Below are 115,036 nucleotides of genomic sequence, written 5' to 3' on the forward strand. Positions count from 1 at the left end.
CGCCGCCCGTCACCCGCCGCCGCCCCAACGGAGGCGCTTCGCGCCACGTACCTGTTCAGAGCCGGCTTGCCGCCGAGCGCACGGCGCGCTTTTGCGCCGGAGTCCCGCCACTGGTGGCACGGCTCCGCCTGACACGTTCAGCGTGCGCTTAGCGGCAGGCTGCGACTGCGCTTCGCGAGACGCGCCCATTGCCGCAGCCTCGATGGCGGCCGCCCCGGGTGGTTCCAGGTGGCTTCCCGGAAAGCGGCTGCCGCCGTTCTTATGCCCGGCGGAAGGGCGTGCGGCCCCTGCTGACCTCAGCGGCCGCACGCCCGGCGGGGCCGGGCCGGGAGGAGTGCGCCCGGCCCCGGGGGAGGGCGGCTCAGCCGCCGTCGAGGGCGCCGTCGATCGCCGCCATCAGGCTGCCCTGGGCGTCGTCGCCGTCCAGCGACCAGGCCATGATCCCGCCGAGGCCGTGCTCCTTGGCCCAGGCGACCTTCTGCCGCATGGCGGTGGGGTCGTCGAAGGTCCAGAAGGTGGAGCCGTTGTACAGCCAGGCGGTCCCGGCCTCATCGTCGCGGTGGAGCGTGTAGCCGCTCAGGCCCTTCAGGTTCTTGTAGTCGTCGATCGGTCTGGTGCAGGCCGTCCCCGTCGGGACCGCCGGGCACGCCGGTCCAGCCGCGGCCGTAGAACGGCACGCCCAGCACCAGGTCGGCCGGATCGGCGCCGCGGTCGATGTAGGCCTGGATCGTCTCCTGCACGCTGTAGGTGCGCGGCCCGGGGTCGCCGGGGATGGGCGTGAGGTTGGACTGGTGGTTGGTGGTCTCCTCCCAGGCGCCGTGGAAGTCGTAGCCCTGCACGGTGACGAAGTCGAAGTCCTCCATCAGGGCGTCCACCTCGTAGCCGGCCTCGATCTTCTCCGGGTCGGCGGCCATGAACGACGTCAGCTGGTACTCGCGCCCGTTCTCGGCCTCCAGGGCGTCCATCTGCTCGCGGAACTCCTGGACCAGGGCGGTGAAGTTCTGCTTGTCCTGCGGGCGGAAGGTGTTGTCGGGGTGCCCCGCCGAGGCCGGCCACTCCCAGTCCAGGTCGATGCCGTCGAAGACGCCCGCGGCGGCTCCGGTGCCCCCGGCGCCGTCGATCACCGGCAGGTTGCCGCGCAGGTACATGTCGATGCAGGAGCTGACCAGCCGCTCGCGCGACTGCTCGGTCAGCGCGGCGTCGGAGAGGTTCTTCGACCAGGTCCAGCCGCCCAGCGAGATGAGCACGTTGAGGTGGGGGTGCTTCTCCTTGAGTTCGCGCAGCTGGTTGAAGTTGCCGCGCAGCGGCTGGTCCCAGGTGTCGCCCTGGCCGTCGACGCTGTCGGCGGCGCCGAAGGAGCGGCCGTAGTCGGCGTAGGCGTCGCCCTCGCCGGGCTGGTTGGCCATGAAGCACTGGCCGTCGGCCGAGACGTTGGCGAAGGCGTAGTTGACGTGGGTCAGCTTCTCGGCGGTGCCGCTGGTGTCCACGTCCTGCACGAGGTAGTCGCGCGCGTAGATGCCCCATTGGGTGAAGTAGCCGACGCGGACGTCGCCGCCCGGCCCGGGGTCCTCGCCGCCGCCCGCGGCGGTGCGCACGGTCACCGGGTCGCCGGCCGGCGAGCGGTTGCCCGCGGCGTCGTAGGCGCGCACCGAGAAGGTGTACTCGGTGTCGGCCTGCAGCCCGCCCACGGTCGCCGTGGTCGCGGTGCCGGTCGTGGACGCGGCGACCTCGCCGCCGCGAAGAACCTCGTAGCCGGCGACGCCGACGTCGTCGGTGGCGGCGTCCCAGCTCAGGGTGACGCTGTCGGCGGTGCGCGCGTCGAGCGCCAACCCGCCGGGCGCCGCGGGCGCCTCGGTGTCCTCGGAGGGCGCGCCTCCCGAGCAGGGGGAGCCGTTGATGGTGCACGTCCGGGGTTCGGTGGCGGTCACCCCGGCGGAGAAGGAGCCGTTGAACCCGATCCCGTAGCTGCCGCCGGCGGGGACGGGGGCGCCCCAGGAGGGCGGGGTGACGGTGTAGGTGCCGCCGGACTCGGCGAGCTCGGCGTTCCACATGCTGCTGACCGCGGTGCCCTCCGGGAGGCTGAACTCGATGGTCCAGTCCTCCAGGGCGGAGCCGCCGTCGTTGATGATGGTGAACTGGCCGCTGTACCCGGTTTCCCAGGTCTGGCCCTCGGTGTAGACGACGGTGACGTCTGCGGCGTCGGCCGCGGCAGGGGCGGCCGAGAGCGGGCAGGCCGCCAGGGCGGCGGCGAGCACGGCCGCGGCCGCTGCTCTGGTGCGGGGGGTCTTCACGTTCGTTCGTCTCCTACTTCGCCTGCGGGGCGGGGGATGGGGTCCGGTGCGGACGGTTCGGGGTGTGCGCCCGACCGGCGCGGAGGGAGCGCGGGCGCGCGGTGCTCGCGGGGGCTGCGCGCGCCGCCGAGCGGGTCGAGCGGCGCCGGCGGCCCGCGGGCGCCGCAGGGTGCGGGGGACGGGGGAAGCACGGGTGCTCCATCCGGTGGGGGATTTTTTTAGGAAACTTAACTATTAGTTTTTTCGCATGGCAAGCGGGGGAATCCGGGTTTCTTTCAGCGGCGACTGCGCAGCGCGTTCAGAGGGTGACCGGCTCGGTCGGTGACCTGGACAGGTATCGGACGCCTTGCTCGCAGCGCGCGGGATTGGCCGGATCCGGCCACGTGGCGTCCTTGCATTCCGCGGATCGCTGACGGTGCGCAGGGTCCGCAGGCCGGCGGGGGAGGGGGAAGCGGCGCCCGCGCCGCGTGCGGCGCGGCCCCGGGGCGCTGAGGCCGCACCCGGTGCGGCCTCAGCTCGGCGTGCCGGGCTCGCTCGCGCCAAGGTGGTCGCGGAACCAGGTCATCGCCGCACCCGCGACCTGCTCCAATGCCCCCGGCTCCGCGAAGAGGTGGGTCGCATCGGGCACGAGATGCACGTCGTTGAGGACGTGCAGCTGCTCGGTGGCCTCGAACGAGATCCGCACGATGGGCTCGTCGGCGCTGCCCGCGATCATCAGCACGGGCGCGGAGACGTCCGCGAGGCGGTCCTCGGCCAGGTCCACCCTGCCGCCCCGCGAGACCACCGCACCGACCCGCTCGGGGCGCTCGGCCGCGGCCCGCAGCGCCGCCGCGGCCCCCGTGCTCGCGCCGAACAGCCCCACGTCGAGCCCGGCCGTCTGGGAGTCCTCGGCGAGCCAGTCGATCGCGGCGGTCAGCCGCCGCGTCAGCAGCCCGATGTCGAAGCGCAGCTCCCGGGTCACCTGGTCGATGCGGTCCTCGTCCTCGGTGAGCAGGTCCAGCAGTAGGGTGGCGAAGCCCGCCTTGCTCAGCGCGTCGGCGACCTCTTTGTTGCGCGGACTGTGCCGCGAGCTGCCGCTGCCGTGCGCGAAGAGCACCACGCCGGAGGCTCCCGGCGTGGTCGTCAGGTCGCCTGCCAGCTCCGCATCGCCGTCTCGGACCGCCACAGTTCGTACGTCCATGTCCCGTCCCTCCCCCGTCGCGTCGAGCAGTCGGACCACTACCGGCACGCTCCGGCGCCAAACACCCGTCGCGGCGTCCGGCGGCCGCGGGGGCGCGACCGCGGCCCGGCGCCGGACTACTGCGGGCCCTCGGCGCCGGGGTCCTCCTCGGGGCTGGTGGGATCGGGGCGCAGCGGATCGTGGCCGAGCGTCATGAGCTCGTGGCGCCACTTCTCCGCCCGCTCCTCGGTGGGAACGGCCAGCAGCCGGCCCGCCCGTTCGACCACGTGGCGCATCGTCTCCAGATCGTCGCGGGTGAGGTCCACCTGGCGCTTGTCGAGGATCTCCACCACGCGCCGGCCGAGGGGAGAGACGTCCATGGACGGGTCGGCGGGGAACCGGTCGGGCCCCGAGGCGTCGGTCAGCAGCCAGCGGCGCAGCTCCTCGCTGCTCATGTTCACCGTGCCGTGGAACTCGCGCCACAGTTCCGCCGTCTCGGGATCCAGGCGTTCACGGACCATGTCGACCTCCTCCGGTCGGAGTCAGCGACCGCGCGCCGGGCGCGCGCCGGTCTGGGGACCGCTACCTGGACCGCGCGGCCTCCAAACGCCGTTGGGAGGGCGACCGCGCAGGTCGCGGAGGTCCGGCGGCGGCCCTGGCCGGCCCGGCGCGGCGTTTGGCGGCGCCGCATCTCGGTAGCGGTCGGACAGGTCCGCTGGCCGTCGTGACCGAGCCACCGAGCTGAAGAGGTGCTTGTGACTATGCCGACCCAGACCGAAGAATTCCTGCGCAGCCATCCCCGAGACATCGGCGTCGAGGATGTGGACCTGCTCAAGACCACGGTGGAGCGGCTGGCCGCCTGCGCCCAGTCGTGCACGGCCTGCGCGGACGCGTGCCTGGGGGAGTCGGAGGTGGCCGAGCTCGTCGCCTGCGTGCGCCTCAACCTCGACTGCGCCGACGTCTGCTCGGCCGCCGAGCGCGTGCTCACCCGGCGCACCGACGCCGACCCCGAACTGCAGCGCAGCCTGCTGGAGACCGCGATCCTCTACACCCAGGCCTGCGCCCGCGAATGCGAGCGGCACGGCGGGCGCCACGAGCACTGCCGGCTGTGCGCCGACCGGTGCCGACTGGCCGAGGACTCCTGCCGGCAGTTCCTGCTGCAGGTCCAGGAGCAGCAGCGGTAAAGGCGGCCGCGCGCAGCCTGCGGCCGACCACACCCAGCGAGAGGAGGAGGCGGACATGCCTGCGCGAGAGGAGCTTCCGAGCACCCTGCGGCGCTCGCCGCGCGGTGCCCAGGAGACCTGGATCAAGGCCCACGACTCGGCCGTGGACACCTACGGCGAGGGGGAGCGGGCGCACCGCGTCGCCTACGCGGCGCTCAAGCACCAGTACGAGAAGGTGGGCGACCGCTGGAAGCCCAAGGAGGAGCGGGGGCCCTCCGACAAGCAGGCCGCCAACCCCAAGGCGCCCAAGCAGCGCGGCGGCGACAAACCGACCGCCGGCGGCGTCGACGCCAACGCCAGCAAGGAGCACCTCTATGAGCGTGCGCGCGAGGCCGGTGTCGAGGGGCGCTCCAAGATGAACAAGCGCGAACTGGTGGACGCCTTGCAGAAGGCGAGCGGCAGCCAGACGCGCAAGGCCCGCAAGTCCAAGTCCTGACGCGCCGCCGGCGCGGCCCTCCCCGCAGGCGCCGCCCGGGTCCGCTGCCGGGACCCGGGCGGCGCCCCGCCGCGCTCCGGCGTGCGCGGCCCGCGCGACCCCCTCGCAGGCCGCGGCCGCGGCGCCGCCGGGCGCTGATCCGCCGAGGCGGGTCCTCCCGCCCCCCGACGATGCCATCAGGAGGACCCGGTCCCGGCTCCGGCCGGTGCGGCTGCACCGGTTCGGCTCGCTGGGGGCGGCTACCGCAGCCGAATCCGAGTCAAACGTCGGCAACGCGCCTTTCTGTGCCCGCTGAGGCGGCGGAGGCTCCGGTGGCGCCGGTGCCCCTGGGGGATGCGAGGGGCCGCCGCGGCGGGGGTGCCGCACCGGGGCCGCTGAAAGGCCGGTTCTCCGCGAGCGTGCGCTCGGCGGCCGCGACCACCTCGCCCACGCTGATGCGCAGCAGCCCGGCGTCGCAAACGCCGCCGTGCGGATCGCCGCGCCCGCCGTGCCACAGGCAGGCGTGGCGGGCGGTGTCGATGCGCGGCCCCCACAGCGCGGGATCGACGGGGCCGAAGAGCACGACCGAGGGAGTGGAGTACGCGGTGGCCAGGTGGGCCAGGCCGGTGTCGCCGCACACCACCAGCGCCGCCCCGGCCACCAGCGACGCCAGCTGAGGAAGCGCCGTGCGGCCTGCGTGCACCCGCGACTCCGCCAGCCCGGCCTGCCGGGCGACCTCCAGAGCCGCCGGCCGCTCCTCCCGCGACCCCGTGATCACCACGTCGAGACCTCGGTCCTGCAGGTGGCGGGCCACGGCCGCGAAACGGTCGGCGGGCCAGCGCCGTGCGGGCGAGGCCGCGCCCGGGTGCACCACGGCCGCGGCGGGGCCCTCCGCTGCGTCCTGTCGCGGCGCGGGCCGGGGAAGCCGCAGGTCGCCCGGGTCGGCGCTGATGCCGTAGTAGGCGAGCAGGCCGCACCACAGGTCGACGTCGTGCATCCCTGCCGGCCAGGAGGGGCCGGGGTGGCCGCTCGCCTCGGGATGCGCGTGCGTCCACAGCCGGCGGGGCTCCAGTGCGCGCAGGGCCCGTACCGACTCCGGGCCGCTGCCGTGCAGGTTGACGGCGAGGTCCGGCGGTTCGGCATGGGGCCACGGCGGCGGCGCGGGGCCGTGGGCGGGCAGGAGCCGCCAGTCCAGTCCGGCCAGCGCCAGCAGGTCGGCGTAGGCGGGCGGGCCGGCCAGGTGGAGCTCCCAGCCGGGATGGGACCGCTCCAGCGCCCGCAGCGCCGGGACCGCGGTGAGGAAGTCGCCCAGGCCCAGGGCGCGCAGCACCACCAGGCGCCGCGCCCCTCGGCCGCCGCCGTCCACGCCCGTCGCCGCCGGATCGCTCATGGGCGCACCGCTACCGCTGCGCATGCGGCGCAAACGCGGCCGGTGCGCCCGGGCGTCCTCAGGTGTTGGCGCCGCTTCCGCTGATCGCGGCCAGGACCGAGGACGGGTCGCGCTCGACCGCGAGGTCGCCCAGCGACACCATGCCCACGACGCGGTTCTCCTCCACGACGGGCAGCCGCCGCACAGCGTTGTCCCGCATGGTGCGCACCGCGTCGTCGATGCTGTCGCGCGGGCCGATGACCGTCAGGCGGCCGCTGAGGACGCTGCCGGCCGTGGTCCGGCCGCAGTCGGAGCCGTCGGCGACGCAGCGCACCACGATGTCGCGGTCGGTCAGCACGCCCAGCACCGAGTCGTTCTCGGTCACGACCACGTCGCCGATGTCCTTGTCGCGCATGATGACGGCCGCCTCGTAGAGCGTCGTCTCCGGGGAGACGGTGTAGGGCGGCTGCGTCATGATCTCTCGAACCTGCTCGGCCATGGGATCCTCCAGAATTCGCGAACGTCCGGGGACGGATTCGCTCTCGGCGGCCCGCGCCGGCGGGCGCCGCCCGGATCGGCCGGCTCGGCGACCGCCCACGCAGGCCGCGGCTTCGCCTCCCGCGACCACTACCGAGGTCCGGCCCCGTGAAACCCGGCCGGGTCGCTCCCCGGGTCGGCGCCGGTGAGCTGGAAGAATCCGGTGGCAGGGGCGGTGCCTTCCGCGGCCGCCACTCCGGCCGCACCGGACGTTAGCGCGGGCACACGCGCGGGTAGAGGCGCGCTCGCCGAACTCGGACGGGTTCGGCGCCACCCCCGGATGTGGAGCGCAGGAGGACGGCGATGGCCCTGGATCGCAGGGAGAGGGCGCGGCTGCACCGGATCCAGCGGCAGCTCGCACAGGAGGATCCCGAGTGCCGGCGCCGCCTGCGCGACTACTCCGAACGGCTCGCTGAGAACAGCGCACCGGCCGCGCGTGAACCCGTGCCCTGGGCGGGTGTCCTGCTGATCTGGGCGGCCGCCCTGGCGGCGGCGCTGGTCCTCATCGCGGCTGCCATCAGCAGCGCATGACCACCCGGCTCGGGCTCCGCCCGGCGTGTGCAGCGTGCCCCCGATCCACCCCGTACCCGCGTCCCAGGACCAAGGAAATGGAGTCCGCATGACCCAGACCGCGCAGTCGGAGCGCGACGCATCGGAGGAGCGCGGTCCGATCCGCAAGGGGTCGACCTTCGTCAGCTGGATGTCCTCCACCGATCACAAGGTGATCGGAAAGATGTACCTCATCACCTCGTTCGGGTTCTTCCTGGCGGCCGGCCTCATGGCGATGCTGATCCGCGCGGAGCTGCTGTGGCCGGGCATGCAGGTGGTGACGCACGAGACCTACAACCAGCTGTTCACGATCCACGGCACGGTCATGATGCTGCTGTTCGCGACCCCGCTGTTCGTCGGGTTCGCCAACGTGATCGTGCCGCTGCAGATCGGCGCTCCCGACGTGGCGTTCCCCCGGCTGAACATGTTCAGCTACTGGCTGTTCCTCTTCGGCGGGCTGATGGTCGTCGGCGGGTTCGCCACTCCCTCGGGCGCGGCGAGCTTCGGCTGGTTCGCCTACACCCCGCTGTCGGACGGGGTGCGCAGTCCGGGCCTGGGCGGTGACCTGTGGGTCCTGGGCCTGCTGGTGTCGGGTCTGGGCACCATCCTGGGCGCGGTCAACTTCATGACGACGGTCGCGGTGATGCGCGCGCCCGGCATGACGATGTTCCGGATGCCGCTGTTCACCTGGAACACCGTGTTCACCGGCGTCCTCATCCTGCTGGCGTTCCCGGTGCTCACCGCCGCCCTGGCCGCCCTGGCCGCCGACCGTATCCTGGGCGCCAACGTCTACAACGCCGAGCACGGCGGCGCGATCCTCTGGCAGCACCTGTTCTGGTTCTTCGGCCATCCCGAGGTCTACATCATCGCTCTGCCGTTCTTCGGGATCATCACCGAGGTCATCCCCGTGTTCTCGCGCAAGCCGCTGTTCGGCTACCTCGGCATGGTCGCCGCCACACTGGCGATCACGGGCCTGTCGATGACGGTGTGGGCCCACCACATGTTCGCCACGGGCGCGGTGCTGCTCCCGTTCTTCTCGTTCATGTCCTTCCTGATCGCCGTGCCCACCGGCATCAAGTTCTTCAACTGGATCGGCACCATGTGGCGGGGGCAGCTCACCTTCCCCACGCCCATGCTGTTCGCGGTGGGGTTCCTGGTGACGTTCCTCTTCGGCGGCCTCACCGGAGTGATCCTGGCCTCGCCCCCGCTGGACTTCCACGTCACCGACTCCTACTTCGTGGTGGGCCACTTCCACTACGTGGTCTTCGGGACCGTGGTCTTCGCGATGTTCTCGGGCTTCTACTACTGGTGGCCCAAGATGACCGGGAAGATGCTCTTCGAGGGGCTGGGCAAGGCGCATTTCTGGTCGCTGTTCATCGGATTCCACACGACGTTCCTGGTCCAGCACTGGCTGGGGGTGGAGGGCATGCCCCGCCGCTACGCCGACTACCTGCCCTCGGACGGCTTCACCGCCCTCAACGCCATCTCCAGCATCGGAGCGTTCGTGCTGGGTGCCTCGACGCTGTTCTTCCTGTGGAACATCTGGGCCACCGTCCGCAAGGGCACCCGGGTCGACACCGACGACCCCTGGGGCTACGGCGGGTCGCTGGAGTGGGCCACGTCCTGCCCGCCGCCGCGGCACAACTTCACCTCGCTGCCGCGGATCCGCAGCGAGCGGCCGGCCTTCGACCTGAAGTTCCCGCACGCCAACCGGCCGGCGCAGTAGCCGGGCGACCCCGGCGGGTGAGGCGGGCGGGGGAAGAAGCCCGGCCAGCCGGCGCCGGGGGAGGGCACGGCGGGTGCGGCGCGGCAGGTGCGTGGACGGGGATACCAGGGATACCAGGCGGGCGCCGCGGCGGGCGGGGCCTGCCGCTAGAATCGGCGGCGTCGCCGGTCCGACCCGCGCGCCCGGCAGGTTCCTGCCGCGCAGGCGCGCCCGCGAGACCGGGACGGACGGTCTCGCGGGCGCGGTCATGGCGGCCGGTCGGCCGGTCGGCGGCGCCCCACGGGGGGCGACGGGGAGCCCTGACCCCGCTCCGCGCACAGCCGCGGTGATCGGCGCAGGTGCGCGGGATCGCGAAGGCCGGGCCGTGTCGGCGGGAGCGGCCGGCAGCGGAATGCGGGCGCACTCACCCGATCGGCCGGACCCCTCGTTCCGGACCACATTTGGTTGAGGATTGAACCATCCGGAACCGATTCTACCCGTCTTCACCGCTGGGAACGAACCGCCCGGGGCAGGCGGCGCGACGCGACCGCGTGGGAAGGACCCGCCTCGCCCCAAGGCCGGCCGGGTCCCCGCGTGCGGTCACTGCTTGGTCGTGTGCTCCGGGCGCACCGAGATCACGATCCGCTCCTCTCCCGGCTCCGTCCAGGGATAGCGGTCCTGGTCGAGGTAGCGCTTGGCCAGGTGATCGATGAAGGCGTTGCCGTCGTCCTCCTCGATCGACTCCACCCGGCCCCGGATCTCCACGTAGCGATAGGGGTCGTCGGGGTCCTGCACCGACATCGAGATGCGGTCGTCGCGCAGGAGGTTGCGGTACTTCTGCCGCCCCCGGGTCTGGCTGAAGCGGACGTTCTCGCCATCCCAGTCGATCCATACCGGGTTGGCCTGGGGCTCGCCGCGCGGCCCGAGCGTGGCCACGTGCGCGAAGCTGCGCTTGTGCAGGATGTCTTCGCGGTCTGCGGGGATGGTGCTCATGCGGCTCCTCAATCGTCGAACAAGCGGACGCCGACAGCCCTGCCAGCGGCGGTCACACGCGCCGTACCTGCTATCACGCCGCCCCCCGGTTGAAACGTCGCGGCCGGGCCCGTGCCAAGAGGCACCGCCGCGGCCCGGCTGTTTCGCCACCCGGGCCACGGGTAGCGGCGGGCCCTGAGGCGATCGCGGCGCTGCGCAACGCCGCCGCCGACACCAGACCCGCCGGGAATGGAGTGATGTTCCATGTCCGCTGAGCGGAACGCACCGCCGATCGAGGGCTACGAAGGCCTGCCGGTCGGCACGCTGCAGCACCGCGTCCGCGCCCTGACACAGGAGCAGATGCGCGAGCTGATCGACTACGAGTCCGCTCACGCCAACCGGCCCAACGTGCTGGAGATCCTCAACGGGCGGCTGAGGGAACTGGAGAACGGGGCGGAGCCCTCGGGCGGGGACCAGAGCTTCCAACCCGAGACCCCGCAGGCGCCCCGCGGCGGATCCGAGGTCAGCCCGGGCGGCCAGGGGCCCGAAGGCAACGCCCCGCCGCACGGCGTCCCCGCGCAGCCGGCCAAACCCAAGGGCGACAACCCGCCCGGGCCCGGAAACGGGTGACGCGGCGCCCGAGCCGTTCCGTACCGGGGTGCCCGCACGGCGAGGCGCCACGTTCCAGAAGGAGGTCCCCGCAATGGCACACGACTTTCCGGGGGGAGGCGGCTTCGACCCCCGCTCCTTCGAGGAGTTCCTGGCGCGCTTCTTCGGCCCCGGCGGCCCGCGCCGCGCCTCCCAGCGCGTCGACCTGTCGAAACTGATGGACGCCGCGACCCGCGAAGTGGTGTCCGAGGCGATCGCCCGCGCCTCGCAGAACGACGGCACCGACCTGGACGCCGCCCACCTGCTGTGGGCGCTGCTGCGCTACGAGCCGGCGCGGGAGCTGATCCAGCGCACCGGCGCCGACCCGGACGCGCTGGCCAAGTCCGCCGAGACGGAGGCCGAGCGCGCCCCGCAGGCCGGACCGGGCATCCCGGCCCTCACCCCGGCCGCCAAGCGCACGCTGCTCGACGCCCACCAGATCGCACGGGCGCTGGGCCGGCCCTACATCGCCCCCGAGCACATGCTCTTCGCGCTGGCCGTGAACGGCGAGTCGCGCGTGGGCCGCATGCTCGGCGAGGCCGGCATCACCCCCGAGTCGCTGCAGGCGGCGGCGAGCTCGGGACCCGCGCCCGCCGGCAGCGGCGGCGGCCAGGGCGCCCCGGCCGCCCAGCAGCAGAGCAACACGCCCAACCTGGACGAGTACGGCACCGACATAACCGCCCTGGCCGCCGAAGGCCGCCTGGATCCGGTGATGGGCCGCGAGTCCGAGGTGGAGCAGACCATCGAGGTGCTGGCCCGCCGCCGCAAGAACAACCCGGTGCTCATCGGCGACCCCGGCGTGGGCAAGACCGCCATCGTCGAGGGCATCGCCCAGCGCATCTCCGACAACGACGTCCCCGACACCCTCAGCGGGCGCAGGCTGGTGCAGCTCGACCTCGCCGGCGTCGTGGCGGGCACGCGCTACCGCGGCGACTTCGAGGAGCGGGTCCGCAACATCATCGAGGAGATCCGCAATGACGACAAGCTGCTGATCTTCATCGACGAGCTGCACACCGTCGTGGGCGCGGGCGGCGCCGAGGGAGCCATGAGCGCGGGCAACATGCTCAAGCCCGCGCTGGCCCGCGGCGAGCTGCACATGATCGGCGCCACCACGCTGGACGAGTACCGGCAGAACATCGAGAAGGACGCGGCGCTGGAGCGCCGCTTCCAGCCGGTGCTGGTCTCCGAGCCCACCGTCGAGGACACCGTCGAGATCCTGCGCGGCCTGCGCGACCGCTACGAGGCCCACCACCAGGTGCGCTTCAGCGACGACGGCCTCGTGGCGGCCGCCGAGCTCTCCGACCGCTACATCTCCGACCGGTTCCTGCCCGACAAGGCGATCGATCTGGTCGACCAGGCCGGCGCGCGGGTGCGGCTGCGCGCCAAGCGGCCCAGCGTCGACGTGCAGGAGCTGGAGCAGCGGCTGCGCGAGCTGGAGGCCCGCAAGGAGCAGGCCGTCCGCGAGGAGGACTACGAGGCCGCCTCCCAGGCCCGCGACGAGATCAACAGCACGCGGGAGTCCATCGCCCAGGTGCGCGACGCGGGATCCGAGCAGGTGCCGGTGGTCGGCGTCGAGGACGTCGCCGAGGTTGTCTCGCGGATCACCTCCATCCCGGTCTCCCAGCTCACCCAGGAGGAGCGTGAGCGGCTGACCGGGTTGGAGGAGCGCCTGCACGCCCGCGTCATCGGCCAGGACGAAGCCGTCACCGCCGTGGCCGAGGCGGTGCGGCGCTCGCGCGCCGGACTTGCCTCGCCCGACCGGCCCATCGGCAGCTTCCTGTTCCTGGGCCCCACCGGCGTCGGCAAGACCGAGTTGGCGCGGGCGCTGGCCGAGGCGCTGTTCGGCTCCCAGGAGCAGATGATCCGCTTCGACATGAGCGAGTTCCAGGAGCGCCACACCTCCGCGCGCCTGGTGGGGGCGCCTCCCGGCTACGTCGGCTACGAGGAGGCGGGCCAGCTCACCGAGGCGGTGCGGCGCTCACCCTACTCCGTGATCCTGCTCGACGAGATCGAGAAGGCGCACCCGGACATCTTCAACCTGCTGCTGCAGATGCTCGACGACGGCCGGCTCACCGACGGCCAGGGCCGCACCGTCGACTTCCGCAACACCGTGGTCATCATGACCAGCAACCTCGGCTCGGAGTTCATCACCGGCGGCGGGCCGATCGGATTCATCGGCGCCGAGGAGGGCGAGCGCGACCGCGCCACCCGCGAGCGGATCATGGCGCGCCTGCGCGACGAGTTCCGGCCCGAGTTCCTCAACCGCGTCGACGAGATCATCGTCTTTTCGCAGCTCACCGACGACCAGTTGGCGCGCATCACCCGGCTGTTGCTGGAGGAGACCTCGCGCCGGCTGCACGCCCAGGACATCGGGATCGAGTTCACCGACGACGCCGTGAGCTGGCTGGCCGCCACAGGCCACCAGCCCGAGTTCGGCGCCCGCCCGCTGTCGCGGACCATCCAGCGCAGCGTGGGCAACCCGTTGTCCTCCATGCTCCTCAACGGCCGACTCGCCCCGGGCGACCGTGTCACGGTCGCCGTGGGCGATGAGGGGCTGGACTTCCAGGTCGACACGAGCAACCGCCGCGAGGCGGCGAGCACGGCGACCTGAGGTAGCCGGCCGACAGCCGGGCAGCGCCGAGCAGCGGCCATCGGTCCGGGCGTGCGGTCATCGCTTGTTGCCGGCGGATGGCTGATCATCCGACGGGGCGGCGAAGGGCGGCGGATGGCTGGGCCTGCGCGAGTCGGTTCGGGTGCTCGCCGGTGCGGGTGGGCGACGGGGGCGGCGAGGGCTGCGGATGGCCCGGCCCGCGCCCATCGGTTCGGGTGCCCGCCGGTGCAGGTGGGCGACGGGGGCGGCGAGGTCGGCGGGTGGCTGGGCTGTGCGGTTGTCGCTTGCCGTCGGCGGATGGTTGGTCATCCGGCGGGGCGGGCGAAGGGCGGTGCGGGGTTTCACCCGCGATCACCGCACCGGGTGCTCGCCGGTCGCCCATGCGACGGGGGCGGCGAGGGCTGCGGAAGGCCCGGCCCGAGCCCACCGGTTCCGGTGCCCGCCGGTGCCGGTGCGCGACGGGGGCGGCGGCACGCCCGGGTGGCGTTCCGGTGCGCCCCACCAACCCACGCGCCCGACCCGAAACCCGGAACGCCCGAATTAATCTAACTCCCCAACGGCGATCTTGTACCTGTGGTCACTTGTGAACGCTCACAATGACCACAGATACAAGATCGCCGCCACTGGGAGCATCGATCCCGAGGGATCGCCTCCGATGTCCCGGTTCGTCCGCCGGGTCGGCTGCCGGACCGCCCCGGACCGCGTCGAGGGTGTCGGTGGGGCCACACTCGACGCCGAGTGTGGCCCCACCGACACCCTCGACGCGGAAGCCGGGCACGGAAACCCGACATTCGGTGCTTTCGGGGCGGCGATGGGGTGACGAGAAGCGCCGCGCGATCGCCCGGGCGGGCTCCGGACGCGCGGAGGGCCGTCCGCGGCGTCGACTCCTCCCGTGATGTCCGGTATTCGGGGGCGCCGGAGCGGCTCGCACGACCCGGATCGGCGATGATCATGGCGTTTGGACCGGGGATCCGCGCCCGAAGCGATCCAAACGCGCACCTCGCGGCACCCCGGCCACTCCCACCCCCCCGCCACAGCCCGGCATTCCGGGCAAACCACCCCGGATTCCTTTCGCATCCCGGAAAACCCGGCGCACCGGTGCGCCGCGCAGCCCCACCGCGCACCATCGGCGGGCACCGTCGACCCGCGCGAGGCGATATGCCCGGAACATCCCGCCCGGGCGGTGTGTCAGAACGGCGGGGGCGCCGCCTTGCAGGAACCCCACCGGGCACCACCCGGGGCGGCCACCACCGAGGCTGCGGCAATGGGTGCGCCTCGCGAAGCGCGGTCACAGCTTGCCGCCGAGCGCACGCTGCACCTGTCAGACGGAGCCGCACCACCGGTGGCGGGCCTCCGAAACACAGGTGCACCGCCGCTCGGCGGCAAGCCGGCGCACAGCGCTTCGCGCATCACAGCCCCATTGCCGCAACCTCCTGTGGTGACCGACTCCTTAAACCCGACGTAGGCCGCCCCACCACCGCCCTCGCCGCCACCGTCGCCTGTCGCACCGGCGGGCACCGGGTCCGGTGGGCTCGGGCTGGACCCCGTGTGGCCGTCGCTGCCCTCGTCGCGTGGGTCACCGGCGGGCGCCCGAACCGATGGGCTCGGGCTGGACCCCGTGCGGCCGTCGCTGCCCTCGTCGCGTGGGTCACCGGCGGGCACCCGAACCGATGGGCGCGGGCTGAACCTGCGGCCGTCGCTGCTGCGCCGGATGATCAGCCATCCGCTGACCTCGCTGCCCTCGTCGCGTGGGTCACCGGCGGGCACCCGAACCGGTGGGCGCGGGCTGAACCTGCGGCCGTCGCTGCTGCGCCGGATGATCAGCCATCCGCTGACCTCGCTGCCCTCGTCGCGTGGGTCACCGGCGGGCACCCGAACCGGTGGGCTCGGGCCGAGCCACCCACCGACCTCGCCGCCCCCGTCGCCCGGGCCGCCGGCGGGCACCCAGCCCGGCGGGCTCGGGCTGAACCCCGTGCGGCCCTGGCCGCTCCGCCGGATGATCAGCCATTCGCCGGCAGCAAGCGATGACCGCACAGCCCGGCCCCCCGCCGTCCTCGCCGGCCCCCGTCAAGCGATCAACTCCCCGCCCGCCCAAGGCACCATGCCCAAGCCCCGCAGCCGCGTGATGCCCGCCACACGGAACGACGCTGTGTGGTTTACCTGCGCTTTGCGGTGCGGCGATGGCATGGTCCGCGGGAACCGAGGGGTCCCCGCCCGGCGCCGCCCGCCGCCTGGTGCGGACTCTGCTCTCACATCCCGCCGAACACCGCGGTCGCCGTGCCATTCGGGATCCGCGCCGCCCTCCGGGTCCCGCTGGGCCTCGCAGGGCGCCGCCCGAGCGGTCCTGACCGGCGCGCAGACCTCCGGCGGCACGCCATCGGAGAGTGAATTCGGACGCCGATTACACACAGTGACTACAGTGCCCAGAATACATGGCCGGTCGTTTCAGCGTCGCTGCGATTGGTAGTCGACTGACCGTGCCCGCACCGGCGGATGCACGCCCACCGTCTGGACGTGGGCGAGAACGGGGGAGGAGTACCGGCCTATGCGATTCCTCGGTGTCAACGCCGTGTTCCACGATCCGGCCGCCGCGCTCGTCGTCGACGGAGAGATCGTGGCCGCGGCCGAGGAGGAGCGGTTCAACCGGCGCAAGCACGGCAAGCGGCCCGTGCCGTTCTCCGCCTGGGAGCTGCCCGAGCAGGCCATGCGCTGGTGCCTGGAGTCCGCCGGCATCACGCCCGCCGACCTCGACGGAGTGGCCTACTCCTACGATCCGTCGCTGGTCAAGCCGGAGCAGGAGCGGCTGGATCCGGCATGGGAGGACCTCCGCACCCTCTACGCCCGCCGCGCGCCCGCGTTCCTGGCAACCGCGCTGCCCGGCCTCGATCCCGACCGTGTGCACCATGTCCCGCACCACGTCGCCCACGCGGCCTCGGCCGGGCTGGCGGCGCCCGCCGCGCACGGCGAGCGCGACTGCGCCGTCTTCGTCGCCGACGGCCGCGGCGAGGACGCGGCCCACCTGGCGGGCGCCTACCGCGGGGGCGGGCTGGAGATCCTGGCGCGCCAAGGTCTGCCGCACTCCCTCGGGCTGATCTACGAAGACCTCACCGACCACCTCGGTTTCCAGCGCTCCAGCGACGAGTACAAGGTCATGGCGCTGGCGTCGTCGGGGACGCCCCGCTTCATCGGGGAAATGCGCGAGCTGATCGCCACCACCGGCGAGGGCGGCGTCCGCGTCGACCCCGTCGACTTCGCCGCCTTCGCCAAGCGGCGCAGCCGCGACGGCGAGGTGGCCGCCGAGCACGCCGACCTCGCCGCCAGCATGCAGCAGCGCCTGGAAGAGGTGCTGCTGGAGCTGGTCTCGTGGCTGCACCGCGAAACCGGGCTGGCGCGGCTGGCGATGGCCGGAGGAGTCGCGCTCAACTGCGTGGCCAACACCCGCATCGCCGCCGAAGGCCCGTTCGAGGACGTGTGGGTGCAGCCCGCCGCCGGCGACGCCGGCACCGCGCTGGGCGGTGCGCTGCACCTGGCCCGGTCGGCCGGCGAGGACGTGGCGCCCATGGCAGGCGCCGACCTGGGGCGCGGCTGGAGCGAGGCGGAGCTGGCCGCCGCCTTGGAGGAGGCCGACCTCGCCTACGAGCGCCCCGACGACCTCGCCGACACGGTCGCGGCCGCGCTGGCGCGCGACGAGCTCGTCGCCTGGTTCCAGGGCCGTAGCGAGTACGGGCCCCGCGCGCTGGGCCGGCGCTCCCTGCTGGCCAACCCGACCCGTGCGGGCAACCTCGACCGCATCAACGCCGTGAAGGGCCGCGAGAGCTTCCGGCCGGTCGCGCCGATGGTGCCGACCGACCGCGCCGGCGACATCTTCTCGCGCGGGCCGCTGCCCAGCCCCTACATGCTGTTCGTGCACGACGTCGCCGAGCGGTGGCGCGAGCGCATCCCCGCGGTCGTGCACACCGACGGCACCGCCCGCGTGCAGACCGTCGACGCCGGCGAGCAGCTGCTGACGCGGCTGCTGCACCGCTTCGAGGCCCGCACCGGCGTTCCGGTCGTCATCAACACCAGCCTCAACACCGCCGGGCGCCCGATGGTCGACAGCCCCAGGGACGCCCTGGAGTGCTTCGGGTCCTCGCCGGTGGACCTGCTCGCCATCGGGCCGTTCGTCGTGCGGCGGTCCCGGCTGAACGGGCGGGGGAGGGGCTGACCCGTGGACCGCGTCGCACCCGCAACCGCCGCGCGGGCCACGGCCTACTCCGTCGTGGTGCCCACGGTGGGCCGGCCCGAGCTCGCCCGGACGCTGCGCCCGCTGCTGAGCGGCGGCCCGCACGCGCCCGCCGAGGTCGTCGTCGTCGACGACAGGCCCGCGCCGCAGGGCCCGCCGGCGGGCGCCGAGGCCGACGGCGTCACCCTGCTGCGCTCGGGCGGGCGCGGCCCCGCCTGCGCCCGCGACGTCGGTTGGCGCCGCACCCGCACCCCGTGGGTGGTGTTCCTGGACGACGACGTCCTGCCCGGCGACGACTGGACCGCCGAGCTGGCGGCCGACCTCGCCGCCTGCCACGACGGCGTCGGCGGCGTCCAGGGCCGCATCGAGGTCCCGCCGCCCGCCGGGCGGCGCCCCACCGACGCCGAGCGCGGAACCCTGGCCCTGGCCACCGCGCGCTGGATCACGGCCGACATGGCTTACCGCCGCGCGGCCCTGGAGGCCGCCGACGGGTTCGACCGCCGGTTCAAACGCGCCTACCGCGAGGACACCGACCTGGCGCTGCGCGTGCTGGACGTCGGCTACGAGCTCCGCGCCGGAACGCGGCGCAGCGTGCACCCGATGGTGCGCGATTCCCGACTGATGCGCAGCGTCGCCGCGCAGGCGGGCAACGCCGACGACGCGCTGATGCGCCGCCTGCACGGGCCCCGCTGGCGCGAACGCGTCGGCGAACCGCCCGGACGGCTGCGCCGCCACGTGCTGACCACGGCCGCCCTCGCCGGCGCGGCCGCCGCCGGTGCCGCCTTCGCCACCGGTGCCGCCTTCGCCGCCGCCCGCAGCATCCGGGCCCGCGGCGCCCCGGCCGCAGCGCCGCGCCGGGCTCCGGCTCTCCCACCGGCGCCGCGTGCCCGCAAGCGCGCCGGCGCCGGCCCGGCGGGCCTCCCGGTGCCGGTGCCGCGCCGGCGGTCCGGGGCCGCACCGCTCCGGCGGCCCTTCAGCGGCCCCGACCCGGCCGCGCCGCGCGGCCGCACGTTCGTCGGCGTCCCGCGACCGGGCGTCCGGCACGCCCCCGGCGCGGTCGCCGCGCCCCTGGGCGATTCCTCGGGCCGGAGGGGCTTCGCCTTGCGTCCGCGCCCGGTCGCCGCCGGGGCCCGCGCCCGCTGGATCGCCGCAGCCTCCGTGGCCGCGCCCGCCCCCGGCCCCGACCGCGCGGCCCGGGCCTGCGGGGCGGCCGCCCTCGCGCTGGGCGCCCTGTGGCTGGCCGCCACCGCCGAGTTCGCGTGGCGGCGGATCGCGCCCGGCCCGCGCGACCCCGCCGAGATCGCGCGTATGGCGGTGACCAGCGCGCTCATCCCGCCCGCGGCCTGTGCGCAGCGACTGGTCGGGGAGTGGCGCCACCGGGGTGCCCGGCCGCACGGGGCCCGGCCCGTCAAGGCCGTCCTGTTCGACCGCGACGGCACCCTGGTCCACGACGTCCCCTACAACTGCGACCCCGACCGGGTGCGGCCCACGCCGCACGCACGCGCCGCCCTGGACCGCGTGCGCGCCGCGGGCCTGCGGCTGGGCGTGGTCAGCAACCAGTCGGGTGTCGCCCGCGGACTCATCACCCCCGACGAGCTGGCGGCCGTCAACGCCGCCGTGGAGGCCCGGCTGGGCCCCTTCGACGTGTGGCGGGTCTGCACCCACGGCGAGGACGGCGGCTGCGCCTGCCGCAAACCGCGCCCCGGACTCATCCACGAGGCGGCGTCCGACCTGGGCGTGGCCCCGCACGAGTGCGCGGTCATCGGCGACATCGGCGCCGACGTCGACGCCGCGCGCGCCGCCGGCGCCCGCCCCATCCTGGTCCCCGGCCCGGCGACCCGCGCCGAGGAGGTCGCGGCGGCGCCCGAGACGGCCGCGCGCCTGACCTCCGCGGTGCGCCGCGTGCTGCGCGGGGGCACCCGATGAGCGCCGGGGAGGGCACTCCGGCTCCGCGCGGCGGCACCGTGCTGGTGGCCCGCATGGACAACGTCGGCGACGTGCTGCTGGCCGGCCCGGCCGTGCGCGCCGCGGCCGCCGGCGCCGACCGCCTGGTCCTGCTCGCCGGCCCCCGCGGGCGCGCCGCCGCCGAACTGCTGCCCGGAGTCGACTGGGTCCTGCAATGGTGCGCGCCCTGGATCGACCCCGAGCCGCCCCCGCTGACACCGCAGAGCACCGAGGACCTCATCGCCGCCGTGCGGGCCGAGGCGCCCGGCGCCGCGCTCATCCTCACCTCGTTCCACCAGTCCCCGCTGCCGCTGGCGGCACTGCTGCGGCTGGCCGGCGTGGGCTGGATCGGCGCGGCCAGCGAGGACTACCCGGGCTCGCTGCTCGACCTGCGCCACCGCACCGACCACACCCGGCCCGAAGCCGAGCGTATGCTGCGCCTGGCCGAGGCCGCCGGGTACCGGCTGCCTCCGGGCGACGACGGCGCTCCGCGCGTCCGCCGCCCCCTGCCCGACACCGCGCACCTGGCCGGTCGCCCCGGCTACGTCGCCGTGCACACCGGCGCCTCGGCACCGGCCCGCGCCATCCCGCGGCCGCTGGCGGAGCAGACCGTCGCGGCGCTGACCGCCCGGGGCAGGCGCGTGGTGGTCACCGGAACCGAGCAGGAGCGCGGCGAGACCGCCGCCGTCGCCGGCGACGCGGCCCTGGACCTGGGCGGGCGCACCGGCCTGGCCGAGCTCGCCGGCGTGCTGGAGTCGGCCTCGGTGCTGGTCAGCGGAAACACCGGCGCGGCGCACCTGGCCGCGGCCGTCGGCACGCCCGTGGTCTCGCTGTTCTCCCCGGTCGTCTCGGCCGCCTCCTGGGCGCCCCAGGGCAGCCCGGTGCGCCTGCTCGGCGACCAGGACGCCCCCTGCCGCGGCACCCGCGCGCGCACCTGCCCCGTGCCCGGACACCCGTGCCTGAGCCGGCTCACCCCCGACGACGTCCTCGGCGCCGTCGACGACCTTGCGGGAGGACCGCCGTGACACTGCAGCAGCCCCGCACCGCCGCACCGGGCGGCCCGGACCGCACCGCCACCCTGCGCGTGCTGATCTGGCACGTCCACGGCTCCTGGACCACCGCCTTCGTGCAGGGCCGGCACCGCTGCCTGCTCCCGGTCGACGCCGAGCGCGGGCCCGACGGCCGCGGCCGCGCGCGCACCTGGGACTGGCCGGACAACGCCGTCGAGGTGGCACCGGAGCACCTGGCCGACGAGCCCGTGGACGCCGTCGTGCTGCAGCGCCCCCACGAGCTGGAGCTCGCCGAGCGGTGGCTGGGCGGGCGCCGCCCCGGCCGCGACGTCCCCGCTGTCTACGTCGAGCACAACACGCCCCGCGGCGACGTGCCCCACACCCGCCACCCGCTCGCCGACCGCTCCGACATCCCGATCGTGCACGTGACCCACTTCAACGAGCTGTTCTGGGACAGCGGCCGCGCACCCACCGCCGTCATCGAGCACGGCGTGGTCGACCCCGGCTACCGCTACACCGGCCAGGTCGAGCGCGCCGGGGTGGTGGTCAACGAACCGCTGCGCCGCGGCCGCATCACCGGCACCGACCTGCTGCCCGGCTTCGCCCGGGCGGCACCCCTCGACCTGTTCGGCATGGGCGTCGCCGGCGCGCCCGCCGCGCTGGGACTGCCTCCCGAGCGGCTGCGCGCCTTCGACGACCTCCCCCAGCACCGCCTGCACGCCGAACTCGCCCGCAGGCGCGTCTACCTGCACCCCGTCCGCTGGACCTCGCTGGGACTGTCCCTCATCGAAGCGATGCTGCTGGGCATGCCCGTCCTCGCCTTGGCCACCACCGAGGCGCGCGAGGCGATCCCCCCCGACGCGGGACTGGCCACCACCCGCGTCGACGCCCTGCACCGGGCGCTGCACGACCTCGTCCGCGACCCGAGCCGCGCCGCCGAGTGGGGCCGGGCGGCGCGGCGGGCGGCGCTGCGCCGATATTCCACCGACCGGTTCCTCAGCGACTGGGACCGGCTACTCCAGGAGGTGACACGGTGAGGATCGCCATGGTCTCCGAACACGCGAGCCCGTTGGCCGCCCTCGGCGAAGAGGACACGGGCGGGCAGAACGTGCACGTGGCCGGGCTGGCCAGGGCGCTGGGGGCCCGCGGCCACGACGTCGTGGTCCACACCCGCCGGACCGCCCCCGACCAGCCCGAGACTGTCGAGTTCGCGCCGGGGGCGCGCGTCCACCATGTCGCCGCCGGACCGCCCGAACCGCTGAGCAAGGACGAACTGCCGCCCCACATGGGCGAGTTCGCCGCCGGTCTCGCCGAGGAATGGCGCCGCCATACGCCCGACGTCGTCCACGCCCACTTCTGGATGAGCGGGCGCGCCGCCCTGGAGGCCGCCGCCGAGAGGGGCGTCCCGGTGGTGCAGACCTTCCACGCCCTGGGTACGGAGAAGCGCCGCCACCAGGGCCCCGACGACACCAGTCCGCCCGAGCGCGAGCGCACCGAGCACGACATCGCCCACCGGGTGGACCGGGTCGTTGCCACCTCCAGCCAGGAGCGGCGCGAGCTGCGCACCTGGAACGTGCCCCACAACCGGATCGCCGTGGTGCCCTGCGCCGTGGATCCGGACCTGTTCCGCCCCGAGGGGGCGGCCGCCGAGCGGGGGGAGCGCCCGCGCATCCTCAGCCTGGGCCGCCTCGTCCCGCGCAAGGGGATCCGCACGATCATCGGGGCGCTGGCCGGAGTCCCCGACGCCGAGCTGGTCGTCGCCGGCGGTGCGCCGCCCGAGCGGATCGGCGACGACCCCCAGATCGCGGCCCTGCGCGCCGATGCCGAGGAGGCGGGGGTGGCCGACCGGGTCGTGTTCACCGGCGGCGTGCCCCGCTCGCAGGTGCCCGAGCTGCTGCGCTCGGCCGACATCGCGGTCAACGTGCCGTGGTACGAGCCCTTCGGCATGAGCACCGTCGAAGCCATGGCCTGCGGCGTGCCCGTCATCGCCTCCCACGTCGGCGGCCATCTGGACACCGTCGTCCAAGGCGTCACCGGCCGCCTGGTCCCGCCGCGCGACGCCCGCGCGCTGGCCTACTGGCTGCGGATGCTGCTCGCCGACCCCGTCACCCGGGAGAGCCTGGGCATCGCCGCCGCCGATCGCGCGGCCGTGCGCTACACCTGGCCGCTCGTGGCCCGCCAGACCGAGGAGTGCTACCACAGCGTGCTGCGCGAACGCGGACGCGAGGTGCCCGAGACCACCGGCGCCTCCGCCGCCATGGCTCCGGGAGGTGTCTGATGCATCCGCGGATCGAACGCCTGAGGAGCGTTCTGGAAGGTGTCGACGGCGACCGGGCCAAGCGGTGGGGCCGGTTCCTCGGCGAGGAGCTGCCGCGCGGTCGCAGGCTGTTCGCCTGCGGCAACGGGGGCAGCGCGGCTGAGGCCCAGCACCTCACCGCCGAGCTGACGGGCCGGTTCCGCGCCGAGCGCATGCCGCTCTCGGCCATCTGCCTGCACGCCGACACCTCCAGCCTCACCGCCATCGCCAACGACTACGGCTACCGCGAGGCCTTCTCCCGGCAGCTGCGGGCCCACGCCCGGCCCGGCGACATCCTGGTGTGCCTGTCCACCAGCGGCACCAGCGAGAACGTCGTCGCCGCCGCCGTGACCGCACGGGAGCTGGGCCTGCGCACCTGGGCGCTGGCCGGCGCGTCCCCCAGCGCGCTGCAGGCCGCCTGCGACGAGAGCCTGCTGGTCCCCTCGCCCGATCCGGCCACGGTCCAGGAGGTGCACCTCTCGCTCATCCACCTGATGTGCGAGGAGGTCGACGCGGTATGCGGCGTTCCCGCCACAGCGCCCCAGCAGGGGCGCCTGGCCCCGGAGGGGTCGCCGTGAGCCGGGCGCGGGGGCCGCTGGTCGTGGTCGGCGACGCGTTCCTCGACGTCGACGTCGCCGGAGTGCGCCGCACCGGGGGCCACGGCGGGAGCGCGCCCGTCCTCGACGCGCCCAGCGCCTGGCACCGCCCCGGCGGCGCCGCGCTGGCCGCCTGGCTGGCCGCCCGCGACGGCCACCCCGTGGCTCTGGTGTGCGCGCTGGCCCGCGACGACCCCGGCGACCGCGTCGCCGAGCTGCTGCAGGACTCGCTGACGCTGGTGCGCCTGGAGCAGGCCGGGACGACCCCGACGAAGTCGCGGGTCCAGGTGGGCGAGCAGACCCTCGTGCGCCTCGACCACGGCGAAGGCCGCCCCGACCCCGCCGGCGATCACAGCAGTGCGGCCGCCGCCATCGAGGGTGCCGGCGCCGTACTGGTCTCCGACTACGGGCGCGGCGTCGCCGCCCTGCCCGCGGTACGCGAGGCGCTGAGCCGCGCCGCGGCGCGGGTGCCCGTGGTGTGGGACCCGCACCCGCGCGGACCCGCCCCGGTGCCCGGAGCGGCGCTGGTGACGCCCAACGCCGCCGAGGCCGGTGCGGCCGACCCCGACCAGGCGGGCGAGGCGGCCGGGCGCCTGGCCGGCGCCTGGCGGGCCCGCTCGGTGGCGGTGACCCTGGGATGCGAAGGCGCCGTGTGGGCGCCCCAGGACGGGCCGAGCCGGTTCTACCCCGCTCCGCTGCGCCTGCCCGAGGCCGACGCCTGCGGCGCCGGCGACCGCTTCTGCGCGGCGGCCGCCGGAGCCCTGCGCACGGGCGCCGATGTGGCCGGGGCCGTGGCCGAGAGCGTCCAGGCGGCCTCCCGCTTCGTCCGCAACGGAGCCGCCGGCGCGGCGGCGGCGTCGGGCCCCATGGCCGGTGCCCTGCCGCTGGGCCTGGGGGAGAGCGCCGAGGCCCTGGCCGAGCGCGTGCGCCGCAGCGGCGGCAAGATCGTGGCCGCCGGCGGGTGCTTCGACGTGCTGCACGCCGGGCACGTCAGCCTGCTGCGCCGCGCCCGCTCCCTGGGCGACTGCCTGATCGTCTGCCTCAACAGCGACGCCGCGGTCCGGGCGCAGAAGGGGCCCGACCGCCCCGTCACCTCGGCCGAGGACCGCGCCCGGGTGCTGTCGGCGCTGGAGTGCGTCGACGCGGTCACCGTCTTCGACGAGCCCACACCCGTGCGGGTGATCGAGCGGCTGCGGCCCGACGTGTGGGTCAAGGGCGGCGACTACACCGCCGCCGAGCTGCCGGAGCTGCCCGCGCTGACGGCCGGCGGCGGCGAGGCGGTGATCCTGCCGCTGCTGCCCGGGCGCTCGACCAGCCGGATGGTGGCCGCCCGCGGCCGAACGCCGCCCTGACCCGCGGGGACCGCCCGCCGGTCCGCCGACAGCGCCGCCCCGCCCGCGCCCCCGCGCGCGGAACGGGGAGCCGAACCCGCCCGCCGACACCGCCCGGCCGCCGCGCCGGCGGACGCGGGCACCGCGACCACACGCGAAGGAGTCACGCCATGCGTCCACTGGGCAACACACTGATCACCGGCGGCGCGTCCGGCCTCGGAGCCGCCGTGGCACAGGCGGTGGCCGCCGAAGGGGGCCGGCCGCTCGTCCTCGACCTCGCCGAGCCGGCGTCGGGCGCCGACTACGAACAGGCCGACCTCGCCGACCGCAGGTCCACCGAGGAGGCGGTCGAGCGCCTGGCCCGGCGCGCCGGCGGGCTGCACGCGGTCGTCAACGCCGCGGGCATCGACGCCTGCGGCCCGCTGGGCAAGGTCGACGCCGACGACTGGGAGCGTGTCATCCAGGTCAACCTCATCGGCACCGCCTCGGTCGTCCGGGCCGCCCTGCCCCACCTGGAGGCCGTGCGCGGCACCGTGGTCGACTGCGCCTCCACGCTGGGGGTGCGCGCGGTCCCCGACGCCACCGCCTACTGCGCCTCCAAGGCCGGGGTCATGGGCTTCACCCGCGCCCTCGCCGCCGAGACCGCCGGGCGGGTGGGCGTGACGCTGCTGGTACCCGGGGGCATGGACACCGCGTTCTTCGACGACCGCCCCGACGCCTACCGGCCCGGTCCCGACGCCCGCCTCAACCCGCCCGAGCACGTCGCCCGGGCCGTCGTCTTCGCCCTGGCACAGCCCCCCGGGTGCGAGGTGCGCGAACTCGTCGTCTGCCCCTCGGAGGAGACGTCGTGGCCCTGAACGGGGCCGCGGTCGCCGAGGGGCGCCGCGATCAAGGGGGGAACATGAGTCAGGCACACATCCGCCGCGCCGTCGTCACCGGCGGGGCCGGGTTCGTCGGATCGCACCTGTGCGAGCGCCTGCTGGACGCCGGAGCCGAGGTGGTCTGCGTCGACAACCTCGCCACCGGATCCGCCGAGAACCTGCGCCGCCTCGCCCGCCACGCCGGATTCAGCTCGATCGAGGCCGACGTCACCCGGCCGATGCGCGTCGCCGGCCGCGTCGACGCCGTCTTCCACCTCGCCTCGGCCGCGTCGCCGCGCGACTACCTGCGGCTGCCGGTGGAGACGCTGGAAGCCGGCAGCCTCGGCACCCGCAACGCGCTGGACCTGGCCGCCGAGCACGGCGCCCGCATGGTGCTCGCCTCCACCAGCGAGGTCTACGGCGACCCGCTGCACCACCCCCAGCACGAGAGCTACTGGGGCAACGTCAACCCGGTCGGCCCGCGCAGCGTCTACGACGAGGCCAAGCGCTACGCGGAGGCGCTGACCATGGCCTACCACCGCACCCACGGCGCCGACGTCGGCATCGCGCGCATCTTCAACAGCTACGGGCCCCGCATGCGCCCCGACGACGGCCGGGCGATCCCCACGTTCATCCGCCAGGCCATGGCGGGCGAGCCGATCACCGTCTCCGGCGACGGCATGCAGACCCGCTCGGTCTGCTACGTCGACGACACCGTGCGAGGACTGCTCGCACTGGCCGGGGCCGACATCACCGGGCCGGTCAACATCGGCAGCCCGCATGAGCTGTCCATGCGGGCGCTCGCCGAACTGGTGCGGAGCGTCTGCGGTTCGGACTCGCCCATCGTGCCCGTCGGCCGGCCCGTCGACGACCCCAGGTTCCGCCGCCCCGACACCGGCCTGGCGGCGCGCGCCCTGGGCTGGCGGCCCCTGGTGCCCATGGAGGAAGGGCTGCGGCTGACCGTGGAGTGGTTCGCCGGCGCCCCGGCCGGCCACCCGCCCGAGGGCCGCGAGGCAGAGCCGACCGCCGGCCGCGCCTGAGGCGCCCGGCGCGGGCGGCCGGCCGCACCGGAAACGCCTGCGCAGCAGACAGCAGGAGGCCCCGGGGGCGCACGCGCCCCCGGGGCCTCCTATGCAGAACCGATGCGGCGCTGGGACTCTCCCGAGCGCGCCCGGCGGGTACCGCGTACTGTCACACAGACCCGTCGAACCTGCTGCTAGACGTCGGGCACCAGCTGTTTGCGGAGCTTGGCCAGCGACGCCGAGAGCGTGCGCGAGACGTGCATCTGCGACAGCCCCACGATCTGGGCGATCTCCGCCTGCGTCTTGTTGCCCGCGAAGCGCAGCAGCACGATCCGCCGGTCACGCGGGGAGAGGGTGGCCAGGGCCGGGCGCAACGACGCCCGGTCGGCGACGTTCTCCAGGTCGTGGTCCTCCTCGCCGAGCGTGTCGCCCAGCGTCTTGTCCTCCTCCTCGGCCCCGTAGGGCACGTCGAGGGACAGGGCGCTGTAGGCCGAAGAGGCGTCGATGAGCTCGAGCGTGTCGTCGACGCTCATCTCCAGCCGTTCGGCGATCTCGGCGACCGTGGGAGAGCGGCCGTGCTCCTGGGCGAACGACGAGGTCACCCGGTTGAGCTCGGGACGCTTCTCCTGGTACTTGCGCGGCACGCGGATCGCCCATGTGCGGTCCCGGAAGTGGCGCTTGACCTCACCGGTCATCATGGGCAGGGCGTAGGAGATGAACTCCTTGCCGTAGTCGGGATTGAAGTCGCGGATCGCCTGCACCAGACCGACGGTCACAACCTGGCGCAGGTCCTCCTCGGGCTCGCCGCGGTTCCGGTAGCGGCGGGCGATGCGGCGGACGACCGGCGCATGCAGATCCACCAGTTTCCGATAGATCTCGTCGCGCTCGGCCGGCCCGGTCTCCTCACTCTTGAGCTGCGCGAACAGCTCGCGGGTGCGTGCGTAGTAGGCTTCGTCGGTTTTGCTGTTGTTCCCACCGGAACTGCGCGGACGCGGTACTGCGGTCTCTCGTTCGCGGAGCGTGCTCGATGTGCTCATCGTCAACGTTCCTCAGTGCGTCGGAGTGGACCGCCGACCACCTGCCCCCCGGATCGACCAGCGTGTTGTGCTCCGCTGACGATGTGGCTTCCCCCGTTGGTGTGCGGTGGTTCACCGCAGCGGGGGCCGGGACGCACGTGATGGCGTCAAGGCCGCGCTGTCGGACCTCCTGCACAACACGTTGACCATATCGAGATATGCGCGATTAAGCCAGCCCGTGCCGGTCCGATTCCGCCCGGTTTTGCAGTGAATTAACGCGTGAGATTGCGAACATGCAGGGTAGGCGCCTCGAAGTTGGTAGCAATCTCACTATTGGAAATCTTATGCAAGCGTTTTCCCGCCCGTCCGCCACCGCGTCCCGCAACAGAGGTCCTGCGCCTTGCGAGGTTTATCCGAATTTTACGGCCGACCGCTCCCGCGCTGCCTCCCCCGACGGAGACGCTGCGCATCGCGAGGCGGCCGACGTGTGCGAGGAGGAGGCGGAGGCGGGTGACGGCGCCGGGGCGGGCGATCGCGTGGGGATCGTGGTGGCCACGCGCGACCGCCGTGAGGAGCTCGCCCGGACGCTGCGCCGGCTCGGGCGGACCTACCCCCGGGCGCCCGTCACCGTGGTCGACAACGCCTCCGGCGACGGCACCGCCGACCTCGTCCGGTCGGACTTCCCCGGCGTCGATGTGGTGGAGCTGCCGCGCAACCGCGGCTGCGCGGCCCGCAACGCCGGGGTCGAGGCCAACCCCGCCGCCTACATCGCCTTCTGCGACGACGACTCCTGGTGGGCGCCGGGCTCCCTGGAGCGCGCCGCCGCGGCGTTCGACGCCCATCCGCGCCTGGGCCTGGTGGCCGCGTCCACCGTCGTGGGCGACAGCGAGCGCCCCGACCCGATCAACGAGCAGCTGGCCGCCGGACTGGGCCCCGCGCCGCCGGGCCTGCCCGGTCCCCGGGTGCTGGGCTTCCTCGCCTGCGCCGCGATCGTGCGGCGCGAGGCGTTTCTGGCCGCCGGCGGGTTCAGCGACTTCCTGTTCTTCACCCACGAGGAGGCGCTGCTGGCCCAGGACCTGGCCGCACTGGGCTGGGAGGCCTGCTACCTGCCTCAGGTGAAGGCCCACCACCACCCTTCGCTCAACCGTCCGCCCAGCGCCTGGCGGCGCCGGCTGGAGCTGCGCAACAGGGCCCTGGTCTGCTGGCTGCGGCGCCCCGCCGGGCGTGCGCTGGGCGAGACGGCGCGCCTGGCGGGCGCCTGCCGGAGTGAGCCCGAGGCCCCCGGCGCGCTGGCCGACCTGGCCCGGCGCCTGCCCGGTGCCCTGCTGCGGCGGCGGAGGCTGCCGCCGCGCGTCGAGCGCGACCTGCGGCTGCTGGAGCGGCGGTGAGCCCCCCGGGCGGGCCGGACCCGCGCACCGGTGTGGTCGTGATCACCCGCAACCGCCGCCGGGAGCTGCTGAACACGCTGCAGCGGCTCGCGGACCTGCCCGAGCGGCCCCCGATCGTGGTGGTCGACAACGGCTCCGAGGACGGCAGCGCCGATGCGGTCGCCGCATCGTTTCCCGGGGTCGCGCTGCTGCGCGCCCCGGCGAACCTGGGCGCGGTCGGGCGCAACCTCGGCGTGGACGCCCTCGACACCCCCTACGTGGCCTTCTGCGACGACGACACCTGGTGGGAGCCGGGGTCGCTGTCCCTGGCGGCCGATCTGCTCGACACCCACCCCGACGTGGCCTCGCTGACCGCGCGGATCCTGGTGGAGCCCTCGCTGCGTGAGGATCCCATCACCCCCGAACTGCGCGACTCGCCGGTACCGGCGCCCCCGGGCCTTCCGGGCCCCGCCCTGCTGAGCATCCTCGCCGGGGCGTCGGTGCTGCGCGTGTCGGCCTTCACCGCGGTCGGGGGGTTCCACGAGCGGCTGTGGCTGGGCGGAGAGGAGGAACTGCTCTCGCTGGATCTGGCCGCGGCCGGGTGGTGGCTGTGCTGGGTCGAGCGGATGTGCGTGCACCACGCCCCCTCGCGCGGCCGCGACAGCACCGGCCGGCGCCGCCTGGGCATCCGCAACACGCTGTGGACGGCGTGGCTGCGCCGGCCCGCGGGCGCGGCGCTGCGGCGCACCCGCGCGGTCCTGGCGTCGGTGCCCGCCGACCGCACGAGTGCGCTGGCGGTGGGGGAGGCGCTGGCGGGTCTGCCGTGGGTGCTGGCCCAGCGGCGGCCCGTGCCGCGCCGGGTGGAGGCGGGGCTGCGGCTGCTGGAGGAGCCGCAGCGCGACTCGCCCGCCCGGCGCTACGTCGGCTGAGGAGGGGCCGGGGCCGGCTCAGTCGGGGGCGGCGGTGGGGTCCTCGCCGGTCAGCGTGATCTTCTCGGCGAGCTCGGCGAGCTTGACGTTGAGGTTCTGCGACGCCTCGCGCAACCGCTCCCAGGCCTGCTCGGCCGTCATGTGGTGGCGCTCCATCAGGATCCCCTGCGCCTGGCCGATGGTCTCGCGGGTGTCCAGGGCCCGGTTCAGGTTGGCGATGTGCCGGTTGGCGGCCAGTGCCGAGGCGGCCTGGGCGGAGTAGATCACCCCGACCTCGTGGGCCTGCTCCTTGAAGGCCTGCGGGCGCGCGGCGTAGAGGATGAGGACGCCCAGGGTCTCGCGGGCGGTGAACAGCCGGAAGCTCAGCAGGCTGCCTATGGGCAGCTTGGCGGCCTCAGCGGCGTACTTCGGCCAGCGGGTGGAGGCGGTGAGGTCGGGCAGGTACACGTAGGTGCCCTTCCACATCGAGTCGAGGGAGGGGCCTTCGCCCAGCCGCAGCTGCAGTTCGTCGCTGCGCCGCACGATGTCGTGGGTGCACACGGGCGTCTGCAGGCTGCTGCGCGACTCCAGCAGGCTCACACCGGCGTAGTCGCAGCCGGGCACGGTCGTCACGGCGAGGTCCACGATCCGCTGGAGGGTCGCACGCAGGTCGGGCTCGGCGAACAGCGACCGCACGACCTCTGCGAAACCTTCAGGTGAGGGAGAGTGGTCCCTATTGAGCATCGCACGCCCTCCTGTGCCGTTATTACGAGCTCCGACTCGCGTCGCCCCCGCTGTCGCGAAGTCCGCGCACAGCACAAGGCGCCCGGTTCGGTGACCGAATGACTTCGCAGTGTGAGAATCGAGGTGCGACCGATTTTTGGCCGTTGAACTTCCCGCTGGAATGCGAGTATTGCCCGCACTCCTTGCCTGTGTCAACGACTGTACCTTACGCCGACCGCCGCCGCGGGTCGGGGCGCGTCGGCGCGTCCGCGGGCGCAGCGCCCGCGATGCCGTCCGTGAAACCGCAGGTGGCGGGTGCATCCGGGGAGCGTGGTGATGTTCACGCCGCCGCGCGCGGGCGATGCGTATCGCGCATCGCGGCCGCGGGCCGCACCTGCCCGGCGGGACTTTAGTCCCTGCCGGCTGGGAATTCGCCAAGGAATTCGTCCGTCGCGGTTAAATGCGCGGCAAACGGGAAGCGGGGCGTAAATGCGTCCGCAGCCGCGGCGGGTGCCGGTGCCGCGCACGCGTGCGGCGCCCGGTCTGCGCGGCAGACCGGGCGCCGCACGGCTGTGCGGGCCCGCCGCGGGCGGTCACTCGCCGAAGAAGGAGACCTCTTCGGGAGCGGGCCGCTCGACCTCGGCCGTGGTGATCTCACCGCCCCGGTTGTCGGTGACCATGGCCTCCTGCAGGACCTCGGGCTCCTTGCCGGCCCGGAACCGCAGCACCATCGCGCCGGCGAAGCCGCCGTGGTCGTTCTCCGTCGAGGAGAAGGGCACCAGGCCCGGCCCCGCCCAGTCCTGCTCGTGCACCGCGTCGATCAGGCTCTGCCGGGTCAGGTCGGGCCCCGCCGACATCAGCGCCTGGCCCATCATGGTGGCCTGCACCATGCCGTAGACCGTGGTGTTGGTGATCGGGCGGTCGCTGTCGGCGTGCTCCTCATAGATCTGGGAGTACAGCTGGATCCAGGGGTCGTCCTGCTGGGTGATCGAGGGGAGGTAGCCGGTGTAGATCATGCCGTCGAGCAGTTGCTCCACGGGCAGGTCCTCGTTGCCGGCCTCGGCGGCGAACTCCGACAGCAGCCCCTTGAGGGTCGCCGTGTCGGCGCCGATGGTGCTCACCACGAACTGCGGCTCGTAGCCGATGCTCGCCGACTCCAGGATCGCCAGGGCGCTGAAGGCTGGGATGCAGGAGCAGACCACGACGTCGGCGCCGGCCTCCTTCAGCGCCGAGATCTGCGGGCCCAGGTCGGTGTTGCCGGGATCGTAGGACTCCACGGCCACCCGCTGCTCGGCCACGTACTGCTCCAGGCCGATCTCGGAGTCGGTGCCCACGTCGTCGTTCTGGTGCAGGTAGCCCACCTTGGCGTCGGGCATGTTCTCGGCGATGTAGCTCCCCTGGATCTTGGCCTCCTTGGTGTAGTCCACCTGGTAGCCGAAGGTCAGGGGGTACTTGTCGGGCTGGTTCCACATCAGCGCGCCCGAGGAGACGAACAGGTCGGGCACGCCCTCCTCGTTGAGGAAGTCGACGACCTTGGAGTGGGTCGGCGTGCCCAGGCCGCCCAGCATCGCGAAGATCTCGTCGCTGTGCACCAGCTCGCGGGTGACCTCGATGGTGCGCGCCGGGTCGTAGGCGTCGTCCTTGACGACGTAGTCGATATCGCGGCCGTGGATGCCGCCGTTGGCGTTGATGTAGTCGAACACGGCGCCGGCGCCGATGGAGATCTGGCTGTAGCCGGGCGCGGCCGGACCGGTCAGCGGCTGGTGGGAGCCGATCTTGATGCTGTTCTCGGTGACACCGGTCGAGACGTCCAGGTCGGCGGCCGCGTCGTCTTGGACCTCGCCTGCGCCTCCGCAGGAGGTGGCGAGCAGGACCGCCGCCATAAGGGCGGCGGCGGGGGCGATACGTGATCTCATGTGCTTCTCCCGGGCGGTATATCGGGGACGGGGGGGTGCGGGCGGGGTGCGGGGTGGGGTGGTCAGCGCCCGCGGCGGACCAGTCCGGCGAGGCTGCGCAGCATCCCGTGCAGGCCCTGCGGCCAGACGAGGATGACCAGGATCAGCAGCACGCCGAAGAACACGATCGGCAGGTTGTTGGCGACGTTGGAGTCCAGCGACAGGGCGTGGGCCAGGTCCTCGCCCCAGACCTCCACGTAGACCAGGGCGACGGCGCCGAAGAAGGCGCCCCACATGCTGCCCAGCCCGCCCAGTACCAGGGCCGCCAGCAGGCTCAGCGAAAGCGTCACGGTGAACGAGCTGGGTGTGGCCGTGCCCAGCAGGTAGGCCTGGCAGGCGCCCGCCAGACCGCCGGCGCCCGCGCTGATCACGAAGGCGATCACCTTGGTGCGGCCCACCGGTACTCCGGCGAGCCCGGCGGCCGACTCGTCGTCGCGCAGCGCGCGCATCCGCCGGCCCAGCCGACCCGCGCTGATCGTGGCCAGGACCACCAGGCCGATCAGGGTCGTCAGCCACACCGCGGCGGCCTGCCACTGGGTGTTGGTGATGACACCCGCCAGAGCGGGGGGTGCTCCGCGGGTGGAGAAGGCGAGCCCGTTGCTGCCGCCGAGCAGTTCGGGGAAGCGCACGGTGACCGAGGGCAGGCCCACGGCCAGCGCCAGGGTCGCTCCGGCCAGGTAGGGGCCGTGCAGGCGCGCCGTGGCCGCACCCACCAGCACCCCGGCCGCGCAGCTGAGGACCACCGTGATCAGCATGTTCAGCCACAGCGGCAGCGCCGGCTGGTGCAGCACGAGCAGCGCCATGGTGTAGGCGCCGAGGAACATGAAGGCGCCGTGGCCCAGCGAGATCTGCCCGCTGTATCCGATGAGCAGCTGCAGTCCGGCGATGGCCAGCATGTAGTAGCCGACGCTGCCGATGCGCAGGTCGCCGGTGGGGCCGGTGACGAAGGTCAGCGCGAGGACGGCGGCGAAGGCGGCCGCGGCCGCCAGCGGGAACCGCACCAGGGCCGGCAGCGCTCGCCAGCGGTCGGCCGCCGAGGGCGCGGAGGCGCGTCGGGGCTGTTCGCCCTGGCCCGTGGACTCGTGGTTGCGCAGCGAGACCATCACTACACCTTTCGCGCGGTCGGGCGGGAGAACAGGCCGTCGGGCCGGACGCTCAGCACCAGGACGAGGATGGCCAGCGCCGCCAGGGTGGTCAGCTCCGGTCCTGCGTAGCCGGAGACATAGGACAGGCACAGGCCGATGAGCACGCCGCCGACCAGGGCGCCGAAGGGGTTCTCCAGGCCGCCGACGACCGCGGCGGCGATCGCGTAGATGAACACCGCGTCCAGCACGTTGGGGAAGATGAACGGCGGCGCGGCCAGCATCCCCGCCAGCGCGCCGATCACCGAGGCGATGGCCCAGCCGGTGGTGAGCATCAGCCCCACGCGCACGCCGCTCAGCCGCGCGGCTTCGGGGCGGAACGCGGCCGCGCGCATCCGCAGCCCCAGCGGGGTCAGCCGGTAGAGCCCGAACAGCAGCAGCGCGACGGCGCCCACCGAGGCCAGGGCGAACCAGTCCGAGGCCGAGAACCGGCCGCGGAAGCCCAGCGGGTAGGAGAAGGAGTGCGGCTCGTTGCTCCAGACCATCCCGGCGAGCCCCTGCAGGACCAGCAGCAGGCCCAGGGTGACGATGATCGCGCTGAGCGGCGAGCGCCCGTGCACCGGCCGGATCAGCAGCCGCTCGGTGGCCGCGCCCAGCACCAGCCCGGTCAGCAGCGCGGCGCCGAAGCCCAGCCAGTAGCTGCCGGTGGCCTGCGAGACCGCGTAGGCGATGTAGACCGAGATCAGGGCCAGGGCCGGCTGGGCGAAGTTCACCACGCGCGTGGCCTGGTAGATGATCACCAGCGACAGCGCCAGGGCCGCGTAGACGGCGCCCGAGGAGAGGCCGTTCAGGGTCAGGTTCAGGAATTGGTCCACGACGGTCCCCTCTCAGAAGCCCAGATAGGCGTGGCGCATGCGGTCGTCGGCCAGCAGCCGCCGGGAGGAGTCCTCCATGACGACCTCGCCCTGGTTGAGCACGAAGCCGTGGTCGGTGATCGACAGCGCGCTGCGGGCGTTCTGCTCCACCAGCACCACCGTCAGGTCCTGGGCGGCGCGCAGCTCCAGCAGCAGGTGCATGATCTGGCGGGTGACCAGCGGCGCCAGGCCCAGCGAGGGCTCGTCCAGCAGCAGCACCCGCGGTCGGGCCATCAGCGCGCGGCCCAGCGCGAGCATCTGGCGCTCGCCGCCCGAGAGCGTGGCCGCCGGCCGGGACACCCGCTCGCGCAGCGGCGGAAACAGCTCCAGCACCTCGGCCATGCGCCGTGCGCGATCGCGCCTGCCCGAGCGCCACAGCCCGCCCAGCCGCAGGTTCTCCTCCACACTCAGCTCGACGATCACGCCGCCGCCCTCGGGCACGTGCGCCAGGCCGTGGTGCACATGGCGCTCCGCGGGAATCCGGGTGATGTCCGCGCCGTCCAGCAGGATGCGGCCGGCGTCGGCGCGCTTGAGGCCGCTGAGTGTGCGCAGCAGCGTCGTCTTGCCGGCCCCGTTGGCGCCCAGCACCGCGCAGATGCCGCCGCGCGCCACGCTCATGCTCACCCCGTTCAGCGCGGTGACGGCGCCGTAGCGGGCGGTGAGGCCCTCGACCTCGAGGATCGGCCGCTCAGCCATGCTCGCCCTCCTCCTCGGCGGCGCCCAGGTAGGCCTGGGCGACCACGGGATCGGCCTGGATCTCGGCCGGGGTGCCCGTGGCGATGACCTCGCCGAAGTTGAGCACCACGATGTGGTCGCAGACGTCCATCACCAGGTCCATGTGGTGCTCGACGAGCAGCACGCCCATGCGCGCGCCGAACGAGCGGATGGCCTCCCCCAGGGCGGCGATGTCCTCGCCGGAGAGGCCGCTGGCGGGCTCGTCCAGCAGCAGCAGCTCGGGTTCGGCGACCACCGCGCGGGCCAGCGCCACGCGCTTCTGCACGCCGAATGGCAGCGTGCCCGGCATCGCGCGGGCGGCGTCGGCGGCGCCGAACTCCTCCAGCGCGGCCATCGCGCGCTCGCGCAGCCGGCGCTCGTCGGAGTGGTAGCGGCCCAGTCCGGTGAGCATGGCCAAGGCGCCGCCGCGGGCCAGCCGGTCGGCGCCCACCATCACGTTGTCCAGCGCCGAGAGGCCGGGGAAGAGGTTGAGGCCCTGCAGGGTGCGGGCGATGCCCAGGTCGGCGAGGTGGTGGGGCCGGTGCCGCTGCAGCCTGCGGCCCTTCCAGGAGACGGCGCCGCGCTGCGGGCGCACGATCCCGGAGACGACGTTGAACAGCGTCGTCTTGCCGGCGCCGTTGGGCCCGATCAGCCCGACGACGGTGCCCGGCGCCACCGCCAGCCCGACGTCGTCGAGTGCGGTCAGGCCGCCGAAGCGCACGGTTATCCCCTCGGCGGCGAGTAAGGGGGCCGACGTTGTGGTGGTCACTTGGTCTGCTCTTTCGTGCCGGGCCGGCTCCCCGCTGGGGCGATACCGACCAGTTGGCATGTCGGGGGCGTACGGCGGCCGCTGCGGAGGCGGCCCGAGGATGACGGACGGAGGGGTCGGGGTCGGGGGGCGAAGGCCGGCTCTGCGCCCGAGGGGCGCGAAGCCGGCGGCGCCCGCTGCTCTCAGCGGAACATGCGGGCCAGATCCACTCGCGAGCGGATGTTGAGTTTGCGGAAGATCCCGCGTAAGTGGTGCTCGACCGTGCGCGGGCTGATGAACATGTGCGCGGCCACCTCGCGGTTGGTGGCCCCTTCGGCGACCAGCAGAGCGATCTGGTGCTGCTGGGCGGTCAGGCCGTGATCGTCCGCGCCCGGCTCCTCGGCCGCGGGCTCGGGATCGCCGATCGCCCTCAGCTCGCCGCGCGCCTGCTCCACCCACAGCCGGGCGCCGATCCACTCGAAGGTCTCCAGCGCCTCGCGCAGGTGCTCGCGGGCGCGGCCGGGGAAGCGGTTGCGGCGCAGCGTCGTGCCGTAGAGCAGCGCGGTGCGGGCCCGCTCAACGTCGTCGTCGCCGCAGGCGCGATGCAGCCGCAGCGCCTCCTCGAAGTGGTCGGCGGCCTCCTCTGAGCCGGCCAGCAGGCCGCGGCAGCGCTCCGCGACCGCCAGGCTGCTCAGGCTCCCGGTGGCCTCGGCCCACGCCTCGTACGGACCCAGCGCCACCTCGGCGCGGCCCTGCTCGCCGGTGCGCACGCAGGCCTCCACGAACACCGGCGCGGTCAGCAGCCGCATCGTGGGATGGCCGTAGCCCGGTCCGGCGTGGTTGAGCACCCGCAACCGCGAGAACGCGCCGCGGGCGTCGCCCTGGGCCAGCTCCAGCAGCGCCAGCGCCCAGGAGCTGAGCGCGATGGGCAGGCCCAGGCTGTTCTCGCAGGACCGCTCGGCCACCGCCCGCGCCCGCTCGTGGCAGGTCTCGGCGTCGCCCTGGATCGCGGCGAGCAGGCTCAGTGCGGCCAGGTGGTGGGTGGCGCAGTTGGGCTGGGAGGTCTCGCGGGCCAGCCGCAGACCGGTCATGCAGTTGCCGATGCCCGAGGGGAACCGGCCGCTCCAGAACTCCGAGTAGACCAGGAACTCCAGCGCCTGGGGCACCACCGCGAGCGCGCCGCGGCGCCGCGCGACCGACACCGCGCGGGTCGACAGCGCGTGCACCAGCGGAGCGTCGCCCAGCCGCAGGCCCGCGATGCTCGCCCAGATCAGTTCGGCGGGGGTGTCGATCTCCTCGGCCAGGTCGGCGGCCCGCCGCAGCGGGCCGACCGCGGCCGCGTAGTCCCCGGCGAAGGACAGCGCGCAGCCCTCCATGTAGGCGAAGGCCAGCCGCATGCCCGGCGGGTCGTTGTCGCGTGCCAGCGGCGCCAGCCGCCGGGCCGCCGCGGCGTGGCGCACGGGGTCGCCCGCGAACGAGGCGGCGTCGGCGGCGCGCATCAGCGAGCGCACGGCGAGCTCCCGGTCGTGGGGGAGCAGCCGCTCGGCCGTGGCCAGCAGCTCGTCGGCGGTGTCGATCGCATTGCCCTCGCGCAGCCCGATCTGGCCGCGGATGAGCTCCAGCACCCCGACCTGGCGCGGTGTCACGGCATCGGGCTCGGCGCGCTCCAGCAGCTCCGAGGCGCGGTCGGGCATCCCGGACAGCCACGCGTCCTGAGCGGCCGTGGACAGCCGGCAGGCCCGCAGCCGGGGGATCGGCGTCAGCTCGGCGGCCTGCTCCAGCGCCGCCGAGGCCACCGCGTGGCCGTTGAGCTCCTTGGCGGTGTCGGCGGCCGCGGCCAGTTCGGCCGCGAGGTCGGAGTCGGGCCCCTCGGCCGCCGCGGCGCGGTGGCCGGCATAGCGGGAGGGCTCGCGCTGCGGATCGACGACGCGGGCCAGCCGCGCGTGGGCCGCGCGCCGCCGCACCACCGGCGCGGCCTGGTAGACGGCGGTGCGCAGCAGCGGGTCGGTGAAGACCACCTGGGCCCCGTCGATGCGCACCAGTCCGGCGTTCTCGGCGGGTTCGAGGTCGCCCACGGTCGTCTCCGGCCGGCCCCCGGCGCGCACCAGCTGGTCGGCGCCGCAGTCGGGGTCGGCCGCCGCCAGCAGCAGCAGGTGGCGGGAGGGTTCGGGCAGGGCCTCCAACCGCGGCGCATACGCCCGGCGCAGCTCCTGGGGGAGCGGGAGCGTGCGCGGCAGTGGGCGGGTGCCCGACAACTGGTCGGGGGAGAGCGCCGCGACGAATCCGCGGGCCGCCAGCGGATTGCCGTGGCTGGCGCGCACCAGCTCGGCGCGCACCCCCGCGGCGATGCCGCCGGGTGCGGCGTCGCCGAGGACCTCGCTCAGGGCCGCATCGGGCAGCGGCCCCAGCGAGACGGCGGGGATGCCCGGCACGGCCGGCTTGGGGGAGTCGTCGCGGGCGGCGAAGACCATCGCCACCGGGTCGGTGCCCAGCCGGCGTGCGGCGAAGGCCAGCGCGTCCAGCGAGGCGGAGTCCAGCAGGTGGGCGTCGTCGACGCAGACCAGCAGCGGTGCGGAGTGGCCCAGCAGGCACAGCAGCCGCAGCACGCCGATGGAGAGGGGGAAGCGGTCGCTCTCGGCGATGTGGCCGGCCTCCAGCGCCTGCTCCAGCGCGGCTTTCTGGGGGGCGGGCAGTTCGGCGATGCGGTCGAGCACCGGGCGCAGCAGCCGCTGCAGCCCGGCGAAGGGCATCGCCGACTCCGGCTCGGTGCCCGCGGAGCTGAGCACCATCGCGCCCTTGAGGACCATGGCCTCCTGCGGCGGCCGCGAGCGGTGCACCTGCGGGGTGCGCGCCGCCTCGCAGGCGTGGTCCAGCAGCGCCGTCTTGCCGATGCCCGGCCCGCCGCAGAGCAGCAGTGCCGCGCCCTGGCCGGCTCGCGCGCCGTCGAGGGCGTCGGTGAGCATCCGCTGCTCCGACTCGCGGCCCCGGAGGCGGAGACCGGGGGCCGCATGGGGGGTTCCACTGGGCACGCCCTCAAGTTACACAGGCGTTAATCCCCCGGACAGAGAGGAGCCGGGAGACTGGTGATTTCACCGATACCGCGTTGCGTGAAGCGCGCGGTGCCGCTGGTAGCGGCGCGTCCGGAAAACGGCTCCGCTGCGGACGAGCGATCCCGGGCGCCCGCACCGCGCCCGTAGGTGCCCACGCGCGCCGGCCGCGCCTGCGGCGGGAGGCCGGGCGCCCACCCAAGAACAAATTACGAACGGTTGTACGAAAAATGCCCGCCCTTCGGTATGCTCTCAGTCACACTGCCCGCCCCGCGGTGCCGCGGCCGGGCGGCGAAGAGAGTGGGTACGGCCCACCCCGTCCGGTGCGCCCCGCCCACGGCCACGCAGCTCTGCCGAGCACTCACCTCATGGGGCGAATATGACGTATCTCCTGGTCATCGGGACACGCAAAGGATTGTTCACCGCCACCGGCGAGGACCGCCGCAACTGGGAGGTGCGCGGCCCGCACCGCCTGGACACCGAGGACTACGCCAACATGGCCGGAATCTATGCGGTGGGGGTCGACCCCCGCACGCGGCGGATCCTGGTCGGAGCCGAGAGCTCCCACTTCGGGCCCAGTGTGTGGTTCAGCGACGACCTGGGCCGGACCTGGCACGAGCCGCCGCGAGCGCCCATCGCCTTCCCCGACGACGTCGACGCCTCCTTCACCCGGGTGTGGCAGTTCGCCTTCGGCGACGAACCCGGCACCGTCTACGCCGGGGTGGAGCCCACCGCCCTCTTCCGCTCCACCGACGGCGGCGAAAGTTTCGAGCTGGTGCGCGGCCTGTGGGACCACCCCCACCGCGGCGACTGGTGGCCCGGCGCCGGGGGCGCCGCCATCCACACCGTGATCCCCGGCCGGGTGGCAGCCGACGGCACCGACCCGCAGGCCATGACCGTGGCGATGTCCACCGGCGGCGTGTACCAGACCCGCGACGGCGGCGCCTCCTGGAACCCCGCCAACCGCGGCATCAGCGCCGTCTTCCTGCCCGAAGAGGAGCCCGAGTACGGCCAGTGCGTACACAAGGTCGCCATCGGCGGCGACGGCGCGTTCTACGCGCAGAACCACCACGGCGTCTACCGCAGCACCGACCCCGCGGCCGGCTGGAGCTCCATCGCCGAGGGCCTGCCCACCGACTTCGGGTTCTCCTTCGTCACCCACCCGCAGACCCCCGGCACCGGCTTCGTGTTCCCGGTGATCAGCCAGGTCTGCCACCTGCCGCCCGGCGACCGCCTCGCCGTCTACCGGACCGACGACGCGGGGCGGACCTGGCAGTCGGCGGTCAAGGGACTGCCCGAAGACCCCTACTTCGGCATCGTGCTGCGCGACGGAGCCTGCACCGACGGCGCGGCCGACCCCGGCTTCTACTTCGGCACCCGCAGCGGCGACGTCTTCGCCGCCGATTCCGGCGGCGAGTGGTCCCAGGTGGCCGCCCACCTGCCCGACGTGCTGTGCGTCCGTGCCGTGGAGGTGTGAGATGGCCGTGACCGTCCTGCTCCCCCAGGTCCTGCAGGCCGACGCCGCAGGAGCCGCGCGGATCGACATCGCACTCGACGACACCCCGGCCGTGCCGCCCGAGGCCACGGCGCCCGATCTCTCGGCGCCCCGCGGCGGCCCGGTGCCCGCGCCCGCCCCGGCGGCCGCGGCGGCACCCGACACCCGGACCACGCTGCGCACCGTCCTCGACGAGCTCGCCCGGCGCCACCCCGGCCTGGATCGCCGCATCCGCGACGAACAGGGCCGGCTGCGCCGCTACGTCAACGTCTTCGTCGACTCCGACGAATGCCGCGCGATGGGCGGCCTCGACACGCCCGTCGCCGACGGGGCGGAGGTGCGCGTGCTGCCCTCGGTCGCCGGCGGCTGACCGGGGCCGCGTTCCGGCGGCGGAACCGCGGCCCGCTCCGTGCCGCTTCGGCGCTCCTGTGCCGCGGCCAATCCTTCAGGCCGCGGGCATCGGCGGCGGTCGTGCACGCCGTCGCGGCCGCCACGGGGCGCCGGGGCGGCGGACCGCTCATAGGGGACACGCGGGGGCCGCCGCCGCGCGCCGTGCAGGGGTGGCAGCGGCCGGCTGCGCCCGGCCGCTGCGGTTCCCCCGCACGGGGGAGCCGCCGGCGCCCGATCCGCTCCCGCGCGGGAGGCCCGCGGCGGCCGGCCGCGCGAGTGTGGGCACCGCATACCCGCAGCGCGGCCGCCGGGGCCGCCGGAGCGAGGGAGGACGCGATGACCACGGAGCGGTTCCGGCACGGCACGCCGAACGGGGGAGAAGCGGAAGCGGGGGCCGAGCGCCCGCCCGCGGGGGGCGGCCCCCGCGGGCGGGGGCGCTGGGCGCCGGCGGCGGCCGTCCTGTGGTCCACGGCCTATGCGTGCGCGGCGCTGTACTGGGCGCTGAGCGGGCGCGGCTTCCCTTTCGCCGACGTCCAGCACCTCTCGATCGCCCCGCTGGCCGCCCGCTTCGGCGAGGGGCCCGCGTGGGCGGCGGTGGTGGCGGCGGGACTGCCCGCGGCCGCCGCCGGCGCCGCCATGCTGAGCGGCACGCGCGCCGGTCGGCCGCTGCTCGTCGCCGCGGGCACCGCTGTCTCGGCACTGCTGCTGTTCGGCATGACCGACGTGCTGCTGCTCCAGGCCGTCGGCTACGTGCCCTACTCCGTCGTCGGCCTGCTCACCGGAAGCGAGGTCGGCGCCGCCTTTCTGGAAACGGTGTTCAGCTGGGGCATGCTGCACCGCGTCGCCTGCCTGGCCGGCGGATTCCTGTGGGCGGTCGCGACCGTGGCATATGCGCGCAGCAGCGCGGACCGCTGCCTGCGCTGCGGACGCGGCGAGGCGAGCCGGACCTGGACAGCACCGCGCTCGGCCGCCCGGTGGGGGAGGGCGGCGGTGCTCGTGGCCGTGGTGCCGCCGCTGCTGTACGCCACCACCCGCTTCGCCTGGGCGCTGGGCGTTCCGCTGGGTATCAGCCGGGAGTTCCTGCGCGAGGGCCAGCAGAGCGGGATGTGGGTTGCGGGCGCCTTCCTGGCGGGCTTCGCGGTGGTCGGCGCGGTACTGACGCTCGGGCTCATCCAGCGCTGGGGAGAGGTCTTCCCCCGGTGGATGCCGGGCCTGGCCGGCCGGCGGGTGCCCGTGGCCCTCGCGGTGGTGCCGGCTTCGCTCGCGGCGGTGCTGCTGATCGTCGGCGGGTTCGCGATGCTCTCGGGTTATGCGGAGATGGTCGCGTCGAACACCACGGGCGGCGAGCAGGACGCCATCGGCGGGCTGGTCGCGCTGTCCGGGGGACTGTTCCCCGTGTGGGGCGCCGCCCTGGCCGCCGCCGCGCTGGCCTACCACCTGCGCAGGCGCGGCGCCTGCCCCGAGTGCGGCCGAGGCGGCGCACCGGAGGAGGCCGCCCGGGCCCGCTAGCGGGCCGATGGCCGAGCAGGCCCCGCCCGTCGGTCCGCGGCCCGGCCGGCGGGTGCCCGGGGCAGGAGGGGGACGGTCCGGCCCGCGCCCGCTCCACCGTGCCCGCGGTGGCAAGGCCCGCACGCGGCATGCGGCGGGCGCGGGCGGCGGGAGCCGCCACTCGCGTCAGGGCACGTAGACGGTCGCGCCTTCGCTGCGCGCCTTGAGGGCGCCGGTCAGCCGGGGCGCGAGGGCCGGATGCAGCATGCCGGGTGCGGACTCGGGGTCGACGAAGGCGTAGTCGTCGAGCTCCTCGTTCTGCAGGGTGATGGGCACGTCGGAGGCCACCGTTCCGCAGTCGAAGACGAAGGACAGGAACGGCTTGGGGCGGGCGCCGCGCGGCGCGCTCCACTGCAGGGCCAGCAGCGTGCCCGCGGTCCGCTGCAGCCCCACCTCCTCGGCGACCTCGCGTTCGCACGCCGCGTGCGGGGCCTCGCCGTCCTCGACGACCCCGCCGGGCAGCGTCCAGTGCTCCCGGTAGTTGGGGTCGACCAGCAGTACGCGGCCGGCTTCGTCGGTGATCAGCCCGAACGCGGCCAGGTAGGCCGTGGGCAAGGTGGCGAACCACTGCTCGGGAGGAAGGAACTGCGCCATACCCGCAGCGTAGGCCGTGGCGGCGGCGGGAGCGACGCGGCCCCCGGCCGCAGCGGCCCCAGGACAAGGGGTAATCTACGATGTAAAGGCGGCTGTGTACGGTGCTCCACCCCCTAGACTGAACCCCCGTCGGTCCGGCGACCGCGAAGCTCCCCGACCTGGCGTGCGGCGCCGATACGGCCGCGACCGCCGGCGGAGTGGTTACGATCGCAGGGATCGAGCCACCCATCGACACTGCGGGAATGCGGAGGTACGGACGTGGGTCCGTTGGAGCACGGCGACCCGGAGCGCATCGGCCGGTACCGGCTGATCGGGCGGCTGGGCGCCGGAGGCATGGGGCAGGTGTACTTCGGGCGCTCGGCGGGGGGCCGCCCCGTGGCGGTGAAGCGCATCCACCCCCACCTGGCCACCGACACCTCCTTCCGCGAGCGCTTCGCCCGAGAGGTCACCGCGGCCCGCCAGGTCAGCGGCGCCTTCACCGCGCCGGTCATCGACGCCGACCCCGAGGGCGGCGTCCCGTGGCTGGTCACCTCCTATGTGCCTTCGCTGCCGCTGGACGAGGCCGTGCGCGACTACGGCGGACTGCCCGAGCACACGCTGCGCGTGCTGGCCGCCGGCCTGGCCGAGGCGCTCGCCGAGATCCACCGCGTCGGGCTCATCCACCGCGACCTCAAGCCCGGCAACGTGCTGCTGGCCGAGGACGGACCGCGCGTCATCGACTTCGGGATCGCGCGCGCCACCGAGGGCACCGCCGCCACCCAGTCCATCATCGGCACACCGGGCTTCATGTCGCCGGAGCAGATCCAGGGCGAGCACCTCACCCCGGCTAGCGACATGTTCGCCTTCGGCGCCGTGCTGGTCTACGCGGCCGGCGGGGTGGGACCCTTCGGCGAGGGCGCCATGCCCACCCTGGTCATGCGGGTCATGCAGCACGACCCCGACCTCTCCGCCGTTCCCGCGTCGCTGCAGCGGCTGGTCTCGGCCTGCCTGGCCAAGGACGCCCGCCACCGGCCCTCGCCGGGCGACCTGCTGGACGCGCTCGGCGACATCCCCATCGGCGAGTCCTGGCTGCCCGCCGCGGTCATGCGCGGCGTGCGCGAGCAGGTCGCCCGGACCAACGCCATGCTCAGCGGCGCGCCCGCCGCCGACGGCGCCGATCCCGGCGGGGCGACCTCCGTGCTCGGCGGCGCCGCGGGCGGCGCGGCCGCGGGCTCGCTGCCGGGCGACCACCAGCCCACCCGGGCCGCCGGGCAGGGCGGCGCCGACCCGACGTCGGTGATGGGGTCGGGGGCATACCCCGGCGACACCGCCCGCGCCCCGGAGAACCCGCCGCCCTACCACCCCGACGGGCCGGAGGCGGCCGGGCGGACGCGCGCCTACGACCAGGCCGCCCCGACGGCGGCCTACGGGCGGCACACCCGCGCCTACGAGCAGGACGGCCCCCACCCCACCGCCGCCTACGGCGCCGGCGAGCAGCAGGCGCCGCCGACCGCCGCGATGCCCCCCGCCTACGACGATCCCTACAGCGGCATGTACCGCGGCTCCACCGACCCCTACGAGGAGCAGCGCCGCCGTGAGGAGGAGCTGCGCCGCCAGCGCGAGGAGCAGCAGCAGCGCGAGGAGCAGCGCCGCAGGCAGGAGGCCGAGCGCGTGCACCGCGAGCGGGTGCGCGCCGAGCAGGAGGCCGCCAGGCGCGCCCAGGCCCAGGCCCGCAAGGCCGACCAGCCCAGCCTGTGGAGCTTCGCCAAGCTGCTGCCGCTGCTGATCATCCCGCTCATCCAGATCCCGCTGGGCACCGGCGTGTCCTACGCCTGGCAGTGGTTCACCACCGAGTCGGGCATGTGGAACGGGACGGCGTGGTACTACCCGGGCATCTTCACCCTCGACGGCTTCTTCCACGCCATGTACCTGGGCTACTTCCTGCTGAACAACATCGTCGGCGCGGAGTTCCTCGTCCGCTCGCTGGGCACCGGCTACGTAGTCGGGGCGGTGCTGGCGCTGGCCGTCATCGCGGGGACCAACGGGATGCTGTACTACTACGGCTTCTGGGGCTGAGGGGCCGCGCGGCGGGGCGGCCGCCCCGCCGCGCGGCCGCCCCGCACCGGCCGTCCTCCGGCGGCCGCGCGCCCCGCCGCTACGCGGACTCCGCGCTCGCGCGCAGGGCCGCGATGAACCACTCCCAGTCGGGCACGCGCGGCTCGAAGGCCGGCCACTCGTTGATCACCGCGACCAGTTGCCAGTAGCGCTCGACCCGGCGGTCGGTGAAGAGCTCGTACTCCTCGGCAAGGCGGCGGCGCTCGGCCGGGGTGTCGGGGCGCCCGTCCCGCAGCGCCGGCCCCGCCAGTTCCTCCACGACGGAACGGGCCTCGGGCGAATCGGGTGCGACCCCGGCGGCGCGCAGCGGGGCCACGGCCTCGGTGGCCCGGCAGCCCAGCTCGCTGTCGGGACGCTGGTAGGTGCCCTCGGCGCGGCTGCGCTCCTGGGCCAGCGACATCGCGCGGACCCGGTCGCGGAAGCCGGGGTCCTGGACCAGTCCGGCCAGCTCGACCCAGGCGTCCACCTGGGCGGGGCTGGGCTCGTCGGGCAGGTCCACCCGGACCGAGCGCATCCTGGCGACGAAGTCCTCGTCCAGGTCGAGGCCGCCGAAGACGGCGTCGTGGTAGTCGTCGATGATGCGCTGCCGCTCCTCGGCGGACAGGCGGGCGAGGTCGCTCATGAGCGTGATCTCCCGTTCGGTCGGTGTCCGGTCGGCGACGGTGCTCAGCACCGCGCGGCGCAGCCGAAGCGTCCGGATCCGCTCGTCAAGGGCCCGCACGTGTGCGGCGGCGACCTCGCCGAGGTCGGCCTCGCGGTTCAGGACGGCCCGGATCGCGGCCAGGTCGATCCCGAGCTCGCGCAGGGTCCGTACCAGGTCCAGCCGGGCCGCGGCCTCGGCGTCGTAGAGCCGGTAGCCCGCGTCGCTGCGGGCCGTGGGCGGCACGATGCCCTCGTCGGCGTAGAACCGGATGGCCTTGACGCTCAGTCCGGTGCGTCGGGCCAGCTCACCGATGGTGTGCAGGCCGTGCTGCGTGTTCATGCCGACCATCGTGGAGTCTCCCCTGACAGGAGGGTCAAACCGCTTTTCGCGAGGGTCGCGCCGGAGGCGGCGCGCTCGCGCGGGGTGTCACCGGGCATACAGCGCGGCACCCTCACGCAGATGGCGGGCCAGGGCCGCGCGCAGCTCCGCGGGCTCCAGCACCTCGATCTCGGGACCGTAGGCGGCGAACTCCGTGGTCGCCACGGGCACCGACTCCACCCGCAGCTCGGTCTCGCACCAGCCGTCCGCGCCGGGCTCCAGCCCTTCGGCGCCGGCTGCGGTGATGGGGGAGGACAGGGCGCGGATCAGGTCCAGGCCGCGGCGGGTGAGCCGCACTCGGGCGCGCATCCGGTGCCTGCTCTGCTCGAACTCCCGCGACCATTCCGCCCACGACGCCGCCAGGTCGAACCCATCGGGACGCTCGAAGACCTCCTCGCGCACGTGCAGGTCGCACACCCGCGAGACGCGGAAGGTGCGGGGGGCCTCGGCGGCCGCGCCGCCCGGGCGGCCCGCCTCGGGGTGCGGGCGCGCCAGGAAGTACCACGTGCCGCCCTTGAGCACGACGCCCAGCGGGTCGAGCCGCCGCCGCACCTCTGCGCCGTCCCACCGGCGGTAGGACACGTCGATCGTGCGCTGGTCCCATACCGCCGCGGCGACGGCGCTCAGCTGCGGGGTCTCCTCGGCCTCCCGCCACCAGCCGGGTGCGTCCAGGTGGAAGCGCGAGCGCACGCGCTCGGCGCGTTCGCGCAGCTCGGCGGGCAGGGCCGCGAGCAGCTTGAGGTCGGCCGCGGCCATCTCGGCGCCCAGCCCCAGCTGCGCGGCGGCGTCGGGCAGGCCGGCCAGGACCAGTGCGCCGGCCTCGCCGGAGGTCATGCCGGTCAACCGGGTCCGGTAGCCGGCCACCAGCCGATAGCCGCCTCCGGTGCCGCGGTCGGCGTACAGCGGGATCCCGGCCGCGCTCAGCGCCTCGACGTCGCGGTAGATCGTCCGTTCGGAGACGTCGAGGGCCGCGGCCAGCTCAGCCGCCGTCATCCGCCCGCGGTTCTGCAGCAGCAGCACCAGCGAGACCAGTCGGCTCGCACGCATGGACCCAGTATGCAGCGCCCCCGGCGGGCGGTTCCCGATCCCGCGGGCGGCGCCCCCGGGGCGCCCGGCCGGATCCGGTCAGCGGCCCAGCGCCTCCTGCATGGCGCTGTAGGCGGGCTTGGGCGCGTAGCCCTGGTCGAAGGGCAGGGCCGCGCCCCAGCCGGGGAACCAGGAGGGGATCCAGGAGTCCGCGTCGCCCACGCCCCAGACGGTGACGCCCTTGCAGCCGCTGACCGCCAGGCAGGTCTCCACGACCGTGCGGTAGTCGTCGGCCTGGGCGCGCAGCTCCTTCTCGCCGGCGGGCATGCCGATGCTGACGTCCAGCTCGGTGACGGTCACCTCCAGGCCGAGTTCGGTGAACCGGCGCATGTTCTCGGCCAGGTCCTCGGGTACACCGCCCACCCGGAAGTGGCTTTGGAAGCCGATGCCGTGCAGCGGGACGCCCGCGTCCAGCAGCGACTTCGCCAGTTCGTAGAGCGCGTCGCTCTTGGCGTTTCGGCCCTCGATGCCGAACTCGTTGATGTAGAGGCGCGCGTCCGGGTCGGCCTCGTGGGCGGTCTTGAGGGCTTCGGCGATGTAGTCCTCGCCGAGCGTCTTCAGCCACATGTTGGGGCGCAGCTCGCCGCCCTCGTCGCGGAAGGGCTCGTTGATCACGTCCCAGGCGTAGACGCGGCCGCGGTAGCGCTCCAGCACCGTGCGGATGTGCTCGCGCATGATCGACCGCAGCTCCTCGGGTCCGAAGCCGCCCTCGGTCAGCCATTTGGGGTTCTGGTTGTGCCAGAGCAGGGTGTGGCCGCGCATGCCCTGGTGGTGCTTGCGCGCGAACTCGACGAGGGCGTCGGCGTGCGACCAGTCGAAGACGCCGCGCTCGGGCTGCAGGGTGTCCCACTTCATCACGTTCTCGGCCGTCAGCGTTCCGTACTGGTCGGCGAGCATCGTGCGGTAGGCGCGGTTCTTCTCCAGCACGAAGGGGTTGGCCGCGGCGCCGATCCGGATGCCCTGCCGGGCGCCGAGCTCGCGCAGCGGGACCCCGTCAGGGTGGGGCTGTGCGGCCGCGGCCTGCCCCCCGGCCACGGCCGGCGCCGTGAAGAGCAGGAGGCTGCCGCCGATCGCCAGAAGGCGCAGGCGTGTGGAGCGTGGAGTGACCATGGGGCGACCTCTTCCCGGCGAATTCGCCGCTGACCTGCCGATTCCCGATGAACCTGTCGAATTCCGTGGTACCGCGCGCGGCGGCGCAGAGGGAGCCGACACGCGCGGTCGGCCCGTATCGGACCTCTCCGGAGGCATCGGTCCCCAGCCGGGTGACCTGGTAGGTTTCTGGTGCGGTGGCGCACTCGCAGGCGGGGGGAACCAGATGGGGCGGCGCCCGACGATCGTCGACATCGCCAGGGCGGCAGGGGTATCCAAGGGCGCCGTCTCGTGTGCGCTGAACGGCCGCCCCGGCGTATCCGACACCACGCGCAGCCGCATCCTGCAGATCGCCGGCCGGCTGGGCTGGGCGCCCAGCAGCGCCGCGCGCGCCCTCTCCGACGGCCGCGCAGGGGCGATCGGGATGATCATCGACCGGCCCGCGCCGGTGCTGGGCGTCGAGACCTTCTTCATGCGCTTCATCGCCGGCATTCAGGAGGAGCTCGCCGACGGCGACACGGCGCTGATGCTGCAGTCGGTCGACGAGACCTCGCCGGAGCTGACCACCTACAAGCGCTGGTACGCCGAGCGCCGCGTGGACGGCGTGCTTGTGGTCGACCTGCGGCGCGACGACCCGCGGGTGGGCGCCCTGGCCGAGATCGGCCTTCCCGCGGTGGTCGTGGGCGGCCCCGAGGGCACCGGGGGCCTGCCGTGCGTGTGGGCCGACGACGGCGGTTGCATGCGCGCGGCGGTCGCGCACCTGGCGCGGCTGGGTCACCGGCGCATCGGCCGCGTGGCCGGTCCCGAGGCGTTGGTGCACACCGGCGTGCGCACCGGGGCGCTGGAGGAGTCGGCGCGCGAGCACGGCATGGCACCGCCCCGCACCGTCCACACCGACTACACCGGCGACGGCGGGGCCCGGGCCACGCGCGAGCTGCTGGCCGGCGCCGAGCCGCCGACCGCGCTGGTCTACGACAACGACCTGATGGCGGCGGCGGGGCTCGGTGTGGCCCAGGAACTGGGGATCGCGGTGCCGGACCGGCTGTCCGTCATCGCCTGGGACGACTCGCCGCTGTGCCAGGTGGTGCGGCCCGCGCTGACGGCGATCCGCCGCGACCTGCACGAGCACGGCCGCCTGGCGGCCTCGCTCCTGCTGGAGGCGGTGGCCGGCGGCGCCGCCCGGCAGGTGCCGGCCCCGCTCGGCGAGCTCGTCGCCCGCGGCAGCACGGCGCGGGCGACGAGCGACCGGCGGCCGACGACCGGCGACTGACACAGCCGGGCGTCGCTGGGTGCCGCCGCCGGGCGACCCACGGTTCACCGCGGTGATTCCAGCGTGCTGACGTGCGGTTTTTGATTTTCGGACTAATTTCGATATGTGATCTCTTGGTGCCACATGGCGACCGTGTTACATTCGTCACTGCATGGGAGCGCTCCCAATCAGCGCTCAGGTGGCCGTAACCCGGACGTGTACGACCCGAAGGGAGAAGACCCCGTGGGCCGACCCCCGCGTCGACGCAGCCGCACGGCTCCTCCGCCCTCCGCGGCGGGAGCGGGATCCGCCACCGCCTGCACCGCAGCGCCCGCTGTCGAGGGCGTTGCGCTCCGCCCGGCCTGAGCCGCACCGCCGACCGGCTGCCGACCCCAGGCACCGGCCGCACCCCTGATCCGCGACCGGACGCGGCCCACCCGCGGGCCGGCCCGGCACCCCCGGCTACCGACCGACGACTGCGAGGAACCGCCATGACCGACCCGAGCCGCGCTCCGCGCCGCCGAAGGGACCGCAGCGCTCCCCGCGCGGCGGCTCCGGGCGGGGAGCGGGGCGCCAACCACCGCGCCGTGCGCCGCGGCGCCGGTGCGGCGGGTCGGGCGGCACTCCTGCGCACCACCGCCGCCAATTCCGCGCCTGCCCACCGCGCGTGCGGGGGCAACGGTGCGCGGTACGGGCGCCGGCCCGCGCGCCGCCGCCCCACCCCGCCGCCGGCAGGCGGTTCCGGGCGGGTCCCCTGCGCCCGGAACCGCCTGTGCCCCCGCGCCTCGTCGCCCGCCGCAGACCCGCTGCGGGGCGCGGCGCAAGCGGCGACCGACGCCCTGGGGCGTCACCCCGATCCCTGGGACCGGCCGCATCCATATCACTGCGGCCTCGTGCGGCCGGTTCCAGGCCTGTACCGCCGGACGGAGGAGCCCGCGGCGCCGCCGCGGGGCGGACTTTCCCGGAAACGGCGCCTTTCTGCCCCTTAAAGGCGCCGCTGCGACGGGGGGCGGGACGGCTGCGGTCCCGCCCCCCGTCCGTGTTCGGGGCGTTCCCGCCGCGGGGGCACCCGCGGGGCCCCGCCCGGCCGCCGCCTGCTCAGCGGTGCCGCGGCGGGGCCGTACTGTGGCGGACGACCAGGTTGGTGGCAAGGTCCAGGCGCAGGTTGGGCGGCTGCTGGCCGCGACTGAGCATGAGCGCCAGCCGGGTGGCCTCCTCGGCCATCTCGGTCAGCGGCTGGCGCACCGTCGTCAGGGGCGGACCCACCCAGCGGGCCACGGGCAGGTCGTCGTAGCCCACAACGCTGAGGTCCTCGGGGATGCGCACCCCCAGCTCCCGCGCCGCCTCGTACAGGCCCATCGCCTGCAGGTCGCTGCCCGCGAAGATCGCGGTCGGCGGGTCGGGCGAGGTGAGCAGGTCGCGGCCGTGGCCGTGCCCGCCCTCGATGTGGAAGTCGCCCGAGCGGATCAGGCCGGTGTCGATCGGGAGCCCGGCGGAGTCCAGCGCCGAGCGGTAGCCGTCGATGCGCGCGCGGCTGCACAGCACGTCGGTGGGGCCGCCGATCACGGCGATGCGCCGGTGGCCGAGCTCGATGAGGTGGCGGGTGGCCACCAGGCCGCCGTTCCAGTTGGCCGAGCCGATGGAGGGGACGTCCTCGTCGGTGTCCCCGGTCGGGTCGACCACCACGAACGGGATGCTGCGCGCGGTCAGCCGCGCCCGCTGATCGGGGGCCAGGTCGGAGAAGACGAGGATCGCGGCCGTGGACTGGCGGCCCAGGACGGCCTCCACCCAGGCATCGCGCGGCGTCTGCTCGCCGCCGGACTCCGAGAGCACGACGCTGAGCCCTTCGGCGCGGGCGATGCGTTCGACTCCGCGGATGACCTCTATCGCCCATGCGCTGTCGAGCTCGTGGAAGACGAGGTCGATCGTCGGAGAGCGCCCGGCGCCGGGTCCGCGGCGCCGGCGGTAGCCGTGCCGGTGGATCAGCTCCTCGACGCGCGCGCGGGTTTCGGGCGCGACGTCGGCGCGTCCGTTGAGGACCTTGGAGACCGTCGGCACGGACACCCCTGCGGCCTCCGCAATTTTCGAGATCGTGACGGGTTCGGATCCGGCGGGGCCCTGGGGTATCGGTGCGGGTTCTGCTGTCACAAGGTCGCATTTTACTGGGAGTCCTCCCGAGGCGACGCAGGGGGAGGGTGACGAACTTCTCGTGGAGTATTGACGGCGTTTGTGGCAGCGCCGTAGATTCTGGCAGCACGCATTGCGATAACTTGTCCGATAGTTTCGATAAGGACGTAGCCATGAATCCCCACAGGGCCGGCGCCGCGGGCGCACTCGCGCTGCTCCTGTTCACCGCCACAGCTTGCGGAGGCTCCGGAACCGGAGGCTCCGGCGACGGCGAGATGAACATCGCGCTGCGCCAGGACTCGCTCGCGGTGGTGCAGGAGAACGCCGTCAAGCGGTTCAACGAGCAGAACGACGGCAGCAAGGCCGTGCTGAACCAGATCGCCCCCGACGGTTACGAGGACAAGCTCCGGACCATGATGGGCTCCGGGCAGCAGGCTCCCGACATGTTCTTCAACTGGGGCGGAGGCAGCATCGAGCCCTACATCGAGCAGGAGATGCTCCTGCCGCTGGGCGCGACGCTGCAGGAGAACCCGGAGATGGAGGACGCCTTCATCCCCTCCATCATGGAGGCCGGCAAGGTCAACGACACCCAGTACGGCATCCCCCTGCGCGGGACGCAGCCGGTCATCCTCTTCTACAACGAGAAGGTCTTCGAGGAGGCCGGCGTCGAACCGCCGGAGACCTGGGGCGACGTCCAGGACCTCATCGACACGTTCAAGCAGGAGGGCGTGACCCCCTTCGCGCTGGGCGGGGCGACCCCCTGGACCGAGCTGATGTGGGTGGAGTACCTGGTCGACCGCATCGGCGGACACGAGGTCTTCGAGCGCATCGCCAAGGGCGACTCCTCGGGCTGGAAGGACCCCGCGGTCCTGGAGTCCGCCCAGATCATCCAGGACCTGGTCGACGAAGGCGCATTCGGGCAGAACTTCGCCTCGGTGGGCTACGACGACGGCGCCGCATCGGCGCTGCTCGCCGAAGGCAAGGCGGCCATGCACCTGATGGGCTCCTGGGAGTACTCCACCCAGCTCGCCGACGCGCCCGAGTTCGCCAAGGAGGACCTGGGCTACGTCCCCTTCCCGCCGATGCCCGACGGTGAGGGCCACCCGCAGGCAGTGGTCGGCAACCCGACCAACTACTTCTCCATCGTCGACGACGGCGACACCGAGGCCGAGACCGAGTTCCTGAAGCAGACCTACAGCGACGCCTACGTCAAGGACCTCGTCAAGAACGGCGAGATCCCGACCACCACCGGCGCCGAGGAGATGCTGGACGAGGCACCCAACCCCGACTTCGCCAAGTTCCAGTACGCGATGGTGCGCGACGCGCCCACCTTCCAGCTCTCCTGGGACCAGGCCCTGCCCCGTCCCCAGGCCGAGCCGATGGTGACCGAGATCGAGAAGCTGTTCAACAAGCAGGTCACCCCGCAGGAGTTCGTCGACAACCTGGCGGCCCTGCAGTGAGTGTCGCCTCGCCCAACCGGGACGGACTCACGGCTCCGGAACGGTCCCCGGCGCGCACCGCCCGCAGCGGCGGTGCGCGCCCTGGGGCGCCCCGGGCCGGACGCCCCAGCGCCCTGTGGGGGCTTCCCGCACTGCTGTTCTTCGGCCTGTTCGCCGTGCTGCCCATGGTGTTGGTGGTCTACCTGTCGCTGACCACCTGGGGCGGACTGGGCACCCCCCAGTTCATCGGGATGGAGAACTGGACCCGCCTTGTCGGTGATCCGGTGATGCACCAGGCCATCGGGCTGACCGTGATGCTGACCGTCGGAAGCTGGGCCGTGCAGACGCCCATCTCGCTTCTGCTGGGCGTATGGGCCGCCGGCAGGCAGCGCAACCGGGCCGTGCTCTCGGCGATCTTCTTCGTGCCGCTGCTGCTGTCCTCGGCGGCCATCGCCCTCATCTGGAGGGCACTGCTGGATCCCAACTTCGGCCCGCTGGCCAAGATCGGCCCCATGATCGGGATGCCCGGCCTGGACTTCCTGAGCAGCGAGAGCGGCGCCTTCGGCGTGATCCTCTTCGTCAGCGCCTGGCAGTTCATCCCGCTGCACACGCTGCTGTACCAGGGCGGGGCCCGCCAGATCCCCGAGTCGCTGTACCAGGCGGCCGAGATCGACGGAGCCGGGCGCTACCGCGCGTTCTGGCACATCACGCTGCCCCAGCTGCGCAACACCATGACCACCTCGTCGGTGCTGATGGTCGTCGGCTCGCTGACCTACTTCGACACGGTCCTGATCATCACCAACGGCGGGCCCGGACACGCCACCACGATCGTTCCGTACCTGATGTACGAAGCCGGGTTCCAGAACTACCAGTACGGCTACGCCAGCGCTGTGGCCTGCGTGCTGGTGGCCGTGGCCACCATCGCCTCGCTGCTGATGGTGCGCTTCACCGGATTCGGCAAGATGCGCAGCACCCGGGAGGGGATGTGACCGCGACGTCGCCGGCGCGTACCGGCCAAGACGCCCGGACCCCGGGCCCCGCAGGCCCGAGCGGAGGCTCCGGCAGGCACGCGGGCCTGCGGAGCTGGCGCCACCGGCCCAACCTGGTCGCCGGCCTGGGCGCCTTCGTGTGGCTGCTCGTCGTGGGAGTCCCGCTGTACGCCCTGCTGGCGGCCACCTTCCAGCAGAGCTCGGAGTACCGGTCGGCGGGGCCGCTGGCCCTCCCGACCGACCCGACCCTGGACAACTACGCCCGGGCGATCGAGAACGGGCTGGCGGGGTTCGTGCTGAACACGATCCTGGTGACCGTGGGCGTGGTCGCCCTGGTCGTCGCCCTGTCGGTGACGGCCGGCTACGCCATCGTGCGCACCCGCAACTGGATGAGCGACTCGACCTTCCGGATGTTCCTGCTGGGCCTGGCCATCCCCAACCAGGCGGTCATCATCCCCGTCTACCTGATCATCGTCCAGATGGGGCTGTACGACTCGCTGATCGCCATCGTGCTGCCCACCGCCGCGTTCTCGCTGCCGGTGTGCATCCTCATCCTGGCCGGGTCCATGCGCGACATCTCCGACGACCTGTACGAGGCGATGGCGCTGGACGGGGCCGGGTCGGGCCGCACCTTCTTCCAGCTGGTCGTGCCGCTTGCGCGCTCGGGCATCAGCACCGTGGCCGTCTACTCCGCCCTGCAGGCCTGGAACGGGTTCCTGTTCCCGCTGATCCTGACCCAGTCCGCGGAGAACCGGGTGATCACCCTGGGGCTGTACGAGTTCCAGGGCGCCTACCGCACCGACATCGCCGGCCTGCTGGCCGCGGTGGTGCTGGCGACGGTGCCGCTGTTCATCGTCTACCTGATCGCCCGCCGCTCGCTGGTGAGCGGACTGATGGGCGTCGGCGGAAAGTAGCCGGCGGCCCGCCCTCCCGTGCCCTCACCGGAACCGACAGCCACGAAGGAAGCCCCGCGCGAGCGGGGCTCCGCAATGAGTAAGGACGGTATATGACGCCCCACTCCAACCTCGCCCCCTGGCAGGACGCCGCGCGTCCCGCCGCAGAACGGGCGGGCGAGGTTCTTAGGCTCATGACCTTAGAGGAGAAGGTCGCCCAGCTCTATGGAGTCTGGGTGGGCGCCGACGGATCCGGTGAGGGCGTCGCCCCCCACCAGCACGACCTGGCCGAGGAGCCCCCCGAATGGGAGCGCGTGATCGCCCACGGGCTGGGCCAGCTCACCCGCCCGTTCGGCACCGCTCCCGTCGACCCGGCGATGGGGGTGCAGGCGCTGGCCAACTCCCAGAAGGAGATCGCCGCCGCCAACCGGTTCAGCATCCCCGCCCTGGCCCACGAAGAGTGCCTGTCGGGCTTCGCCGCCTGGAAGGCCACGGTGTATCCGACCCCGCTGGCCTGGGGCGCCTCCTTCGACCCCGACCTCGTCGAGCGGATGGCGGCCCAGATCGGCGCCTCGATGCGCAGCGTCGGGGTGCACCAGGGCCTGGCCCCGGTCCTGGACGTCACCCGCGACCTCCGCTGGGGCCGCACCGAGGAGACCATCGGCGAGGACCCCTACCTGGTGGGGACCGTGGCCACCGCCTACGTGCGCGGGCTGCAGTCCACGGGGATCGTCGCCACGCTCAAGCACTTCGCCGGCTACTCGGCGTCGCGGGCCGGACGCAACCTGGCCCCCGTCTCGGCGGGACCGCGCGAGTTCGCCGACCTGCTGCTGCCGCCGTTCGAGATGGCGATCGTGCTGGGCGGCGCCCGTTCGGTGATGCCGTCCTACACCTCCAACGACGGCGTACCCGCCACGGCCGACCCCGCCCTGCTCACCACCCTGCTGCGCGAGCAGTGGGGCTTCACCGGGACCGCGGTCTCCGACTACTTCGCGGTCACGTTCCTGGAGACGTTGCACGGCACCGCCGGCTCGGCCGGCGAGGCGGCGGCCGCGGCGCTGAGCGCCGGGGTCGACGTCGAACTGCCCACCCTGCGCTGCTACGGCGAGCCGCTGGCAGAGGCGGTGCGCCAGGGCAAGGTCTCCGAGGAGCTCGTCGACCGCGCCGCCCTGCGGGTGCTCACCCAGAAGTGCGAGCTGGGGCTGCTGGACGCGGACTGGAGCCCGTTCCCGGCCGAGCCGGCGGATGCGGCCCCGGGCGAGAGCGAGGCCGCATCCGGCACCGAGATCGACCTGGACCCCGCCGAGCACCGCGCCCTGGCCCGGCGCCTGGCCGAGGAGTCGGTGGTCCTGCTGGACAACTCCGGCGACGCGCTGCCGCTGGCGGGAGGGCGCCGCACCGCCGTGGTGGGGCCGCTGGCCGACTCCACCGAGGCCATGCTGGGCTGCTACTCCTTCCCCGCCCACGTGGGCCCGCAGCACCCCGACACCGAGATCGGCCTGGCGGTGCCCACGCTGCTGGAGTCGCTGCGCGCCGAGCTGGGCGAGACCGCCCTGGACCACCGGCGCGGCTGCGGGGTCGACGACCCCGACACCTCCGGCATCGCCGAGGCCGTCGCCGCCGCCGAGGCGGCCGAGGTCTGCGTGGCAGTGGTGGGCGACCGCGCCGGGCTCTTCGGCCGCGGCACCTCCGGCGAGGGGTGCGACGCCGCCGACCTGCGGCTGCCCGGGCTGCAGCACCGGCTGGTGGAGGAGCTGCTGGAGACCGGCACCCCGCTGGTGCTGGTGGTGATGAGCGGGCGCCCCTACGCGCTGGGCGGCCTCGCCGAGCGCGCGGCCGCCGTGGTGCAGGCCTTCTTCCCCGGCGAGGAGGGCGGCCCAGCGGTCGCGGGCGTGCTTTCGGGCCGGGTCAACCCCAGCGGCCGGCTGCCCGTGGCGGTGCCGCGGGACAGCGGCGGCCAGCCCGCCTCCTACCTCGCCCCGCCGCTGGGCCGGCGCAGCGAGGTCAGCTCGGTCGACCCCACCGCCCTGTACCCCTTCGGCCACGGGATCTCCTACAGCTCCTTCGCCTGGACGGACTTCCGGGTGCACGGGCGGCCCGCGGGCTCCGCCGACCCGGTCGCGACCACCACCGACGGCTCCTTCACCCTGGGCTGCACGGTGCGCAACACGGGAGCGCGCGCCGGCGCCGAGGTCGTCCAGCTCTACCTGGCCGACCCGGTGGCCCGGGTGAGCCGGCCGGTGCGCAGCCTCATCGGCTATGCGCGCGTGGAGCTGGAGCCGGGCCAGGAGCGGCGGGTGGAGTTCGCCGTATCGGCCGACCTGGCGGCCTACACCGCCCCCGACGGGCGCCGCATCGTCGAGGCCGGCGATCTGGACCTGCAGCTGGCCGCCTCCTGCGAGGAGATCCGCCACAGCGCGCGGGTCCGCCTCGACGGGCCCACCCGCGAGGTCGACCACACCCGCCACCTGGTGAGCGAGGCGGCCGTGGCCGAGTAGCTCCCAGCAGGCCTCGGGGAAGCGGGCCGGATCCGGCGGCGGCGCAGCACGGAGCGCAGCCGCCCGGGTCCGGCCCGTATTCGTCTGCGGAATGGCGTCTGTCCAGCTCTGAACCGGTTTACTTTTGATAACGCACCTTGACCACTGAACCGGTTCAGTGATGTTCTGTGCCCACTTTGCGGGTGGTGCCGGTCACATGGCCGCGCACCCGCCGCCGTGCCGCGCCTCCACGGCCCGACCCGCGGCTGCGCAGGCCCGCACGAGACGAGCGTTGGGAGTAGGACATGGGGAACCGGCTGAGATGGCTGAGCGCGGCCGCCATGGCCGCGTGCCTGGCCGCGGCGGCGGGCTGCACCGGCGGCGGCGACGACTCCGGGGGCGGGGGGTACCCGCGGGAGGAGACGCTCTACACCACGGGCACGCAGTGGGGCCCGCCCGTCAACTGGAACCCCATCATGAGCGGCTCCTACACCACCGGCGTGGTCGGCTACATCTACGAGCCGCTGTTCCTGTTCGACCCGCAGCAGCAGGAGTACATCCCCTGGCTCGCCGAGTCCCAGGAGTGGGTGGGCGAGACCACCTATGAGGTGACCGTCCGCCAGGGCGTCACCTGGAGCGACGGCGAGGCCCTCACCGCCGAGGACGTCGCCTTCACCTACGAGCTGGCGAAGTTCGAGACGGTGCCCTACCACAACGTGTGGGACTACCTGGAAAGCGTCGAGGCCGTCGACGAGCGCACCGCCCGATTCGAGTTCACCGAGGACGTGCGCCGCCAGGAGTTCGCCTACTACACCTACTCCAACCCCATCGTCCCCGAGCACCTGTGGGCCGACCGCAGCGAGGAGGAGGTCAGCACCGGCGCCAACAAGGACCCCGTGGGCACGGGCCCCTACCTCTACGAGGACCACAGCGAGGACCGCCAGATCTACGCCAAGAACGAGGACTGGTGGGCGATCGAGGCGCTGGACCTCCAGGTCGCACCCGACTACGTCGTCGACATCGTCAACTCCAGCAACGACGTCACCAACCGGCTGCTGGACCAGGGCCAGGTCGACATCAGCAACAACTTCCTGCCGGGCGTCGACCAGAAGATCGAGAACAACCCGAACATCAGCAGCTACTACGACGAGCCGCCCTACATGCTCTCGGCCAACACCGCCTGGCTGGTGCCCAACACCACCCGCGAGCCGCTGGACGACCCCGAGTTCCGCAAGGCGCTGGCCGCATCGGTCGACGTCGAGAAGATCATCCAGGGCCCCTACTCCAACCTCGTCCAGGCCGCCGACCCCACCGGCCTGCTGCCGGTCTGGGAGGACTACATCGACTCCGAGGTGGTCGACGAGCACGGCTTCTCCCACGACCCCGGCCGCGCCGAGTCCCTGCTGGCCGACGCCGGCTACGAGGACACCGACGGCGACGGCCTGGTCGAGACCCCCGACGGCGAGCCGATCGAGCTGACCCTGGAGGTCCCCTCGGGCTGGACCGACTGGATGGAGGCCGCCCGCATCATCGCCGACGGCGCCAAGGCCGCGGGCATCGACGTCTCCGCGGAGTTCCCCGACCAGGCCGCCCTGGAGGACGGGCGCAACGCCGGCGAGTTCGACCTGGTGCTCAACAACGAGCGCCAGATCAGCAACACGCCCTGGACCTACTACGACTACATGTTCCAGCTGCCGGTCCAAGAGCAGCAGACCACGGTCAACTTCGCGCGCTACGAGAACGAGGACGCCTGGGAGCTGACCCAGGAACTGGCCCGGACCCCCGTCGACGACACGCAGGCCATGCAGGAGATCATCTCCCGGCTGCAGGAGATCCATCTGCAGGAGATGCCCATCATCCCGCTCTGGTACAACGGCCTGTGGTCCCAGTACAGCACCCAGACCTGGACCAACTTCCCCACATCGGCCGAGGACACGCCCAACCACCTCCCCACGACCTGGCGCAACTACGCCCAGCTCGGCTCGGTCCTGATGCTCACCGAACTGGAGCCCGCCGGCGGCTGAGGCGGCCCCGACCAGCCCCCGGCCGCGCCGCGGCCGGGCCGCGGCCCGCCCCCTCCCTCCCGTGCCACCGGGGAGGGGGCGGTGCCGCCCTCCACCTCCCGGCCGGCGCCGCGCCGGCCCCTCGACGAGCAGCAGGAGCAAGGAGGCCGCTTTGCGCCGCTACCTCGCCAGGAAGATCCTCGTCTACGCGCTGACGTTCGTCGCCGCGGTGAGCATCAACTGGCTCATCCCGCGCCTCATGCCCGGCGACCCGGTGCGGACCATGCTCAGCCGCGGATCGGCCGGCGACCCCGAGACCATGCAGGCGATGCGCGACTACTACGAGTCGGTCTTCGGCCTGGACCAGCCCGCCTGGCAGCAGTACATCAACTTCTGGACCTCGCTGTTCCAGGGCGACCTGGGCATCAGCGTGTGGCTGTTCCCCCAGCCGGTCACCGGGATCCTGCTGGACGCCGTCCCCTACACCCTCGCGCTGCTGCTGCCGGCCATCCTGCTCAGCTGGATCGCCGGCAACCGATTCGGCGCCTTCGCCGCACGCAGCAGGTGGCTGGACAACACCCTGCTCCCGCTGGGCTACATCCTCACCGCCACCCCCTACATGTGGCTGGGCATCCTGCTCGCCTGGGGCCTGGGCGTGGTGGCCGGCTGGTTCCCCACCGCCGGGGCCTACGGCTTCAGCTCGATCCCGGGATGGAACTGGACCTTCGCCTGGGACCTGGTGATGCACTGGTTCCTGCCCTTCGCCTCGCTGTTCCTCGTCGCCTTCGGCGGCTGGGCGATCGGCATGCGCAACCTGATCATCTACGAGCTGGAGGCGGAGTACTCCAACTACCTGGAGGCCCTGGGCGCCCCCCGCAAGCTGGTGCGGCGCTACGCCTTCCGCAACGCGGTGCTGCCGCAGATGACCGGCCTCGCGGTGCAGCTGGGCACGATCGTGGCCGGGGCGCTGCTCACCGAGATCGTCTTCGGCTACCCCGGCCTGGGCAACCTCATCCTGCAGGCGCTGAACAACCGCGACTTCTTCCTGCTGCAGGGCGCCTTCCTGTTCATCGTCGTCGGCGTGCTCATCGCCAACTTCGTCGTCGACGTCGTCTACGTGGTGATCGACCCGCGCACGCGCACCCAGATGCAGGGAGGCGGCGCATGAGCAAGCAGCCCGGGCCCGAAGGGAGCAGGAGGCCATGAGCGACAGCGCGATCGAGGCCAAGGCCGCCCAGGCCGAGACCGGCGTGTCCGGCGCCGGCGGCGTCCGCTGGCGCGACACCGCCCATTTCGCCGTGCGCAACCCCAAGCTGCTGATCGGGGCCGGCGTCGTGCTGGCCCTGCTGGCCACGGGCCTGGTCGGACCCCTGTTCATCGACAATCCGCCCAACGCCTACGTCGGCCCCAAGTCGGCACCCCCCGGCGGCGGATACCCGCTGGGCACCACCAGCTTCGGCCAGGACGTGTGGGCGCAGTTCGTCTTCGGGCTGCGCGCCACCTTCCTGGTCGGCCTGGTGGGCGGGGGCATCGCCGCCGCGGTGGGCATGGTCGTCGGGTTCACCGCCGGCTACCGCGGCGGCCTGGTCGACGAGGTGCTCAACATGATCACCAACATCGTGCTGGTGCTGCCCGCCCTGGTGGTGCTCATCATCGCCGCCGCCTACCTGGAGGCCCGCGGCATCTGGCTGCAGGGCTGCTTCATCGGACTGACCTCCTGGCCGTGGGTCGCGCGCGCCGTGCGCGCCCAGACGCTGTCGCTGGCCACCCGCGACTTCGTCGACTTGGCGCGGATGAGCGGGCGCCGCGCCTACAAGATCGTCTTCCGCGAGATCGCGCCCAACATGAGCTCGTACCTGTTCATGACCTTCATCCTGCTGTTCGGCGGCGCCATCCTGATCGCCGCGGGCCTGGACTTCATCGGCCTGGGGCCCACTCGCGGCGTCTCGCTGGGGCTGATGATGCACAGCGCGGTCAGCTGGAGCGCGCTGAGCGGCGGCATGTGGTGGTGGTTCGTCCCGCCCGGGCTCGGCATCACCGCGATCGTGGGGTCGCTCTACATCATGAACGTCGGGTTGGACGAGGTGTTCAACCCCCGGCTGAGGGAGCTGTGAGGCGCGTGAGCCTGGACGTGACCGACCTCGCGGTCTACTACCGGACCCTGCGCGGCGACGTCCGCGCGCTCGACGGAGTCAGCTTCTCGCTGGCCGACGGGGAGATCATGGGGCTGGCCGGCGAGTCCGGCAGCGGCAAGTCCACCCTGGCCAAGAGCCTGATCCGGATGGACGGCCGCATGCGCCGCATCCGCGGCCGCGTGGAGCTGGACGGCACCGAGCTGCCGGTGGACGACCAGCGCGCCATGGTGCCCTTCCGGTTCCACGAGGTCTCGCTCATCCCGCAGTACGCGATGAGCGCACTCAACCCCACCCGCCGCATCGGGCGGATGATCAGGGAGCTGATCCGCTCGCGCGGCATCGACTACACCGCCGTGCACCCCGAGCTCCTGCGCCGCCTGGAGCTGGTGGGGCTGGACGCCCAGGTGCTGGACCGGTTCCCCATCGAGCTGTCGGGCGGCATGAAGCAGCGCGTGGTGATGGTGCTGTCCACCCTGCTCGACCCCTCGCTGCTCATCGCCGACGAGGTGACCTCCGCGCTGGACGTCACCACCCAGCGCTCCGTGGCCGAGGCCCTGGCGGGCTTCCGCGACCGCGGGTTCATCACGAGCATGATCTTCGTGACGCACGATCTGGCGCTGGTGCACCAGATCGCCGACACGATCATGGTCATGTACGCCGGACGGCCCGCGGAGAAGGCGTCCTCGCGCACCGTCATCGAGGCGCCGCGCCATCCCTACACCCGCATGCTGCTGTCCTCGCTGCCGGAGGTCGGCGTGACCTTCTCCGGCAAGCGCCTGGAGGGCATCCCCGGCCAGCCCCCCGGGCTGCTCGATCCGCCCGAGGGATGCCGGTTCCGCGACCGCTGCCCGCTGGCCTTCGCCAAGTGCGCCGAGGAGCCGCCGTTCACCGAGGTCGCCCCCGGGCACTGGGCGGCGTGCTGGAAAGTGGAGGGCTGAGAACGATGCTGGACCTGCGGCAGGTGAGCAAGACCTACCGGGTCGGGGCCTTCGGCGGACGGCGCCTGCACGCCGTGCGCGGGGTCGACTTCAGCGTGCGGCCGGGCGAGGTGGTCTCGCTCATCGGCGAGAGCGGAAGCGGCAAGAGCACCATCGGCAAGATGGTGCTGCGGCTGATCTCCGCCAGCTCCGGCACCATCGCCTTCGAGGGCGCCGACATCGCCGGCCTGCGCGGCCACGCGCGCACCAAGGAGTACTACAGCCGGGTCCAGGGCGTCTTCCAGGACCCCTTCAGCTGCTTCAACCCCATCTTCCCCGCCGACCGGGTCTTCGAGCTGGTGCGGGCCGAGTACGCCGGCGCCGTTTCACAGGCGCACTGGCGGGCCAGGGTGGAGGATGCGCTGACCACGGTCGGGCTGGACCCGGCCCAGGTGCTGGGCAAGTTCCCCCACCAGCTCAGCGGGGGGCAGCTGCAGCGGCTGCTGATCGCCCGCGCGCTGCTGCTGGACATCCGGATGCTGGTCGCCGACGAGATCATCAGCATGCTCGACGCCTCCACCCGCATCGACGTGCTGAACCTGCTCGGCGACCTCAAGGCCCGGGGGCTGGGGATCCTCTTCATCACCCACGACCTGTCGCTGGGCAACTACATCAGCGACACCGCGGTCATCCTGCGCCGCGGCCGGGTCGTCGAGCGCGGTGCCACCTCGGCCGCCTTCTCCGCTCCGGCCCACCCCTACACGCGGCGGCTGCTGGCCTCGGTCCCGCAGCTGCACACCTCCTGGCAGCAGGCCGACGCGCGGCTGGCGCAGGAGGGCGAGGGGGAGTGCCCGGGCTGCGCGGCGGGCGGCCGGCCGGGCGAACACGGCCCCGTGGACCTGGCCGACGACCACGCGGTGGGCTGCTACACCGCGGCCTGAGGGCAGGTGCGCCGGGGGAGCGGGACGAGCCTGGGCAACCGGACCGGGCGGGCCCTCTCGCGCCGGCGAGGGCGGGGGAGGCCGCCGGGAGCGGCCTCCCCCGCGTTCTCCGCGCCGTCCGCCGACCCAGGGGAGGGGGTGCCGGGCCGGTGGACGCTGCGGCGGCCCGCGAAACGGACCGCCATCGCTCTGGGAGCGCTCCCATAAACGTAGGCACAGGTGTGCGGCCTGTCAACGGGGGCAACCGCACCGATTCGCGCCGCCCGCACGGTCGCCGCTCGCGGCCCGGCGCGGCAGCGCGCTTCGCGCCTGCTTCTGCGGACCCTCGGCGCCCGCCGGAGCGGGCGCGGGGCATACTGCCCGCATGGAGCTGATCACGTCCGCCGACATCGCCGCCGCCCAGGAACGCCTGGCCGCAATCGCCGTACGCACCCCGCTGCTGCCGTGCCCGTGGGCGCCGGGGGAGTTGCGGGTCAAGCCGGAGAACCTGCAGCCGGTCGGCGCGTTCAAGATCCGCGGGGCCGCCAACGCGCTCGCCCGGCTCGATCCCGAGCAGCGGAAGGCGGGAGTGATCACCCACTCGTCGGGTAACCACGGCCAGGCCCTGGCCTTCGCGGCCCGCAGCCGCGGCGTCCGCTGCGTGGTGGTGGTGCCCGAGGGCGCGCCGCGGGTCAAGGTGGCCGCGATGCACGGCTTCGGAGCCCAGACCGTGGCCGTCGAGCCGGCCCGGCGCGCGGCCGAGGCCCACCGGATCGCCGAGGAGCAGGGGCTGACACTGGTCCCGCCCTTCGACCACCCCGATGTGATCGCCGGACAGGGCACCGTCGGCGCCGAGATCGCCGCCGACCTGCCCGGGGTCGAGACGGTGCTGGTCCCCGTGGGCGGGGGCGGGCTGGCCGCCGGGGTGGCGACCGCCGTCAAGGCCCGGTGCCCGGGCGCGGCGGTGATCGGCGTCGAGCCCGAACTGGCCGCCGACGCCAAGGAGAGCCTGGAGCGCGGCCGGCTCACCCCCTGGCCGCCGGAGCGCACCGGGCGCACCGTCGCCGACGGTGTACGCGTGGGGCCCTCGGAACTGACCTTCGCCCACCTGCGCGAGCGCCTCGACGGGATCGTCACCGTCACCGAGGAGGAGATCCTCGCCGCGGTCGGCACGCTCGCCCGCAGCGCGCGCCTGGTGGCCGAACCCAGTGGGGCCGTCGCCACGGCGGCCTACCTCTCCGGGCGCGTCCCGCACGGCCGCGCGGTGGCGGTGATCTCCGGCGGAAACGTGATGCCCGAGCTGCTGGCGCGGGCGGTCACGGCCGAAGGCTGAGGGGAGCCGGAACAGGCGGAGCCGCGCGTGCGGCGGCCCGGGGGTGCGCGATGCGCGTCGTCCGGCGGGGCCGGGCGGGCCTCAGGCGGGCTGGTGCTCGCGCCGCCCGGCGGCGGGTTCCCCCGCGGCCCCGGCCGAGGGGTCGGCCGGCGGCGCATCCTGCGGGTCGGGGATCCCCGCCCGCCGGTCGAGGTGCCGTTCCAGGGCCTGGTAAGCGATGTATGCGGCGCCGCCGAGCAGGACGAGCACGATCCCGCCCAGTGTGACAGCGAGTCCTGTGATCAGCAGCTCGGTGTCGACCATCGGGCCCACCGCCTTCCGTCACTCGATGGACAGCACGCCTCCCGTCGACTGATAGTAATCGGCGTTAACTGGAGTTGTCGGCGTTCTCAGACGTGAGTCGGGACATATTCGCCGGCGGCACGGCGGAGCGGTCGTGCGGTGTTGGCGGCCGGCCTCCTGCGCCCCGGCCGGGCGGGTCGGGCGGGTCAGCCCTCCTCGGCCGCGGCCAGGTGGTCCAGCAGCGGGGGGATCGTCTCCTCCGGCGCCTCCTCGGGCAACCAGTGCGAGAACCCCTCCAGCTCGATGTAGCGGTACGGGGCCGCGACCCAGTCGCCGGTGGCGCGTGCGGGCCCGGCGGTGAAGGACATGTCCTCGCTGCCCCACACGTACAGGGTGGGCGCGCCCACCGCCGGGGCGCCGGGGGAACCGCTCTCCAGCCGCAGCGCGCGGTACCAGTTCAGCGCCGCCGTGAGCGCGCCCGCCTGCGAGAGGCGGCGGACGTTGTCTTCGACCAGGTCTTCGGGCACCCGCCCCTGGAAGGCGCCCACCAGCCCGGCGGCGCCGTTGTCGAGCAGGGCCTCCTCGGCCGCGCCGGGGGTCTGGAACAGCCGGAAGTAGGACATGGCCTCGCGCTGCTCCGGGGAGGAGGACAGCGCCGCCGAGAGCGCGGCCGGGTGCGGCGTGGACAGCACCGCCAGGCTCGCCACCCGGTCGGCGTGGCGCGCCGCCGCCTCCCAGGCCACCGCGCCTCCCCAGTCGTGGCCGACGAGGTGGAAGCGCTCGGCGCCGAGCCCGTCGGCGAAGGTGGCGACGTCGGCGACCAGTTCGGGCATGGTGTAGTCGGCCTCGTCGAGCGGCCGCGCTCCCGGCGAGTAGCCGCGCTGGTCCACGGCGACCGCGCGGTAGCCCGCCCGGGCGGCCGCGACCAGGTGCCGGCGCCAGCAGGTGGCGAACTCCGGGAATCCGTGCAGGAACAGCACGAGCGGTCCGTCGGCGGGTCCGGCGGCCAGTGCGTCGAACTCCAGGTCGCCGCGGCGCAGGGTCAGCGCCTGGGTTTCGGGGGCGAGGGTGTTCGCCATGTCTGCCTCCAGCGTGCTCGGATCCCGCGCAGGCAAGGCTACTCCGACCGGGTGACGCGGCGGGGCGGGACCTAGACTCGATGGCGTCGCCGCGGTGAACGCGCCGCGGTGCCGGAGCCGGGCCTGGGAGCGAGGCAGGATGCAGCCGACCTTCGCCTCACCCGCGAGTGCCACCTGGCGGGTGCAGATCGACCGCGCAATGTGGGTGGCGGGCGTGCGCGCGCTCATGCTGCAGGCGCTGCACCCGCTGGCGATGCAGGGGGTCTGGCAGCGCTCGGACTTCATGACCGATCCCACCGGGCGCCTGGTGCGCACCGCCGACTTCGTCGCCACCACCACCTACGGCAGCCCGCAGGAGGCCGCCGAGCTGGGCCGCCGAGTCCGCGCCGTGCATGCGCGGCTCGGCTTCACCGACCCTCGCACCGGGCGACCGCACCGCGTGGACGAGCCCGACCTGCTGCTGTGGGTGCACTGCGCCGAAGTGGTCTCCTACCTGGAGGTCGTCACGCGCGCGGGCGTGCGGGTGAGCCCGCGCGAGGCCGACTCCTACTTCGCCGAGCAGACCCGGACCGCGGCCCTGGTCGGCCTGGACCCCGCCCGGGTGCCCGACTCGGTCGCCGGGATGCGGGCCTACCTGGCCGGGATGCGCCCGCGGCTGTGCGCCACGCCCGAGGCCGCGGCGGCCGTTCGGTTCCTGCTGTGGCCCGCGGTGCCCGACCGGCTGAAGAACCTGGCTTGGCTGAAGCCGCTGTGGCTGCCGGTGGGCGCGCTGTCCTACTACACGCTGCCGCGCTGGGCGCGGCGCGCCTACCGGATCCTCCCGGAGCCCCCGGGCACCCAGGCGGCCGCCACCGCGGCGCTGCGAGCGGTGCGCGCCGGCCTGAACGCCGCTCCCGACCGGTTCTACCTGCGCCTGTTCGACGAGGCCACCGTGGAGCGCGCCCACCGCGCCCGGCGGAGGCTGGAGGCGGCCGGCTACGACGTGCGCGGCGGGTTCGCCGCCCTCACCGACCCCGCGACCCGGCCCCGAGACGAGCCTTCCCGCACGGACTCCGCGGGCGACCGCCCTGAAGCCGGACCGCTGCCGGAGGCGAGCGGTTGACCCGGGCCATCGCGGTGCGGAAACCGACGAGAGCGGCGAGGACGGCACGGGTGCAGCCCGCGCGGATCGGCCCCGGTGCCCGTCGGTGACCCACCCGACGAGGGGGGCGACGGCGGGCGGGTGGCTCGGCCCGCGGGGATCGGTCCCGGTGCCCGCCGGTGGCCCGCGCGACGGGGCGGCGTGCCCAGGCGGCGTTCCGGGCTGCCTCATTCACCCGCACACCCGGCACGGAACCCCGAACGCCCGATTTAATTTAAATCGCTCCGCCCCCGGTCGCATCGAAGTCAGACCTGGAAACCGGACATTCGGAACCTTTGAGGCGGCGGTGGGGTGACGAGACACGCCGCGCGATCGCCCGGGCGGGCCCGGGCCGCGCGGAGGGCCGTCCGCGGCGTCGAATCCTCCCGCGATGTCCGGTATGCGGGGGCGCCGGGGCGGCCCGCGCGGCCGGGATCGGCGATGATCATGGCGTTTGGACCGGGGATCCGCGCCCGAAGCGATCCAAACGCGCACCTCGTGGCAGCCCGGCCGCCGCCACCTCCCACCGCATCCGGGCATTGCGGGCAAACCACCCCGGATTCCTTCCGCATACCGGAAGATCCGGGGTTGCGGCGCGCCGCGCAGCCCCACCGCGCACCATCGGCGGGCATCGTGGCCCCACCCGGAGCGATATGCCCGAAAAGTCCCCGCCCGGGCCGTGTCTCAGAACGGCGGGGGCCGCCTTGCAGGAACCCAACGGGCACCACCCGGGGCGGTCACCATCGGGGTTGCGGCAATGGGTGCGCCTCGCGTAGCGCGGTCACAGCTTGCCGCCGAGCGCACGCCGTCCTTCCCAGGTGGAGCCGCACCACCGGTGGCGGGCCTCCGGCGCAAAGGTGCGCCGTGCGCTCGGCGGCAAGCTGGCGCACAGCGCTTCGCGCATCACAGCCCCATTGCCGCAACCTCCTGTGGTGACCGACTTCTTGAACCCGACGTAGGCGGCCCCACCACCGCCCTCGCCGCCACTGTCGCCTGCCGCACCGACGGGCACCGGGGCCGATGGGCGCGGGCCGAGCCATCCGCCCGTCGTCGCCGCCTCGTCGGGCGGGTCACCGGCGGGCACCCGAGCCGATCCGCGCGGGCTGCGCCCCGCGCCGCCGTCGCCGCCCCGTCGGGCGACCCGCCATTCGCCGACCTCAGCCGTGGATCGCCGACCCGAACCCCCACCGTCCTCGCCGCCTCGTCGGGCGGGCGACCGGCGGGCACCGGGACCGATGGGCGCGGGCTGCACCCCGCGCGGCCCTCGCCGCCCCCGTCGGGCGGGCGACCGGCGGGCACCGGGGCCGATGATTGCGGGCCGAGCCATCCGCCCGTCGTCGCCGCCCCGTCGCGCGGGCGACCGGCGGGCACCCGAACCGATCCGCGCGGGCTGCACCCCGCCATCCCCGCCATCCCCACCATCCCCGCCACCCCACCCCACCTTCACAAGCGCCCACCCGCACCGATCCGCGAAAAGTGCCGACCGAGCCCGAAACGCCGATGCCCACCGGGCGCGCCAGCCGAACGGAGTCGTCCCTAGGCTGGAGTGATGAAGCGGCGAAAGCGCCGGTACATCTCGCTGATGACCGCCTGCCTGGTGCTGTTCGGCGGCTCGCTTCCGGTGTACTACCTGGCGGGGACCGGCTGGGCGCTGGCGATGTGCGCGGTGGCCATGGTGCTGCCGCCCGTCGCCGTGATCCTGGGCAACACCGCCGACCCCGGCGATCCCGAGGACCGCGACACCGGCTACGGACCCAACGCCCCGCGCTGACGCGGCGCGTGCCCCGCTCCCGGCGCCGGCGCGCGGCCCGGGTCGGGGCCGGTGCCCTCGGCGCCGCCGTCCACAGGCACCGAGCTGCGCCGGGCGGCGGCGGTGTGCGGCCGTAGGATGGGGGAGGAGCCGCCACAAGCGGCTCCGCCAGCGTCGAGCCATGTCCGGGAGGCACCACCGTGAGTGAGCACCACAGCAGTCCGCAGGCGGAGGGGAACGGCGCCGCCGAGGCACCGGTGTTCACCCCGCGCAAGAACGGCCAGGCCCAGACCGTCTCCGAGGAGCTGGCCGCCTGGATGCGCACCGGCTGGGCCGACACCGAGATCCGCGACTTGGAGCCGATCGAGCAGGCCGCCTACACCGCCAAGCGCCGCGCCGCCCTGAGCGCCCGGTTCCCCGGCGAGCGGCTCGTCATCCCCGCCGGCAACCTCAAGACCCGCTCCAACGACACCGAGTACCCCTTCCGCCCGTCCTGCGACTACGTCTATCTCAGCGGCGACCAGTCCGACGACGGCTGCCTGGTGCTGGAGCCGCGCGCCGGCGGCGGCCACGACGCCACCGTCTACCTGCGCCCCCGCTCCAACCGCGACAACGGCGAGTTCTGGCTCGACGGGCACGGCGAACTGTGGAGCGGGCGCCGCCACAGCCTCGCCGAGTCCGCGCAGCGGCTCGGCCTCGACACCCACGACGTGCGCCGGCTGCCCGATGTACTGCGCGAGGCCCCGCCCGCCCCCGTGCGCATCCTGCGCGGCCACGACGCCGCGCTCGAGGACGTCGTCGCCGGAGTGCGCGCCGGCGGCGGGGAGGCCGCGGAGTCCGCGGCCGACCGCGACGAGGAGCTCGCGGTGGCCCTGCACGACCAGCGCCTGGTCAAGGACGAGTGGGAGGTCGCCCAGCTGCAGCGCGCCGTCGACTCCACCGTGCTGGGCTTCGGCGACGTCGCCGCGGCGCTGCCTCAGGCCCGGGCCACCTCCGAGCGCTACATCGAGGGCACGTTCTTCCTGCGCGCCCGGGTCGAGGGCAACGACGTCGGCTACGGCACCATCGCCGCCTCCGGCCCCAACGCCACCACCCTGCACTGGATGCGCAACGACGGCCCGGTGCGCGAGGGCGAGCTGCTGCTGCTCGACGCCGGCGTCGAGACCACCACCCTCTACACGGCCGACGTCACCCGCACCCTGCCCGTCTCGGGCCGCTTCAGCGCCGTGCAGCGCCGCGTCTACGACCTCGTCTACGCGGCGCAGGAGGCCGCGATCGCGGCCGTGGCGCCGGGGCGCCCGTTCACCGAGTACCACGAGGTCGCCCAGCGCGTTCTTGCCGAGGGGCTCGTGGAGTGGGGCCTGATCGAGGGCCCGGCCGACCGCGTCGTCGAACTCGGCCTGCAGCGCCGCTACAGCCTGCACGGCACCGGGCACATGCTGGGCCTGGACGTCCACGACTGCGCCCGCGCGCGCACCGAGGTCCACCTCTACGGCGAGCTGCGCCCGGGCATGGTGCTCACGGTCGAACCCGGCCTGTACTTCCAGCCCGACGACCTCACCGTGCCCGCGGAGCTGCGCGGCATCGGCGTCCGCATCGAGGACGACGTCCTGGTCACCGCCGAGGGGAACCGCGTCCTCTCGGCGGGGTTGCCGCGCTCCGCCGACGACGTCGAGGCCTGGCTGGCCGAGCGCCTGCCCCGGTCCTAAAGCAGCGGCGCCGCCGCGGGCGCGCCCGCGGCGGCGCTTCGGCTCCACCGGCACCCGCATCCGGGCACCCGAGGGGCCGACCGCCCAAGACCGCCTCGGGTCCCCCACCCGCACCCGCGCGCGGGCACCCGGCAGGCGCCGGCGTCAGGGCTTGCGGCCCACCCCGCACAGCGACGCACCGTACTGGCCGGCGCCGACCTCGGGGGTCTCGGGCCGCCACTGCGGGCAGGGCACCAGTCCCGGTTCGACCGGGTCCAGCCCGTCGAACAGCGAGGCGATCCACTCGGGGCTGCGCGTCCAGTAGGGCAGGGGAGCGGTCTCGTTGTACTGGCGCAGCGCCTCGTTGCCGCGCGGGTCGGTGTCGGTGCCGTCCCACAGCGCCAGATGGCTCCCGCTGGGCAGGGCCTCCACGAGGCGGGCGACGATGCCGGGCGCCTCGTCCTCGGGGATGTGGCCCAGAACCCCCATCAGCAGCAGCGCGACGGGCCGGTCGAAGTCCAGCGTCTTCGCCGCCGCCTCCAGCACCGCTTCGGGTCGGCGCAGGTCGGCGTGCAGGTAGTCGGTGCGCCCCTCGGGCGCGCCCACCAGCAGCGCGGTGGCGTGCGCCAGCACCAGCGGGTCGTTGTCGACGTAGACCACGGTCGACTCCGGCGCGTGGGCCTGGGCGACCTCGTGGGTGTTGGCGGCCGTGGGCATGCCCGTCCCCAGGTCCAGGAACTGGCGGATGCCGGCCTCGTCGGCGAGGTAGGCCACCGCCCGCTTGAGGAACCCGCGCCCCTGGCGGGCGAAGTCGGAGATCTCGGGGAAGACCTTGCGGAACTCCTCGGCCACCTCCCGGTCGACGGCGTAGTTGTCCTTGCCGCCCAGCCAGTAGTTCCACACGCGCGCCGAATGCGGCACGGTGGTGTCGACGGAGGTCGGTGCCGAGGCGGCTTCGTCGGGGTTCTCGGTCAATTCGGGGTCCCGGTGCTCGGAAGTGGCGGGTCTGGCCGGATGATAGCGCCAGCCCTCCGCCGCGCGCCGCCGCCGCCGGACGCGGATTCCGCGTCGGGGCGGGCGATCCGGTTCGGGTGCCGCCCGGCGCAAGCGGTGGTGGGGCGGCGCGGCCAGGGGCTTCGGCGGATCCTTCCGGACGCGCCCGGGCCGGCCGTTTCCCGCGTCGCCGCCCGCAAGGCGCTCGGGCGTCCGCAACCGGCCATCCTGCGGCGGAGGCCGATGCTCACTCGCCGGCGGCGCGGCCGTTGTAGACGCCCGCATCCTCCTGGCCGGTCAGGCTCCGGATGGCCGCCATGACCTCGTCGGTGACCAGCCGCCGCGCGCGTCCGCTCCTGAGGTGGCCGTACCCGGTGGAGAAGTCCAGCGGCGCGCCGAAGCGCACCGCGATCGGCGCGATGCGCGGCAGGCGGCTTCCGATGGGCTGGATGCGCTCGGTGCCGGTGAGGCCCACCGGCACCACGGGCGCGCCGGAGGTCAGCGCGAGGTGGGCCACGCCCGTGCGGCCGCGGTAGAGCCGCCCGTCCGGGGAGCGCGTGCCCTCCGGATAGATCGAGAACACGCCGCCGTCCTTGAGGCAGCGCAGCCCGAGCTCCAGCGCTTCCAGGGCCCCGCCGCCGCTGCCCCGCTCCACCGGTACGGCCCCCAACGCGGTGAACGCCGCGCGGCTCAGCCGCCCCGCGGCGCCGGCGCCGGTGAAGTACTCGGCCTTGGCCAGGAAGCGGACGCGGCGCGGCACCGCAAGGGGGATGACGACGCTGTCGCAGAAGGAGAGGTGGTTGGCGGCCAGGATGACCGGCCCTTCGGCCGGAACGTGCTCCAGGCCCTCGACGCGGGGCCGGTACAGGGCCCGGCCCAGCCGCGCGCCCGCCGCGCGCACCGCGTCATAGAGCACTGCGTCCCCCCGGCGCCGACCCCGATCGATGCGACCACGGTAGCGGGCGCCCTCGCCGGCGGCGCACGCAGGGCCGCCGCGCACCGCAGGTGCCGGCGGGCGCGCCGCCGCGGCCTACTCGGCCGGCGCCCAGTCGGCGTTGGCGCCGCAGATCACCAGGCAGGGGTTGTCGCCCGGAACGCGGCCGGCCAGCCACGCCGCGAAGGGGACCGCCGCCGCGGGCTCGGCGGCGATGCGGAACTCCTCCCAGAGCCGGTCGCGCGCCGCGGTGATCTCGGCCTCGGTGACCAGCGCGGTCTCCACGGGGTGCTCGCGCAGCACGGCGAAGCAGACATCGCCCAGCCGCGCCGCGCCCAGCGCCGAGGAGGCCACCGACGACACCGGCGTGTCGACCGGTCCGCCCGCGGCGAGGGCGGCGTGCAGGCTCTGGCAGCCCTCGGGCTCCGCGCCGACCACGCGGCGCCCGCCCGCGCCCAGGCGCACGCCCGCCACCAGGCCGCCGCCTCCGACCGCCACCGCCACGCCGTCGCACTCGGGGGCGTCGCGGGCGATCTCGTGGCCGATGGTGCCCTGGCCGGCGACCACGTCGGGGTCGTCGTAGGCGTGCAGGTAGCGCAGCCCCTCGGCCTCGGCGCGGGCGCGCGCGGCCTGGGCCGCCTCGGCGTAGTGGGCGCCGGTGCGCACCAGTTCGGCGCCGGACTCCGCCAGTCTGCGCGCCTTGGCCTCGGGCACGGTCTCGGGGACGTAGACCAGCGCCGCGGTGCCCAGCATCCGTGCGGCGGTGGCGACGCCCAGGCCGTGGTTGCCCCCGGAGGCGGTCACCACCCGCTCGGGCGCTCCCGCGGCCAGCAGCGCGTTGAGCGCGCCGCGGAGCTTGAACGCACCGGTGGTCTGCAGGTGCTCCAGCTTGAGGGTGAGGCGCCGGCCGTCCACACGCGCGCCGAGCACCGGGGTGCGCCGGATGTAGGGCGCGATGCGGTCGGCGGCCGCCTCGACGTCGGCGGATGTGGGCAGTGCGGTCGTGGCTGCGGGCGTGGGTGTCATGCCTCCAGCCTGCCGCGCGCATAGCATAAGTTGAAGTTGCGCTTGCTTAGGATGATTAAGCGCGGCTTTCGTCGTAGTGCGCGGGGGTGACTGGGATGCTGGACGCCGACCGGGTGCGGGTCCTGGTGGAGGTCGCCCACGCCGGCTCGATCGCCGCGGCCGCCGAGCGGATGTCCTTCACCGCGCCGGCCCTGTCCCAGCAGCTGGCCAAACTGGAACGGGAGCTGGGCTGCGCGCTGGTGGAGCGCTCGCGCACCGGGGTGCGGCTGACCCGGGCGGGCCGGGTGCTGCTCGCCTACGGTGAGCGGGTCGTCGGCGAGCTGCGCGACGCCGAGTCCGCGGTGCGCGCCGCGGCGGGCGAGCCGCCGCAGCGGCTTTCGCTGGGTGCGTTCGCCAGCGCGGGAAAGCTGCTGGTGCCCGGGGCCCTCGCCGCGTTCGGGCAGGCCCACCCCCAGGTGCGGCTGTCGCTGTCGGACGTGGAGCCGCCCGACGGCTACGGGCTGGTGACCTCCGGCGAGCTGGACCTGCTGATCACCCACCGCTATCCGGGCGTGCAGCCGCCCGCCGCCACCGGGCTGCACCGCGAGCGCATCCTCGTCGACCCGCTGCTGCTGGTGCTGCCCGAGGGCCACCCGGCCGCGGGCACCGCGCCGCGCCTGGCCGACCTCGCCGACCAGGAGTGGATCTGCGGCGCCCCCGGCATCTCCAACCGGGTCGCGCTGGAGTCGGCCGCCGCGGCCGAGGGCGTGCGGGTCCCGGTCGCCTACGAGACCCGCGACTACGAGGTGATGCTGGCACTCATCCGCGCCGGGGTGGGCATCGGGCTGGTTCCGCGGATGATCCTGGACGACGCGCCGGCTTCGGGCTGGGTCGCCGCGCCGCCCGCGGGCGCGCCGCTGGCTCGGGAGATCTCCATCGTGCACCGGCGCAGGCCGCCCGCCCCGGTGCCGGCCATGGTCGACATGCTGCGCCGCTCGGCGCGGCGCGCCCCGCACTGAACGCGGCCGCTGCGCGCGGGGAGCGCGCCGCGGCGGCCCCGGCCGGCCCCTCAGGCGCCGCCCGCGGCGACGGGCACCGTGGCGCGCCGCTCGACCGCGAGCGCCGCCGCCTCCAGCACCCCGACCACCTCGTGTCCGAACGCCGCCCCGCACGGGTCGGCGGGCGCGCCGGCGCCCCCCTCGACGCCGGCCAGCAGTCGGTCGATCGCCGCGGTGAAGGCGGGCACCGGGCCCTGCCCGGCCTCCGGCGGCGACACCACACCGTTCTCGCCGTAGAAGAGGAACTCGCTGCGGGCGCCCGCGGGCGGGGCCTCCAGCGTCAGCGCCATCGAGCTCACGCCGCCGCCGCGGTGGCTCAGCAGCACGTGGGTGGTCTTGCGCGGCCCCGCCACCGCGGTGACGTCGGCGACCGGGCCCATCACCGGCAGCAGCACCGACAGCGCGTGCGGGCCGATGTCCCACAGGCCGCCCTTCTCGCGGCGCCACGGCGACTGAGCGAACGGGCTGTCGGTGCTCAGCGCCGTGGCGAGCATCGTCGCCTGGGCGCCGTCCCAGCGCCCAGCCGCGGCCGTCTCGCGGAGGAACGCCTCGATGGGCGCGGAGAAGCGCATGGTGAAGAAGACGACGCAGGCCAGCCCCCGGCGCTCGACCTCGGCGGCGATGGCGCCGGAGGCCTCGGCGGTGAGGGCCACCGGCTTGTCCAGCAGCAGGTGGCGCCCCGCCTTCGCGGCCCGCAGGGCGGCCTCGGCCTGCACGTCGGGCGGCAGGGCGATCGCCACGGCGTCGGCGTCGGCGATGAGGGCGTCGGAGTCGGAGTAGGCGGCCACCCCGTAGCGGTCGGCCAGGGCCCCGGTGCGCTCGGCGCTGCGCCCCCACACCCCGGCCAGTTCGGCCCCGGGATGCGCGGCCAGCGCCGCCCCGTGCACCTCGCGCGCCCAGTAGCCCGTGCCCAGCAGTCCGATCCTCAGCGCCATGCGGCGGCTCCTCTCCAATGGCGGCCCGGTGCCGCCTCCGGCGCCCCATCGTGCCCGACGGCGCCGCGGGGGCGCACGGCGGGCACGATCGGCTCGCGGCCTACTTCACCGCGCCCATCGACAGTCCGCGCACCAGCTGGCGCTGGGCGATCCAGCCGACGATGACGATCGGCAGCGAGGCCACGGTCGCCGCGGCGGCCAGCTGCGCCCAGTACAGCCCTTCACTGGTGATGAACCCGACGAGGTACACCGGCAGCGTGGCCGCCTGCGAAGCCGTCAGGTTCACCGCGAAGAAGAACTCGTTCCAGGAGAAGATCATGCAGATCAGCGCTGTGGCGGCCACACCGGGCGCCATGATCGGCAGCATCACCGACCACAGCACCCGCGGCAGGCTCGCGCCCTCCAGCCGCGCCGCCTCGATCACCCCGGAAGGCACCTCCAGGAAGAAGGAGCGCATCATCCACACCGCGATCGGCAGGTTCATCGCCGTGTAGAGCACCACCAGGGTCCAGATGTTGTCGATCATGGACACCTCGGCGGCCGCCACGTACAGCGGGACCACCACCGCGACCACAGGCAGCATCTTGGTGGAGATGAAGAAGAACAGCACGTCCTTGGTGCGCTTGACCGGGCGGATGGACAGCGCGTAGGCGGCCGGGGTGCCCAGCACCAGCACCAGCGCGGTGGAGGCCAGCGTGGCCATCAGCGAGTTGCCGAGGTAGGGCAGGAAGTCGGCGCTGAGGACGCCGGTGATCTGCTCCAGCGTCGGCTGGAAGAAGAACGTCGGCGGATCGGTCTGCGCGGCGCCTTCGGTCTTGAACGCCGTCAGCACCATCCACAGCGCCGGCGAGACGAACACCAGGGCGATGGCCCAGGTCAGCACGGTCAGGGCGGCCCCGCCGGCGCCGCCGCGCCGCGGGCGGCGCGGCCGGGCCGGGGGCGGTGGCGAGGCGGCGGCCGCGGGCCGCGGGGCCGGTGCGGTGGCGGTCACGATTGCGCCTCCTGGTCGGACATGAACGTGCGGAAGATCAGCCGCAGCGCCAGCATCGCCACGACGATGGTGCCGGCGACCACGATCACGCCCATGGCCGCCGACTGGCCGATGTCGAACCCGAGGAAGGTCCGCTGGTAGATGTAGAAGGGCAGGTTGGAGCTGGCGGTGCCGGGGCCGCCCTGGGTCATCATGTAGATCGTGTCGAAGGTGTTGACCACGTAGATCGAGCCCAGCAGCACGCCCAGTTCGATGTAGCGGCGCAGGTGCGGCAGCGTGATCTCGGTGAACATCTGCCAGGTGTTGGCGCCGTCGACCTGCCCGGCCTCGATGACGTCGCGCCCCTGGCTCTGCAGGCCGGCCAGGACGAGCAGCATCATGAACGGGCTCCACTGCCACACCAGCGCGGTCACCACCGACACCACCGGGTACTGCGACACCCAGTTGACGTCGCCCAGCCCGAACGGGGTCAGCACGAACCCGACCAGCCCGAAGACCGGGTCGAACATGTTGGTCTTCCACAGCAGCGCGGTGGCCACCGGGATGATCAGGAACGGGGTGATCAGCATGGTGCGCACGATCCCGCGTCCGAGGAAGGCGCGGTCCAGCAGCATCGCCAGGCAGATCCCCACGGCCATCGAGACCAGCACGCACGACGCGGTGATGACGACGGTGTTCAGCGCGGCGCCGAGGAACTGGGAGTCGCTGAGGACGGCCGCGTAGTTGGCCAGCCCGGTGAACCGGCGCGAGCCGGGCCGCAGCAGGTTCCACGACTGCAGCGAGTAGAAGATCGTGAACAGGAACGGCAGCTGGGTGACCAGGATGGTGAAGATCAGCGCCGGCATCAGGGGGGCGCGCCGCGCCCACCCGCGGGCGCGCTCGGCGCGCCGCGCCCGACGTGCCTGCTCGGCCGGGGAGGGGCGGCGGGCCGGCGCCGCGGCGACCGCGCTCACCGCCGCACCCTCCCTCGCAGCGTGGCGGGCGCCGCGCACAGGCGGGCGCGTCGTCGAATGCTCACTGTTCCTCCTTGTAGCTGTCGCCCACCGACTGCGCGTACCGCTGGCTCTGCCGGAGCGCCTCTTCGACCGTGATCCGGCCGGCGATGGCGGCGCTGAGCTGCTGGCTGACACGGGTGCCCAGGTCCTGGAACTCGGGGATGGCCAGGAAGTTGATTCCCGAGTAAGGGGTCGCCCGGTTGGTCGGGTGCTGGGGATTGGCCCGGGCGATGCTCTGGCGCATCACGCCGGAGTAGGCCGAGGCGACCTCCTGGTACTCGGGGGTCTCGAAGGTCGAGGCGCGGGCCCCCGGCGGGACCCGTTCCCAGCCGTACTCCTCGGCGACGAGCTTCGTGTACTCCTTGTCGGTCATCCACGAAACGAACTTCCAGGCCGCGTCCTTGTGCTCGGAACTGGCGGGGATGCCCAGCGACCAGGTGTAGAGCCAGCCCCCGTAATCGGTCTCGGCCACCGGCGCGGGGGCGTAGCCGTTCTGGCCGACGACCGTGCTGGAGTCGGGGTCCTCCACGGTGCTGACCATGGCGGTGGCGTCGTACCACATCGCCGCCCTGCCCTGGCTGTAGTGGGTCAGGCAGCCGCCGAACCCGCTGGCGGCCGCGCCGGGCTGGCCGTGCTCCTGCACGAGGTTCACGTAGAACTCGGCGGCTTCGCGGAACTCGGGTGAGGTGAGCTGGGCGTTCCACCGCCGGTCGTACCAGCGCCCGCCGAAGGTGTGCAGGACGCTGTTGAACGGCGCCATCACCTCGCCCCAGCCGGGCAGGCCGCGCAGGCAGATCCCGGCCGTGCCCGACTCGGGGTCGTCGAGCTTCGCGGCGAGGTCGGCGATCTCCTGCCAGGTGGGGTCGGCCGGCATCTCCAGCCCGGCCTCCTCGAACAGATCCTTGCGGTAGACCAGGAACGACGACTCCCCGTAGAAGGGCACCGAGTACATGTCGCCCTGGTAGGACAGGGACTCGCGGATGGGGCCGAGGAAGTCCCCGTCGTCGTAGCCGCTCTCCTCGATGTAGGGCTGGAGGTTGGTCAGCCAGCCGAACTCGGCCCACTGCCGCGTCTCGTAGTTGCTGACCATGACCGCGTCGAACTCGCCGCCGCCGGTGGCGACGGACGTGGTGATCTTGGCGCGGGCCTCGTTCTCCGGCAGCGAGACGAACCGGACGTCGATGTTGGGGTACTCCTGCGTGAAGTCCTCCTGCAGCGAGATCGCGTCCTCCATCTGCGGGTTGGACACGATGGCGACCACGAGGGTGGTGCCGTCGCCGCCGGAGGCGATGGCGCCGGCACCCGCGCAGCCGCCCAGCAGCGCCGCTGCGGTGCCCAGGGCGCCCAGTGCGGCCAGCGGGCGCAGGGGCCGCTTCTTGGTAGGCAACCGGTCCTCCTTCTCGTCGGCGCCGGCCCGGTGCTCAGACCGCGGCATCGGGCTGGACCTGCACCTTGACGCCGGAACCGGAGCGCATCAGGTCGAGCGCGGCCGGGAACTCCTCCAGCGGCAGGGCGTGGGTGAGCAGGTCGGCGGTGCGCAGCCGGCCCGCGGACATCAGGTCGACCGCCGCGCCGTAGCTGTGCAGCACGGCCATGGAGCCGACCACGGTGATCTCGTCGTTGTAGATGCGGAACGGGGACAGCGCGACGCGGGCGTCGTCGGGCGCCACCCCGAAGACCAGGAGCCGCCCGCCGCGGCGCAGCGCGCCGAAGGCCGCCTCGATGGCCGCGGGCGCGCCGGTGGCGTCGGCGGCGGCGTCGAACAGCTCGCCGTGGAGTTCGCCGATGTCGGCGGCGGTGGCCGCGGCGCCCAAGCTCTTCGCGATCTTCAGGCGCTCGGTGTTGCGGTCGACCACGGTGACCCCGGCGCCGCCCTGCTGCAGGAGCTGCTGCAGCAGCAGGCCCATGGTGCCCGCGCCCACCAGCAGGAAGCGCTCGCCGGCGGAGACGCCGATGCGGCGCACCCCGTGCACGGCGCAGGAGAGCGGCTCGATCAGCGCGGCCTCTGGGAAGCCGACGTGCTCGGGCAGGCGGTGGCAGTTGACGGCCGGGACGGCAACGTACTGGGCGAAGGCGCCGTCGACCGTGTCGCCGACGGCGCCCCAGTTGGCGCACAGGTTGCCGCGGCCGGCCCGGCAGTACTCGCAGTGGCCGCAGAACAGCGACGGGTCCACGGCGACCCGGTCGCCTTCGCGCAGCCCGCCCGGGGCCCGCGGTCCCACGGCCGCGACCTCGCCGGCGAACTCGTGCCCGGGCACCAGCGGATAGGGGCTGGGCGGGAACTCGCCGTCGGCGATGTGCAGGTCGGTGCCGCAGATGCCGCAGGCGCCCACGCGCACCACCACACCGTCCGCGGCGGGGGCGGGATCGGGCCGCTCTCCCACGGTGACGGTCCCGGGACGTTCGATGATCGCTGCGCGCACGGCCGCTCCTTGCTCACGGGTGCGTGTGCCTCTCGCTGCACACGGCTGCTCTGCTCACATGAGCAATTCGATGCTCATGTGATGAACAACATTCAAAGCCCATCCGAAACGCGATGTCAACGTATGATTCACGTATGAGCGGAATGGGGATCAGATGAGCGAGGTTGCGCGCACCGAGCGCCACGGCAGCGCCGATGCGGCGGCACAGCAGGAGAAGACCCAGTTCAAGGGACCCGCGGAACTCGTGCTGGTCTCCACCGTCGCGCGCCGGTTCTACCTGGACGGGCGCTCGAAGGTGGAGATCGCCGAGGAGTTCGGCGTGAGCCGCTTCAAGGTCGCTCGCGCCCTGGAGGCCGCCCGCGAGAGCGGCATCGTGCGGATCTCCATCCGGGTGCCCGCCCGGATCGACCCCGACCTCTCCGACCGCCTGCGGGCGGGCTTCGGCCTGCAGCGCGCCATCGTCGTCGACGGCTCCGAGGACCCCGCCGAGACCCACCGCCAGCTCGGCTCGGTGGCCGCCGACCTGCTGGCCGAGATCGTCGAGGACGGCGACGTCCTCGGGCTGGCCTGGGGGCGCACCGTCAACGCCGTGGGCGCCGAACTCACCCGCCTGCCGCGCTGCACCACCGTGCAGCTGGGCGGCGTGGTCTCCCACCGCACCTTCGGCGAGGACCCCAGCGAGGGATCGGTGGAGTCGGTGCGGCGCGCGGCCCAGCTCTCCGGCGGGCCCGCCTACCCCGTCTACGCCCCGCTGATCCTGCCCGACGCCACCACGGCCCGCGCGCTGCGCCGCGACCCCGGCATCGCCGGGGCCCTGGAGCACTACGACCGGCTGACCAAGGCCGTGGTCTCCATCGGCGGCTGGGACGAGCAGAGCTCGACGGTCTACGCCTGCCTGGACCCCCGGACCCGCGGGGAGCTGACCCGCCGCGGCGTGCGCGCCGAGATCTCCGCGCAGCTGTTCGACTCCGCGGGCACCCGCGTGCACAGCGAACTCGACGAGCGCGTCCTGGCCATCACCGACGCCCAGCTCGCCGGGGTGCCCGAGGTCATCGCGGTGGCCGGCGGCCCCGGCAAGACCGAGGCCATCGGCGTCGTCCTGCGCAGCGGCCTGATCTCCACCCTGGTCACCGACGCCGCCACCGCCCGCGACCTGCTGGCCTGAGCCCCCGTCCCGCTGCCGGCGCCCCGGGCGCGCCCGCACCCTGAGCAGGCGCTTCGGCGGGCGCACGGTTACAGTCGATAACCCGGCCGCGCGCGGCGCGGGACCGGATGTCGGCCGCGAGGTGTGGCGGAGGTGCCATGGGCCGCAGGTACAGCGCACACGAACTGCTGGAGGCGACGCTGGACACGGGCTCGTTCCGCTCCTGGGACGAGCCGCCGCTGGACGTCGGCCCCGACCCCGGCTACGCGGCCGAACTGGCCAAGGCCCGCGAGCGCAGCGGCTGCGACGAGGCCGTGATCACCGGCGAGGGCCGGCTGCGGGGCCGCCGGGTGGCCGTCGTCGCCTGCGAGTTCGCCTTCCTCGCCGGATCGATCGGAGTCGCCGCGGCCGAACGGCTGGTGGCCGCCGTCGAGCGCGCCACCGCCGAGCGCCTGCCCCTGCTCGCCGCGCCCGCCTCCGGCGGCACGCGCATGCAGGAGGGCACCGTCGCCTTCCTGACGATGGTCAAGATCTCCGCGGCCGTCGCCGCCCACAAGGCCGCCGGCCTGCCCTACCTCGTCTACTTGCGCCACCCCACCACCGGCGGCGTCCTGGCCTCGTGGGGCTCCCAGGGCCACGTCACCGTCGCCGAGCCCGGCGCGCTCGTGGGCTTCCTGGGCCCGCGCGTCTACGAGCAGCTCTACGGCCACCCCTTCCCCGAGGGCGTGCAGTCGGCCGAGAACCTCTACCGGCGCGGCCTCGTCGACGCCGTGCTCGGCGTCGAGGACCTGCCCGCCACCGCCGAACGGGCCCTCAACGTGCTGCTGGCCCGCGCCGACGACCTGCCCGAGGAGCCTCCGGAGCCCGAGGAGCCCGTCGCCGACGTCCCCGCCTGGGAGTCGATCACCCGCTCCCGCCGCCCCGACCGGCCCGGCGTGCGCGACCTGCTGCGGCGCGCGGCCGGCGACGTCGTCCCGCTCAAGGGCACCGGCGAGGGCGAGGCCGACCCCGGCCTGCTGCTGGCCCTGGCCCGCTTCGGCGGCGCGCCCTGCGTCCTGCTGGGCCAGGACCGCTCCCGCCAGACCAGCGACAACCCGCTGGGCCCCGCCGCGCTGCGCGAGGCGCGCCGGGGCATGCGCATCGCCGAGGAGCTGCACCTGCCCCTGGTCACCGTGATCGACACCCCCGGGGCGGCCCTGTCCCGCGAGGCCGAGGAGCAGGGCATGGCCGGCCAGATCTCCCGCTGCCTGGCCGAGCTGGTCACCCTGCGCGCACCCACCCTGGCCGTGCTCCTGGGGCAGGGCAGCGGGGGAGGGGCGCTGGCGCTGGTGCCCGCCGACCGCGTCGTGGCCGCCGAGCACGCCTGGCTCTCCCCCCTCCCGCCCGAGGGGGCCAGCGCCATCGTGCACCGCACCACCGACCGCGCCGCCGAACTGGCCGAGCTGCAGGGCGTGCGCTCGGCGCGGCTGCGCGCGGACGGCATCGTCGACCGGATCGTGGCCGAGCGCGGCGACGCCGCCGACGAGCCCGCGCAGTTCTGCGCCCGGATGGGCGCCGCGCTGCGCCACGAGCTGTCGGCGCTGCTGCGCGCCGACCCCCAACGGCGCCTGACCCGCCGCCACGCCCGCTACCGCCGGCTGGGCCTGCCCGGCTGAGGACCGCCGCCCGCCCGTCGCGGATGCCTGGGCCGGGGCCGCTGTGAGCACGCCTGCGGCGTCTGGGCAGAATGTCCCCACAGCAGTCGGACAACGGCGCGAGAACAGGGCCGGCGCAGGCCGGCGAAGACGGCAGCCGAGGGGGCCTCGTCCAGTGGCGGAACAAGCAGGCAGACCAGAGGGACCGCTGAGTGGCATCGTCGTGGTCGACTTGTCGCGTGCGCTGGCCGGACCGCACGCGGCCATGCTGCTGGGCGACCTCGGTGCGCGGGTGATCAAGGTCGAGCAGCCCGGCACCGGCGACGACACCCGCAGCTGGGGGCCGCCGTTCGTCGGCCCCGAGGACGAGCGGACCAGCACCTACTTCCTCTCCTGCAACCGCAACAAGGAGTCGGTCGAACTCGACCTGAAGTCCGAGGACGGCGCCGCGGTGCTCACCCGCCTCGTGCGGGCCGCCGACGTGCTCGTGGAGAACTTCCGCCCCGGCGTCCTGGACCGCCTCGGCTTCTCCGCCGAGCGCCTGGCCGAGCTCAACCCGCGCCTGGTGCAGTGCTCCATCAGCGGCTTCGGCCACGACGGCCCCGAAGGCGGCCGCGCGGGCTACGACCAGATCGCCCAGGGCGAGGCCGGGCTGATGAGCCTCACCGGCCCCGGCCCCGACCAGCCCACCAAGGTCGGCGTGCCCATCGGCGACCTGCTCGCCGGCATGAACGGCGCATACGGGGTGCTCAGCGCCCTCTACGAGCGCGAGCGCACCGGCCGCGGCCGCCTCGTGCGCACCTCGCTGCTGTCGTCGATCGTGGGCGTGCACGCCTTCCAGGGCACCCGCTGGACCGTGGCGGGGGAGGTGCCCCGGGCCATCGGCAACCACCACCCCTCCATCGCCCCCTACGGCGCCTACACCTGCGCCGACGGCATGCTGCAGGTCGCCGTCGCCAGCCAGGGCCAGTGGTCGAAGTTCGCCGGCCTGCTGGGCATCGACGCCGCCGACCCCCGCTTCGCCGACAACGCCGCGCGCGTGGCCAACCGGCCCGAGCTCAACGAGGCCGTCGAAGCCGTGCTGGCCACCGCCTCCCGCGACACCTGGCTGGAGCGCATCGGATCGATCGGCATCCCCTGCGGCGCGATCCGCACCATCGACCAGGTCTATGAGTGGGACCAGGTGCGCTCCCAGGGCCTGCTCGCCCGTGTCGAGCACCCGGTACTGGGCGGCGTCGACCTGCCCGGCCCCGCCGTGCGCTTCAGCGACCCCGCCGACCCCGCCGCCGAGACGCCGCCCGGCCACCGGCCGCCGCCGCGCCTGGGCGAGCACAACGCCGACGTGCGCGCCTGGCTGGACGAGCTCGACGGCCGCGCCGAGGGCGCACAGGGCGCCTGAGGCCCTCCGGCAGCAGAAACCGGGGCCGGTCCCCGCGGAACCGGCCCCGGTGCGCCCGCCGGCCTCAGCGGCGGCGGCCGGAGTTGGAGGCGCCGGCCTTGGCCATGCCCATCCCGGCGATCGTCAGTGCCAGGAGCACCGCGACACCGCCGGCGACGACGTTGCTGATGATGGGAGCGACGGCGGCCGTCGGTCCCGCCACCAGCCAGGGCGCGATGATCGTCCAGACCCCGATGCCGACAGCGGCCCAGCTCATGCCGTGGGTGCGCTCGAACGCGGAGCCGAAGCCCACGAGCAGGAACGTGAAGCCGAGACCGGCGATCAGGTTGCTGATCATCAGCGGGCCGTTGGCCGTGAAGCCGACGACCCACGGGGACACCGCGATGTAGAGCCCGGTGAGCAGCCCCAGCGCTTCCGCGGCCTGCACGGCGGGATTGGCCAGTGCGGCCTCGGACCGGGCACGCAGGGCAACGATGTCGGGGTGCTGCTCGATGGTGGAGTTGGCCTGCTCGACCATGACTCGCCACCTCCTCGAACGAGACGATGTCCGTCTGCACCGGTTCCGCTAGCCGGTGGCGCGCCGCTTTATTCACATAAGGAGAGGATAAAAATCGCGGATGCGCGCGGTCGTGCGCCGCCCCTGGGCGGGGCGCGTCCCGCGCGGCCATAGGGCGGCCGCAGCCCGCCGGGCCGCCGCAGCGATCGCCTGCGGCCGCGGGATCCCCGCGCCCGGGCGGACCCTCTCGGCGGCTCCGCCCCAGGCCGTGTTTGGTGGGTCGCTGTCCTACTGCGCGGCTGCGTAGGGTAGGGATTCTCGCTCTCGCTGCGTTCTCTGGGCCCCTGACAGGCATCATGGCGAAGCCGCCTGTCAGGGACAGTCGACAGGGGGCCCGCCCCGGGCCCCGCTGCGCGATGATGCGGAGCCTGCGGAGCTCGCGCAGTAGGGGAACTCCTTCCTCGGCCTTGCGAGAGCGGCACCGGGCCCCCGCTCGGCGATCATGGCGAAGCCCGCCGAGTAGGGGAGGCCCTATCGCGGCGCCCCGCGCCGGAAAACGGCGCTTCGCGCCATCGGGCGCGGGGCGCACACGAGTGCGCCGCTCGCTACGGACGGACCCACCAAACACGGCCTAAGGTGCACGGCATGGAACGTGTACTCGTGTTCAGCAGGACCACCGGATACCGGCACGACTCCATTCCCGCCGGCGTCGCGGCACTGCGCGAGCTGGGCCGCGAGCACGGCTTCGCCGTCGACGCCGCGGAGGACCCCGCCGCCTGCCGCGAGCTGGACGGCTACCGCGCCGTGGTCTTCCTCAGCCCCTCCGGAGAGGTCCTGGACGATGCCGGGCGCGGCGCGCTCGCCGACTACGTCGGCTCCGGCGGCGGCTTCTGCGGCGTGCACGCCGCCTCCACCGCCGAACCGCGGTGGCCCTTCTACGCCGAGCTGGTCGGCGCCCGCTTCACCCGCCACCCCGAGGTCCAGCGGGCCCGGATGCGCGTCGAGGACCGCGACCACCCCGCCACCGCCCACCTGGGCGCGTCCTGGACGCGCACCGACGAGTGGTACGACTTCGACCGCGACCCGCGCCCCGGCTCCCGCGTCCTGCTCTCGGTGGACGAGGAGACCTACGAGGGCGGCGGCATGGGCCCCGGCCACCCCGTCGCCTGGTGCCGCGACGTCGGCGCCGGCCGCGCCTTCTACACCGCCCTGGGGCACCCGGCCTCCGCCTACGCCGACCCGGAATTCCGCGCCCACCTGCTGGGCGGGATACGCTATGCCGCCGCGTGGTAGCGGACGGCGGCGCCCCGCGGCGGCCCGCCGCCGAGGGGAATGACGAGCGAGGGGAGTACGTCATGGGATCACCGCCCGCGGCCTACCGGGGCTCTCCCGGCGGCGCACTGGACGTCGACCGCGCCTTCTACGCGCGCCTGTCCGCAGCCGCCGCCGACCACCGGACCGTCGAGGCCTTCACCCTGCCCATCAGGTCCGGCCGGGCCTGGGAGGTGCCCGCCGGCCACCTGTGCCGCATCAGCACCCCCGAGGGCCCGCAGGTGGGCGACCTGAACATCTGGAACCGCCACGACCCCCGCGAGCGCCTGTGGGCCTCGCGCACCCGGCAGTTGCAGGCCGCGCACGTCACCACCTACGACCGACTCTGGTCGACGCTGCCCTTCCTGCGGCCGCTGGCCACCATCACCGCCGACACCCTGGCCGACTACGGCACCGACTCCGACGGCGGCCGCGTCCACGACCTGCTGGGCACGCGCTGCGACCCCTACGTCAACCGCATGCTCACCGGCGAGGACTTCGACTTCCACTGCCACTCCAACCTCACCCGCGCGGTCCTGCCCTACGGGCTCACCGAGTTCGACGTGCACGACGTCCTCAACGTGTTCCAGTGCACCGGGCTCAACGACGAGGACCGCTACTTCATGAAGGCAAGCCCCGCCCGACCGGGCGACCACATCGAGTTCTTCGCCGAGACCGACCTGCTCATGGCGCTGTCCACCTGCCCCGGCGGCGATCTGTCGGTGGACCTGTGGGGTCCCGACGCCCAGGACCCGCTGTCGGTCTGCCGCCCGCTGGCCGTGGAGGTGCTGCGCCCGCCGGCCGAGCTGCTGGAGGGCTGGTCGCCCCCGCAGCGGGCCGCCTACGCCGGCCTGCACGGCATCCGCCGCCCCCGGTGGGGTGAAGCCGGCGGCTGAGCGAGGCGGCGGGGGCACCCCTGCCCGCCCGGACCGAATCGGCGCCCGCCCTGCATAGGCTGGAGGCATGGACGCCCTGCCCGCAGGCCGGACGCTCGTGCTCGACGGCGGACTGGCCACCCGCCTGGAGGACTTCGGCTGCGACCTGGGCGACGAACTGTGGTCGGCGCGGCTGCTGCACGACGATCCCGCGGTGATCCGCCGCGCCCACCGCGACTTCTTCGCCGCCGGCGCCGACGTCGCCATCACCGCGTCCTACCAGGCCGGTGTCCCCGCCTTCACCGCCCGCGGATTCACCCGCGCCGAGGCCCGCGCCCTCATCGCCCGCTCGGTCGAACTGGCCGCACAGGCCCGCGACGAAGCCGGCGGCGGAATCGTCGCCGCGAGCATCGGCCCCTACGGTGCCGCCCTGGCCGACGGGTCGGAGTACACCGGCGACTACGGCCCGGCCGCCGGCGCCGACGCCGCCGACTTCCTGGCCGACTGGCACCGGGAGCGCTGGCACCTGCTCGCCGAAAGCGGCGCCGACCTGCTGGCCTGCGAGACCATCCCCTCCTACGCCGAGGCGCGCGCCCTGCTCGGGCTGCTGGAGGAGACACCCGGCGTGCGGGCCTGGTTCAGCTTCAGCTGCGCCGACGGCGAGCGCATCAGCGACGGCACGCCGCTGGCCGAATGCGCCGCCCTGCTCGCCGGACACGCGCGAGTGCTCGCCGTGGGCGCCAACTGCACCGCGCCGCGCCACATCCCCGACCTGATCGCCCGGGTGCGCGGCGTGCCCGCCGTCGTCTACCCCAACTCCGGCGAGACCTGGGATCCGACCGCACGCACCTGGAGCGGCCGCGGCGACCCGGACGACTTCGGCGCCGCCGCCCGCGAGTGGCAGCGGGCCGGCGCCCGCCTGATCGGCGGCTGCTGCCGCACCACCCCCGAGCACATCCGCCGGATCCGCGCCCACCTGGACTGACCGATGCCGTGCGGGGCGCCGCCCTCAGTCCGCCCCCGGCCGGCCGCCGTCGGGCGCTCGGGATGGGTGGGCAGCTCGTACATGTGGTAGGTGGGGCCGAAGCCGACCTGCTCCAGCGCGGCCTTCATCGAACTCGTGCCGGTGCGCGGCAGCCCCGCGCCGATCACCTCGATCATGCGTCCCGCCTTCCGCCGCAGCTGCCAAGGGTTCGCGCCGCGGTCATTGTCGCCGCGGCCGCGCCACCCGGCCAGAGGCGCCGGATGTCCGCATCGGGCCGGAGCGACTGGCCCGAGTCGGCAGCGGGTACGGGTCGCGCCAGCACCGCCGCAGCCGCCGACCGCGAGCGCGGGGCGGCGGCGATTCGCGGATGCGGGCGCAACCCCCGGGCCCGGCTGGGTAGCGGACCCGCGAAGCCGGAGCAGCGCGCACGCGGCCCGGCCGATGCGCGGGCGCGTCCGCGCCGGCGGCACAGCCGACAACGGAAGGCAGGCCAGCCATGGCGAACATCGCCGTATTCGGCGCCAGCGGGATGATCGGCTCCCGCATCGTGGACGAGGCGCTGGCCCGCGGGCACACGGTCACGGCCCTGGCCCGCGACCGCACCCGGTTGCCGCACGAGGGCGAGCGGCTCCGGGTGGCGACCGCCGACGTCCTGGACCCCGGCGACGTCACCGCGGCCGCCCGCGGACACGACGTCCTGGTCAGCGCTGTGGGCGGCGGCGACGGCGCCGGCCACCGCAAGCTCATCGAACCCTCGGCGCGCACGATCGTGGAGGCGCTGCGCCACCTGGAGGACCGGCCCCGGTTCATCATGGTCGGCGGCGCGGGGAGCCTGGAGACGCCCGAGGGCAGGCTGGTGTGGGACACCCCGGGGCTGCCCGAGGACATCCTGGCGACCATGCACGCCCACGGCGAGGCGCTGGAGTTCCTGCGCAGCGTCACCGAGGTCGAGTGGACCAACATCAGCCCGCCGGCGGTGATCGAGCCGGGCGAGCGCACCGGCACCTACCGCACCGACACCCACCGCCTGGTCGCCGACGCTCAAGGCAACAGCCGTATCAGTGCCGAGGACTACGCCGCGGCCCTGGTCGACGAGATCGAGTCGCCCAGGCACCTCGGCGAGCGCTTCACCGTGGGGGAGTGATACCGCGCCGCCGGCCGCAGCCCCCGCCGGGGGCGGGCGGCCGGCGCCGAGAGCACGTCAGGGAGGAGGCCGCCATGGCGGCCAAGCGCGAGAAGGACATCGCACGGCAGGTGCTCGGCGAGGCGGGCGGCACGATGGCACAGGAGGCCGGCATCCGGCTGGCCGACCGCCCCGCGCCGCTGTGGCAGCTGCTGGTACTGGTCAACCTCGCCTCGGCGCGGATCTCGGCCGACATCGCCGTGGCCGCCGCACGCGAACTGAACGCGGCCGGCGGCACCACGCCCGAGGGCATGGCCGAGCTGACCTGGCAGCAGCGCGTGGACGCGCTGGGCCGGGGCCACTACGTCCGCTACGACGAGAGCACCGCGACCCGGCTGGGCGAGTGCGCGGACTTCGCCTGCGAGCGCTACGGCGGCGACCTGCGCCGGCTCGCCGAGGAGGCCGACGGCAGGCGCAACCGGCTGGCCAAGGCCCTGCAGGAGTTCAAGGGGATCGGGCCCACCGGCGCCGACATCTTCTGCCGCGAGGCCCAGCAGGTGTGGCCGTGGCTGCGGCCGTACGTGGACAAGCTCGCCCGCAAAGGGGCCGACCGGGTCGGTCTGCCCTCCTCCGGCGCCGAGCTCGCCGAGCTGGTCGCCGGCGATGAGCTGGCCGCGCTGTGCGCCGGCCTGGTGCGCATCGCCCGCGAGGACGACCTCGCCGAGCAGGTCCGCGCCAAGGCGGCGTGACGTCCGGGCGCGGCCCCGCCCCGGCACACCGGGAGGAAATCGTCGGCGGCGCGGCGTAGCGTGGTGGCATGTGCCGCAACATCCGCCGCCTGCACAACTACGAGCCGCCCGCCACCTCGGGCGAAGTCCGCGAGGCCGCGCTGCAGTACGTCCGCAAGATCAGCGGCAGCGCCCGCCCTTCCGCCGCGAACCGCGAGGCCTTCGACCGCGCCGTCGAGGCCGTGGCCGCCGCGACGGAGGAGCTGCTGGAGTCCCTGGTCACCTCGGCGCCGCCGCGCTCGCGCGAGGAGGACGCCGCCCGCGCCAGGGAGCGCGCCCGCCTGCGCTACGAAAGCTCCGCCCCGCCCGCCTGACACCGCCCCCGGCGGCCGCTCACCAGCGCACGTCCAGCCGCCGGGGGGAGCGGTGGATGAGGGTGGGCACCATGCTGATCCGCGCGTCGGGCTCCAGGCGCAGCCCGGGCAGGCGCCGGGTCAGCTCGGCCAGCACCGCACACAACTGGGCGCGCGCCAGCCGGGCGCCCGGGCAGGCGTGCACCCCGTGCCCGAAACCCAGATGATGCCGAGGGCGGCGGGTGATGTCGAGCCGGTCGGGCCGGGGGAAGTGCGCGGGGTCGCGGTTGGCGGCGCCGAAGGAGACGAAGACGACGTCCCCCTCCTGCAGCTCGGTGCCGCCCAGGTTCGTCGCCCGCCTCGCCCGGCGTCGGAACCCCTGGATGGGCGAGTCGTAGCGGGCGCATTCCTCGACCGCGTCGGGGATCAGCTCGGGGCCCTCGCACAGCGCCTCCCACTGCTCGCGGTGGCGCAGCAGGTGCAGCAGCATCGACGCCATCAGGGCGCTGGTGGTCAGGTGCCCGGCGATGAGCAGGTTCTGCAGCGAGGACACGCATTCGGCGCGCTGGTCGCGGGTGAGCTCGCCGGTGCCGGGGGCCAGCGCGCGGACGAAGGCGGTGATGAGGTCGTCGCGCGGCTCGGCGCGGCGGCTGCGCACATAGCCGTCCATCAGGTGCTGCACGGCGGCGATCTCGCGGGCGGCCGCGACCTGCTCGCCGGGCTCCATCGGGCGGAACAGCAGCTCGGCGGCCAGGTATCCGCAGCGGACGACCCGCGGCACATCCTGCTCGTCCAACCCCAGCAGGTGCCCGATCACCTCGCCGGGCAGCACCCGCGCCAGCCGCCCCACCAGCTCGGCGCGGCCCTCGGCGGCGAAGCCGTCGACGATGCGCGCGGTGCGCTCGCCGATGGTGCCGACCAGTGCGTCGACGCGGGCGGCCGAGAGGCCGCGGGTGTGCGGGCGCCGGTAGCGCCGATGCGCCGCATCGTCGGAGGAGAGCACCACACCGCCTCCGCCGATGCCTTTGCCCAGTTCCGCCCGCGCCTGTGGCGAGGGGACCGCGTCGGGGCGCAGCGCTCCGGCCGAGGACAGGTCCTCGGGCCGGGACAGCGCATCGCGCACGTCGTCGTAGCGCGTCACCAGCCAGGCGTCCAGCTCCGGGGAGAACGACAGCCCCGGCTCCCGGCGCGCCCGGGAGTAGCGGGGGTAGGGGTCGCGCTGGAAGGCGTCGAGCGCGGCGAAGTCCATGCTGCTCCCTGCTGCGGCGGCGGCGGTGTGCGGGCGGGGCCGCTGCGGCGATGATCGCCGAGGCGCGGGGCCGGGACAAGCGCGGCGCCGCTTCCGGCCAGTCGGCCTCCCGAGAGGTTCCCTCGCTGACCTGCGCGTTGTCGCATCTGTTGGTGTATATGTAGTACGAGTGCTATAAACGATAGTGCACGCCATATGGAAGGTAGGAAGGTTATGGCATTGGTGGAGGAGGACACACGCACGGCCGCCCCGGCCGGCGCCGGCGGGCAGGACGCCGCCGTCGAGGTGTCGGGCCTGCGCATGCGCTACGGCGGGACCGATGTGCTGCACGGCGTCGATCTGCACGCCCGCCGCGGCGAGGTGGTGGTGCTGCTGGGGCCCAACGGCGCCGGGAAGACCACCACGGTGGAGATCCTGGAGGGGTTCCGGGCGCGCTCGGCCGGCGAGGTGCGGGTGCTGGGCGCCGACCCCGCGACCGCCGACGAGCGCTGGCGCGCGCGGCTGGGCGTGGTCATGCAGTCCTGGCGCGACCACGGCCGCTGGCAGGTCGGCGAACTGCTCGCCTACCTCGCCCGCTTCTACGCCCCCTACTCCGAACCCGGCCGGCCCCGCCCGCGCCCGATGGGCGAGCTGCTGGAGACGGTCGGGCTCGCCGACTGCGCCCATCGCAGGGTCAACACCCTCTCCGGCGGGCAGCGGCGCCGCCTGGACGTCGCCATCGGCATCGTCGGCCGGCCCGAGGTGCTGTTCCTGGACGAGCCCACGGCCGGGTTCGATCCCGAGGCGCGCCGCGACTTCCACGACCTGGTCCACGGCCTGGCCGACGAGGACACCACCATCCTGCTGACCACCCACGACCTGGACGAGGCCGAGAAGCTCGCCGACCGCATCCTCATCCTCGCCGGCGGCCGGGTGGTGGCCCAGGGCAGCGCCGAGGAGCTCGCCGCCCGGGTCCCCGCCGACGCCGAGGTCAAGTGGACCCGCGGCGGGCAGCGGTTCGTGCACTCCACCCCGGACGCCACCGCCTTCCTGCGCGGGCTGCTGAACGAGGCCGGCGACGAGGTCACCGGCATCGAGGTGCGCCGCGCCAGCCTGGAGGACGCCTACATGAGCCTGGTGCACCGCCACGAGACCGGCCGCGCCCATGAGGCCGCGGCGGCATTCACCGAGGAGGTCCGTTGAACACCCCCGCCCTGACCGCCGTGCGCGCCGGCCTCGCCCGGGGCCTGGCCGAGTTCCGCCACACGCTCACCAGCAAGGAGGACCTCTTCGGCCACTTCGGCATGGTCGCCGTCTTCATCGTGGCGGCGATGTTCATGCGCGGTCAGAACGTCGACGGCACCGACATCCCGATCGCCAACATGTGGCTGCCGGGGCTGATGGGGCTCACCGTGATCATGGGCGGGCTGCTGACCGTCGCCTCCGTGCTGGCCACCGAGCGCGAGGACGGCACCCTGCTGCGCGCCAAGGCCGTGCCCAACGGGATGACCGGCTACCTGGTGGGCAAGGCCGTGCACATCCTGCTCGTGATCACCACGCTCGTCGTACTGCTGATCGCCGTGGCGCTGCTGCTCCTCGACGGTTTCAGCATGGGCGGCCCGGCCGACTGGGCCACCGTCGCCTGGGTGGTGGTCCTGGGCCTGCTGGCGACGGCGCCGCTGGGCGCGATCGCGGGCTCGCTCATCGCCAACCCGCGCTCGGTCATGGCCGTGCTGATGATCCCGTTCATGGCCGTGATGGGCGTCTCCGGCGTCTTCTACCAGGTCAGCGGATTCCCCGAGTGGCTGCAGTGGGTCGCTCAGGCGATGCCGCTGTACTGGATCGCGCTGGGCATGCGCTCGGCGTTTTTGCCCGACTCGATGCTGGCCATCGAGATCGCCCACTCCTGGCGCCTGGACCAGGCGGCACTGATGCTCAGCGCGTGGGCGGTCGCCGGCTTCCTGGTCGCCGTGCCGGTCCTGCGCCGCATGGCGCGGCGCGAGTCCGGATCCCGCGTCGAGGCCGGCCGCAGGAAGGCGCTGCAGCGTGGCTAGGGCGCGCAAGGCAGAGCGGGCGGCCCCGGCGACCGGCGGCGAGGCGACCGGGGCCACGGGGACCGGCGGCGACAGCGGTGGCGGCACCCGGCGCAATGGCGCGGGCGGCGGATCCGGCGGCGGTGAGGCTGAACGCATCCACAACCGCATCGCCGTCCTGCGCGCCGAACGCGGCGTCTCCCGGCGGCAGCTCGCCGAGGCGCTGGGCGTGCACTACCAGACGGTGGGCTACCTGGAGCGCGGCGAGTACAACCCCAGCCTGCACCTGGCGCTGCGCATCGCCCAGTACTTCGAGGTCCCGGTCGAGGTCGTCTTCTCCACCGAGCCCTTCCCCCGCATCGGCGGCTGAGCACAGGTGGCGGCGCCGCGCCGCCCCGCCAACCGCGAACGCTCATCCCTCCAGCAGCGCCCGGCCGATGTAGTCGCCGTCGCGGGCCGCAGGGGGGACGGCGAACAGGGCGCTGCCCTCGTGGCGGATGTACTCGTTGAGCGCGTCGCCCGAGTCGGCCAGGTTGCGCTGCACCGGCACGAACCCGCGGGCGGGGTCGGCCTGCCAGGCCATGAACAGCAGCCCCGCGTCGCGGGTGCCGTCAGGGCGCCAGCCCTCGTCGAAGCTGTAGCCGCGGCGCAGCATGCGCGCGCCCAGGGTGTTCCGCGGACTGGCCAGGCGGATGTGGGCGCGGTCGGGGACGGCGGGGCCGCCGTCGGGGTTTTCGGCGGTGAGGTCGACCTCGGCGTCGGCGCCCTGCTGCCCCAGCGGGGCGCCGGTGGGCAGGTCGCGGCCGATCACCCGCTCGCGGTGGGCCACGTCTTCGCCGAACCAGTCCTCCAGCAGCATCCGGATCCGCCGCACCACCACGTAGCTGCCGCCGGCCATCCACTCCGGACCGGCGCCGCGGCGCACCTGGACGGTCCGCTCCAGCAGGGAGCCGGTGGGGTTGTTGGTGCCGTCGATCTGGCCCATCAGGTTGCGCGGCGCGGCTGAAGGATCCTCGGCGGCCGCCGCGGTTCGCCGAAAGCCGCGCACCGCCCAGCGCACGCGGACCTGCTCGCGCGCACCAGCGAGCAGGTGCTGCACGGCCGAAGCCGCGACCATCGGGTCCTCGGCGCCGACCTGGAGCAGCAGGTCCCCGCCGCACCACTCCTCGCGCAGCGTGTCGGTGGCGAAGCCGGGCAGGTCGGCGAGCGCCTCGGGGCGGGCGTCTGGCCGCCCGGTCGCGGCCAGCAGCGAGGCGCCGATCCCGACGGTGACCCCCAGCGACGCGGGCAGCAGGCCGGCCGCGCCGGCGCCGGGGACGACGGCGGCGGGCCCCTCCCGGTGCAGCCGCGCCGCGGACTCGGTCCAGGCCCGCAGAACGGACGCCGCCCGCTCGCGGGCCCGATCCGGCGAGCCGGATCCGGCCAGGTCGAGCGCGAGGACGTGGGCGAAGGCGGGCGGGGTGTCGATGATGCCCGGTTGCAGGCGGCCGGGCCCGCCTGCGGGCGCGGGGGTCTGCGCCATGCGCAGCCGCGGCGGCGTCGAGGACTCTCCGGCGGCGCCGGGGCCCGGGGCCAGCACTTCGCCGGCCCCCAGGCCGGTGCCCGCACCGACCAGCGCCGCGGCACCCACGCGGGCCAGCAGCCCGCGCCGCGACACCCCGCCGGCGGACGGCCCCTCCTCGGGCGGATCCGCGTCCTGCTCGGACTCGCGTCGGCTCATCGCCTGCTGTACTCCTCGCCTGCTCCTGCAGCACATCGGCGCCCCGCTTGCCCGTGCGGCGACCGGGGGCGCGGCGTCACCGCCCCTGGGCGCGCTCCAGCACCGGGGCGTCGACCTCCACCTCTGTTCCGCCCGCGAACTCCAGAGTCAGCGTCACGGTGTCGCCGACGGCCGGCGTGTCGGAGATGCCCATGATCATCAGGTGGTAGCCGCCGGGCTCCAGGCGCGCGGTGCCGCCGGCGGGCACCGGGACCTCCTCCACCTCCGACATCACCGACGCGCCGCTGTCAGCGGTCTTCGTGGTGTGGATCTCCGCCGTCTGCGAAGCCGTGGTCGCGGCGCCGACCAGGGCGTCGTCCTCCTCCCCGCTGTTGCGGATCGTGAGGTAGGCGGCGCCCACGTCGGGGCGGGCCGGCTCGGGCATCCACGCCCCGCTGATTTGGATGTCGCCGCGGGCGGCGCTGCCCTTGTCGGGTTGAGCATCGCCGCCGGCCGCGGGCCGGGCGGTCGATGCGGCGGGGGAGGGGGCCGCGGCGCCGGAGCCGCCGCCTGCGCCGCACGCGGACAGGGCGGCGGCGGTGAGGCAGGCCGCCGCGGCGGCGAGCAGCCGCCGCCCGGCCGCCGGGCTCACAGCCACCGCTCCGCCAGGTCGGGCAGCATCCTGCTCAGCTGCTCGGGCGAGGTGCCTTCGTCGAAGAAGCCCACGGCGGCGCCGTCGCCGTTGAGCACGACCAGGCGCTGGCCGTGGCTGACCTCGTAGTCGCCGTCGGTCCGCTTCGGTTCCTCGACCGGGATGCCGTAGGCCTCGGCGGCCTTGACGACCTCGGCGATGGGGCCGCGCACCCCGGTGAACTCCGGGTTGAACGAGTCGAGCCATCCGCGCAGCTGCTTCGCGGTGTCGCGGTGAGGGTCGGTGCTGACCATCACGACGTCGAAGTCATCGGCGCTGCCGCCCATGCGCTGCAGGGCGGCGTCGACGTCGGCCATGGTGGTCGGGCACACGTCGGGGCAGCTGGTATAGCCGAAGTAGAGCAGCGTCAGCCGGTCGTCGGCGACGTCGCCGAAGGCCCACGGCTCTCCGCCGGCGGTGGAGAACTCGTAGGGCGGGGCGGCCATGGGGCTGCCCGACACCTCCAGGAAGGGCCCCTCCCGCTGCTGGGGCGCCTGCGCCTGCCCCGTGCCGCCGCACCCCGCGGCAACGAGCGCGACCGCGACCGCGGCCGCCGCAAGCGCGTTTCGGCGGACTCCGCCCTGCCGCTCACTCATCGTCGTGTGCCTCTCTTCTTCACGTCTGTGGTTGGCACGCCGATCGGCGCGGCCGCCGCATCCTGGGCGCGCGGGCGCAGCCGGCTCGGTACCGGAAGGGAGACCGAGGTCCGACAAGCCGCGCGGCCGGCGCGCAAGCCGTATGCGTGCCGAGCGCATCCCCGCAGCACAGAGGGCACCGCTGCCGCGGCGCCGCAGCCCGGCCGCCTCGGTGCCCGACGCTACCGCCGCTGCCGGGCCGCCTCGATCCGGGGTGGGGTCGGCCGGAAAGCCCGCCTGACGAGGGCGGCGAGGACGGTGGGTGGTCGGGCCCGCGCGGATCGGTTCGAGTGCTCGCCGACCTAACTCTCCGGCGCCGATCTTGTACCTGTAGTCATTGTGAGCGTTCACAGGTGACCACGGGTACAAGATCGGCGCCGCGGGTCCTGGGGATCCGGCGACACGGTGTGCGAGCTGTGCGAATCCCCCGCCCGGCCGCCATTGTGGAGCCATGAGCACTGACACCCCCGATTACCCCGCGGCGCCGTGGCGCGGCGTCGCCCGGCACCCCGACCGGCGCTCCGAGGTCGGACCCGTCGAGCTGTTCTTCGACCTCGTCTACGTCTTCGCGATCATCCAGCTCAGCCACGTGCTGCTGGACCATCTCAGCTGGGCGGGCTTCGCCGAGACCGCGATCGTCTTCGCCGCCGTCTGGTGGGGCTGGAACTACAGCGCATGGGCGATGAACTGGCTCAACCCGGCCAACACACGCGTCCAGCTGCTCAACGCCGTGCTGATGCTGGCCTCCCTCGGCATGGCCGCGGCCATTCCCGGGGCCTTCGGCGACTCCGGGCTGCTGTTCGCGGGCTGTTTCGTCTTCATGGGGATCCTGCGGCCGGTGTTCATGATCGCCGCCTTCCGGGGGCGGCAGCTGGCGTCCAACTACACCGCCCTGCTGACCTGGTCCGCGCTCGCCGGCGTCTGCTGGATCGCCGGTGCCCTGCTGCCGCCGGAGGTGCGGCTGTGGGTGTGGCTGCTCGCGGTCGCGATCGACTACGCGGCTCCGCTGCTGAACTTCCGGATCCCCGGCGCGGTCGCCGCGCCGATGGAGCGCTGGGACACCGACCCCGAGCACCTGGCCGAGCGCAACCGCCTGGTCTTCATCATCGCCCTGGGGGAGTCGATCCTGCTGATGGGCAGCGCCCTGGCCGACGAAGGGGTGCCGGACGCCCGGAGCCTGCTCGGGCTGCTGCTGGGCTTCGCCGGGCTGACCGTGCTGTGGTGGAACTACTTCGCGCTGGCCGGGCACGAGGTGACCGGAGGCCAGGGCCACACCGGGGCGCTGCGCTTCGCCTTCGCCTACGCCCACGCGCTGATGGTCCTGGGCGCGATCGTGGTCGCCGTGTCCATGGAACTGCGGCTCACCCACGACCACCTGACACCCGGGCTGGTGCTCGTGGCCGTCGGCGGCCCCCTGATCTACCTTGCGGGCAACCTGCTGTTCCTGCGCTCGCGGTTCGGCCGGATGGCCCTCTCCCGCCTCATCGCCGCGGCGCTGCTGGCCCTCATCGGCGCCGCCGGGCTGCTGTACTACGAGCGGCTGCCCGTGACCGCGGTGACGCTGCCCGTCCTGCTCGTCATGGCGGCCCTGGCCGTGCTCACCGCCCGCTCCCGGGCCGCCGGCACCCGCACGCCCGCGCCCTGACCGGGCGCGCGATGCGCGTCCGCGCGGCGGGGGAGGAGCCTGCAGGCGCCGGCGGCCTTTCCGTGCGGCCTCAGGAGGGGCTCTGCCGGACCAGCTCCAGCAGCCGGGTGGTGGTGTTCCAGTTGCGAACGGTGGCCGGGCCGGGCAGGTAGCGGTCCAGCAGCGGCGTCAGCTTGGCGCGGCCCAGTCCGTCGGGAAAGTAGAGGTACAGCTCCCGCTCGCCCGGCACCAGTTCCTCGGGTGCATAGGCGGCGCTGTCGAGGGCCGCGAGGCGCTCGCGGTCGACGGGCGTGTCGAGGAAGGCCACCGCGCACTTGGCCGGGTCGCGCACCGGGAAGGGGACGCCCGCGACGACGCGCTCCAGGTCGGCCGCGCTGCGCACCATCACCGCCACGTCCATCCCGAGTTCGGTCTCGATCGCCCGCCGGATGGCGGCACCGATACTCAGCGGGTCGGTGCCGGCGGCCGTGAAGGCGGCGTTGCCGCTCTGCAGCAGCGTCGCCGCATCGGTGTAGCCCAGCCCGCCCAGCACTGCGCGCAGGTCGGCCATGCGGACCTTGTTGCGCCCGCCCACGTTGATCCCCCGCAGCAGGGCGGCGTACCTGCCCACCGCGTCCTCCCTCACTCAGACCCCCGCCCGCCGGCGGCAGGCGGCGGGAAGTGCAGACTACCGCCGCGGGCGGCGCCTGCGCCGTGCGCGGGCCGCTGCGCTCGGTATCGTCGGTGCCGATCGGTATCGGCACGGCGCCCGCCCGCAGCGGGAAGGGCGTTCCCGCTGGGGGCGGGCGGAACGGCGTTGGGAGGTCCGTACATGGGCGGTCGGCACGGCGACCAGGACAAGGGCGAGGACCAGGGGAGGGGAGTCCCGGCGGAGTGGAACGGCCGCTCGGGCGCCCAGCACGGCGGCGGAGGCGAGAAGGCGGGCCGGGCGGAGGCATCCGGCAGGGACCGCGAGGACGACGAGACCTGACCGCCTGCGCGGCGGCCCGCGCCCGGCCGGGACCCGGCGGGGGCGGCCTCCCCGGCGCACCGCACCCACGCCCGCGGACCGACATCGGAATCTACACCGTAAAGGCGCTGCGTCGGAGTGCTCGTCCCATCGCAGCATCCTCCATCGGTCAAGCCACCCGGTAGGGTTCCGCGTCGGCCTCGCGCAGCTCCACCCCGTGCCCCGGCCGCTGCCCGTCCAGCGGCAGCACCCCCTGCTCGGGCGGGTCGGCGCCGTCGAAGAACCGCTGCTCGATGCGCACGTGGTCGTGGAACCACTCCAGGTGCCGCAGCCGCGGCGCCGCCGCCGCGGCGTGGCGGTGCAGGTAGGGGGCGCAGTGGCCGGAGTTGTCCAGCTCGTGGGCGGCCGCCACGGCGCAGATCCGCAGGAACTCCAGCACCCCGCCGCAGCGGGTGATGTCGATCTGGGGGCAGTCCACCGCCTGGGCCGCGCACATCTCCTCGAAGTAGGAGACGGTGCAGCCGTACTCCCCTGCGGTGACGTCCATCGCCACGCCCTCGCGCACCTGCCGCAGCCCGGTCAGGTCCTGGGAGGAGACCGGCTCCTCCAGCCAGCGCACGCCGGCGTCGTCCAGCCCGCGGCCCACCCGGACGGCCTGCTTGGCCGTGTAGGCGCCGTTGGCGTCGACGAACAGGGCCGCCCGGTCGCCGATCACCTCGCGGGCCAGCGCCACGCGCTCCAGGTCGCGGCGCTCCCGCGTGCCCCGCGACTCGCCGATCTTGATCTTGACGCGGGGGAACCCCTCCTCGTGCACCCAGCCGCTGAGCTGGCGGCGCAGCTCGTCGTCGCCATAGGAGGTCAGCCCGCCGCTGCCGTAGAGCGGGACCTCCTCGCGCATCGCCCCCAGCAGCCGGTACAGCGGCAGCCCCAGCAGCCGCGCCTTGAGGTCCCACAGCGCCGTCTCCACCGCCGAGATCGCGTAGCCCACGGCACCGGGCCGCCCGGCGTTGCGGACGGCGCGGACCATGGCCTCCAGCGCGGCGGACACATCCAGCACGGGCCGCCCGTTCACCACCGGTTCCAACTTGTCGCGCACGATCGCGGCGATGGCCGCCGGCCCGTAGGTCCAGCCGATCCCCTCATGGCCGCCGCCGGCGACACGCACGATCACGATCGTCGTCGAGTCCCAGGTCAGCGTGCCGTCGGCTGAAGGCCGGTCGGTGGGCACGGTGTAGGCGGCGGCGCGGACGCCGGTGACAGCGGGGTCTTGGCAAGCCATCGCCGCATCACGCTCCCGCGCCCGTGCCGCCGGTGGAGAAGGAGCCGGAGCGGCCCGCCTCCACCGCCTGCTCGCGTATCTCGTCCGCGTCGTAGGAGGGCGCCCGGCGCCGCGGCGTCATCCGCAGCGCGCCCGCCTCCGGGTGGTGCCGCGGCGCGCCCCCGCGCTGGGCCATATCGAGCGCCTGGGCGAGGTGCACGGCCTCGCGCCCGATATCGGCGTGCTCGATCTGAGTGCGGCAGCTGAACCCGTCGGCGACCACGACCGCCTCGGGGTCGGCGCCGCGCACCGCGGGCAGCAGCCCGTCCTCGGCGCAGGCCATCGACACGGCGTAGTGGCCCTCCTCGAAGCCGAAGTTGCCGGCCAGGCCGCAGCAGCCCACGTCCAGCACCTGCGCGTCGGCGCCCGTGCGCTCCAGCAGGCGCCGGTCCTCGGTGAAGCCCATGATCGAGTGGTGGTGGCAGTGCGGCTGGGCCATCGCGGCCCGCTCCAGTCGCGGCGGATCCCAGTCCGCGGCGCGCGCGTTGAGGAACTCGGCCAGCGTGAACGTCTGGTCGTGCAGCCGCTGCACGTCCTCGTCGTGGGGAAACAGGTCCGCGGCGTCGGCGCGGAAGACCGCCGTGCACGAGGGCTCCAGCCCCACGATGGGCACCCCCGCGCGCAGGTCCTCGCGCAGCGCCGAGAGCGTGCGGGTGATGACCCGGCGCGCCGTGGCCAGCTGCCCGGTGCTGATCCAGGTCAGCCCGCAGCACAGGGTGCGCCGCGGCATGCGCACCTGGAACCCCGCGCTCTCCAGAACCCGCACGGCCGCGGCGCCGACCTCCGGCTGGAAGTTGTCGGTGAAGGTGTCGGGCCACAGGATCACCTCGCCGCGCGAGGCCGATCCGGTGCGGCCGGCGCCGCGCCTGCTGCGGCGGCGGAATGCGTCGCGCAGCCGCACCGGCGCGAAGGCGGGGATCGGGCGGTCCGCGGCGATGCCGCCCACGCGCTTGGCCGCATCGGCCAGCCCCGGCGCCGCGCTGAGCGCGTTGGCCGGGCCCGGGGCCAGCGCGGCCAGCCGCGCCCACAGCGGCAGCCATCCCATCGAGTAGTGCGAGCCCGGCCGCACCCGCGCCGCGTAGTGGTGGGACAGGAACTCCGCTTTATAGGTGGCCATGTCCACGTCGACCGGGCAGTCGCTCTTGCAGCCCTTGCACGCCAGGCACAGGTCCAGGGCGTCGCGGACCTCGGTGGAGCGCCACCCGTCGGGGAACACGTCGCCGCGCAGCATGTCGTTGAGGGCGCGGGCGCGGCCGCGGGTGGAGTGGGCCTCCTCGCGGGTGACCCGGTAGCTGGGGCACATCACCCCGCCGCTGTCGCTGCGGCAGGAGCCCACGCCCACGCACCGCAGCGTGGCGCGCTGGAAGTCGCCCTCGTCCTCGGGGTAGCCGAAGTAGGTCCGGGGATGGGCGGGGGAGTAGGACGCCCCCAGCCGCAGGTGCTCGTCGAGGCCGTCGGGCGGGCCGCCGCCGGGATGGATGAGCTTGCCCGGGTTCATCCGGTCCTGCGGGTCGAAGATCCGCTTCATCTCGGCGAAGGCCGGCATCAGGTCGCGGCCGAACATCCGCGGCCACAGCTCGCCGCGCGCCTGGCCGTCGCCGTGCTCGCCGGAGAAGGAGCCGCCGTAGCCGGCGGCCAGGTCGGCGGCGCGCTCCACGAAGCCGCGGTAGTCGGCGATGCCCTTGGCGGTCCTCAGCTCGAAGGGGATGCGCACGTGCAGGCAGCCGTGCCCGAAGTGGCCGTAGAGGGAGGAGCGGTCGGCGTAGCCGTACTCCTGCAGCAGCGAATGGAAGTCGCGCAGGTAGTCGCCGAAACGCTCCGGCGGCACCGCCGAGTCCTCCCAGCCCGGCCAGGCGTCGGGCGCGGCCGGCACCCGGGCGGTGGCGCCCAGCCCGCCCTCGCGGACCGTCCACATCGCCGACGCGGACCGCGGGTCGTCGTAGACCTCCACCAGTGGCGCGTCGTCGCCGCCGGTCATGGCTTGCTTGAACTCCTCGGCGCGGCGCCGGGACTCGTCGCTGTCCTCGCCGCCGAACTGCACCATCAGCCAGCCTGCGCCGTCGGGCAGCAGCTTCAGCGCCTCCGCGTTGCTGCCCTTGCGGTGCTCGAAGGCGACCAGCTTGTCGTCGAGCCCCTCCAGGGCCATCGGGTCGAACTCCAGGATGCGCGGCACGGCGTCGGCGGCGGCGAAGACGTCGTGGAACGCGCACATCACCAGAGTGCGCGCCGGCGGCTCGTGGCACAGCCGCAACCGGGCGCGCAGCACGGTGGCCAGCGTGCCCTCCGAGCCCACCAGCGCCCGTGCGACGTCGAATCCGTTCTCCGGCAGCAGCGCGTCGAGGCCGTAGCCCGAGACCCGGCGGGGGATGTCGGGGAAGCGCCGCCGGATCGGCTGCCCGTAGCGCTCGGCCAGGGCGCGCAGCTCGCGGTGGATCTCGGCGCGCCGGCCGCCCTCGGCCTGGATGCGCTCGTACTCCTCATCGCTGGTGGGGCCCACCCACATCCGGCACCCGTCGTAGGTGAGGATCTCCAGCGCGACGATGTTGTCGGAGGTCTTGCCGTAGGCCTGGGCGGTGGAGCCGCAGGAGTCGTTGCCGATCATGCCGCCGAGGGTGCAGCGGTCGTGGGTGGAGGGCTGGGGGCCGAATATCACCCCGCCCTCCTCGCGCGTGCGCGCGTTGAGGTGGTCGACCACGATCCCCGGCTCGACGGTGGCCGTGCCCGCGTCCAGGTCGATGTCGAGGATCCGGTTGCAGTGCTTGGACCAGTCGATGACCACCGCCGTGTTGCAGCACTGGCCCGCCAGACTGGTGCCGCCGCCGCGGGAGATCAGGGGCGCGTCGTGCTCGCGGCACACGGCCACGGCCTCCGCGCCCGCCTCGACGCTGTGGGGGATCACCGCGCCGATGGGGATCTCGCGGTAGTTGGAGGCGTCGGTGGCATACACCGAGCGGGTGCCGTCGTCGAAGCGGACTTCGCCGTCGACGCGGTCGAGGAGGTCCCGGCGCAGGGCCTCGACGTCGACGGCGGGCTCCGCGGAGCCGGCTCGGGCGGTGCGGGTGTCGTGCGCGGTCACCTGGTCCCCTTTCCGCTGGGCCGCCGGCGGGGCTGGACGCGACCGCCGGTCGCGGCGGGCCCCGCGGCGACCGCCGGGCGGTGGCCCGCGGGGGCGGGCCGCCGGACGTGTTTCGGACGGCGGGAGCGGCGACACACGTGCGGCGCGGGGCCTGCCGCGGTGCACAGGCCCCGCGCGGTGCGCGCTCCCACCACTGCGGCTGACCGCAGCGGCCCGCGCCAAACACACCCGGCATCGGGGGGGACCCGGGCCCGGCGGTGCGCACGCAGATTTTAATCTACGACGTAAAGGCACCTTTTTTACTGATTCCATTCCTTGTGTTCCGGTGAAGCGGCGAACAGCAGAGCGCACTGGACGTGGGGGTCTGCGGTGTTCACCGAGTGTGGCCGGCAGTCGCTCTAGGGTTCTTGTCACACCCCGCAGCTAGCGTGAGGATTGTCGTCATAACCAGCGGAGACACCGCACGCGCCCCGCGGCTCGGGTGGTGGGCCCCGTCTTCGGTCTCTGCATAGGAACAGTCATGAGCGATCTCGCGGCAACACCCGGGCAGGACTCTCCGGCGGAAGGGGCGATCGCGGTCGAGGACGTCGAGCGCAAGCTCGAGGCCTACCGCACCGAACTCACCGGATACTGCTACCGCATGCTCGGCTCGGCCTTCGAGGCCGAGGACGCCGTCCAGGAGGCGATGGTGCGCGCGTGGCGCTCCATCGACCGCTTCGAGGGGCGCTCCTCGCTGCGGTCGTGGCTCTACCGCATCGCCACCAACACCTGCCTGGACATCCTCAACGGCCGGTCCCGGCGGGCCCGGCCCATGGAGATGGGGCCCGCCCAGGGCACCGACGCCGTGCTCGGTCCGGCCTACCCCGACAGCACCTGGGTCGAGCCCTTCCCCGACAGCCGGGCGCTGCCGGCCCTCGACGACCCCGCCGAGCAGGTGGCCCTGCGCGACTCCGTGCGCCTGGCGTTCGTGGCCGCGCTGCAGCACCTCGCCCCCCGCCAGCGCGCGGTGCTGATCCTGCGCGAGGTCCTGGCCTGGCGCGCCCAGGAGGTCGCCGACCTGCTCGACACCACGGTCGCCTCCGTCAACAGCGCGCTGCAGCGGGCCCGCGCCACCATGGCGGCGGTCGACGACGCCGAGGCCACCGACCCGCTGCGGCCCGACGACAGCGCCCAGCGCGCCCTGCTGGACCGCTACGTCGACGCCTTCGAGCACTACGACCTGGATTCGCTCACCTCGCTGCTGCGCGAGGACGCCGCGATGTCCATGCCCCCCTACGCCCTGTGGCTTCAAGGCCGCGAGGCGATCGCCGCCTGGATGACCGGCCCCGGACACGGCTGCCGCGGCTCGCGGCTGGTCCCCGTCGTCGCCAACGGCACCGCCGCCTTCGGCCAGTACCGCCCCAGCGGTCCCGGCGGCACGTTCGAGCCGTGGGCGCTGCAGGTCATCGAGACCAACGGCGGCCACATCACCTCGATCACCAGCTTCCTCGACACCGAGCGCATGTTCCCGCTGTTCGGTCTGCCCGCCGGCCTGGGCCCCCGGGACGCGTGACCTTCGGCGTCCCTCCTGTCGAGGGCGGCCCCGAGCGATGAGTTCTCGGGACGGCACCGGTCTACCCCTGAGACGACCGACTCACCGAGGAGACCGAGATGTCCGATCCCGTCAGCACCGCGCAGGCCGGCTCCACCGACGCGGCCCGGCCCCGCCGCTGGGTCCACATCGCGCTGTGGATCCTGCAGGTCCTCACCGGCCTGTTCTTCATCTTCGCCAGCGCCCTGCCCAAGCTCGCCGGCTCCTCCTACGCCCTGGACATCTTCGAGCGCATGGGCGCCGGTCCGGGCCTGATGTATACGGTCGGCGTGCTGGAGCTGGCCGGAGGCATCGCGCTGATGGTGCCGGTCCTGGCCGCCTTGGCCGGGATCTGCTTCGTGGGGCTGATGATCGGCGCGTTCGTCGTCCAGGTCGCCTACATCGGCGAGAACCAGGCCACCCCTGTGATCCTCGGCGTCATCGTCGGCACCATCGCCTGGGGCAGGCGGCGCAGCCTGGTGGATCTCGCACGCCTGCTGCGGGGCGCGCGCAGCTGAGCCGATGCGGCCCGCCCCCCGGGGGCCCTCCCGGGGGCGGGCGGACCGGACCGCGGCCGGGCCATCACCGCGGGAAGCGGACACGGGGCGCGCCGGGCGACACGCGGATCGCCGGTGTGTCCCACGACACTCCACACATGTGCGCCGGTGGTGCTAGAGTGAGTCTCGGGTTGCAGTCTTGATTTCGCATGGATCCACGTTTGATCGCCCGCGGAGTTTTTGACCAGCGGGCGTTTTTTCGTTCCGGAGAAAGGTTCGCAGCACCCTCGGACGCCGCAGAGTGCGGGTCCGATACCGATCTCGGGAATGAGGAGATCCAGCATGACGCAGGGCACCGTGAAGTGGTTCAACAGCGAAAAGGGCTTCGGCTTCATCCAGCAGGATGCCGGCGGCCCGGACGTGTTCGTCCACTACAGCAACATCGCGGGCACCGGCTTCCGCAACCTTGAAGAGGACCAGCGCGTCGAGTTCGACGTCACGCAGAGCCCCAAGGGGCCGCAGGCCGAGAACGTTCAGGGCATCTGAGTCCGGACGGTCTGAGCGACAAAGCTCCCGGAGCGGGGGCCGACCGGCACGGCCGGGCGGCCCCCGCTCTGCATTCCGGGGCGGGCGGCACCACGGTGTCGAACCGGTGCACCGGTCCGCGAACCCGGGCGCGGCGCACGGTCGAATCGCCCGGTCTTGGTTAGCATGCCCGATATGACGTCAAGCCCTCAGCTGCGCACCGAACGCCTCGCCATCCGCGACTGGACCACCGACGACGCCGAGGCGGCCCTGCGCATCTACGGCGCCGAGGAGGTCGCCCGCTGGCTGACCCCCGAGATGCGCACCGTCCACGACGTCGAGGCGATGCGCTCGGTGCTGCACGCCTGGGTCGAGGCCCAGCCCAACTTCCTGCCCCCCGCCGGGCGCTGGGCGATCGTGCGCAGGCAGGACGGCGAGCTGATCGGCGGGCTCTCGCTGCGCCTCCTGCCGCCGTTCGAGGAGGACTTCGAGCTGCACTGGCAGCTGCGCCCCGACGCCTGGGGCAACGGCTACGCCACCGAGGCCGCCCGCGCCGTCATCGCCTGGGCCTTCGAGCAGGGCATCGAGGAGCTGTTCGCCGTGGCCCGCCCGAAGAACACCCGCGCCATCGCCACCGCGCGCCGGCTCGGCATGGAGTGGGTGGGCGAGACCGAGAAGTACTACAACACGCGGCTGCAGGTCTTTCGCATCCGCCCCTCCGACATCCCCGGGCACTGAGGCGCCGAGCGTACCTCCTCCGGCGCCGGGAAGGACCGCGTGCACACCCCCGAACGCGACCTGGGCCGCCTGCTGGCCGGCCTGCGGCCGCAGCTGCGGCCGGGCACCTACGTCTTCGCCCGCGCGGCCGCGGTGCCCGCAGGAGTGCACCCGGTGGTCACCGTCGCCGAGGACGAGGGGCTGACCGTGGTCTGCACCCGCGAGGAGGCCGATGCCGCCGGGCTCGCCTACGGTTTCGCCGCCGCCTGGATCACGCTGCGGGTGCACTCCGCGCTCGATGCTGTGGGGTTGACCGCCGCGGTGTCGGCGGCGCTGACCCGGGCGGGCATCGCCTGCAACGTCGTCGCCGGATACCACCACGATCACCTTTTCGTGCCCGCCGCCGAGGGCGAGCGCGCCGCCGAGCTGCTGCGGGTCCTGGCGGCCGGCGCCGGCTGACCCGCCGGCTCAGCGCTCACCGGCCGCGGTGCCCCGTGTCGGCCAGGCGCTCATACAGCGGCGCGAGCAGCTCCGCGAGGTCGGCCGCCTCCTCAGCGCCGGCGGCCTCGGCTGCGCCGGCCGCGGGCGGTGGCCCGGCGAGGGCGGCCGCCCGCCCCGTATCCCCGGGCTCCGGCGGCTCCGGCAGCGCGGGCGCACGCCAGAACGCCGCAGGCTCACTCGGCATGTCGGGCTCGGCCACGCCCGGCGGATCGGGTTCGGCCAGCGCCGCGGCCCCGTCGACGACCGCACGCGGAGCGCGCGCGTGGCGCCGCAGCTCCGCCAGCAGCTCGCCGCGCGGCCGGCCCAGCCACTCCGCCAGCAGCATCGGGTCACCCGCCAGGGTCTCGGCCAGCACGTACAGCGCGGCCGCGGCGTGCTTGCACGGGTCCCCCCAGTCGGGGCAGGAGCAGTTCAGCACCAGATCGCCGAGGCGCTCCGGCAGCAGCCGCAGCCCCAGGACGCCGAAGACCCGCTCCACCTCCGGCGGGAACGCGCCCGCCAGCAGCGCGGCGCCGAAGACCGGCTGGGTGCCCAGGGCGCGGGCGAGCGTCCGCCACTCCTGGCCACCCAGCACCGGGGTGATGACGCTGACGCGGTAGGGGCGGGCCCGCGAACCCCGGACCAGCGCCGTCGCCTCGCCCGCCGCCACCTTCACCGCCGAGACCGCGCCCTGGGCGGCCAGGATCCGGCCGCGGCGCACCCGGACCGCGTCGCCGTCGCGCTCCAGGAGCTCGCGCAGGCGGCGCGCCACCCACCCCGCGGACTGCGGGGCGCCCGCGCCGGTCACGGCGCCACCGCCTCGGGCGCCAGGCGCACCACCTCGCGCAGCTCGGCGGTGGAGAGGTCGCCGAGCCAGTCCTCGCCGGTGCCCACGGCGCTGGCGGCCAGCCGCCGCTTGCGCTCGATCATCTCGTCCACCCGCTCCTCCACGGTCCCCACGCACACCAGTTTGCGCACCTGCACGTCGCGGCGCTGGCCGATGCGGAACGCGCGGTCGGTCGCCTGGTCCTCCACGGCCGGGTTCCACCACCGGTCGATGTGCAGCACGTGGTTGGCGGCGGTGAGGTTCAGCCCCGTCCCGGCGGCCTTGAGCGACAGCAGGAAGACCATGGGCTCCGGGCGCGTCTGGAAGCGGCGCATCAGCTCCTCGCGCCGAGCGCGCGGGGTGCCGCCGTGCAGCCAGAGGACCTCGCGGCCCAACCGCTCGGCGAGGTAGGGGGCCAGCCGCCGGCCCAGCGCGGTGTACTGCGTGAAGCACAGCGCCTTGTCGCCGCAGGCCATGGCGTGCTCCAGCAGGTCGCAGAGGCGCTCCAGCTTGCCCGAGCGGCCCGCCAGCGGCGAGCCGTCGCCGAGGAACTGCGCGGGATGGTTGCAGATCTGCTTGAGACGGGCCATGGCCGCAAGCACGACGCCTCTGCGGCGGATGCCCTCGGCGTCCTCCAGCCGCTCGGCCAGCTCGTCGACGGCGGCCTGGTACAGGCTCGCCTGCTCGGGGGTCAGCGTGCACCAGGCGCGGCTCTCCTGCTTGTCGGGCAGGTCGGCGATGATCGCCTTGTCGGTCTTGAGCCGGCGCAGGATGAAGGGGCCGGTGATGCGCCGCAGCTGCGCGGCGGAGCCGTCGTCGGAGTCGCCGGCACCGCCGGAGGCGGCGGCGCGCTCCACCCGCGCGGCGATGCCCTCGCGGAACGCCTGCTGGGAGCCGAGCAGCCCGGGGTTGGCGAACTCCATGACCGACCACAGCTCGTCCAGGTTGTTCTCCACCGGGGTGCCGGTCAGGGCGACGCGGGAGTTCGCGGGCAGCCGCCGCACCGCCCGCGCCTGGGCGGTGCCGGCGTTCTTCAGCGCCTGGGCCTCGTCGCAGACGATCCGGTGCCAGGGCATCGCGGCGAGCTCGCCGGAGTCGCGCGCCACGACGCCGTAGGTGGTCACGACCAGGTCGGCGGATCCCGCGGCCCGGGCCAGGGCGTTGCCGTGCAGGCGGGAGGGGCCGTGGTGGACGTGCACCCGCAGGCCGGGGGTGAAACCCGCCGCCTCGCGCTGCCAGTTGCCCACCAGCGACACCGGGCACACCAGCAGGGTGGGGCCGGGCGGCTCGGCCGCGCCGGGGCGGCGCTCGTCGGCCAGCACCGCGAGCAGCTGCACGGTCTTGCCCAGCCCCATGTCGTCGGCCAGCACCGCGCCCAGGCCCAGGCGGCCCAGGAAGCGCAGCCAGGAGGCTCCGCGGCGCTGGTAGGGGCGCAGCCGGCCGGTGAACCCCGCGGGTGGCTCCAGCGGCGCCATGTCCGCATCGGCGTCGCGGTCGAGCAGGTCGGCCAGCGCGCCGTCGGCGTCGACACCGGTCACCGGCAGCGGGGTGGCCGCGACGGGGGAGACGGCCATGCGCAGCGCCTCCTCGCGGCGCACGGTGCCGCTGCCGCGCCGGCGCAGATAGGCCAGTGCGGTGCGCAGGTGGGCGGGGTCGACCTCGATCCAGCGCCCGCGCAGGCGCACCAGCGGCTGCTTGAGCCGGGCCAGTTCGGCGAGCTCCTCCAGGTCGACGCGTTCGCCGCCGCAAACCGCCGCCAGGGAGACGTCGACCAGGTCGTCGGCGCCGATCCCTCCCGAGCCGGAGCGCTCGCGCGCGGTCAGGTGCAGGGCCAGGGAGCGCCGGCCCGACCACTCGGGCAGCACCACGGCGAACCCGGCCTCGCTCAGCCGCGGAGCGGCCTCGCGGATGAAGGTGTGCGCCTGGCCGGTGGTCAGTGTCAGCGCCGAGGGCGCGGGCTCGGCCAGTGCGGTGCGCAGGGCGGGGTAGTGGCGGGCGGCCCGGGAGAGGTCGGCGAGCATCGCCGACTCCACTCCGGCGGGCAGCAGGTCGGCGCCCTCGCCCAGCCACAGCGCCGACAGCGCGACCTGGAGGCTGGGATCGGCGCCCGACTGCACCCAGAACTCGACCCGCCACTGCTCGCCGCGGCCCGGCGGTTGTGCGCCGGGCTCCTCGGGAGCGGGTTCGGCCAGGCGGAAGACCAGCCGGGCGCCGCCGGCCTCGCGCTGGGCGGCGGTGTGCCAGGCGCTTAGCCGCCCGGCCATGTCCGAGTCGCTCTCGGCGGCCGTTGCGCGGGGATCCAGGCGGGCGTCGGGGCGGCTCAGGGCGGCGGCCAGCCGGTGGCCCCCGCCTGCGGGGGCGCACTGCGCCAGGCGGCGGCGGGCCCGGGCGTCGAGCAGGTCGCCCAGCGCCCGGTAGACCGCGGTGCGCGCGGTGCCGGCGTCCTCACCGCAGGCGGCGGAGGGCGGCAGGGCCGCCACCAGAGCGGCGAAGTGCTCGGCACCGCGCCCGGTCAGGACGGGGCGCCACCGCGCCTGCGGCGGGTCGCCCAGGACGCGCGGCAGGAGGTGGCCGGCCTCCAGCAGTCGTGCGGCGAAGGCGTCGACGGCGGCGAGGTGGGCGGCACCGGGTCCCGCATCGGTTCCCGCCCCGGCCTGCCGGGACCGGCCCGCGGGGTGCAGGGCCTCCAGCAGCGCGGGCGCCTGGGCGGCGGGCAGGCGCATGCAGGGAACCCGCCAGGTGCCCCAGCCCGTGCCGCCGGGCGGCGGGGATGCGGCGCGCGAACCGAGCGCGGGGGAGGGGAGCGGGCCGGCCTCGGTCGCGGGCAGCCGCAGGGATGCCTCCGCCGGGCCGCATGCGTCGGCGACGGCGGCGCCCGCCAGCGAGGCCAGGGCCGCGCGCAGCCGCTCAAGGGGCGCGGCGAAGGGGTGGTCCGGCACCGCCGAGCCGGCGGCGGGCGGCGGGGCGGGGGAGGGCGGTGCGTCGTCCTCGGCCCACAGCAGGGCCGCCCCGGGCCGCCCCGGTTCGCCGGGACGCCACCACCCGTGCAGGATCAGCACACCCGCCCTCCCTCGCGTGTCGTGTCGCCGCAGACGCTACCGCGCGGTGGTGACGGCCGCGGGTGCGCACCGGGCGGGGGATCGGCCGTAAGCGGGCCGCGGGAGCCTCCGCAACCCGCGCGGAGATGCGGGCTCCCGCGGCCGACGCGACGGGCCGCGGGAGCAGTCGGGCGTACCCTCAGCGCCTGCGCCCGTTGAGGCGGGCGTGCAGGGCGATCCACTGGTCCGGGGAGACGTGGGCGACCACGTCCGTGCGCCCGATCCCGGCCGCCGCCAGCGCCGCGTCCACGCGCCGTCCGCCGTAGCCGCGGCGCAGCGAGGCCCGCAGGCTGCCGCCCGCGCCGGAGAAGCCCAGTTCCACCGCGGCGCGGTAGGCGCCGAGCTCTTCGCGGGGCAGCAGCGGGCGCTCCCGGCGTATCAGCCGCAGTACGGCCGAGTCCACGCGGGGAACGGGCGCGAAGCGCTCACGCGGTATCCGCCCGGCCATGCGCCAGTCGAATTCCGGCCAGCTGCGGACGGTGAGCAGGCTCCACCTGCCGAAGCCGCCGGTGCGCTTGCGCGCGTACTCCAGTTGGGTGACGAGGGTGGCGGAGGCCAGCTGCGGTGCCTCCAGGCACCAGCGCACGATGTCGGCGGTGGCCCCGTAGGGGATGTTGCCGACCAGGTGGAACGGCCGCTGCGGCGGTCTGGCCCGGCGGAAGTCGCCTTCGACGACGCGCACCGCCGGCGGAATACGCGAGCGCAGCCGGGCGGCCAGGCGCGGATCGATCTCGTAGGCGGTGAGCAGGCCGCAGGCCGGTGCCAGCAACCGGGTGAGCATTCCCGTACCGGCGCCGACCTCGACGACCGTGTCGGTGGGGCCCACGCCGGACGCGCGCACGATGCGGCGGGCGGTGGCGGTATCGGTGAGCAGGTTCTGGGAGTAGGCGCGGCGGCGTTCCCGTGCGGTGACGGGGGAGTCGGGGGTGTAGCGCCTGCCGCGGCGACGGGTGTCGCGTGCCATGGGCGGTCCAATCCGGCCGGCGCGGGGCCGGCGCAGAAGGACGGGCAGCACGGTGCGGCCGCATGGCGGCGCGATGAGACAGCGGATCTGATCCCGGCTGCCCGTCCGGCGGAAACGTGGACGGGACGGGCCCAGGACCGGAGATGGGCGCGCGCGGGCAGCGCGGCCTGCGGCGCGGCGCGCAGGGCGCGGCGCCGGCGGGTCGGCGGTTGATCAGCCGAGGATGCGCAAGGACCGGTCCGGGGCGGCGGACCGGTGGCGGGGACGGCGCACGAGCAGCGCCGCGGACCACCGGACCGGGCACCGGCGGTCGACGATCGCGTGGAAGTTGCCCATAGTGCCTGCGAGGTTAAGCGGCGCCGCTGTGCAGCCGCAACGGGTTTCTGGATTTAATCTACACTGTAAAGGAAAGTCTGATGGCTAGACACCTTGGTCGTCACAAACCCGGAGTGATCCTCCGAAGGGCGCGCGCTCCTCATCAGCGCCGATAGCGGTGAGGCTCCCCGCCGAGGGCTTCGGCGAGCATCCGATGCCCCTGCCGCTCGAACGTTTCGTCGCCGACGTGATAGGCCCAGACCGCGGTCCCGACCGCTGCGCGGATCCGGTTGCGCTGCCACGCGGCCTGCTCCCGCGGATCCGCCCCGTAGCCGTCGAAGAAGGCTGCTTCGAGCGCGGCGTCAGCACGGAACTGCTTCTCGGCCAGCCGCGCCAGATCGCTAAAGGCCGGACGCAGGTCGAAATGACCGAAGTCGAGCGCGCTTACCGTTTCCTCATGTATGAGCCAGTTGCGGGGCTGCCAGTCACCGTGGGTCGGCACCAGCCTGCTCGGCGGGGTCGGCCACGACTCCACCATGCGGCGCAGTCGCAGAACCACGTCGGGATCGATCCGGTGTGGCTTGTCCAGCCACCGCAGCGTCTTCTCCCTCTCCCGCGCCTCGAACCCGGTGTCGTCGATGCTCGCCTGCTCGTGCAGGCAGGCAAGCAGTTCGCCGGCCTGCCGATAGGTGTGTGGCTCGTGCTCAGCATCGGTTCCCTGGACCAGCCTGCCGGGCACGTACCGGGTCACGATCAGCTTTGCGTCATGATCGGCATGCACGAGCTCGGGTGCCCGACCGATCGAGGTCCAGGGCCGCAGCCACCTGTGGTGGGCCTGAATCTCCCGCGCAAGGTGGCGGTCGTTCTCATCACCGGCTTTGACTATGTAGCGCTGTGCTTCGTGCCGCAACTCGAGCACCGTGGTACCGACGAGTCCCCAGCTGTGGTCGGCGACCACCTCGGCAGTGGGCAGCCACGCTCGGAGGAGCTGCTGCTGGCGATGGGAGAGCCCGTCGACCCGATTCTGCACGGATCCAGGTTAGGCGCCACCGGATGTTCATCAGATCACTCGGCGCCGCTCATCCGCCCCCTTCCTGGCCCCGGGAATCCACGCGAAACGCGCTGCCTCGCTGCTCGGGCGCGCCGAAGGAGCACCCGCAGCCCTCCGCGACGCCGGGCCGGGCACCGATCACGCCCCGGTAGGGCTCATCGTGCAGGAACCGCGGCAGGGGCCGTATCGCCGCCTTACCGGGGTGCGCCCCGGCGTGCGGGGTCGTCCTCCAACGCGGCGCGGTCCCAGCGGCCGTTGACGGCGGCGGCTTCGTAGGCGCCCTGCAGGAACTCCAGGAGCGCGGCGTCGGGGTCGGGCGCCTGCCGGACCTCGGCGTAGGGGAGCAGGAACTCGCCCAGGCCGCGGTCGTAGTGGGCGCCGGCCGGGCCGATCGGGTACTCGGCGAAGCCGGGCGGCTCGGGGTAGGCGTAGCAGTAGAAGCTGCCCTCGCTGGAGCCGCCGGGCCAGAATCCACAGCTGGAGAGCTCATGGGAGTAGGCCTCCACCATCACCCAGTCGGGGCAGTTGGGCGCGCCGCCGGGATGAGTGGGCGCCTCGCGTCCGGAGAACCGGGTGAGCGCGAGGTCCATGGCTCCCCAGAAGAAGTGCACCGGGCTGGTCTTGCCGATGTAGCGGGACCGGAAGCGGCTCAGTACGCGGTCGGCGGCCACCAGTTGCCGCCAGAACCTGTGGGCGTGGTCGGGGCTGTAGGAGGCGTGCTCGGTGTCCTCGGCGAAGGGCACCGCCCGCTCCACCTCGACGGGCACGGCCATGATGGGGGCGTCGACACCCAGACCCCGCAGCGCGGCGGCGGTCTCGGCGTAGAACTCGGCGACGGGCTTGGGCTCAAGGACCACGTCGCGGCTGCCGCCGGTGCTGGTGCGCAGGTGCAGCCGGTGTTCGCAGAAGTCGAACTCGGCGTCGAGCAGGCCGGCGTCATAGGGGACGGCCGAGGTGGTCAGACCGCGGGGCGAGACGTAGAGCGGCACCTGCCACCAGTGGTTGACCATCGGTGCCAGCGCGAGCCGTACCTTGCCGATGATCTGGGTCCACATGTGCAGGGTGTCGCGGGTCGGGCCCCACTCCTGGAGTTCCAGGGCCGGCCAGGCCGGGGCGGACGGTGCGCGGCTGGTCTGGGTCATCTCGGCTCCCTGTATCGGCGCCTGCGCAGGGCGATGCCCCGGTAGCAGGGGAGGGGGCGCCCCTCGGCGCCCCGCTCTCACCTGCGCGTTCTACCCATGAGACGTCCGGCCTACCTTCACCTCGCGCAGGGGAAGGCGGAGAGGCGGGCGCGGTGGCACCGCCGGACGGGCAAGCGGAGCACACGGCAGGCCGATCCGGGCCGAGCCCGGGAGACATCCGGTCCGCCAATAAATCTACGCTGT

At 74.2% G+C, this 115,036-nt stretch carries 96 protein-coding genes and 2 pseudogenes; 55 read left to right on the top strand and 43 right to left on the bottom strand.

Features of this window, described 5'->3' with window-relative positions; all coding sequences use genetic code 11:
- Positions 1-361: 361 nt before the first annotated feature.
- The 3 genes and pseudogenes from FZ103_RS04625 to FZ103_RS04635 all read right to left on the bottom strand — a co-directional run bounded on the left by FZ103_RS04625 (position 362) and on the right by FZ103_RS04635 (position 3,971).
- A pseudogene (locus tag FZ103_RS04625) lies at positions 362-2,291 on the bottom strand (glycosyl hydrolase family 18 protein).
- Positions 2,292-2,802: 511 nt separating this feature from the next.
- Complete coding sequence (locus FZ103_RS04630) at positions 2,803-3,471, bottom strand: dienelactone hydrolase family protein (protein ID WP_155999097.1); 669 nt, start codon at positions 3,469-3,471, stop codon at positions 2,803-2,805.
- 116 nt (positions 3,472-3,587) lie between these two features.
- Positions 3,588-3,971 (bottom strand): DUF3140 domain-containing protein, encoded by a 384-nt coding sequence (locus FZ103_RS04635; protein WP_155999099.1) that lies wholly within the window; start codon positions 3,969-3,971, stop codon positions 3,588-3,590.
- Positions 3,972-4,211: 240 nt separating this feature from the next.
- Between FZ103_RS04635 and FZ103_RS04640 the strand changes: the two genes are divergently transcribed.
- Both FZ103_RS04640 and FZ103_RS04645 read left to right on the top strand, forming a co-directional pair.
- Positions 4,212-4,634, top strand: a complete 423-nt coding sequence (locus FZ103_RS04640) for a four-helix bundle copper-binding protein (RefSeq protein ID WP_155999101.1) — start codon at positions 4,212-4,214, stop codon at positions 4,632-4,634.
- Between the two features lie 55 nt (positions 4,635-4,689).
- A complete protein-coding gene (locus FZ103_RS04645; RefSeq protein WP_155999103.1) occupies positions 4,690-5,109 on the top strand; it encodes a ChaB family protein in 420 nt (139 codons plus the stop codon).
- Between the two features lie 259 nt (positions 5,110-5,368).
- Here the strand turns inward: FZ103_RS04645 and FZ103_RS04650 are convergent, their stop codons facing one another.
- Both FZ103_RS04650 and FZ103_RS04655 read right to left on the bottom strand, forming a co-directional pair.
- Positions 5,369-6,478, bottom strand: coding sequence for a glycosyltransferase family 9 protein (locus tag FZ103_RS04650; protein ID WP_155999105.1), 1,110 nt, complete (start codon positions 6,476-6,478; stop codon positions 5,369-5,371).
- A gap of 58 nt (positions 6,479-6,536) precedes the next feature.
- Positions 6,537-6,956: a CBS domain-containing protein gene (locus FZ103_RS04655; protein ID WP_155999107.1), complete on the bottom strand. Its 420-nt coding sequence runs from the start codon at positions 6,954-6,956 to the stop codon at positions 6,537-6,539.
- Positions 6,957-7,297: 341 nt separating this feature from the next.
- Here FZ103_RS04655 and FZ103_RS04660 point away from each other — a divergent pair, with 341 nt between their 5' ends.
- Positions 7,298-7,525, top strand: coding sequence for a DUF3040 domain-containing protein (locus FZ103_RS04660; RefSeq protein WP_155999109.1), 228 nt, complete (start codon positions 7,298-7,300; stop codon positions 7,523-7,525).
- Positions 7,526-7,613: 88 nt separating this feature from the next.
- A complete protein-coding gene (gene ctaD / locus FZ103_RS04665) occupies positions 7,614-9,269 on the top strand; it encodes a cytochrome c oxidase subunit I (RefSeq protein ID WP_155999111.1) in 1,656 nt (551 codons plus the stop codon).
- Between the two features lie 579 nt (positions 9,270-9,848).
- On the opposite strand, the gene FZ103_RS04670 is transcribed toward ctaD, so the two are convergent.
- A complete protein-coding gene (locus tag FZ103_RS04670) occupies positions 9,849-10,241 on the bottom strand; it encodes a PPOX class F420-dependent oxidoreductase (RefSeq protein ID WP_155999113.1) in 393 nt (130 codons plus the stop codon).
- 243 nt (positions 10,242-10,484) lie between these two features.
- Here FZ103_RS04670 and FZ103_RS04675 point away from each other — a divergent pair, with 243 nt between their 5' ends.
- The 11 genes from FZ103_RS04675 (at position 10,485) to FZ103_RS04725 (ending at position 26,778) form a co-directional block, all read left to right on the top strand.
- Entirely contained in the window at positions 10,485-10,850 is a 366-nt protein-coding gene (locus FZ103_RS04675) for a hypothetical protein (protein WP_155999115.1), read from the top strand.
- A 73-nt stretch (positions 10,851-10,923) separates the two neighbouring features.
- Positions 10,924-13,479: an ATP-dependent Clp protease ATP-binding subunit gene (locus FZ103_RS04680; protein WP_155999117.1), complete on the top strand. Its 2,556-nt coding sequence runs from the start codon at positions 10,924-10,926 to the stop codon at positions 13,477-13,479.
- Between the two features lie 2,545 nt (positions 13,480-16,024).
- Entirely contained in the window at positions 16,025-17,683 is a 1,659-nt protein-coding gene (locus FZ103_RS04685) for a carbamoyltransferase C-terminal domain-containing protein (protein WP_155999119.1), read from the top strand.
- Positions 17,684-17,686: 3 nt separating this feature from the next.
- Positions 17,687-19,627 (top strand): HAD-IIIA family hydrolase, encoded by a 1,941-nt coding sequence (locus FZ103_RS25965; RefSeq protein WP_343233377.1) that lies wholly within the window; start codon positions 17,687-17,689, stop codon positions 19,625-19,627.
- Positions 19,624-20,670, top strand: coding sequence for a glycosyltransferase family 9 protein (locus FZ103_RS25090; protein ID WP_222936505.1), 1,047 nt, complete (start codon positions 19,624-19,626; stop codon positions 20,668-20,670). Before FZ103_RS25965 ends, FZ103_RS25090 begins: the two co-directional genes overlap by 4 nt.
- Positions 20,667-21,692: a glycosyltransferase gene (locus FZ103_RS25095; RefSeq protein WP_343233378.1), complete on the top strand. Its 1,026-nt coding sequence runs from the start codon at positions 20,667-20,669 to the stop codon at positions 21,690-21,692. Before FZ103_RS25090 ends, FZ103_RS25095 begins: the two co-directional genes overlap by 4 nt.
- Positions 21,689-22,933 (top strand): glycosyltransferase, encoded by a 1,245-nt coding sequence (locus FZ103_RS04705; RefSeq protein ID WP_186355821.1) that lies wholly within the window; start codon positions 21,689-21,691, stop codon positions 22,931-22,933. Before FZ103_RS25095 ends, FZ103_RS04705 begins: the two co-directional genes overlap by 4 nt.
- Entirely contained in the window at positions 22,933-23,529 is a 597-nt protein-coding gene (locus tag FZ103_RS04710) for an SIS domain-containing protein (protein WP_155999121.1), read from the top strand. Before FZ103_RS04705 ends, FZ103_RS04710 begins: the two co-directional genes overlap by 1 nt.
- Entirely contained in the window at positions 23,526-24,899 is a 1,374-nt protein-coding gene (locus FZ103_RS04715; protein WP_343233379.1) for a PfkB family carbohydrate kinase, read from the top strand. The genes FZ103_RS04710 and FZ103_RS04715 overlap by 4 nt, the downstream gene beginning before the upstream one ends.
- 149 nt (positions 24,900-25,048) lie before the next feature.
- Positions 25,049-25,735 carry an SDR family oxidoreductase gene (locus tag FZ103_RS04720; RefSeq protein ID WP_155999125.1) on the top strand — a complete coding sequence of 229 codons (687 nt, stop codon included), beginning with the start codon at positions 25,049-25,051 and terminating at the stop codon, positions 25,733-25,735.
- A gap of 44 nt (positions 25,736-25,779) precedes the next feature.
- Positions 25,780-26,778, top strand: coding sequence for a UDP-glucuronic acid decarboxylase family protein (locus FZ103_RS04725; RefSeq protein ID WP_155999127.1), 999 nt, complete (start codon positions 25,780-25,782; stop codon positions 26,776-26,778).
- A gap of 176 nt (positions 26,779-26,954) precedes the next feature.
- Here FZ103_RS04725 and FZ103_RS04730 read toward each other — a convergent pair whose 3' ends face one another.
- Positions 26,955-27,797 (bottom strand): SigB/SigF/SigG family RNA polymerase sigma factor, encoded by an 843-nt coding sequence (locus tag FZ103_RS04730; protein ID WP_155999129.1) that lies wholly within the window; start codon positions 27,795-27,797, stop codon positions 26,955-26,957.
- A gap of 464 nt (positions 27,798-28,261) precedes the next feature.
- Between FZ103_RS04730 and FZ103_RS04735 the strand changes: the two genes are divergently transcribed.
- Together FZ103_RS04735 and FZ103_RS04740 are read left to right on the top strand one after the other, a co-directional pair.
- Positions 28,262-29,164 carry a glycosyltransferase gene (locus tag FZ103_RS04735; protein WP_343233380.1) on the top strand — a complete coding sequence of 301 codons (903 nt, stop codon included), beginning with the start codon at positions 28,262-28,264 and terminating at the stop codon, positions 29,162-29,164.
- Positions 29,161-30,072, top strand: a complete 912-nt coding sequence (locus tag FZ103_RS04740; RefSeq protein ID WP_186355822.1) for a glycosyltransferase — start codon at positions 29,161-29,163, stop codon at positions 30,070-30,072. Before FZ103_RS04735 ends, FZ103_RS04740 begins: the two co-directional genes overlap by 4 nt.
- Positions 30,073-30,090: 18 nt before the next feature.
- Here the strand turns inward: FZ103_RS04740 and FZ103_RS04745 are convergent, their stop codons facing one another.
- The 7 genes from FZ103_RS04745 to FZ103_RS04775 all read right to left on the bottom strand — a co-directional run bounded on the left by FZ103_RS04745 (position 30,091) and on the right by FZ103_RS04775 (position 39,216).
- Positions 30,091-30,747: a GAF and ANTAR domain-containing protein gene (locus FZ103_RS04745; RefSeq protein WP_186355823.1), complete on the bottom strand. Its 657-nt coding sequence runs from the start codon at positions 30,745-30,747 to the stop codon at positions 30,091-30,093.
- Positions 30,748-31,367: 620 nt separating this feature from the next.
- Positions 31,368-32,690 (bottom strand): ABC transporter substrate-binding protein, encoded by a 1,323-nt coding sequence (locus tag FZ103_RS04750; protein ID WP_155999135.1) that lies wholly within the window; start codon positions 32,688-32,690, stop codon positions 31,368-31,370.
- A 62-nt stretch (positions 32,691-32,752) separates the two neighbouring features.
- On the bottom strand, positions 32,753-33,832 hold the full coding sequence (locus FZ103_RS04755; RefSeq protein ID WP_155999137.1) for a branched-chain amino acid ABC transporter permease: 1,080 nt from the start codon (positions 33,830-33,832) through the stop codon (positions 32,753-32,755).
- A gap of 2 nt (positions 33,833-33,834) precedes the next feature.
- Positions 33,835-34,686, bottom strand: coding sequence for a branched-chain amino acid ABC transporter permease (locus FZ103_RS04760; RefSeq protein ID WP_186355824.1), 852 nt, complete (start codon positions 34,684-34,686; stop codon positions 33,835-33,837).
- A 12-nt stretch (positions 34,687-34,698) separates the two neighbouring features.
- Positions 34,699-35,421: an ABC transporter ATP-binding protein gene (locus FZ103_RS04765; RefSeq protein WP_155999139.1), complete on the bottom strand. Its 723-nt coding sequence runs from the start codon at positions 35,419-35,421 to the stop codon at positions 34,699-34,701.
- Complete coding sequence (locus FZ103_RS04770) at positions 35,414-36,208, bottom strand: ABC transporter ATP-binding protein (RefSeq protein ID WP_343233381.1); 795 nt, start codon at positions 36,206-36,208, stop codon at positions 35,414-35,416. Before FZ103_RS04770 ends, FZ103_RS04765 begins: the two co-directional genes overlap by 8 nt.
- Positions 36,209-36,390: 182 nt before the next feature.
- On the bottom strand, positions 36,391-39,216 hold the full coding sequence (locus tag FZ103_RS04775; protein WP_343233382.1) for an AAA family ATPase: 2,826 nt from the start codon (positions 39,214-39,216) through the stop codon (positions 36,391-36,393).
- 397 nt (positions 39,217-39,613) lie between these two features.
- Between FZ103_RS04775 and FZ103_RS04780 the strand changes: the two genes are divergently transcribed.
- The 3 genes from FZ103_RS04780 to FZ103_RS04790 all read left to right on the top strand — a co-directional run bounded on the left by FZ103_RS04780 (position 39,614) and on the right by FZ103_RS04790 (position 42,628).
- Positions 39,614-40,711, top strand: a complete 1,098-nt coding sequence (locus tag FZ103_RS04780; protein WP_155999144.1) for a sialidase family protein — start codon at positions 39,614-39,616, stop codon at positions 40,709-40,711.
- A gap of 142 nt (positions 40,712-40,853) precedes the next feature.
- Positions 40,854-41,099, top strand: a complete 246-nt coding sequence (locus FZ103_RS25970) for a MoaD/ThiS family protein (RefSeq protein ID WP_186355869.1) — start codon at positions 40,854-40,856, stop codon at positions 41,097-41,099.
- Positions 41,100-41,455: 356 nt separating this feature from the next.
- A complete protein-coding gene (locus tag FZ103_RS04790; protein ID WP_155999146.1) occupies positions 41,456-42,628 on the top strand; it encodes a hypothetical protein in 1,173 nt (390 codons plus the stop codon).
- A 165-nt stretch (positions 42,629-42,793) separates the two neighbouring features.
- On the opposite strand, the gene FZ103_RS04795 is transcribed toward FZ103_RS04790, so the two are convergent.
- Entirely contained in the window at positions 42,794-43,261 is a 468-nt protein-coding gene (locus FZ103_RS04795) for an NUDIX hydrolase (protein WP_155999148.1), read from the bottom strand.
- Between the two features lie 258 nt (positions 43,262-43,519).
- Between FZ103_RS04795 and FZ103_RS04800 the strand changes: the two genes are divergently transcribed.
- Positions 43,520-45,316 (top strand): serine/threonine-protein kinase, encoded by a 1,797-nt coding sequence (locus tag FZ103_RS04800; RefSeq protein ID WP_186355825.1) that lies wholly within the window; start codon positions 43,520-43,522, stop codon positions 45,314-45,316.
- Positions 45,317-45,395: 79 nt separating this feature from the next.
- Here the strand turns inward: FZ103_RS04800 and FZ103_RS04805 are convergent, their stop codons facing one another.
- The 3 genes from FZ103_RS04805 to FZ103_RS04815 all read right to left on the bottom strand — a co-directional run bounded on the left by FZ103_RS04805 (position 45,396) and on the right by FZ103_RS04815 (position 48,572).
- Positions 45,396-46,337: a MerR family transcriptional regulator gene (locus FZ103_RS04805; protein WP_155999150.1), complete on the bottom strand. Its 942-nt coding sequence runs from the start codon at positions 46,335-46,337 to the stop codon at positions 45,396-45,398.
- Positions 46,338-46,424: 87 nt separating this feature from the next.
- Positions 46,425-47,423, bottom strand: coding sequence for a YafY family protein (locus FZ103_RS04810; RefSeq protein WP_155999152.1), 999 nt, complete (start codon positions 47,421-47,423; stop codon positions 46,425-46,427).
- Positions 47,424-47,501: 78 nt separating this feature from the next.
- Positions 47,502-48,572, bottom strand: a complete 1,071-nt coding sequence (locus FZ103_RS04815) for an endo-1,4-beta-xylanase (RefSeq protein ID WP_155999154.1) — start codon at positions 48,570-48,572, stop codon at positions 47,502-47,504.
- 205 nt (positions 48,573-48,777) lie between these two features.
- On the opposite strand from FZ103_RS04815, the gene FZ103_RS04820 reads away from it, so the two are divergent.
- Positions 48,778-49,821: a LacI family DNA-binding transcriptional regulator gene (locus FZ103_RS04820; protein ID WP_155999156.1), complete on the top strand. Its 1,044-nt coding sequence runs from the start codon at positions 48,778-48,780 to the stop codon at positions 49,819-49,821.
- 1,077 nt (positions 49,822-50,898) lie between these two features.
- Here the strand turns inward: FZ103_RS04820 and FZ103_RS04825 are convergent.
- A complete protein-coding gene (locus tag FZ103_RS04825) occupies positions 50,899-51,882 on the bottom strand; it encodes a LacI family DNA-binding transcriptional regulator (RefSeq protein WP_343233403.1) in 984 nt (327 codons plus the stop codon).
- Positions 51,883-52,100: 218 nt separating this feature from the next.
- Between FZ103_RS04825 and FZ103_RS04830 the strand changes: the two genes are divergently transcribed.
- The 10 genes from FZ103_RS04830 to FZ103_RS04875 all read left to right on the top strand — a co-directional run bounded on the left by FZ103_RS04830 (position 52,101) and on the right by FZ103_RS04875 (position 65,033).
- On the top strand, positions 52,101-53,387 hold the full coding sequence (locus FZ103_RS04830; RefSeq protein WP_155999158.1) for an extracellular solute-binding protein: 1,287 nt from the start codon (positions 52,101-52,103) through the stop codon (positions 53,385-53,387).
- Positions 53,384-54,355 carry a carbohydrate ABC transporter permease gene (locus FZ103_RS04835; RefSeq protein WP_186355826.1) on the top strand — a complete coding sequence of 324 codons (972 nt, stop codon included), beginning with the start codon at positions 53,384-53,386 and terminating at the stop codon, positions 54,353-54,355. The genes FZ103_RS04830 and FZ103_RS04835 overlap by 4 nt, the downstream gene beginning before the upstream one ends.
- Positions 54,356-54,441: 86 nt before the next feature.
- Positions 54,442-55,269, top strand: a complete 828-nt coding sequence (locus FZ103_RS04840) for a carbohydrate ABC transporter permease (RefSeq protein WP_155999409.1) — start codon at positions 54,442-54,444, stop codon at positions 55,267-55,269.
- 92 nt (positions 55,270-55,361) lie between these two features.
- The gene (locus FZ103_RS04845) at positions 55,362-57,746 is read left to right on the top strand and encodes a glycoside hydrolase family 3 N-terminal domain-containing protein (RefSeq protein ID WP_155999162.1); all 2,385 of its coding nucleotides are present in this window, start codon (positions 55,362-55,364) and stop codon (positions 57,744-57,746) included.
- A 284-nt stretch (positions 57,747-58,030) separates the two neighbouring features.
- On the top strand, positions 58,031-59,749 hold the full coding sequence (locus tag FZ103_RS04850; RefSeq protein WP_155999163.1) for an ABC transporter substrate-binding protein: 1,719 nt from the start codon (positions 58,031-58,033) through the stop codon (positions 59,747-59,749).
- 151 nt (positions 59,750-59,900) lie between these two features.
- Positions 59,901-60,896 (top strand): ABC transporter permease, encoded by a 996-nt coding sequence (locus FZ103_RS04855; protein WP_155999165.1) that lies wholly within the window; start codon positions 59,901-59,903, stop codon positions 60,894-60,896.
- A 34-nt stretch (positions 60,897-60,930) separates the two neighbouring features.
- On the top strand, positions 60,931-61,842 hold the full coding sequence (locus FZ103_RS04860; protein WP_155999167.1) for an ABC transporter permease: 912 nt from the start codon (positions 60,931-60,933) through the stop codon (positions 61,840-61,842).
- 5 nt (positions 61,843-61,847) lie between these two features.
- Positions 61,848-62,801 carry an ABC transporter ATP-binding protein gene (locus tag FZ103_RS04865; protein WP_186355827.1) on the top strand — a complete coding sequence of 318 codons (954 nt, stop codon included), beginning with the start codon at positions 61,848-61,850 and terminating at the stop codon, positions 62,799-62,801.
- Between the two features lie 5 nt (positions 62,802-62,806).
- Positions 62,807-63,721 carry an ABC transporter ATP-binding protein gene (locus FZ103_RS04870; protein WP_155999169.1) on the top strand — a complete coding sequence of 305 codons (915 nt, stop codon included), beginning with the start codon at positions 62,807-62,809 and terminating at the stop codon, positions 63,719-63,721.
- Between the two features lie 364 nt (positions 63,722-64,085).
- On the top strand, positions 64,086-65,033 hold the full coding sequence (locus FZ103_RS04875) for a threonine/serine dehydratase (RefSeq protein ID WP_155999171.1): 948 nt from the start codon (positions 64,086-64,088) through the stop codon (positions 65,031-65,033).
- A gap of 81 nt (positions 65,034-65,114) precedes the next feature.
- Here the strand turns inward: FZ103_RS04875 and FZ103_RS04880 are convergent, their stop codons facing one another.
- On the bottom strand, positions 65,115-65,336 hold the full coding sequence (locus tag FZ103_RS04880) for a hypothetical protein (RefSeq protein WP_155999173.1): 222 nt from the start codon (positions 65,334-65,336) through the stop codon (positions 65,115-65,117).
- A 185-nt stretch (positions 65,337-65,521) separates the two neighbouring features.
- Positions 65,522-66,394: an alpha/beta fold hydrolase gene (locus tag FZ103_RS04885; RefSeq protein WP_155999175.1), complete on the bottom strand. Its 873-nt coding sequence runs from the start codon at positions 66,392-66,394 to the stop codon at positions 65,522-65,524.
- Between the two features lie 139 nt (positions 66,395-66,533).
- Here FZ103_RS04885 and FZ103_RS04890 point away from each other — a divergent pair, with 139 nt between their 5' ends.
- The 3 genes from FZ103_RS04890 to FZ103_RS04900 all read left to right on the top strand — a co-directional run bounded on the left by FZ103_RS04890 (position 66,534) and on the right by FZ103_RS04900 (position 70,973).
- Positions 66,534-67,496 carry an oxygenase MpaB family protein gene (locus FZ103_RS04890; RefSeq protein WP_155999177.1) on the top strand — a complete coding sequence of 321 codons (963 nt, stop codon included), beginning with the start codon at positions 66,534-66,536 and terminating at the stop codon, positions 67,494-67,496.
- A gap of 1,567 nt (positions 67,497-69,063) precedes the next feature.
- Positions 69,064-69,285, top strand: a complete 222-nt coding sequence (locus tag FZ103_RS04895) for a DUF3099 domain-containing protein (protein ID WP_155999179.1) — start codon at positions 69,064-69,066, stop codon at positions 69,283-69,285.
- A gap of 179 nt (positions 69,286-69,464) precedes the next feature.
- A complete protein-coding gene (locus tag FZ103_RS04900; RefSeq protein WP_186355828.1) occupies positions 69,465-70,973 on the top strand; it encodes an aminopeptidase P family protein in 1,509 nt (502 codons plus the stop codon).
- A gap of 144 nt (positions 70,974-71,117) precedes the next feature.
- On the opposite strand, the gene FZ103_RS04905 is transcribed toward FZ103_RS04900, so the two are convergent.
- The 3 genes from FZ103_RS04905 to FZ103_RS04915 all read right to left on the bottom strand — a co-directional run bounded on the left by FZ103_RS04905 (position 71,118) and on the right by FZ103_RS04915 (position 73,905).
- Complete coding sequence (locus tag FZ103_RS04905) at positions 71,118-71,927, bottom strand: SAM-dependent methyltransferase (protein ID WP_255429769.1); 810 nt, start codon at positions 71,925-71,927, stop codon at positions 71,118-71,120.
- 265 nt (positions 71,928-72,192) lie between these two features.
- Complete coding sequence (locus FZ103_RS04910; protein WP_186355829.1) at positions 72,193-72,861, bottom strand: lysophospholipid acyltransferase family protein; 669 nt, start codon at positions 72,859-72,861, stop codon at positions 72,193-72,195.
- A 114-nt stretch (positions 72,862-72,975) separates the two neighbouring features.
- Positions 72,976-73,905, bottom strand: coding sequence for a serine/threonine dehydratase (locus FZ103_RS04915; protein WP_155999185.1), 930 nt, complete (start codon positions 73,903-73,905; stop codon positions 72,976-72,978).
- 95 nt (positions 73,906-74,000) lie between these two features.
- On the opposite strand from FZ103_RS04915, the gene FZ103_RS04920 reads away from it, so the two are divergent.
- Positions 74,001-74,903, top strand: coding sequence for a LysR family transcriptional regulator (locus tag FZ103_RS04920; protein WP_155999413.1), 903 nt, complete (start codon positions 74,001-74,003; stop codon positions 74,901-74,903).
- Between the two features lie 50 nt (positions 74,904-74,953).
- Here the strand turns inward: FZ103_RS04920 and FZ103_RS04925 are convergent, their stop codons facing one another.
- The 5 genes from FZ103_RS04925 to FZ103_RS04945 all read right to left on the bottom strand — a co-directional run bounded on the left by FZ103_RS04925 (position 74,954) and on the right by FZ103_RS04945 (position 80,286).
- Positions 74,954-75,877, bottom strand: coding sequence for a Gfo/Idh/MocA family protein (locus FZ103_RS04925; RefSeq protein WP_155999188.1), 924 nt, complete (start codon positions 75,875-75,877; stop codon positions 74,954-74,956).
- Between the two features lie 100 nt (positions 75,878-75,977).
- Positions 75,978-76,868: a carbohydrate ABC transporter permease gene (locus FZ103_RS04930; protein WP_186355830.1), complete on the bottom strand. Its 891-nt coding sequence runs from the start codon at positions 76,866-76,868 to the stop codon at positions 75,978-75,980.
- Positions 76,865-77,821, bottom strand: a complete 957-nt coding sequence (locus FZ103_RS04935) for a carbohydrate ABC transporter permease (RefSeq protein ID WP_394350074.1) — start codon at positions 77,819-77,821, stop codon at positions 76,865-76,867. The genes FZ103_RS04930 and FZ103_RS04935 overlap by 4 nt, the downstream gene beginning before the upstream one ends.
- A gap of 61 nt (positions 77,822-77,882) precedes the next feature.
- A complete protein-coding gene (locus FZ103_RS04940; RefSeq protein WP_394350075.1) occupies positions 77,883-79,250 on the bottom strand; it encodes an ABC transporter substrate-binding protein in 1,368 nt (455 codons plus the stop codon).
- A gap of 34 nt (positions 79,251-79,284) precedes the next feature.
- Positions 79,285-80,286, bottom strand: coding sequence for a zinc-dependent alcohol dehydrogenase family protein (locus tag FZ103_RS04945; protein WP_186355831.1), 1,002 nt, complete (start codon positions 80,284-80,286; stop codon positions 79,285-79,287).
- 154 nt (positions 80,287-80,440) lie between these two features.
- Here FZ103_RS04945 and FZ103_RS04950 point away from each other — a divergent pair, with 154 nt between their 5' ends.
- From FZ103_RS04950 to FZ103_RS04960, 3 genes are all read left to right on the top strand, one after another.
- Positions 80,441-81,451: a sugar-binding transcriptional regulator gene (locus tag FZ103_RS04950; RefSeq protein WP_155999194.1), complete on the top strand. Its 1,011-nt coding sequence runs from the start codon at positions 80,441-80,443 to the stop codon at positions 81,449-81,451.
- Positions 81,452-81,588: 137 nt separating this feature from the next.
- On the top strand, positions 81,589-83,085 hold the full coding sequence (locus tag FZ103_RS04955) for a carboxyl transferase domain-containing protein (protein ID WP_155999197.1): 1,497 nt from the start codon (positions 81,589-81,591) through the stop codon (positions 83,083-83,085).
- A 154-nt stretch (positions 83,086-83,239) separates the two neighbouring features.
- Positions 83,240-84,463 (top strand): CoA transferase, encoded by a 1,224-nt coding sequence (locus FZ103_RS04960; RefSeq protein ID WP_186355832.1) that lies wholly within the window; start codon positions 83,240-83,242, stop codon positions 84,461-84,463.
- 64 nt (positions 84,464-84,527) lie between these two features.
- Here FZ103_RS04960 and FZ103_RS04965 read toward each other — a convergent pair whose 3' ends face one another.
- Entirely contained in the window at positions 84,528-84,980 is a 453-nt protein-coding gene (locus FZ103_RS04965) for an SPW repeat protein (protein ID WP_155999199.1), read from the bottom strand.
- 624 nt (positions 84,981-85,604) lie between these two features.
- Between FZ103_RS04965 and FZ103_RS04970 the strand changes: the two genes are divergently transcribed.
- The 3 genes from FZ103_RS04970 to mmuM all read left to right on the top strand — a co-directional run bounded on the left by FZ103_RS04970 (position 85,605) and on the right by mmuM (position 88,130).
- Positions 85,605-86,252, top strand: a complete 648-nt coding sequence (locus FZ103_RS04970; protein WP_155999202.1) for a ThuA domain-containing protein — start codon at positions 85,605-85,607, stop codon at positions 86,250-86,252.
- 62 nt (positions 86,253-86,314) lie between these two features.
- Complete coding sequence (locus FZ103_RS04975; RefSeq protein WP_155999204.1) at positions 86,315-87,166, top strand: urea carboxylase-associated family protein; 852 nt, start codon at positions 86,315-86,317, stop codon at positions 87,164-87,166.
- A gap of 67 nt (positions 87,167-87,233) precedes the next feature.
- Positions 87,234-88,130, top strand: coding sequence for a homocysteine S-methyltransferase (mmuM, locus tag FZ103_RS04980; protein ID WP_155999207.1), 897 nt, complete (start codon positions 87,234-87,236; stop codon positions 88,128-88,130).
- A gap of 104 nt (positions 88,131-88,234) precedes the next feature.
- Here the strand turns inward: mmuM and FZ103_RS26155 are convergent.
- Positions 88,235-88,306 (bottom strand): annotated as a pseudogene (locus FZ103_RS26155) (sulfotransferase); the annotation flags it as partial.
- A gap of 320 nt (positions 88,307-88,626) precedes the next feature.
- On the opposite strand from FZ103_RS26155, the gene FZ103_RS04985 reads away from it, so the two are divergent.
- The 3 genes from FZ103_RS04985 to FZ103_RS04995 all read left to right on the top strand — a co-directional run bounded on the left by FZ103_RS04985 (position 88,627) and on the right by FZ103_RS04995 (position 90,355).
- Entirely contained in the window at positions 88,627-89,274 is a 648-nt protein-coding gene (locus FZ103_RS04985; RefSeq protein WP_155999210.1) for an NAD(P)-dependent oxidoreductase, read from the top strand.
- A 74-nt stretch (positions 89,275-89,348) separates the two neighbouring features.
- Positions 89,349-90,002, top strand: coding sequence for an endonuclease (locus FZ103_RS04990; protein WP_155999213.1), 654 nt, complete (start codon positions 89,349-89,351; stop codon positions 90,000-90,002).
- Positions 90,003-90,070: 68 nt separating this feature from the next.
- A complete protein-coding gene (locus tag FZ103_RS04995; protein WP_155999216.1) occupies positions 90,071-90,355 on the top strand; it encodes a DUF2277 domain-containing protein in 285 nt (94 codons plus the stop codon).
- 19 nt (positions 90,356-90,374) lie between these two features.
- Here the strand turns inward: FZ103_RS04995 and FZ103_RS05000 are convergent, their stop codons facing one another.
- On the bottom strand, positions 90,375-91,583 hold the full coding sequence (locus tag FZ103_RS05000) for a cytochrome P450 (protein WP_155999219.1): 1,209 nt from the start codon (positions 91,581-91,583) through the stop codon (positions 90,375-90,377).
- 213 nt (positions 91,584-91,796) lie between these two features.
- On the opposite strand from FZ103_RS05000, the gene FZ103_RS05005 reads away from it, so the two are divergent.
- The 3 genes from FZ103_RS05005 (at position 91,797) to FZ103_RS05015 (ending at position 93,965) form a co-directional block, all read left to right on the top strand.
- Complete coding sequence (locus FZ103_RS05005; protein WP_155999222.1) at positions 91,797-92,765, top strand: ABC transporter ATP-binding protein; 969 nt, start codon at positions 91,797-91,799, stop codon at positions 92,763-92,765.
- The gene (locus FZ103_RS05010) at positions 92,762-93,616 is read left to right on the top strand and encodes an ABC transporter permease (RefSeq protein WP_222936508.1); all 855 of its coding nucleotides are present in this window, start codon (positions 92,762-92,764) and stop codon (positions 93,614-93,616) included. Before FZ103_RS05005 ends, FZ103_RS05010 begins: the two co-directional genes overlap by 4 nt.
- Before the next feature lie 136 nt (positions 93,617-93,752).
- Positions 93,753-93,965 carry a helix-turn-helix transcriptional regulator gene (locus FZ103_RS05015; protein ID WP_186355871.1) on the top strand — a complete coding sequence of 71 codons (213 nt, stop codon included), beginning with the start codon at positions 93,753-93,755 and terminating at the stop codon, positions 93,963-93,965.
- 42 nt (positions 93,966-94,007) lie between these two features.
- Here FZ103_RS05015 and FZ103_RS05020 read toward each other — a convergent pair whose 3' ends face one another.
- The 3 genes from FZ103_RS05020 to FZ103_RS05030 all read right to left on the bottom strand — a co-directional run bounded on the left by FZ103_RS05020 (position 94,008) and on the right by FZ103_RS05030 (position 96,581).
- Entirely contained in the window at positions 94,008-95,315 is a 1,308-nt protein-coding gene (locus FZ103_RS05020; RefSeq protein WP_155999225.1) for a Dyp-type peroxidase, read from the bottom strand.
- Positions 95,316-95,391: 76 nt separating this feature from the next.
- A complete protein-coding gene (locus tag FZ103_RS05025) occupies positions 95,392-95,952 on the bottom strand; it encodes a copper chaperone PCu(A)C (RefSeq protein WP_343233383.1) in 561 nt (186 codons plus the stop codon).
- Entirely contained in the window at positions 95,943-96,581 is a 639-nt protein-coding gene (locus tag FZ103_RS05030) for an SCO family protein (protein ID WP_186355833.1), read from the bottom strand. The genes FZ103_RS05025 and FZ103_RS05030 overlap by 10 nt, the downstream gene beginning before the upstream one ends.
- Before the next feature lie 490 nt (positions 96,582-97,071).
- On the opposite strand from FZ103_RS05030, the gene FZ103_RS05035 reads away from it, so the two are divergent.
- Complete coding sequence (locus tag FZ103_RS05035; RefSeq protein ID WP_155999231.1) at positions 97,072-98,265, top strand: low temperature requirement protein A; 1,194 nt, start codon at positions 97,072-97,074, stop codon at positions 98,263-98,265.
- 70 nt (positions 98,266-98,335) lie between these two features.
- Here FZ103_RS05035 and FZ103_RS05040 read toward each other — a convergent pair whose 3' ends face one another.
- Entirely contained in the window at positions 98,336-98,875 is a 540-nt protein-coding gene (locus FZ103_RS05040; protein ID WP_186355834.1) for a DUF1697 domain-containing protein, read from the bottom strand.
- A gap of 201 nt (positions 98,876-99,076) precedes the next feature.
- On the opposite strand from FZ103_RS05040, the gene FZ103_RS05045 reads away from it, so the two are divergent.
- Positions 99,077-99,235: a hypothetical protein gene (locus FZ103_RS05045; RefSeq protein ID WP_155999234.1), complete on the top strand. Its 159-nt coding sequence runs from the start codon at positions 99,077-99,079 to the stop codon at positions 99,233-99,235.
- 148 nt (positions 99,236-99,383) lie between these two features.
- Here the strand turns inward: FZ103_RS05045 and FZ103_RS05050 are convergent, their stop codons facing one another.
- A complete protein-coding gene (locus FZ103_RS05050; RefSeq protein WP_155999237.1) occupies positions 99,384-100,493 on the bottom strand; it encodes an enolase C-terminal domain-like protein in 1,110 nt (369 codons plus the stop codon).
- Positions 100,494-100,500: 7 nt separating this feature from the next.
- The gene (locus tag FZ103_RS05055; RefSeq protein ID WP_343233384.1) at positions 100,501-103,608 is read right to left on the bottom strand and encodes an FAD-binding and (Fe-S)-binding domain-containing protein; all 3,108 of its coding nucleotides are present in this window, start codon (positions 103,606-103,608) and stop codon (positions 100,501-100,503) included.
- A 520-nt stretch (positions 103,609-104,128) separates the two neighbouring features.
- Between FZ103_RS05055 and FZ103_RS05060 the strand changes: the two genes are divergently transcribed.
- From FZ103_RS05060 to FZ103_RS05080, 5 genes are all read left to right on the top strand, one after another.
- Complete coding sequence (locus tag FZ103_RS05060; RefSeq protein WP_155999242.1) at positions 104,129-105,160, top strand: sigma-70 family RNA polymerase sigma factor; 1,032 nt, start codon at positions 104,129-104,131, stop codon at positions 105,158-105,160.
- A 98-nt stretch (positions 105,161-105,258) separates the two neighbouring features.
- Entirely contained in the window at positions 105,259-105,696 is a 438-nt protein-coding gene (locus FZ103_RS05065; protein ID WP_155999245.1) for a DoxX family protein, read from the top strand.
- 321 nt (positions 105,697-106,017) lie between these two features.
- Positions 106,018-106,221, top strand: coding sequence for a cold-shock protein (locus FZ103_RS05070; RefSeq protein WP_155999248.1), 204 nt, complete (start codon positions 106,018-106,020; stop codon positions 106,219-106,221).
- A 174-nt stretch (positions 106,222-106,395) separates the two neighbouring features.
- Positions 106,396-106,938, top strand: coding sequence for a GNAT family N-acetyltransferase (locus FZ103_RS05075; protein ID WP_155999251.1), 543 nt, complete (start codon positions 106,396-106,398; stop codon positions 106,936-106,938).
- 39 nt (positions 106,939-106,977) lie between these two features.
- Positions 106,978-107,376 (top strand): ACT domain-containing protein, encoded by a 399-nt coding sequence (locus FZ103_RS05080; RefSeq protein WP_186355835.1) that lies wholly within the window; start codon positions 106,978-106,980, stop codon positions 107,374-107,376.
- 16 nt (positions 107,377-107,392) lie between these two features.
- Here the strand turns inward: FZ103_RS05080 and FZ103_RS05085 are convergent, their stop codons facing one another.
- From FZ103_RS05085 to FZ103_RS05105, 5 genes are all read right to left on the bottom strand, one after another.
- The gene (locus tag FZ103_RS05085; RefSeq protein ID WP_343233385.1) at positions 107,393-108,205 is read right to left on the bottom strand and encodes an SWIM zinc finger family protein; all 813 of its coding nucleotides are present in this window, start codon (positions 108,203-108,205) and stop codon (positions 107,393-107,395) included.
- Positions 108,202-111,282 carry an SNF2-related protein gene (locus tag FZ103_RS05090; RefSeq protein ID WP_343233386.1) on the bottom strand — a complete coding sequence of 1,027 codons (3,081 nt, stop codon included), beginning with the start codon at positions 111,280-111,282 and terminating at the stop codon, positions 108,202-108,204. Before FZ103_RS05090 ends, FZ103_RS05085 begins: the two co-directional genes overlap by 4 nt.
- A 178-nt stretch (positions 111,283-111,460) precedes the next feature.
- The gene (erm, locus tag FZ103_RS05095; protein WP_155999254.1) at positions 111,461-112,285 is read right to left on the bottom strand and encodes an ErmE/ErmH/ErmO/ErmR family 23S rRNA (adenine(2058)-N(6))-methyltransferase; all 825 of its coding nucleotides are present in this window, start codon (positions 112,283-112,285) and stop codon (positions 111,461-111,463) included.
- Between the two features lie 478 nt (positions 112,286-112,763).
- The gene (locus FZ103_RS05100; RefSeq protein ID WP_186355836.1) at positions 112,764-113,630 is read right to left on the bottom strand and encodes an aminoglycoside phosphotransferase family protein; all 867 of its coding nucleotides are present in this window, start codon (positions 113,628-113,630) and stop codon (positions 112,764-112,766) included.
- A 215-nt stretch (positions 113,631-113,845) separates the two neighbouring features.
- Complete coding sequence (locus FZ103_RS05105) at positions 113,846-114,793, bottom strand: DUF5996 family protein (protein WP_155999257.1); 948 nt, start codon at positions 114,791-114,793, stop codon at positions 113,846-113,848.
- Positions 114,794-115,036 lie beyond the last annotated feature (243 nt).

The sequence above is a fragment of the Streptomonospora sp. PA3 genome (assembly GCF_009728995.1).
In the GTDB taxonomy this organism is placed as follows: Bacteria; Actinomycetota; Actinomycetes; order Streptosporangiales; family Streptosporangiaceae; genus Streptomonospora.

Bases quoted from the DNA above. Each gene is read 5' to 3' on its own strand.
- FZ103_RS05070 (WP_155999248.1), top strand. From the start codon at position 106,018: ATGACGCAGGGCACCGTGAAGTGGTTCAACAGCGAAAAGGGCTTCGGC.
- FZ103_RS04875 (WP_155999171.1), top strand. From the start codon at position 64,086: ATGGAGCTGATCACGTCCGCCGACATCGCCGCCGCCCAGGAACGCCTG.
- FZ103_RS04860 (WP_155999167.1), top strand. From the start codon at position 60,931: ATGAGCGACAGCGCGATCGAGGCCAAGGCCGCCCAGGCCGAGACCGGC.
- FZ103_RS04810 (WP_155999152.1), bottom strand. From the start codon at position 47,423: ATGCGTGCGAGCCGACTGGTCTCGCTGGTGCTGCTGCTGCAGAACCGC.
- FZ103_RS04845 (WP_155999162.1), top strand. From the start codon at position 55,362: ATGACGCCCCACTCCAACCTCGCCCCCTGGCAGGACGCCGCGCGTCCC.
- FZ103_RS04725 (WP_155999127.1), top strand. From the start codon at position 25,780: ATGAGTCAGGCACACATCCGCCGCGCCGTCGTCACCGGCGGGGCCGGG.
- FZ103_RS04790 (WP_155999146.1), top strand. From the start codon at position 41,456: ATGACCACGGAGCGGTTCCGGCACGGCACGCCGAACGGGGGAGAAGCG.
- erm (WP_155999254.1), bottom strand. From the start codon at position 112,285: ATGGCACGCGACACCCGTCGCCGCGGCAGGCGCTACACCCCCGACTCC.
- FZ103_RS04750 (WP_155999135.1), bottom strand. From the start codon at position 32,690: ATGAGATCACGTATCGCCCCCGCCGCCGCCCTTATGGCGGCGGTCCTG.
- FZ103_RS05105 (WP_155999257.1), bottom strand. From the start codon at position 114,793: ATGACCCAGACCAGCCGCGCACCGTCCGCCCCGGCCTGGCCGGCCCTG.
- FZ103_RS04920 (WP_155999413.1), top strand. From the start codon at position 74,001: ATGCTGGACGCCGACCGGGTGCGGGTCCTGGTGGAGGTCGCCCACGCC.
- FZ103_RS04815 (WP_155999154.1), bottom strand. From the start codon at position 48,572: ATGGTCACTCCACGCTCCACACGCCTGCGCCTTCTGGCGATCGGCGGC.
- FZ103_RS05060 (WP_155999242.1), top strand. From the start codon at position 104,129: ATGAGCGATCTCGCGGCAACACCCGGGCAGGACTCTCCGGCGGAAGGG.
- FZ103_RS05050 (WP_155999237.1), bottom strand. From the start codon at position 100,493: ATGGCTTGCCAAGACCCCGCTGTCACCGGCGTCCGCGCCGCCGCCTAC.
- FZ103_RS04675 (WP_155999115.1), top strand. From the start codon at position 10,485: ATGTCCGCTGAGCGGAACGCACCGCCGATCGAGGGCTACGAAGGCCTG.
- FZ103_RS04885 (WP_155999175.1), bottom strand. From the start codon at position 66,394: ATGGCGAACACCCTCGCCCCCGAAACCCAGGCGCTGACCCTGCGCCGC.
- FZ103_RS04895 (WP_155999179.1), top strand. From the start codon at position 69,064: ATGAAGCGGCGAAAGCGCCGGTACATCTCGCTGATGACCGCCTGCCTG.
- FZ103_RS04870 (WP_155999169.1), top strand. From the start codon at position 62,807: ATGCTGGACCTGCGGCAGGTGAGCAAGACCTACCGGGTCGGGGCCTTC.
- FZ103_RS04890 (WP_155999177.1), top strand. From the start codon at position 66,534: ATGCAGCCGACCTTCGCCTCACCCGCGAGTGCCACCTGGCGGGTGCAG.
- FZ103_RS04645 (WP_155999103.1), top strand. From the start codon at position 4,690: ATGCCTGCGCGAGAGGAGCTTCCGAGCACCCTGCGGCGCTCGCCGCGC.
- FZ103_RS04755 (WP_155999137.1), bottom strand. From the start codon at position 33,832: ATGGTCTCGCTGCGCAACCACGAGTCCACGGGCCAGGGCGAACAGCCC.
- FZ103_RS04970 (WP_155999202.1), top strand. From the start codon at position 85,605: ATGGAACGTGTACTCGTGTTCAGCAGGACCACCGGATACCGGCACGAC.
- ctaD (WP_155999111.1), top strand. From the start codon at position 7,614: ATGACCCAGACCGCGCAGTCGGAGCGCGACGCATCGGAGGAGCGCGGT.
- FZ103_RS04975 (WP_155999204.1), top strand. From the start codon at position 86,315: ATGGGATCACCGCCCGCGGCCTACCGGGGCTCTCCCGGCGGCGCACTG.
- FZ103_RS04670 (WP_155999113.1), bottom strand. From the start codon at position 10,241: ATGAGCACCATCCCCGCAGACCGCGAAGACATCCTGCACAAGCGCAGC.
- FZ103_RS04720 (WP_155999125.1), top strand. From the start codon at position 25,049: ATGCGTCCACTGGGCAACACACTGATCACCGGCGGCGCGTCCGGCCTC.
- FZ103_RS05065 (WP_155999245.1), top strand. From the start codon at position 105,259: ATGTCCGATCCCGTCAGCACCGCGCAGGCCGGCTCCACCGACGCGGCC.
- FZ103_RS04990 (WP_155999213.1), top strand. From the start codon at position 89,349: ATGGCGGCCAAGCGCGAGAAGGACATCGCACGGCAGGTGCTCGGCGAG.
- FZ103_RS04830 (WP_155999158.1), top strand. From the start codon at position 52,101: ATGAATCCCCACAGGGCCGGCGCCGCGGGCGCACTCGCGCTGCTCCTG.
- FZ103_RS04950 (WP_155999194.1), top strand. From the start codon at position 80,441: ATGAGCGAGGTTGCGCGCACCGAGCGCCACGGCAGCGCCGATGCGGCG.
- FZ103_RS04805 (WP_155999150.1), bottom strand. From the start codon at position 46,337: ATGAACACGCAGCACGGCCTGCACACCATCGGTGAGCTGGCCCGACGC.
- FZ103_RS04630 (WP_155999097.1), bottom strand. From the start codon at position 3,471: ATGGACGTACGAACTGTGGCGGTCCGAGACGGCGATGCGGAGCTGGCA.
- FZ103_RS04780 (WP_155999144.1), top strand. From the start codon at position 39,614: ATGACGTATCTCCTGGTCATCGGGACACGCAAAGGATTGTTCACCGCC.
- FZ103_RS04655 (WP_155999107.1), bottom strand. From the start codon at position 6,956: ATGGCCGAGCAGGTTCGAGAGATCATGACGCAGCCGCCCTACACCGTC.
- FZ103_RS04650 (WP_155999105.1), bottom strand. From the start codon at position 6,478: ATGAGCGATCCGGCGGCGACGGGCGTGGACGGCGGCGGCCGAGGGGCG.
- FZ103_RS05000 (WP_155999219.1), bottom strand. From the start codon at position 91,583: ATGGACTTCGCCGCGCTCGACGCCTTCCAGCGCGACCCCTACCCCCGC.
- FZ103_RS05035 (WP_155999231.1), top strand. From the start codon at position 97,072: ATGAGCACTGACACCCCCGATTACCCCGCGGCGCCGTGGCGCGGCGTC.
- FZ103_RS04680 (WP_155999117.1), top strand. From the start codon at position 10,924: ATGGCACACGACTTTCCGGGGGGAGGCGGCTTCGACCCCCGCTCCTTC.
- FZ103_RS04820 (WP_155999156.1), top strand. From the start codon at position 48,778: ATGGGGCGGCGCCCGACGATCGTCGACATCGCCAGGGCGGCAGGGGTA.
- FZ103_RS04765 (WP_155999139.1), bottom strand. From the start codon at position 35,421: ATGGCTGAGCGGCCGATCCTCGAGGTCGAGGGCCTCACCGCCCGCTAC.
- FZ103_RS04635 (WP_155999099.1), bottom strand. From the start codon at position 3,971: ATGGTCCGTGAACGCCTGGATCCCGAGACGGCGGAACTGTGGCGCGAG.
- FZ103_RS04965 (WP_155999199.1), bottom strand. From the start codon at position 84,980: ATGGTCGAGCAGGCCAACTCCACCATCGAGCAGCACCCCGACATCGTT.
- FZ103_RS04925 (WP_155999188.1), bottom strand. From the start codon at position 75,877: ATGGCGCTGAGGATCGGACTGCTGGGCACGGGCTACTGGGCGCGCGAG.
- mmuM (WP_155999207.1), top strand. From the start codon at position 87,234: ATGGACGCCCTGCCCGCAGGCCGGACGCTCGTGCTCGACGGCGGACTG.
- FZ103_RS05020 (WP_155999225.1), bottom strand. From the start codon at position 95,315: ATGAGCCGACGCGAGTCCGAGCAGGACGCGGATCCGCCCGAGGAGGGG.
- FZ103_RS04640 (WP_155999101.1), top strand. From the start codon at position 4,212: ATGCCGACCCAGACCGAAGAATTCCTGCGCAGCCATCCCCGAGACATC.
- FZ103_RS04730 (WP_155999129.1), bottom strand. From the start codon at position 27,797: ATGAGCACATCGAGCACGCTCCGCGAACGAGAGACCGCAGTACCGCGT.
- FZ103_RS04850 (WP_155999163.1), top strand. From the start codon at position 58,031: ATGGGGAACCGGCTGAGATGGCTGAGCGCGGCCGCCATGGCCGCGTGC.
- FZ103_RS04995 (WP_155999216.1), top strand. From the start codon at position 90,071: ATGTGCCGCAACATCCGCCGCCTGCACAACTACGAGCCGCCCGCCACC.
- FZ103_RS25090 (WP_222936505.1), top strand. From the start codon at position 19,624: ATGAGCGCCGGGGAGGGCACTCCGGCTCCGCGCGGCGGCACCGTGCTG.
- FZ103_RS04915 (WP_155999185.1), bottom strand. From the start codon at position 73,905: ATGACACCCACGCCCGCAGCCACGACCGCACTGCCCACATCCGCCGAC.
- FZ103_RS04795 (WP_155999148.1), bottom strand. From the start codon at position 43,261: ATGGCGCAGTTCCTTCCTCCCGAGCAGTGGTTCGCCACCTTGCCCACG.
- FZ103_RS05005 (WP_155999222.1), top strand. From the start codon at position 91,797: ATGGCATTGGTGGAGGAGGACACACGCACGGCCGCCCCGGCCGGCGCC.
- FZ103_RS04710 (WP_155999121.1), top strand. From the start codon at position 22,933: ATGCATCCGCGGATCGAACGCCTGAGGAGCGTTCTGGAAGGTGTCGAC.
- FZ103_RS05045 (WP_155999234.1), top strand. From the start codon at position 99,077: ATGGGCGGTCGGCACGGCGACCAGGACAAGGGCGAGGACCAGGGGAGG.
- FZ103_RS05075 (WP_155999251.1), top strand. From the start codon at position 106,396: ATGACGTCAAGCCCTCAGCTGCGCACCGAACGCCTCGCCATCCGCGAC.
- FZ103_RS04660 (WP_155999109.1), top strand. From the start codon at position 7,298: ATGGCCCTGGATCGCAGGGAGAGGGCGCGGCTGCACCGGATCCAGCGG.
- FZ103_RS05030 (WP_186355833.1), bottom strand. From the start codon at position 96,581: ATGAGTGAGCGGCAGGGCGGAGTCCGCCGAAACGCGCTTGCGGCGGCC.
- FZ103_RS04955 (WP_155999197.1), top strand. From the start codon at position 81,589: ATGGGCCGCAGGTACAGCGCACACGAACTGCTGGAGGCGACGCTGGAC.
- FZ103_RS04880 (WP_155999173.1), bottom strand. From the start codon at position 65,336: ATGGTCGACACCGAGCTGCTGATCACAGGACTCGCTGTCACACTGGGC.
- FZ103_RS04685 (WP_155999119.1), top strand. From the start codon at position 16,025: ATGCGATTCCTCGGTGTCAACGCCGTGTTCCACGATCCGGCCGCCGCG.
- FZ103_RS04985 (WP_155999210.1), top strand. From the start codon at position 88,627: ATGGCGAACATCGCCGTATTCGGCGCCAGCGGGATGATCGGCTCCCGC.